Raw genomic sequence first — 96,584 nt, forward strand, 5'->3', positions numbered from 1 at the left:
CAGCGGCAAGCTGACTGTCAATGGTGCAACGATCGACGGCGGCGGGATCGGCATCCTCCCGACGGTGATGATCTATCCCGAGAGCGAGACGAGCGGAGATTCGGTCTTCACTCTGGTTGGCCTGCCACAACCTGGCACGGTCACCAACAACGGCGAGCTCGACCTCACCGGCAACGGGGTGCTCAGCGGCGGCAACCTGACGAACAACGGCACCCTCAACGTTACCGGCACCGGCAATGCGCTGGACAATGAGACGGTCACCAACAGCGCGACCGGCACCATCGAGGTGCTGGCGAACGGTGCGCTGACGATCGACCAGGGCTCGGTCGTCACCAACACCGGCAACGTCACGGTCGATGCAAACGGCAAGCTCACGGTCAACGGCGCGAGCATCAATGGTGCCGGCACCGTGACCGATAACGGCGAGATCGATCTGACCGGCAATGGCGTGCTGAGCGGCAGCACGCTGCACAACAATGCGACGCTCAAGGTCAGCGGCGCCGGCAATGCGCTGCACAATGAGGCCGTGACCAACGCCGGCACGATCGAGGTGCTGGCGAATGGTGCGCTGACGATCGACCAGGGCTCGGTCGTCACCAACACCGGCAACATCACGGTCGACGCGACCGGCAAGCTGACGGTCAACGGCGCAGGCATCGACGGTGCCGGCATCCTTACCGACAACGGCGAGATCGACCTCACCGGCAATGCCGTGCTCAGCGGCGGCATCCTGAACAACAATGCAACGCTCAAGGTCAGCGGCACCGGCAACGCCCTCGAGAACGAGACCGTTACCAATGCCGGTACCATCGAGGTGACGGCAGGCGGTGCGCTCGCGATCACTCAGGGTGCGACGGTCGACAATTCGATTGGTAACGTCGTCGTCGACGCCAATGCCGCGCTGACGCTGAACGATGCCACCATCACCGGCGGCGCCATCGCGGGCGCCGGCACGATCGACGTCACGGGGAACGCGGTGATCGATGGCCATGCCGTGCTGAGCACGAGTGCCGTTACGGTCGAAGCTGGCACGACACTGACGCTCGATAACGTCACGGTCGACGGCACCACGATCTCGGACAATGGCAGCCTCACCCTGGACGGCACCGTGAAGCTCACGGGTGGCGCGGTGATCAAGGGTGCGTCGAGCGCCTTCGCCCTGCAGACGAGCGGCAGCCCCGTCACTGCACGATTCGATTGGGGGCAGCTCGGCACCTCCTACACCGTGCTTGGCAGCCCGCTGCAGGTCGTGGCGACCAACGGCACCGGCGGCACGGTCAGCTCCGCCGGCGGGATCTTCGAGCTGCGCGATCAAGGCAATGGCTGGTACGGAAATTTCGAGCCCGGAACCCACCTCCTGTGGGATCGAGGGGCGGGACCCGACATCACGGTCCAATTCGCGACCCCGGTCTATTCGGCGGGGGCACAGATCCAGGCCAACTACTTCGGCGGCTTCACCGCGGAGATCATCGCTTATGACCTGATCGGCAACGTGATCGGTTCGGTCAGCAAGAACGGCGTCAGCACCGGCAGTGCCGACAATTCGGCAATCTTCATCGAGCTGACCGGCAGCAGTGCCGAGATCGCCAAGGTCAAATTTCACCTGACCGGCGTGACATATTCGCCGAACGATTTCGCCATTGGCCCCGTGATATTCACCGAGACCACCGGCGGTGGAAGCGGCCCGATCGTCAACAACGGCACCCTGGAGATATCCGGTCCTGCGACCCTGCTCAATGACGTCGTGACCAATCACGGCACGGTGATGGTTGACGGCGGTCAGACGCTGACGCTCTCGGGTACCGAGATCAGCGGCGGCACAATCGGCGGCACCGGAATGATCGCTGTCACCGGCAACAGCGCGATCGACGGTGGTGCAACGCTGAACACCAGTTTCGTCACGATCGAAAGCGGCGCAACGCTGGCGCTCGACAATGTGATCGTGTCCGGCACGTCGATCGTAGATAGCGGTATTTTGAAGGTCAACCTTGGCAAGAAGCTGACGCTGAACGGCGCGAGCGTCACCGGCGGCCAGCTTAACGTGCTCGGTACACTGGCCTCGTCCGGTGCCAACACAGTCACCAATGCGTCAATTACCAACAGCGGCCTGATCGAGGCGATCGGCGGCGTGTTGACGCTCGCCGCAACGACCTCGGCCGCCATTGCCAATGCCGGCACCCTCCGCGCCAACGGCGCCGAGCTCGACATCGACCACCAGTTCGTCACCAACACCGGCACGCTGGCCGCGATCAACGGCGGCGCGCTGAAGCTGACCGCACTGACGGTGACCAACACCGGCGGCACCGTATCGGTCGCATCGGGCTCCACGCTCGATCTCGCCGGTGCGACCATCAACGGCGGTACGCTGACGATCGCGGGCACGCTGGAATCCACCGGCGTGAGCGCGGTCGACGGCGCCGATCTCAACAACACCGGCACGATCACCGTCACCAGCGGCACGCTGACGATTGATCCCGGCCTGCTTCATGCCATCACCAATCTAGGCCTGATCGAGGCAGCGGGCGGGGGCATCCTCAAGCTCGCGACCGCGACCGTCAGCAATGCCGGCGGCACGATCGCGGTCGACGGCGCCTCGAAGCTCTATCTCACCGACGTGTCGATCAACGGCGGCACCCTGAGCAATGCCGGTCACCTCTATGGCGTCTCTGGCAGCAGCACCATCACGGGCGCGGTTACCAACACCGGCACGATCGAGGTGCAGGCCGGCACGCTGAATCTTGCTGGCGGCATCACCGGTGTCGGGACGCTGGTTGTCGAGGACGGCGCGACGCTCGAGCTGGGCGGCGCGGATGCGCAGACCGTCACCTTCGCCGGCGGCGTCGATACGCTCAAGCTCGACGCCACGAGCCATGATTTCACCGGCACTATCACGGGGCAGGCCTCGACCGGCGGCACCTTCACCGTCACCGGTGATGGTGACATCAATTCGTCGCTGGGCGACGCGTTCGACTTCACCGCATCTGGCGGAACCAGTGGCAATCGCGCCAACATCGTTCTAACGCCCACCGGCGCTCTGACGGGCGCGGCCAACGGGCTCGTCGTCACCCAGAACGGCGCCGGCGATATCTCGCTGACGGCGACCAAGGACATCACGGGAGGCGCCGGCAACGGCATCACGCTGCGCAACAGTGCGACAGGATCCGGCGACATCACCGTCAACAATCTCACCGGCAAGGCGACGGGCTCCGGCGCGAATTCGGTCGGCGTTCTCGTCGAGAATTTGAACGCCGGCAATGGCGGCGACATCTCGATCACCCAGCTCGGCGGTGCCGTTGGCGGCGCGTTTGGTATCGATGCAGGAACGCTGGGCAACGGCGACATCGACATCGACGCCGGCGGCTCGATCACCGGCGGCTCCATCTACGGCATCCGGACGCGGAGCTATGGCAGTGGCAGCCAGACCGTCACGACCGGGGCCGGCAGCGTGGTTACTTCGGGCAGCTCGGGTGTCGTCGCCGTCAATCGCGCGACGTCGATCGACGGCGCGGCCGAGAACAGCATCACGATCACCGCCTACGGAACGATCTATTCCGGCAGCGGCCCGAACCTGGCCGGCAATGCCCCGGCCGGCATCGAAGCCGGCTACACCGGCGCCACCACCGGCACCCACGCCAACATCGGCGTCAACGGCACGGTGATCGTCAACAACCATGCCAACATCACCGCTGCGGCCGGTTACGGCATCAACGCCTTTAGTTACGGGAACGGCGATGTCACGGTGAACAGCTTCGCCGGGACGACGATCTCCGTGTCCGGGGCGCAGAGTATGGGAATCAACGCCGCAGCGTTGAGCGGCGGCACCGGTGACGTCACGGTCACGCTCGGCGAGAATGTCACGATCTCGGGAGCGGCGAGCTACGGCATCAGAGCCCACAGTCTCGATCAGGGCGACATCAGCGTCACCTTGGCGAATGGCGACAGCATCACCTCCGGCAGCTCCGGCATCGTGGCCGTCAATTTCGCGACGGCCATTGCCGCCGGCAGTGCGAGCACGATCTCCGTCGAGGCGCACGGTACGATTCATTCCGGCACCACGCTCAACAACGACGGCACCACGCCGGGCGCGATCATCGCCGGCTACAAGCCGGGCGGCGTCGGCGCTTTCTCCGAAGCGGTCAACGGCGACGTTACCGTCACGAGCGATGCAACGATCACGGCGGACGCCGGCTATGGCATCGAGGCGTTCACCTGGGGTGTCGGCGACATCACGGTCACGACCGGCCAGAATTCACAGATCTCCGCCGCCGGCACCGCGATCGCGGCGTTCGATCATGGTGGCGGCGACGTCAGCATCACCAATAGCGGTTCGGTCACCGGGGCGGTCGGCGTGGCTGCCCTCGCCACCGGCGCCGGCGACGTCACCATCGTCAATCATGGCGACATCGGCAGCACGAGCCTCGCTGGCATCAGCGTCACGCAAAACGCGGCCGGCGCGACCGGCTCAACCCACATCACCAATTCCGGCTCGATCTCGGCTCCCACCGGTCACGCGGCGATCTACATCCAGGGGAATGCGACCGGCACGGTGACGATCGACAATTCCGGCACGATCGGTCCTGCGCTTGCATCCAGCGTGACCTCGACGACCTACGCAATCGTCGAGACCGGCGGCGCCATCACGATCAACAACTCCGGCGACATCAACGGCAACATCTCCGTCGCCACGGCCACCTTCAACAATGAGGCGGGCGGCATCTGGACCGTCTCAGGCACCAGCGTGTTCGGCAACCTGTCGTCGATCGTCAACGAGGGTGATATCGACCTGCTCAATGGGGCCTCGATTTCCGGGAGCGGCCTGAGCATTGCGAACTACCACGAGATCGACAGTTGGGGCACGGCGACGATCTCCGGCGCCATCACCAATGCCGGTACGATCGAGGTCAACGACGGGAGCCTGACGCTGTTCGGCTCGCTGTCCGGCGCGGGGTCGGTGACCGTCGATGCCGGCGCGCTCCTGAAGCTCGAGGGCACGGTCACGCAAACGGTCACGCTCGCCGGTGATGGCGCCGCGCTTCAGATCGACACGTCGTCCTTTGGCGGATCGATCGCGGGGCTGTCCGCGACCGACACGATCGACCTGTCCACGATCACGTACGGTCTCGGCACCAGTGCGGTCTATGTTGCCAATGCCGATCCTGCGACCGGAGGCGTGCTGACGGTCACCGACGCCGATGGCAACCACATCGATCTGAAGCTGACCGGTGCCGACTACAGCAACGCCCATTTCGCCGGCAGCAGCGACGGCCATGGCGGCACCCTGATCACGTTCAACGCGGATGACGATGCACCGGTCTTCACCGCGGCCGAGGCCTCGCCGAGCGTGAACTTCTCCGAGCTCGAGAGCACCACCGGCTCCTCCGCGCTCGACCCGGTGTCGGGCGGGACCGGCACGATCCATTTCAAGGACATCGACCTCACCGATCGTCCGACGGTGACGAACGTCGCGTATGCTCTGACCTGGCTCGACACCGACCACACCACGCAGCTGACGCTGTCGCCGGACGAAATCACCGCGTTGGAGCAGGCGCTGACGCTTTCTGCGACCGGCAACAAGAACAACGGCGCGATCGGCTGGAGCTATTCGATCGCCGACAGCGCCCTGGATTTCCTCGGCGAGGGCCAGACCGTGACGGTGGTCTCCACCATCACGCTGGCGGATCATCAGGGCAAGACCGATACGGCCGCGGTGACAGTCACCATCACCGGCAAGAACGACGCGCCGGTGATCACGGTCGCAAGCGGCGACAGCTCCGGCGCGGACCTGGACGAGACCAATGGGGGGCTGGACAAGACCGGCACGCTGACATTGTCCGATGCGGACGCCACCGATCACGTGAGCGTCGCGCGCGATCACGTCTCGGTTTATCTTGACGGTGTGTTGCAGACCGATGACGTCGGTGGGCTGTCGAACACCGATCTGGTGAACTATTTGAGCGTTCAGTCCGGCGACATCCTCAACGGCACCGCCACCCACGCGCAGTTCACCTGGACCTTCAACTCGCAGGGGCAGGCCTTCGACTTCCTCGCCGCCGGCCAGACGCTGTCGCTGCAATACACGATCGTTCCGTCGGATGCCGGTAGCGCCGGCGCCAGCAGCACCGTCACGATCGACATCGCGGGCAGCAACGACGCGCCGACGCTCGATGATGCGACGTTGGCTTCCATCTCCGGCAACGACGGTGATCCGAGCGGAGCTGCGATCAGCAGCCTGTTCACGGACAAGTTCCACGACGCCGACACCGGTGCGACATTCAAAGCCGTCGCGGTGACCTCCGATGCCGCCACCGCAGCGCAGGGCGTCTGGCAGTACGAACTCGCCGGCACGGATCAATGGGTCGATATCGGGTCGGTCAGCGACACGACCGCTCTGGTGCTCGGCCCCGACACGCTGATCCGGTTCGTGCCGGCCAACGGCTTTTCCGGGACGCCGGGCGCGCTGGGAGTCCACGCGCTCGACGACACCTATACCGGCGCCATCACGACTGATTTGTCGATCGCGACGATCGATCTTTCGCTGACCGGCACCGGCGGTGAGACACCGGTCTCACAGGATCTCACCACCATCGGCACGGAAGTGACTGCTCCCGCCGACGGTCCCGTGATCAACACTGAGAGCTTCCAGGTCGAGCATATCATCGAGAACAACTCCGACATCATCACCGATCTCATGGTTACCGGCTCAGCGGACCACGAATTCACCGTGACCATGTCGACTGCGCATCCAGGTCTTAGTCAGGTGGACTTCTATCCGGCCTCGGGCTCACTCGAGGAGATCAACCTGGGTTTCGAGACCGGTGCGACCTACAATCCGACAGGGGCCACCTCCGATCCCGCAGCGCAGCCGCCGGACATCGAGCAGATCACGCTGACGGTGACGGACCAGATCACGGGCCTGTCCGACACCGTGAACTTCATCTTCAACGAGGCGGGCGACACCGGCCTGGGCGTCACCCTGGAAGGCACCGACGGCAAGGACGTCATCTTCGCGACCGATACGAACAGCACGCTGACCGGTGGCCAGGCCAAGGATCAGTTCGTGTTCGCGCCGGGCTTGTTGTATGACGGCAACGGGCAACCCGTCACCGATTTCTCCCACACCATCACCGATTTCACGGTGGGTCTCGACAAGATCGACCTGCGGCAGTTCTCGGACGTGGGCTGCAAGAGCGACCTCGCCATCGTCCAGCAGCAAAATGGCGACACCCTGATCACCTGGAATCAGGAGGTCTCGCAGCAATCCGGACCGGTACTGGAGCACGAGTCGCTTCTGCTCAAGAACGTGGTTGCCGCAAATCTTCAGGCCAGCGATTTCATCTTCGGCACGCATGTTACGTGAGGACGTGTGGGCTCTATCGGCCAATAGGCCCGTAGCTTGACGCGACAAAAAAATTCATCGTCTACCACCGTCAGGGAATAGCCAATCGCGGGCCGAGGCTCCATGATCGGTGCGCCCGGCGTGGTGCTGGGCGGGAAGTTCGGCTCGCATGAAACGTCTGAAGATCCTGCAGCGGTGGTTTGCGCGGAAGCTCGGCTTTGCGCGGCTGATGTGCCTTGCTCTGCTGGTTCTGTTCGCCGTCGCGCGCCTCTGGGATCCGCCGCCGATCCAGGAATTGCGGCTGCGTACCTTCGACATGTTCCAGCTGATCGATCCCAGGCACAAGACGGCGCGGCCGGTCACCATCGTCGACATCGACGACAAGAGTCTCGCCAAGCTCGGGCAATGGCCGTGGCCGCGGACGCGGATTGCCGATCTGATCCAAAACCTCAGCAACAACGGCGCGGTGGCGATCGGCTTCGACGTGGTGTTTTCGGAGCCCGACCGGCTCAATCCGGATCTGGTGGCGGGCCAGATGCGTTATCTCGACGATGCCACGCGCGCCAAGCTGCGCGAGCTGCCGACCAACGACCAGATCCTCGCCGAGGCGATCAAGCGCTCGCGCGTGGTGCTGGGCGAGACGGGTCTGCCCGACGTCCTGGCCGAACCCGACAAGTCACTTCCGCTGACGGGCGTGGCGACGGTCGGGGAGGAGGGCGCCGAACGCTTCCTGTTCGAATTTCCAGGCCTGCTGCGCAACGTGCCCGTGATCGAATTGGCGGCGGCCGGCCGCGGCCTGTTCTCAATCAGGAAAGAGCGCGATGGGTTCATCCGCCGCGTGCCGATGGTCATGCGTGCCCAAGGCAACATCATGCCATCGCTCAGCCTCGAGATCCTGCGCGTCGTCACGGGCACGCCGACGCTGCTGATCAGGACCGACAAGACTGGCGTGCGGGCCGTGCGCCTCAAGGGCGTCGAGATCCCCACTGACAAGAACGGCCAGTTCTGGGTGCACTACGCCCGCCGGGATCCCTCGATCTACGTCTCCGCGGCCGACGTGCTCGACAACAGCGTGTCGCCGAGCAAGTTCGCAGGCAAGCTGGTGCTGGTCGGGACCTCCGCGGCCGGGCTCAACGACATCAAGACGACGCCGGTGTCCGCGACCATGCCGGGTGTCGAGATCCATGCCCAGGTGCTGGAGAGCGTGCTCAGCGGCGCGGCGATCTCGCAGCCGAACTACGCACTCGGCATCGAGCTGATCGCGGCGCTGGTGATCGGTCTGCTCGTCATCATCTTCACGCCGAATCTCGGCCCCGTCCGCCTGGTGCTCGCGGGTGGGGCTTTCGCCGCCATCCTGGTCGGCGTCTCCTGGTTCTTCTACGCGCAGCACCGCCAACTCATCGACTTCACCTATCCGCTGTTGTCGACCACCGCGGTCTATCTGACGCTGATCTTCGCCAGCTTCGTGCGCGAGCAGCGCCAGCGCGTGCAGATCCGCGGGCAATTCGCGCAATACATATCGCCGGTGCTGGTCGAGCAGCTGGCGCAGTCGCCGGAAAAGCTCGTGCTCGGCGGCGAGGAGCGCGAGATGACGATCATGTTCTCCGACGTGCGCGGCTTCACCACGATCTCGGAGAGCTACAAGCACGATCCGCAAGGGCTGATTGCGCTGATGAACCGCTTCCTGACGCCGCTGACCGACGTCATCATCGAGCGCAAGGGTTATATCGACAAGTACATGGGCGACGCCATCATGGCGTTCTGGAACGCGCCGCTCGACGATGCCGAGCACGAGATCAACGCCTGCGAAGCCGCGATCCAGATGCTCGAGCAGATCGACGAGGTCAACAAGGAGCGCGAGCAGGAGGCCGCCGACGGCGGCCACGTCTACATCCCGCTGAACGTGGGCATCGGTCTCAACACCGGCATCGGCGTGGTCGGCAACATGGGGTCCGACCTGAAGAAGAACTATTCGGTGCTCGGCGACAGCGTGAACCTGGCCTCCCGCCTGGAGGGCCAGTCGAAGGCATACGGCTTTCCGATCATCGTGGGCTCGCGCACCGCGCTCGCCGTCAAGGAGAGGTTCGCGATCCTCGAGCTCGACTTCATCATGGTCAAGGGCAAAACCGAGCCGGAAGTGATCTACGCCATCGCCGGCCGCGAGGACGTGATGCATTCGGCCGCGTTCCAGCGCCTGCGCAACATCACCATCGAGATGCTCGGCTGCTACCGCAGCCGCGACTGGCAGGGCGCGCTGGACGCGATCGAGCGCGGCCGTCGAAGCGAGGACGCCGACACGCTGGAGAAGCTGTTCAGGCTTTACGAGGCGCGGATCAAGGATTTCCAGATCAATCCGCCGCCGGAGGGCTGGACCGGCGCCTATGCCCTGCTGACCAAGTAGTCGGCACGGTCCCCGCTCGCGTTGGGTGGGCAAAACACAGCATGCCTACCATATGCAGGTGCATCGAGGTAAGTATGGCGGTGGGACGGCGCTTGGCGCCTCTGCCCAACCAAAGAAAAAAGGCGAGCTGAGTGATGGACGCACAAGTGGAACAAAACGACCGCATCGGCGTGCTCGAAGAGCTCCTCAACGAGCGCTACTCCGTTCGCGCATTTCTCCCCCAGCAGGTCGATCGCGCCACCATCGAGCACGTGCTGGCAACTGCGCAGCGCACGGCGTCCTGGTGCAACAGCCAGCCCTGGCAGGTCATCATCGCCAGCGGCGAGGCCAAGGAGCGCTTTCGCAAGGCGATCTACGCCGAGGCCTCGAAGGGCCTCGGCGATGACTTCGATTTCACGCCGCCGCGCGAATATGTCGGCGTCTATCTCGATCGCCGCCGCGAGAGCGGCTTTCAGCTCTACAACACGCTCGGCATCGCCCGCGGCGACAAGGCGGCCTACGCCAAGCAGGCGCTGGAGAACTACAATTTCTTCGGCGCGCCGCACGTCGCCATCATCCACACCAACGAGCCGCTCGGCATCTACGGTGCGATCGATTGCGGCGCCTATGTCTCCAATTTCATGCTGGCGGCGCAGGCGCTCGGGCTCGGCACCATTCCGCAGGCCGCGCTGGCGCGACATTCCGGCCTGATCCGCCGCCACTTCGATCTGCCCGACGACCGCCGCGTCGTCTGCGGCATCTCGTTCGGCTATGCGGACCACGCGCACAAGGTCAACAGCTACCGCACCTCGCGGGCGAGCGTGGCTGAGACCGTGACCTTCGTGGAGTGAGCCCGACGCCATGGCCGTCAGACGCGCACGCGAAGACGACCGTGGAAACGGCCGTCTTCCTCTCGTCCAGGTCCGATTGACTGCCGGCGGTCAGCCGCCGCTGCCGCCGATCACGGCGCGCACGGTCTCGTCGGGTCCGAAATCCTCGGCGCCGTCGACATACAGCAGTGCGGCGAGCTTCGAGCGGGCGCGGTTCACGCGGCTCTTGATGGTGCCGACCGCGCAGCCGCAGATCGAGGCCGCGTCCTCATAGGAGAAGCCGGATGCGCCGACCAGGATCAAGGCTTCGCGCTGGTCCTGCGGAAGCTTGTCGAGCGCGGTGCGAAACTCCTCGAATTCGAGATGCGCGTTCTGCGAGGGCTGGGTCTTCAGCGTCTTGGCGTAGTTGCCCTCGGCATCCTCGACCTCGCGCCGCCGCTTGCGATAGTCGGACCGGAACAGGTTGCGCAGGATCGTGAACAGCCAAGCCGGCAGGTTGGAGCCGGGCTGGAACGAGTCGATGTTGGCGAGCGCGCGCAGCAGCGTCTCCTGGACCAAATCGTCGGCGCGGTCTGCATTGCCGCTGAGCGAGATGGCGAAGGCGCGCAGACTGGGCACGGCCGCCAAGATGTCGTTACGCAGGGAGTCCGTGAGAGGCATTAATCCCTCCCATTGTTGTTGTCGTTGGATCCGCCCTCATTTTCCACGTGGGGTGACGCTCCCGGCGCATCAAGCTTCTTGATCAGTTCTGCGAACCGATCCGGAACCCCTTGTCGTACGACATCGTCGTACATGGCGCGCAACTGGTGCCCGATCCGGGATTGAATCTCCGGAGTCAGGCCTCCCTTGCCGGGGGTCGTGCTTCTGCTGGCTTGAGACTTGAGATCTTTCATGACCTGTTCCACGTTTCCCCGAGTTAAGTGACTGTAAAATAGAGAAGTTTTCTCAACCGGGCGCCGTTCCCTGGATAGGCACAATTCCAGCTGCGCCAAAAAGTTCCCAGCTCGGCGGAACTTTTGTTGGGGTGAGGCGTAGACACCCCAGCAGGGGAACCTGGGCCCCCCGCGTGATGCCTGACCTCAGGATTCGACCTCAAGGTTGGCCCGAAGACGAATGGAGTGGGGATGTCCCGTTCACAGGTAGTTGCTGAACACTTGCCGCTATTGCGCCGGTACGCGCGGGCTCTGACAGGCAGCCAGGCCTCCGGTGACGCCTATGTCGCCGCCATGCTGGAAGCCATGCTGGGCGATCCGTCGGTGCTCGACGAGAGCCACGGGCCCCGGGCCGGCCTGTTCCGGCTATTCACCCAGATCTGGAATTCGGTTGCCATCAACGACGATGCCGAGGTGACGACGCTGCCGATGCCGCCGGAACGGCGGCTGTCGAACATCACCCCGCTGCCGCGCCAGGCCTTCCTGCTGCTCTCGCTCGAGGGCTTTTCGGAAGAGGAAGTCGCCTTCATTCTCGGCACCGATGTCGCCGAGACGCGCCGTCTTGCGGACGCAGCCGGACGCGAGATGGCCGCCGAGATTGCCACCGACGTGCTGATCATCGAGGACGAGACCTTCATCGCCATGGACCTCGAGAGCCTCGTGAAGAATCTCGGCCACAACGTCGTCGGCGTCGCGCGCACCCATGCCGATGCTGTGGCGCTGGCCAAGAACAGGCGGCCCGGCCTGATCCTTGCCGATATCCAGCTTGCCGACGGCTCGTCGGGCCTGGACGCCGTCAACGAGCTGCTGCGCACCTTCGAGGTGCCGGTGGTGTTCATCACCGCCTATCCGGAGCGCTTCCTCACCGGCGAACGCCCCGAGCCGGCGTTCCTGATCTCGAAGCCGTTCCAGCCCGCGATGGTATCGGCGGTGGCGAGCCAGGCCCTGTTCTTCCAGCGCAATTCGCGCAATCGCACGCCGAAGGCGCCGGCGGCGTAATAAGGCGTCTGCTGCCTACCCAATAGCGAAGTCCGGCGTGCCGCAAGGCACGCCGGATTTTTTCATGCCACAGGCCCGCTTGACGGGTGAGGAATTGGACGACCATACCTCGTGCAGCAGCTGCTCGTGCGGCAGCGCCAATCGGAGATCTGCCATGGACCAGCAACTCCTCGACCGCCTCGCCATCCGCGACCTCGTCGAGAACTGGGCGGTGTGGCGCGACGCCGGCGACTGGGAGCGCTTTGCCACGGTCTGGCACGAAGAGGGCTGGATGTCCGCGACCTGGTTTCAGGGGCCGGCGCGGGATTTCATGCGCGTCAGCCAGGAGGGTTTTGCCAAGGGCGTGCGCATCCTGCATTTCCTCGGCGGCACCAGCATCGATCTCGCGGGTGCGCGGGCCATCGCGCAGACCAAGATGACGATTTCCCAGCGCGGCCTCGTGCACGACGTGCTCTGCGACGTCGTTTGCACCGGACGCTTCTGCGATTTCCTGGAGAAGCGGCACGACCGATCAGGTCTCGGCAAATGGGGCATCGTCCGCCGCCAGCCGATCTATGAGAAGGATCGGATCGATCCGGTCGATCCCGCCGCGACACTCCGCCTCGACCAGACAGCGCTCGATGCGCTCCCCGAAGGCTACCGCCACCTCGCCTACATGCAGGAGCTGATCGGCTACAAGGTCAAGCGCGACATGCCGGGGCTCACCGGCGCTGAGGTCGAGAAGCTCTATGGCGAGGGCCGGGAGTGGCTGGCAGGAACGGCGAAGTAGACAGCAAACAAAAGTAAGGCGCGACTGGCATCACCACAGTCGCGCCCTACGTCGCCGGCTTATGGGGCAGGGGGGAATAGCCGGCTGCTGAGACGACTCCTGTGCGCGAAAGTCGTTCCACGCGTTGCGAAATATTTTGCCGGTCTGCAGCCTTTTTCGCACACGGTTAAGTGATCGTAGCGGCCAAGAACCCCCGATCCTGCGGCGGCGTTGTTCCCGTGACCGCCATGGGGCGAGGGATCGACGGCCATGTCACAGATTCAAAAGGTTTTTTTGAGCGCGATCGCGGTCGTTGCAACGCTCGGCGCCGTGCAATTGGCCTCCGGCCACGACCTCGCGGACCGCTGGCAGGCGGTCGCCGACATTCCCAGCCACAGCTCCAACGCCGTCCCGGTCCACAACGTCAACCGAACTGCCAAGGCAGACCGCCTCGCCGAGATCAAGCCGGCAGCCGTTCCCACCCGCACGGTGTCGATGCGGCTGAACGACCTTGCCGATACCTCGGTTCTGCTGCGGGTTCCGGCGGTCATCGAGGCCGGCAATGCCAAGACCCCGGTCTTGCTCCAGAACCAGAAGAAGCCTCGCAACAAGCCGACGATCGCCTGTGAGCCCATGGTCAGCTCGCTCACCGAGGTCGCAAGGCTGCTCCAGCCCGGCCGCTGCGTGACCTGACCCGCGCCAGGGTGGCTTGGCGGACCCAGACTTCACATCCTCTTGATCCGCCGTTGCCTCGCGCTATATCCGGGTTCCCTCACTTTTTGTTTGACCGGGTAAGCGCATGACGACGTCAGATACGGCTGTGCATACGCAGCCTTTCCAGGCCGAAGTTTCCGAACTGCTGCACCTGATGGTGCACTCCGTTTATTCGGAAACCGACATCTTCCTCCGCGAGCTCATCTCCAACGCCTCCGATGCCTGCGACAAGCTGCGCTACGAGGCCATCGCCAGTCCCGCCCTGCTGGCCGAGGGCGACGCACTCAAGATCCGCATCATCCCGAACAAGACGGCCAAGACGCTCACGATCGTCGACAACGGCATCGGCATGGAGCGGCAGGAGCTGATCGACCATCTCGGCACCATCGCCCGCTCCGGCACCAAGGCGTTCGTGTCCAAGCTGAAAGAGGCCAAGGACGGGCTCGGCCTGATCGGCCAGTTCGGCGTCGGTTTCTATTCCGCCTTCATGGTCGCCGAAAAAATCGTCGTGATCAGCCGCCGCGCCGGCGAGAGCGATGTCTGGACCTGGACGTCCTCCGGCGGCTCCGGCTTCGAGATCGCCCGTGCCAGCGACGAGGAGGCGGCGCGTGTGACGCGCGGCACCGAGATCATCCTGCACCTGAAGGACGACGCCAAGAAATATCTCGAAACCTACGAGATCGAGCGCATCGTCACCGCCTATTCCGACAACATCCTGTTCCCGATCGAGCTCGTGCCCGAACAAGGCGAGCCGCGCCAGATCAATTCGGCGAGCGCGTTGTGGCAGCGCTCCAAGTCGGAGCTGACGGCTGACGATTACAAGAAGGCGTATCAGCAGATCGCCTCCGCCTTCGACGATCCCGCGATGACGCTGCACTACCGCGCGGAAGGACGCTACTCCTACGCCGTGCTGCTGTTTTCGCCCTCGACCAAGCCGTTCGACTTGTTCGAGCCGAACCGCAAGGGCCGCGTGAAGCTCTACGTGCGGCGCGTCTTCATCACCGACGATGCCGACCTCTTGCCGGGGTACCTGCGCTTCATCCGCGGCGTGGTCGACAGCGAGGACCTTCCGCTCAACATTTCGCGCGAGATGCTCCAGAACAATCCGCAGCTGGCGCAGATCCGCAAAGCCGTGGCGACCCGGGTCGTGTCCGAGCTCGAAAGCCTCGCCGAGAAGGATCCGGAGAACTTTGCCAAGATCTGGGACGCCTTCGGCGCGGTGCTGAAGGAAGGCATCTACGAGGATTTCGAACGGCGCGAAAAGCTGCTGGCGCTGTCGCGCTTCACCACCACGTCGGGCGAGAAGCGGTCGCTGAAGCAGGTCGTCGCCGATTTCAAGCCGAACCAGACCGAGATCTATTATCTCGTCGGCGACAGCATCGAGCGGCTGAAGTCCAATCCGCGGCTGGAAGCTGCGACCGCGCGCGGCATCGAGGTGCTGCTGCTGTCGGATCCCGTCGACGCGTTCTGGACCTCGATGCCCTCGGAGTTCGAGGGCAAGCCGCTGAAGTCGCTGAGCCAGGGCGATCTCAATCTCGATTTGATCCCGCGTATCGATGACAAGGACGAGCCGAAGAAGGACGAGCCGGCTGCGGACGAGGCAGCCACCATCGCCGTGATCAAGGCCGCGCTCGGCGAACGCGTCAGCGACGTCAAGGCTTCGACCCGCCTCACCAGCTCGGCCTCCTGCCTCGTCGCCGACAGCCATGGCCCGAGCCGTGAGCTCGAGCGCATCTTGTCGCAGCAGAACCGCGGCATGAAGACCAAGCCGATCCTCGAGATCAATTTGCGTCATCCGTTGGTCACCGCGGTCTCCAAGGCACAGGCTGGCTCGATGGTCGTCGACGATCTCAGCCTGCTCCTGCTCGAACAGGCGCAGATCCTGGACGGCGAATTGCCGGAAGACCCGGCAGCGTTCGCGGCACGGCTGAACCGGCTCGTGTTGCAGGGGCTCGGCGGCTAGCGCTGCCTCGCAGCATCATTCCGACCGCGCTTCACCCGCGTTGTCAGATCGCTCGGCGCGCATCGCTTCTGGCGCTGCGCGTCCCGCTCACCTTGACGTCATCAGATCTCAGGAACAGTCGCGGATGACGAGATGTTGTGTCATATGAAGTGACGTCACCCATTCGAGGATTTCCCCATGCGCTTGTCATTCCTCACGCTTACCGCGATCTTCACGCTGCTGGGCGCAGCGGATGCCAGCGCGCAGCGATATGACCCGGCCTATCCCGTCTGCATGCACCGCTACGTCGGCGGCCCGAGTGGCGGGGGCGGTGACTATTTCGACTGCTCGTTTACCTCGTTGGAGCAGTGCCGCGCCACGGCGTCGGGCCTTGCCGCGACCTGCGACCTCAATCCGTATTACGCCTTCAACGAATCGCCGCCGCCGCGCCGGCGTTACAAGAAGGTGCACTAGGTAACCGAGCCAGGGCCAAAACCCAGGGGCATTCTGCATTCTTCGCTGTTTCGGCCTGGTCACACACGTCGGCGGCGCTGCCGGCGGGTGCGATCCTGGCTGCGCGCTGCCGACCGCGGTTAATCGCGTCCTAACCGGGTTTTACCTTGTCTCTTAACGCCTGGGTCAGGGCGCACGGGCTAAACTGCCGGAAACCGCAGACCGCCCGAAAGAGTGAACAATATGACCACCGGCGTCATCGAGCAGCCGAAAGCCGCGCGCGCACCGTCGGCTTCCAAGATCTGGTTGAGGGCGATCGAGCTCACCGCACGGATCGAAACGCTGCCGGGGCGCCTGTTCGCCGACGTCGTCGACGATTGGGCGCAGCGCCAGCCGAACCGCGTCGCTCTTGTGACGGACGAGGCAAGCCTCGATTACGAAAGCCTGTCGAAGAGGATCAACCGCTACGCGCGCTGGGCGAGCTCGGTCGGCCTTGCCAAGGGTGACACCGTCGCGCTGATCATGCCGAACGGCATCGACTATGTCGCGGCCTGGCTCGGCATCAGCCGTGTCGGCGGCGTGGTCGCGCTGATCAACACCAAGCTCGTCGGTCCATCGCTTGCGCACTGCCTCGATGTCGCAATGCCCTCGCAGGTCATCGTTGCGCATGAGCTGACGGGCATGTTGGACAGCGCGGCGCCTTATCTGAAGACGGAGGCAAGAGTCTGGACGCATGGCGATAGCCGCAGCGAACGTGCGATCGACGTCGCGCTTGCCGCTCTCGACGACGGCCCGCTTGCGCCCGACGAGCACAGTGACGTCACGATCGATGATCGTGCGTTGCTGATCTACACCTCCGGCACCACCGGCCTGCCGAAAGCGGCCAGCATCAGCCACCGCCGCATCCTCAATTGGGGCTTCTGGTTCGCCGGCCTCACCGGCGCGACGCCGCAGGATCGGCTCTACGATTGTCTGCCGCTGTTCCATTCGGTCGGCGGCATCGTTGCGCCGTGCAGCATGCTGGCCGCCGGCGGCTCGGTGGTGATCGCGGAAAAATTCTCGGCTTCGCATTTCTGGTCCGACATCGTCCGGCACGACTGCACGTTGTTTCAATATATCGGCGAGCTCTGTCGCTATCTGCTGAAGGCCGCGCCCTCCGAATACGAGAATCGGCACCGCCTGCGGCTGGCCTGTGGCAACGGCCTGCGCGGCGACATCTGGGAGGATTTCCAGGCGCGTTTCGCCATTCCGCGCATCCTTGAATTCTACGCCGCGACCGAAGGCAATTTCTCGCTGTTCAACGTCGAGGGCCAGCCGGGCGCGATCGGCCGCATCCCGCCGCTGCTCGCGCACCGCTTTCCTGCCAGTCTCGTCAAGCTCGACCCCGATAGCGGCGCGCCGCTGCGTAATGACGAGGGCTTCTGCATCGCCTGCAGCCGCGGCGAGGCCGGCGAAGCCATCGGCCGCATCGGCACCGCGGACGAGGGCGGTGGGCGCTTCGAGGGCTACACCGATGCCGGCGAGACCGAGAAGAAGATCCTGCGCGACGTCTTCGCCAAAGGCGATGCGTGGTTCCGCACCGGCGATCTGATGCGGATGGACGACAAGGGATTCTTCCATTTCGTCGATCGTATCGGCGACACGTTCCGCTGGAAGGGCGAGAATGTCGCGACCTCGGAGGTGAACGACGCCGTGCGCGATTTCACCGGCGTCGTCGATGCCACCACCTATGGCGTCAGCATTCCCGGCGCCGACGGCCGGGCCGGCATGAGCGCGATCGTCGCGAACGAGGGGTTTGACATCAGAGCGCTGCCCGCCCATCTCGCGCAGCGCCTGCCGACTTACGCCCGCCCGCTCTTCATCCGCATCTCGCGCGAGCTCGATGCCACCGAGACCTTCAAGCAAAAGAAGGGCGAGCTCGCCCGCGAGGGATTTGACCCGGCCGCGATCTCCGATCCGCTGTTCATGCTGGACCCGATATCCGGCGCCTATGTCGCGCTGGACGAGATGGCGTATGCGGCCATCTCGGACGGTACGATCAGGCTGTAGAGCCACCAAAATCGAGAGACAGGTCCAATTTTATCTGAATTGTCCAAGAAGCCATTTACTTCTGTCGGGTAAACAGACCGCCATGGGGAGGCGGGTCATCAAGAGCCGCCGCAACAACGAGATCGATAACAAAAGCGAGCCAGCCATGTCGGTAAGGTCAAAGGTCATTGAAGCGATCCAGCAGATCGCCAAGGAGCAGCACGTCACGCTTCCCGCCCTCTCGGACGATCTGTCCCTGCACGAGACGGGTTTTGACTCGCTCGCCTTCGCGATTCTGGTCGCGCGCCTCGAGGACGAAACCGGCATCGATCCCTTCACCATTTCCGAGGACGCCGCGTTCCCCGCCACGGTGGGCGATTTCGTGCGGGCCTACGAAAATGTCCCCGCGTGAGATCTTTGCGCTTCGCGACCATCTCGGCGCCGAGCTGAAAGGCCGCACCATCTCCGATGCGCACGATGTCGTGTCGCTGACCGACATCCTGTCGCATACGGTTCTGGGCGGCCGGCTGCACGAGCTGTCCGGCCGCGCCGTGCTGCTCAAGCTGTCGGACCAGCTCCGGTCCGGCCTTGCCATGATCGAGCTCGACGGCATCGCCCGCCGCATGCTGCTGTGTCCGCCGGACCTCAATCCGGCGCATCTCGATGCCTTGATCGCGGATGCCGGCATCGATGCCGTCGTCACCGACGAGCCCGATCGCTGGGCGGCGTCCGGCGTGCCGTTGGTCGTCACCGCGCAATTGCCGCTTCAGGCCGCCGCGTCGGCCAAGACCGAGCGCGCCACCGAATGGCTGATGCTCACCTCGGGCACCTCGGGCGTGCCAAAGATCGCCGGCCATACGCTGGAAGCGCTGACCGGGGCCATCGTCGCCGAAGGCCCCGCACGCGGACCTGCGCCGGTCTGGGCAACGTTCTACGACATCCGCCGCTATGGCGGACTGCAAATCTTTCTCCGCGCCATCCTCTCCGGCGGCTCGTTGGTGCTGTCCGATCCCCATGAGGCGCTCGCCGATCATGTCGTGCGGCTGAAGGCGCGCGGTGTCTCGCATATCTCCGGCACGCCCTCGCACTGGCGCAAGCTCCTGATGAGCGGCTCGGCCGCGCAATTCGCCCCGGCTTACGTCCGCCTCTCCGGCGAGATCGCCGACCAAGCCGTGCTCGACGGCCTGAAAGCGGCATTCCCCAATGCCTCCGTCGGCCATGCCTATGCCTCGACCGAGGCCGGCGTCGGCTTCGCCGTCAATGACGGGCTGGAAGGCTTTCCGGCCGACTATCTCGGCAACCGCAACGGCGTCGAGATGAAGGTCGTCGACGGCTCGCTGCGCATCCGCTCGGCGCGTACGGCCCATGCCTATATCGGCCGCAATGCGGCGTCGCTCACCGACGACGACGGGTTTGTCGACAGCGGCGACATCGTCGAGCTGCGCGGCGACCGCTATTATTTCGTCGGCCGCCGCGGCGGCATCATCAATATCGGCGGGCTGAAGGTCCACCCCGAGGAGATCGAGGCGGTGATCAACCGCCATCCGGATGTGCGGATGTCGCGCGCGAAGTCGCGCAAGAGCCCGATCACCGGCGGCATCGTCGTTGCGGACGTGATCCTCGCTGACGGCACTGATCCGGCTCGCGCGAAAGAGATCCGCGACCAGATCCTGGAGCTGTGCCGCACCCAGCTCGCATCTCACAAGGTGCCGGCGGTGCTCCGCTTCGTCGAGGTGCTCGACGTCACCCCGGCTGGAAAACTGGCGCGCACCGATGCATAAGAACGTTCTCGTCACCGGCGGTAGCCGTGGCATCGGTCTTGCGATCGGCAGACGCCTGGTCGGTGCCGGCTATAACGTGATCGCGGCGGCGCGGCGCGAGAGCGATGAGCTCAAGGCGGCGATTACCGAAGCGGACGGGCGCCTGCATTTCCGCGCCTGCGATCTTGCCGTGATCGATGCAATCCCGGCCTTCGCAAAGCTCGTGCGCGACGAGTTCGGTCCGATCTACGGCCTCGTCAACAATGCCGGTCTCGGCACCGAGGGCCTGCTCGCCACCATGCACAATTCAGAGATCGAGGCGCTGGTGCAGCTCAACGTGCTGTCGCCGATCATCCTCACCAAATTTGTGGCCCGGCAGATGATGGCCGACGGCACTGGGCGCATCATCAACATCTCCTCGATCATCGCGACGACAGGCTATAACGGTCTGTCCGTGTACGGCGCGACCAAGGCCGCCGCGACCGGCTTCACCCGCTCGCTCGCGCGCGAGGTCGGCAAGCTCGGCATCACCGTGAACGCGATCGCGCCGGGCTTCATCGACACCGAGCTCACCCACAATCTCTCCGAGGAAGGCCGGAAGCGCATTGCCGGCCGCAGCGCGCTGCGCCGTCTGCCGGAGACGGACGACGTCGCGCGCATGGTGGAATACCTTCTGGGCGAAGGCGGTCGCAACGTCACGGGCACCGTGTTCACGATCGACGCCGGGAATACGGCGTAAGCGGAACCCGGCTGCCACAATTGCGTTGATCGGGGGCAATGACAGCCAGCCGGAATTGGTCGTAGGATGCCTCGCAATCGATTGGGTTACGTCAATCGATCTGCCCTAATCGAAAGGGAGCAGTCGATGGCCACTTCAAACATGACCGCTTCGCGTGCGCCGCTGACGGAGCCAGTGCGCGTGAAGTCGGATGAGGTTCGCTGTCCGCCGATGTCGCATCAGAATTCCGGCGATCACGGCCACGAGATGTATCCGCAGCAATTCGTGCGTCTCATCGGCTGCCACGACGTCCCTGCATCCCAGCTGCGGAATCGCCAGGACGGAAAACTGCACTAGTCGCTCACGGCCGCTGCTTCGGCAGGTCGATTCGTTCGTGCGAAAATTCCGGCGGCCCTTCTGTGAGGCGGCGGATGCGGCGCTCGCGCTCGTCGGCCGGCAACGCAGGATCGAGCAGCGACTCGATCTCGTGCACTGCGATCTCTTCGATCCCGATGGCGTCCGATGCGATCGGGTGCGCCGGCGCAGAGTCCGGGAGCACCATTTTCAGGCCCAGCTCGATCAGCTTGCAGATCGCATCCGAGCGGGTCAGGCGGTGAGCTTCAGCCCAGGCATCGACGGCCTCGGTCAACCGTTCCGGCACCTTCACCGCGCTGATCGGGTCGACACCTGTGCGCCGGCGGACCGGAGAGGTGGAGTCCTTGCTGCTGAAGTCGGACACCTCGATTTTCCCATGCAACCCCTGGAGCCGACCGACGATAGCCGCTCTTCCCGGGTGGTCGTTTGATGCCGATCAATGATCCGGTCGCAACATTGCAACGCGGTCGCATCTTGTTGTCCGGGCCGGTTTCGGCCAAAGATCAAGAGGGAGCGCCGGCCAGCGAACCCGGATCGATCCTGCCACGTATCTTGTTTCGCAATCCAACCATCCGGCATCCCGATGAGCTCAGGCGAGTCCTTCTATGGCGGCATTCCCGTCTTCCGAGGCTTCACCAGCCTGATGGACCCTGCGCTCTATGCGCCGCTGCCGGACGACTGGAGCATCGGAGTTGCCGATATCGTCGATTCGACCAAGGCGATCGCCGCGCAGCGCTACAAGGCCGTGAACATGGCGGGCGCCGCCGTGATCGCGGCGGTGACCAATGCGCTGAAGGGACGGGAATTCCCCTTCGTGTTCGGCGGCGACGGCGCCAGCTTCGCGGTGGCGCCTGACGATGTCGAGCTTGCCCGCAAGGCGCTGGCTGCGACCGCGACCTGGGTGCGGGAAGACCTCGATCTGACCATGCGCGTCGCGTTGGTGCCGGTCCGCGTCATTCGCGCACAGGGCCTCGACGTGCGCGTCGCCCGGTTCGGACCGTCGGCCAACCTGTCCTATGCGATGTTTTCGGGCGGCGGGCTCGCCTGGGCCGACGCCGCGATGAAGCGCGGTGAGTTCGCTGTCGAGGAGGCGCCTGCCGGCACGCAGCCGGACCTCTCGGGCCTGTCGTGTCGTTTCGAGGTGATGCCGGCGGCGCGCGGCCTGATCCTGTCGGTGCTGGTGATGCCGGCGCGCGGCGTCGATCCGCAGGCCTTCCGCAAGGTGATCGAGGACATTATCCATCTCGTCGAGCGCAGCCCGGACGCCGGCCGCCCGGTGCCGCCGCAGGGGCCGCCGCTGAAATGGCCGCCGCAGGGCGTGGAATTCGAGGCCCGCACCAGGCGCGGGGGTCCGCTGCTCGCGCGCAGAGCCAGCGTGCTGGCCTATACGCTGTTCGTCTATCTCATCATGCGCTTCGACATCAAGATCGGTGGCTTCGTCCCCAGCCTCTACAAGCGCCAGGTCGTCGAGAACTCGGACTTCCGCAAATACGACGACGGCCTGCGTATGATTCTGGACTGCACGCCGCAGCTCGAACGCGCGTTGAATGATCGTCTCGCGGTCGCCGCGCGCGAGGGCGTCGTGCGCTACGGCCTCTACCAGCAGGACGCTGCGATGATGACCTGCTTTGCGCCGTCGGCGCTGCGCAGCGATCACGTCCATTTCATCGACGGCGCGCGCGGCGGCTATGCCTCGGCCGCGACGGCGTTGAAGGCGATGACGTGAAAGACTCTCGTGCCCCGGACGCAGCGCAGCACGTAGTGATGCGCTGCTGAGCCGGGGCCCATATCTCGGTGTCGTACCGTGTTGCTGTCTGGGTCCCGGCTCTGCGAAGCAGCGCTTTCGGCGCTGCATCGCGTCCGGGACACGAGAGAAGCTCACCGTCCCGCGCGCGTCCAGGTCTCACCGCCGCAGAGCGCGCCGACGCAGCCTTCGACTCGCAGCGCGTCCGCACCAGTCAGGTTGATGTTGCTCGCATAGGTGCTGCCGTCGTCGGCGTTGTAGATCTGGCCCGACCATTTGTTCGGTCCCGCCGGCTCCATGCCGCTGAACAACGGCAGGCCGATCATCGGACGCCTGGCGAGGGCGGGATTGGGATTCTTGCTGTCGGTGGCGGGCTGGCCGGTCGCGGTGTCCATGGGCTCGCGCAGCCAGACGATGTGGCCGCAGATGCCGCCGCCGCATTTGCTGATCTTGACGCGCGCATCGCCCGCCTGGGTGAGCCAGGTCCCTTCGGCGCTTTGCGCGTAGGCGGAAGGCGCGCCGATCAGCGCAGCCAGAATGACGGTGAGAGCGACGAATCTGAATATCATGGAGAGGAGCCCAGGATGGAGGCGCCTCCATAGCAGCAAATCGAGCGCGTGCAACGCCCGATGGAATCACATTTCTGAGCTTAGCTGCCTGCGCTTACTTGCCTGCGATCATTTGCCCCAGCGCGCAAAAGCGACCGAGGCCGCGGTCGACAGCCCAAACACGACCATGGCGCCGCCGACCAGCGCGAACAGGGTCCAGGCCGGAGCCTGCGCCGTCATCAGTCCGATGCCGCCGATCGCGACGATCAGAAGCCGTGCCGTGGAAGCGAGCACGGGGCCGCCGACGCGTGCGGCGCCTTGCGAAGAGAAGTAAAGCGACACGCCCATGCCGAAGAACACGAAGGCGGGACCGGCCCAGTGGAAATAGCTGTGCGCGGCGGCGGTGACGCCGGAATCCCGCGTGAACAGCCCGACCCACAGGGACGGCGCGAGCGCAACAATGAGGCCGATCAGGCCGACCGTCAGTCCAGAGGCCGCAGCCGCGGTCCAGGCCACACGCCGCGCGCGCTTCACATGTTCGGCGCCGATCGCCATGCCGACCATCGGCACCGAGGCGATGCCGAATGCGAAGGTGATCGGGATCAGCAGAAATTCCAGCCGCGAGCCGATGCCGTAGCCGGCCAGCATCTCGGTGCCGAAGGTCGCGAGGATCTTCGTGAAGATCAGGATGGTGAGGACGGTCTGGAGCGGCGACAGGCAGGCCACCGCGCCCACTTTGAGAATGTCCAGGAACATCGCGCGCTCGAAATGGAAGGCGCGGAGATTGAGCGGCAGCCGGCTGCGGCCGGACATGAGATACCAGAGCAAGAACAGCGCGGCGCAGCTGAACGCGATCAGCTGACCGCTTGCCACGCCCGGCATGCCGAATTGCGGCACGCCGAGCAGGCCGAGCCCCAGCGTGCCCCCGAGCACGATCTGGAGCACGCTCGCTCCGATCAGAATCATCGAAGGCAGGCGCATGTCGCCGGTGCCGCGGATCACCGAGGCCAGCGTGTTGACGAGCCAGATCGCGACCGCGCCGGAGAACAGCACCTGCGAATAGCCGCTGGCCTCCTCGAGCACGCGCTCCCGTCCGCCGAGCAGCGCGAAGAAGGAGCGGCCGAAGGCGAGCATCATCACCGTGAAGAACAGCCCGCCGCAAAGGCCGATGATGGCGGCATGCAGCGCCAGCGTCGCAGCGCGGTCGCGATCCCCTGCGCCGAGCGCGCGGCTGATCGCGGAGGAGACGCCGCCGCCCATCGCGCCGGCGCTCATCATCTGCGTCAGCATCGCGAACGGAAACACCAGCGCGATCGCGGCGAGCGGGATGGTGCCGAGCCGGCCGATATAGGAGGTCTCGGCCACCGCAACCAGCGTGCTGCCGACCATCGCGATCATGTTGGGGATCGCGAGCCGCAGCAGTGTCGGCAGGATCGGTGCGGTCAGCAGGCTGGCGATGGGGGAGGCGACCGGCGCAACCGGCGGGACGGCATCTAAAGGGGCGTCGATCGTCATGTGCCACGGTGCGGAATATTGAATGATGATCGACATATTATAGGGGCATGGGGCGGCCGGCGCAGCCCTGGCTCACGCAGGGCTCACCATGGCAGGCCGCATAGGTCGATGGTGCCCAGCGTCGGCGCGCGGACGATGTGGAAGACGTAAGGTTCCATGTAGGTGAACCGGATCCGCCCTTCCGGCTGCTCGCAATAGACCTCGCCGTTGAAGGGCAGCCAGCTCCGGGCCGCGTAGAAGGCGGCGTTGTGCGGCTCACAGAACAGCAGGGCGAAACGGACCGCCTCGTTGGCGCGGATCGTATGCACCGCCGCCTCGATTGCCATGGTTGCATAGCCGCGGCCGCGCCGGTCCTCGCGCGTGCAGACGCCGCCGATGCCGCCGACGTGAACCTTCTGTCCGTTCCAGGTGATGGTGCGGAAGTAGATGCCGACATGGCAGACGAGACCGTCCTCGGGCGTCTCGATCAGCACGCGGAGATCGGCATTGGCCCATTTGACGTGAGCCCAGGGCTTGCCCGCGATCATTTGCGGGCCCCAGACCGCCTGATGCAGCGGCTCGGCGATCGGCCACGAGGCGTCGCCGTTCAATATGTCGATCTCGATGCTCATGGCGTGGTCCTTCACAACTCCGCTTCGCGGCGCGTTTGTTCTATCTTAAGCGCCTCAAAGGCAATGATATTTTACGGCGAGCCGCAGCTCTGATCGACGGCGGCCGGTTGCGCTCAATTTGTGCATTCAGGCAAGGCGCGCGCCCGGTCACGCCTTTTCGCAAATTCTGAGGTATTTAATGGCGGCGGAACCTTCTATAAGGGGTGACCGTTAGAACTCGTTCCCCACCAGTTGCGGACAAGAAGCCATGACCTTTACGCTGCCCCCACTTCCTTACGCCTATGACGCCCTCGGCCAGTACATGTCGAAGGAGACGCTGGAATATCACCACGACAAGCATCATCAGGCCTACGTCACCAACGGCAACAACGCGCTCAAGGGGACCGAATGGGAAGGCAAGTCCCTTGAAGAGATCGTCAAGGGCTCATTCGGCAAGAACCCCGCGGTGTTCAACAATGCCGGCCAGCACTACAACCACATCCATTTCTGGAGCTGGATGAAACCCAATGGCGGCGGCACCAAGCTGCCGGGCAAGCTCGAGAAGAAGATCAACGAGGACCTTGGCGGCTTCGAGAAGTTCAAGGCGGACTTCCAGGCGGCCGGCGTCGGCCAGTTCGGATCCGGCTGGTGCTGGCTCCAGGTCAAGAACGGCAAGCTCGAGATCTCCAAGACCCCGAACGGCGAGAATCCGCTGGTGCACGGCGCCACCCCGATTCTCGGCTGCGACGTCTGGGAGCACTCCTACTACATCGACTATCGCAACCGCCGTCCCGATTATCTCAAGGCGTTCGTCGAGAACCTCGTGAACTGGGAATACGTGGAGTCCCTGTTCGAGAAGGCGTGAGGCTTCGGCCCGTCATCCCGGGGCGATGCGCAGCATCGAACCCGGGATCTCGAGATTCCGGGTTCGGCTCTTCGAGCCGCCCCGGAATGACGGAAGCAAAAGGCGGTCGCAGGCGCGGCCGCCTTTTTGCTGTGCGGAATTGCCCTGCGCGGCGCGCGCATGGGTCTGTCATCACACCGTTTGCATCGGGGGAACACCGCCCTTAATCAGGACGGGCATCACCCGCGAGCGACCCAGCCCGTTGTCAGAACCTTCCCTGAACCATCCGGCGCCTTCCGGCGACGCGGAATCCGAGCCGCGGCCGGGCCGGGTCCGCAAGCCGATCGGCTGGTCGACCATCATCATCGCAGCTCTGGTGGCGGTGAGCGCGGCACTGGTCTGGCGGCGGGACGGCACCGACGGCGTTCTGGACATTCTCACCCACGATCTCTCGCTGTTCTCGGGCATCCTGCCGCGCGTGCTCGCCGGCTGCCTGTTAGGGGCCTTCATCTCGGAAATCCTGCCGCACGAGAAAGTCTCGCGTTCGCTCGGGCCGAAATCCGGCCTGATGGGCCTGCTGATCGGCACGGCGTTCGGCGCAATTCTGCCCGGCGGGCCCTTCACCGCCTATCCGGTGGCGAGCGCATTGCTCGCGGTCGGCGCCGATTTCGGCGCAACCATTGCCATGGTCGTGAGCTGGACGCTGATCGGCTATGGCCGGGCGGTCGCCTGGGAAATCCCGATCATGGGCACCGATTTCACGCTGTGGCGAATCGTGATCTCGCTGCCGCTGCCGGTGCTCGCCGGCGCCCTCGGCCGCTTCGTCTACATCAGGCTCTATCCGAAGCCGCTCGCGAAGGATGACGAGAGTTGAGCGCAGCACTCCTGATCGACATCCTGCTGTGGGGCTCGGTGCTCGGCGTCGGGCTGATCGCCTATCGTCGTGGGCGCCCCGTGTTCGTGGCATCCTTGCGCGAAGGCACGATGGACTTCGTCAACATTGTGCCGCGGATTGCGCTTGGCGTGATCGGCTCCGGCTATATCGCTGCCATCATCCCGCAGGAGGTGATCACCGGCTGGCTCGGTCCGGATAGCGGCTGGCTGGGGGTCGCCACTGCCGTCGTCGCTGGCGCGGCCACGCCCGGAGGGCCCGTGATCGGCTTCTCCATCGGCACCGTGGCGCTGAAGTCGGGCGGCGGGGTGCCGCAGGTGGTGGCCTATGTCGTCGCCTGGGCGCTGTTCGCCTTCCAGCGGGTGATCTTGTGGGAAATCCCGTTCATGCCCGCCCGTTTCGTCTGGTTCCGCTGCGCCGTCTCGGTGCCGTTCCCATTCGTGGCAGCCGCCATCGCCATGGTGATTGGCAAGCCGTGAACCGCCGTGGACAGGCGTAATGTTATAATATAACGTCCGCAAATGGCTCCCGCCGCGTCCCACGCCCACCAGCACGACCATGCCCGTGGCCATTCCCACGGCCACGGGCATTCGCACGGCCACGACCATACCCACGCCCATGCCCACGATGCGGCCTCGCCGCATCCGGCCCAGGCTGCGCCCTGGTCGATCCTGCGCATGACCATGGCGGGCCGTCTCGCGGCCGCGCTCGCGGTCTGTGCCGTGCTGTGGGGCATCGTCTTGCTGGCGATGAGGTGACGATGGCAGCGCTGCACTTCCACAATCTCACGCTCGGCTACGACCGCCACCCCGCCGTGCATCATCTCAGCGGCGAGGTCGCGCCGGGCGCGCTAGTCGCGGTGATCGGCCCGAACGGCGCAGGCAAATCGACGCTGTTGCGCGGCATCGTCGGCATCCTCAAGCCGCTCGACGGGACGATCCATCTCGGCGGGCTCGATGCCCGCGACATCGCTTATCTGCCGCAAAGCGCGGAGATCGACCGCAGCTTCCCGATCTCGGTGTTCGATTTCGTCGGCACCGGGCTGTGGCGTGGCACAGGCCTGTTCGGCGGCATCGGCAAGGCCGCGCGCGACAAGATTCTCCAGGCGATTGGAGCCGTTGGCCTCAGCGGCTTCGAGAACCGCCCAATCGGCACGCTCTCCGGCGGCCAGATGCAGCGCGTGCTGTTCGCGCGTGTGCTGCTCCAGCATGCCCGCCTGATCGTGCTCGACGAGCCGTTCAACGCCATCGACGGCAAGACCACCGCTGATCTGCTCGCGCTGGTGAAGCGCTGGCATGGCGAGGGCCGCACCGTGCTCGCCGCCCTGCACGACATGGAGATGGTGCGCAACCACTTCACTGAGACGCTAGTGCTGGCGCGCGGCCCGGTCGCGTGGGGACCGACGGCGGAGGTGCTGACGCCGGAAAACCTGCTGGTCGCGATGCGGATGTGCGAGGCCTTCGACGACCGCGCCGCGGCCTGCGCGGCCGTTGAGATCGGCTCGCGGGCGGCCTGATATCCGATGCTCTATGACGCGCTGATCGGGCCGTTCACCGACTTCGAGTTCATGCGGCGGGCGCTGGCCGCGGTGATCGCGCTGGCGCTGGCGGGCGCGCCGATCGGCGTGTTCCTGATGCTGCGGCGGATGAGCCTCGTCGGCGACGCCATGGCGCATGCGATCCTGCCCGGCGCGGCCGTCGGTTTCCTGCTCTCCGGCCTCAATCTGTTCGCGATGACCGCCGGCGGCCTGATCGCCGGCTTTGCCGTCGCGATCCTCGCTGGTGTCGTCGCGCGCTCGACCGGGCTGAAGGAGGACGCCTCGCTCGCGACCTTCTATCTCGCTTCGCTGGCGCTCGGCGTCACCATCGTCTCGATCAAGGGCACCAATATCGACCTCCTGCACGTGCTGTTCGGCAACATCCTCGCGATGGACGATCAGACCCTGCTGGTGGTGGCCTTCAACGCCACGGTGACGCTGTTGGTGCTCGCAGTGATCTACCGCCCGCTGGTGATCGAGAGCGTCGATCCCCTGTTCCTGCGCACCGTGAGCCGGGCTGGCGGCCCGGCGCATCTCGCCTTCCTAGCCCTGGTCGTCATCAATCTCGTCAACGGCTTTCAGGCGCTCGGCACGCTGCTGGCGGTGGGCCTGATGATCCTGCCCGCCGGCATCGCAAGGTTCTGGTCGCGCGATCTCACCGCGATGATCTGCATCGCCGTCATTGCTGCCGCGGTGTCGGGCTATGCCGGCCTCGTGCTCTCGTTCCAGACCCGCGTGCCCTCGGGCCCGGCGATCATTCTGGTGGCGACGCTGCTCTACATCGTCTCTATCTTGTTCGGCCGCGTCGGCGGCATCGTCCGGCAGCTGTTTCCCGGCCGGCATCTGGAAGCATGACGATGCGGCTCATCCTGCTTTGTGCGCTGTTGCTGATCGTCTCGCCGCTTGAGGCCGCGGAGCGGCTCAACGTCGTCGCGAGCTTCTCGATCCTCGGCGATTTTGTCCGCAATGTCGGTGGTGACCGCATCAACCTGACGACGCTGGTCGGGCCTGACAGCGACGTCCACGTCTATACGCCGGCGCCAGCGGATGCGAAGCGGATCGCGGCGGCGAAGCTCGTCATCGTCAACGGGCTCGGGCTGGAGGGCTGGCTGCCGCGCCTCGTGCAATCCTCAGGGAGCAAGGCGCAGGTGGTCACCGCAAGCACCGGCATCGCGCCGTTGAAATTAGGTTCGGCCGCTGATCCCCACGCCTGGCAGTCCATCCCGAACGCCAAGATCTACGTCACCGACATTGCCAGCGCACTGGCCGCAGCCGCTCCTGACGACGCGGAGTTCTTCCGCGGCCAGGCCAAGGCCTATCTGGAAAAGCTCGAAACACTGGACCGCGAGGTCCGCGACGCCGTCGCAAAAATCCCGCCGGAGCGGCGCAAGGTGATCTCCACCCACGACGCCTTCGGCTATTTTTCCGCCGAATACGGTATACAGTTCATCGCGCCCCTGGGCGTCTCCACGGAAACCGAGCCAAGCGCGCGCGATATCGCAGCCATCATCGGCCAGATCAAGGCCCAGAAAATCCCGGCCGTGTTCCTGGAGAATATCAGCGATGATCGCCTGATCCGGCGGATCGCGGCCGAGACCGGCGTCAGGGTCGGTGGGACCCTGATTTCGGACGGTTTGACCGGCGAAAAGGGGCCTGCACCCACTTACATTGACATGGTCAGGCACAATATAAAGGCCCTGACCAGCGCGCTTGACCATTAGGGCAGGGGCCACCCCGCCTCGCGTCGCGCGAAAAAGCCTTGTAGTCCGGAGTTGTTATGTCTGACGCGACCTCCCAGAAGATTCCCGTGACCGTGCTGACCGGCTATCTCGGTGCCGGCAAGACCACGCTGCTCAACCGCATCCTGTCGGAGAACCACGGCAAGAAATACGCCGTCATCGTCAACGAATTCGGCGAGATCGGCATCGACAACGACCTCATCATCGGCGCCGACGAGGAAGTATTCGAGATGAACAACGGCTGCATCTGCTGCACCGTGCGCGGCGACCTCGTCCGCATCATGGACGGCCTGATGAAGCGGAAAGGCAAGTTCGACGCCATCATCGTCGAGACCACGGGTCTTGCCGATCCGGCGCCGGTCGCGCAGACCTTCTTCGTCGATGAGGACGTGCAGAAGAACGCGCGGCTCGATGCGGTCGTGACGGTCGCCGACGCCAAATGGCTGTCCGATCGGCTCAAGGACGCACCCGAGGCCAAGAACCAGATCGCCTTTGCCGACGTCATCGTTCTGAACAAGACCGACCTCGTCAATAAGGGCGAGCTCGCCGAGGTCGAGGCCCGTATCCGCGGTATCAATCCTTACGCGAAGCTCCATCGCACGGAGCGCTGCGCGGTGGCGCTGGCCGACGTGCTCGATCGCGGCGCCTTCGACCTCGACCGCATCCTCGACATCGAGCCGGATTTCCTGGAGGCCGACGATCATGACCACGACCATGATCATCACCATCATCACGGCCACGATCACCATCACCACCATGATCACGGCCACGGCTTGAAGCACTATCACGACGAAGAGATGCAGTCGCTCTCGCTCAAGACCGATAAACCGCTCGATCCCAACGTGTTCATGCCCTGGCTGCAGAACCTGGTGCAGGTCGAGGGCGGCAAGATCCTGCGCTCCAAAGGCATCCTCGCCTTCCACGACGACGACGACCGCTACGTCTTCCAGGGCGTCCACATGATGCTGGAGGGCAACCACCAGCGGAAGTGGAACGAGGGCGAGCCGCGCGAGAGCCGCCTCGTCTTCATCGGCCGCGAATTGCCCGAAGAGGCGATCCGCAAGGGTTTTGAGAGCTGCATCGTCTCGTGATGAAAGAGTTTACGCCGGCCCCCGATTCCGCTTCGATCGTCTCCGTCACCGACCGCGTCAAGCCCGTTGCGCTCGGCATGGCCGTTACGTCCGTGCATTTCCTGGCCGATCGCGCCGCCTTCGTCGGCGGCGAGGAGAACGTCAAGCTCGTCGACGCGAAGGGTGAAATCACGACGGTCGCCGTGCACAGCGGCGGCATTCTCTCCACCGCTTCGGACGGCAAGCGCCTCGTGATGGGTGGCGACGACGGCAAGGTTGTCTCGCTCGACGCCAAGGTCGAGGTGACGCTGCTCGCCACCGACCCGAAGCGGCGCTGGATCGATGCGGTGGCGTTGCATGCCGATGGCGCCTTCGCCTGGTCCGCCGGCAAGACCGCGACCGTCAAGGGCGGCAAGGCCGAGGAGAAGTCGATCGACGTGCCCTCGACCGTCGGCGGGCTTGCGTTTGCGCCGAAGGGTCTGCGGCTCGCAATCGCGCATTACAACGGCGTGACGCTGTGGTTTCCGAACATGGCGGGGTCGGCCGAATTCCTGCCCTGGGCCGGCTCGCATCACGCGGTCACCTTCAGCCCCGACAACAAGTTTCTCGTGACAGCGATGCACGAGCCGGCGCTGCACGGCTGGCGGCTCGCCGACAACAGGCACATGCGCATGACCGGCTACCCGGGCCGCGTCCGCTCGATGTCGTGGAGCGCGGGTGGCAAGGGGCTGGCGACCTCCGGCGCCGACACGGTGATCATCTGGCCGTTCGGCAGCAAGGATGGTCCGATGGGCAAGGAGCCCGCGATGCTCGCCCCGCTGCAGGCGCGCGTCTCCGTGGTTGCCTGTCACCCCAAGAACGACATCCTCGCCGCCGGCTACAGCGACGGCACCGTGCTGATGGTGCGGATGGAGGACGGCGCGGAGATCCTGGTCCGCCGCAACGGCACGCCTCCCGTGGCCGCGCTCGCCTGGAACGGCAAAGGCACGCTGCTGGCTTTTGCCGACGAAAACGGGGACGGCGGCCTGCTCGAGCTTTGATCTGTCATGGTTCCCGCCGTATAGGGGGGCCATGCGGTTTCTGACCACCTTCCAGCTCGCTGACTTTGCCGACACGCTGATCAGCCTGACCACGGCCTTCGTGCTGGGCACCTTGATCGGCGCCGAGCGGCAATACCGCCAGCGCACCGCGGGCCTGCGCACCAACGTGCTGGTCGCGGTGGGCGCGGCCGCCTTCGTCGATCTCGCCATGCACCTGACCGGGGCCGACGGCGCGGTGCGGGTGATCTCCTACGTCGTCTCCGGCATCGGCTTCCTCGGCGCTGGCGTCATCATGAAGCAGGGCATGGACGTGCGCGGCCTCAACACCGCGGCGACGCTGTGGGCCTCGGCCGCGGTCGGCTCCTGCGCCGGCGCCGACATGGTCGCGCAGGCGGCCGCGCTGACCGTGTTCGTCATCGCCGGCAACACCATGCTGCGCCCGCTGGTCAACGCCATCAACCGCATCCCGCTGAATGAGAAGGCGCTGGAGGCGACCTACTATTTCAAGCTCGCGGTCGCGGCCGACGCCTTGCCCGACATGCGCGACCGCCTCGTCGACAAGCTCGAGGCGGCGAAATATGCGGTGGCTGATATCGACGTGGTCGAGATCGGCGAGGACATTCTGGAGATCGCCGCCAGGCTGGTTGCGACCGCGGTCGACTCGAACGAGCTGAACGCGGTCGCGACCGATCTGCAGCATCTGCCAGGCGTGCGGCATGCAACCTGGGAAGTCAGCACGACGGAGTAGCGCATCGTTTTGCGCGTGCCGGGGTGGTTCCCCGCATCTTCGGTTCCGGAACTGGCGCGCCCCAGTTTCGTTGATCCCGTGGACGAAAGGCGGTGATCGACATGCCCGGCCGAGATGACAAGCGTAGACTGAAGCTCAACCTGACAATCGCTGGCGCGCTGTTCGCAGCAGGCGTTGCGGTTTCGGTGGTGTCGCTGGCGCAAATCCGCGCCGAAAGCCGGACGCAGCTGGCACAGGCGACGCCCCCGCTCCAGGGCACCCCGTCCGACGAGCAGAGTAAGGTCCCCGCGGAGGCGAAGCCCGGCGGTGATCGCCCGACTACGCCGGCCCCAGAGCCGGCGCGGCCGGAACCGCAGACGCAGGGCACAGCAGGCGCGGCCAAGCCCGCGCTGCCGCCGGCCCCGGCCGAGAAGATCGCGCCGCCGATCGAGAAGAAGTAGGCGGTTTCAACCGGTCGTAGGTCTCTCCGTCATTCCGGGTCGCGCGCAGCGCGAGCCCGGAATCCATTCATCCGCATGTATTGCCGCCCGATTCATTCCGGGCTCGACGCTGCGCGTCGCCCCGGAATGACGGGTGGAGAGAGCCTGCCCTCACCGCACCAGAATGTTCTTGAACTGCCACGGATCAGACGTGTCGATATCTTCCGGAAATAGCCCCGGACGATCGGTCAGCGGGGTCCAGTCGGTATAGAAACCCTTCACCGGGCCGAGATAGGGCAGCTGAATTTCGAGCAGGCGCTCGAAATCCATCTCGTCGGCTTCGACGATGCCCTCGTTCGGGTTCTCCAGCGCCCACACCATGCCGCCGAGCACGGCGGAGGTCACCTGCAGGCCGGTGGCGTTTTGGTATGGCGCGAGCTCGCGGGTCTCTTCGATCGAGAGCTGCGAGCCGTACCAATAGGCGTTCTTGTCATGGCCAAACAGCAGCACGCCGAGCTCGTCGATGCCGTCGACGATCTCGTTCTCGTCGAGGATGTGGTGCTTCTCCTGCATCTTCCCGGCGCGGCCGAACATTTCATGCAGCGACAGCACGGCGTCGTCCGCCGGATGATAGGCATAGTGGCAGGTCGGCCGGTAGATCGCCTTGCCCGAGGCGTCGCGCACAGTGAAGTAATCGGCGATCGAGATCGACTCGTTGTGGGTGACCAGAAAGCCGTATTGTGCGCCGCGGGTCGGGCACCAGGTGCGCACGCGCGTGTTGGCGCCGGGCTGCATCAGATAGATGGCGGCGCCGCAGCCGGCTTCATGGGTATGCGCATTCTCGGGCATCCATTTCTCATGGGTGCCCCAGCCGAGCTCGGACGGCTGCATGCCTTCCGACAGGAAGCCTTCCACCGACCAGGTGTTGACGAAGACGTCCGGCTCCTTCGGCTTCTTCGAGCGCTGGGTGTCGCGTTCGGCGATGTGGATGCCCTTGATGCCGGCCTGCCGCATCAAATCCGCCCACTCGGCCTTTGTCTTCGGCTTCGGGGCATTGAGCTTCAGATCGGCGGCAACATTGAGCAGCGCCTGCTTGACGAAGAAGGAGACCATGCCGGGATTGGCGCCGCAGCAGGAGACCGCCGTCATTGAGCCCTTAGGCCGCGCCTTCTTGGCGGCCAGCGTCACTTCGCGGAGCGCGTAGTTGGAGCGCGCTTCCGGGCCCTTCGAGGAATCGAAATAGAAGCCGAGCCAGGGCTCGTTGACGGTGTCGATGTAGAGCGCGCCGAGCTCGTTGCAGAGCTCCATGATGTCGGTCGAGCCGGTGTCGACCGAGAGATTGACGCAAAAGCCCTGGCCGCCGCCCTCGGTGAGCAGCGGGGTCAGCACCTCGCGATAATTGTCCTTGGTCAGGCCCTTCTGGATGAAGCGGACATTGTGCTTCTCGCAAAGCGCCTTGCGGCCCTCGTCCTTGGGATCGAGCACGGTGATGCGCGACTTGTCATAGTCGAGATGCCGCTCGATCAAGGGCAGCGTGCCTTTGCCGATGGAGCCGAAGCCGACCATGACGATGGGACCGGTGATCTTCGCGTAGATCTGCGAGGGAGGGCTCATGGGATGGTTCTCCGGAAAGTGCTGGCAGTGAGGGGTGGATCAGGCGCTGCGGCGCTTGTCAGATGCTGCGGCGCTTGGCGGTGACTTCGATCTCAACCTTCATCTCGGGCCTGGCGAGGGCGCTGACGACCAGCAGCGTCGCCGCCGGCCTGATGTCGCCGAGGACCTCGCCGCAGACGGCGAAGTGGGCATCGATGTAGCTGGCGTCGGTCACGTAATAGGTCGCACGGACGATATCGGCCATCTCGAATCCGCCCTCCTGCAGGGCGGCTGCGATGGTCTTGAAGCAGTTGCGTGACTGGCTCGTGACATCGGCCGGCATCGTCATCGTGGTGTAGTCATAGCCGGTGGTTCCCGCGACGAAGGCGAACTCGCCGTCGATCACGGCACGGCTGTAGCCGACGGTCTTCTCGAGCGGGGAGCCGGTGGAGATCAGGCGACGGGACATCGGTCATGGGCCTCGAGTGAAGGGGTGTTTCGCGGGGTTAAAGGGCGTTTCCGGCGCCTGCGCAACCCCAAAGGAACGGGCCTCGCGCAGGCGCGGCAGGGCGTTGCCGCTCGATGCGGCTGCGGTCTTCGCTACGCCAGCGATCCGTCAGGCCGCGTGCGCCTCAGGCGCGCGAACCGACCTCCGTTTGGGCAGGGGCGGGCCGGTCGGGACGATCATCCCGATGGCGCCATCGAGCGCACCATCGGTGAACTCGATGGCCAGCAGGCGGTCGCGCTCGAACGGGCCGGGCAGCGACAGCTCGGCGGTCTTCTCAGTCGAGAAGCCGAAACGGGCGTAATAGGGGGCATCGCCGAGCAGGATCACGGCGTCATGCCCGCGCGCCCGGGCGGCAGCCAGCGCTTGTCGCATCAGCGCGGCGCCGATCCCGAGCTCGCGGCAGGCAGGGTCGACCGCCAGCGGTCCGAGGACCAGAGCAGGCCTGCCTCCGGCGCTGACATGCCACAGCCGCACGGTTCCCACGAGCTTGCCCTCGCGCATCGCCGACAGGGCAAGGCCTGCAGCGGGCGCGCGTCCGTCGCGCAGGCGCTGGCAGGTGCGGCCATGGCGGGTCTCGCCAAAGCAGGCATCGAGCAGCGCTTCGCGCATCGCGACGTCTCCAGCACGTTCCGCACGGATCACGAACGGAGCGGCTTTCGAGGTGAGGGCAACTTGCGGCTTCCGAGGAGCAGTCATGGCACGTCAGTCCCCGCTTGAACCGGCGTGCGCGCAGCACGCCCGTCCAAGACGTCGTCAGAAATCGAGATGTTGGATGAGGAGCCGGCGGACCGGCTCCCGGGTTCGTCAGGCCTCTGGAAAAGAGAGGCGGGTCAGATGTGATAGGTCTTCAGCGGCGGGATGCCGTTGAAGGCCACCGACGAGTAGGTCGACGTATAGGCCCCGGTGCCTTCGATCAGCACCTTGTCGCCGATCTCGAGCGTGACGGGAAGCGGATACGGGCTCTTCTCGTACAGCACGTCGGCACTGTCGCAGGTGGGACCTGCGAGCACGCACGGAGTCATGTCCGCGCCGTCGTGACGGGTGCGGATGGCGTAACGGATCGACTCGTCCATGGTCTCGGCGAGACCGCCGAACTTGCCGATGTCCAGGTACACCCAGCGCACCTCGTCCTCGTCGCTCTTCTTCGAGATGAGCACGACCTCGGATTCGATGATGCCGGCGTTGCCCACCATGCCGCGGCCCGGCTCGATGATGGTCTCCGGAATCTGGTTGCCGAAGTGCTTGCGCAGCGCGCGGAAGATCGAGCGGCCGTAGGTGACGACCGGCGGCACGTCCTTCAGGTACTTGGTCGGGAAGCCGCCGCCCATGTTGACCATGGTGAGATTGATGCCGCGCTCGGCGCAGTCGCGGAACACCTGCGAGGCCATCGCCAGCGCACGGTCCCACGCCTTCACCTTGCGCTGCTGCGAGCCGACATGGAAGGAGATGCCGCACGGCTCCAGACCCAGGCGCTTGGCGAGGTCGAGCACCTCGACCGCCATTTCCGGGTCGCAGCCGAACTTGCGCGACAGCGGCCACTCGGCGCCGGCGCAGTCATAGAGGATGCGGCAGAACACCTTCGCACCGGGGGCGGCGCGGGCGACCTTCTCGACCTCGGCGGCGCAGTCGACCGCGAACAGGCGAATGCCGAGCGCGAAGGCGCGCGCGATGTCGCGCTCCTTCTTGATCGTGTTGCCGAAGGAGATGCGGTCGGGCGTCGCACCCGCAGCCAGCGCCATCTCGATCTCGGCGACCGTGGCGGTGTCGAAGCAGGAGCCCATGGACGCCAGCAAGGACAGCACTTCCGGCGCCGGGTTCGCCTTGACGGCATAGAACACGCGGCTGTCGGGCAGCGCCTTGGCGAAGCTCTGGTAGTTGTCGCGCACGACCTCGAGGTCGACGACGAGGCACGGCTCGGTGTCGAGGCCATCCTTGCGGCGGTTGCGCAGGAATTCCTGGATACGTTCGGTCATGGCACTCTCCGGCGGTCCCAGCGACGGGATCCGTATCAACGTGACGTCTGATGAGAGTGCTTCAGCCGCATCGCGCGATGGAGGCGCGCTGAGGCCAAAAAACTCAAACCAGACTGTGCTGCCGTGGATTGGTTGGGAGAGTTTCCCGCCCGCTCACCTGGCAATGAAGGACAAGCCTTTTCAGTAGCCCGCGCCGGCGTTGGACTGCCGGTAGAGACCAAAAAAGCCCGATCCGTCGTTGCTTTAAGTCGCGTCCCCCGTTGAGAGCGGGGTGCGCCGGTTCGCCTCCGGCTGCCAGTCACGGTTGCAAAGAGCGAAGTCACCTTCGACATGGCATCTCTTTGAGAGAGATGCTGGGCGCTCCGGGTTTGCTTCGTCGTCCGACCTTCTGGTCTTGCGACCTCGGTCTTCCGACTTCCGCACTTCCGAAGAGCCCCTCGGCTTCTTCACCCCTTGGCGGCTGTCCGGCCTCTTGTCCGGATACCTACCGACTGACACACGACCACAGGCACGTGCGAAATTGGGCAAGTCCGCACATAAGCGTTTTGACTTGGCTTCGCAAGAATTTTTTTAGGCTGCGGACAGAATTGCCTAACATCTGCTTGCGCGCTGTTGCGCGAGCGACGCGGAAGATGAACGCGCGTTAAGTTTTCGCGGCGCTGCGCGTGTTGCCCGCCCGCGAGACGCGTCAGCGGCGCTTGATGAAGGGCTCGACGCGCTGAGCGCCGCGGATGAAAGCGGTCATCACGAGCACGCCGAGTGCGAACAGCACCGCCTGCAGGATATGGGCGCCCTGGTCGCCGAGCCCGAACAGGATCGCGAGCGCCCAGCCGCCGGCAAAGGCCGCGCCGAACACCTCCGCGCCGATCAGGATGGCGGCGCTGATGACGGTGATGACGCTGGGCCAGACGATCTGGCGGGACGAGGAAGAAGGGGCGTTCATGAACTCTAGGTCCGTAGCTTCAAGGGCCGCAATCTCCCCGAAAAGGCGGCTGGGAGCAAGGGCAAATGGCCCAAAAAAGCCCCATCGCGTGCTATAGCTGGCCGCAACAATCGAGCCACGAAATTCGGGACTTGTGATGTCAGAACCCCGCCAAATGACGGACGCCGAGACCAATCCGCTGCTGAAGGCCTGGGTGACGCCGTTCGCGACCCCGCCTTTCGACGAGATCAAGCCGGAGCACTTCCTCCCCGCGTTCGAGCAGGCCTTCGCCGACCACGCCGCCGAGATCGCGGCGATCACCAACGATCCGGCAGCGCCCGACTTCGCCAACACCATCACTGCGCTGGAGCGCTCGGGCAAGCTCCTGAGCAAGGTCGCGGCGGTCTTCTACGACCTCGTCTCGGCGCATTCCAATCCGGCCATCCTGGAGATCGACAAGGAGGTCTCCCTGCGGATGGCGCGGCACTGGAATCCGATCATGATGAACGCCGTGCTGTTCGGCCGCATCGCCCATCTGCACGAGAACCGCGCGGGTCTCGGTCTCACGCCCGAGCAGCTCCGCCTGCTGGAGCGCACCTATACCCGCTTCCACCGCGCCGGCGCCGGCCTCTCTGAAGAGGCCAAGACGCGGATGGCCGAGATCAACGAGAGGCTGGCCCAGCTCGGCACCAGCTTCAGCCACCATCTGCTCGGCGACGAGCAGGACTGGTTCCTGGAGCTTGGAGAGTCCGACCGCCAGGGCCTGCCGGAGAGCTTCGTCGCCAGCGCCAAGGCTGCAGCAGAAGAGCGCGGCATGGTAGCCAAGGCCATCGTCACGCTGTCGCGCTCCTCGGTCGAGACGTTCCTGAAGAGCTCCGCCCGGCGTGACCTCCGCGAGAAGATCTACAAGGCCTTCATCGCGCGCGGCGACAATGGCAACGCCAACGACAACAACGCGACCATTGTCGAGATCCTGAAGCTGCGCGAGGAGAGCGCCAAGCTCCTGGGCTATCCGACCTACGCCGCCTACCGGCTCGAAGATTCCATGGCCAAGACGCCGGAGGCGGTGCGCAGCCTGCTCGAGCGGGTCTGGAAGCCCGCTCGCGCCCGCGCGCTTGCCGACCGCGACGAGATGCAGGCGCTGATCGCGGAAGAGGGCGGCAATTTCAAGCTCGCCCCCTGGGACTGGCGCTTCTACGCCGAGAAGCTGCGTCTGCAGCGCGCCAATTTCGACGATTCCGCGATCAAGCCATATCTCGGCCTCGACAACATGATCGCCGCCGCCTTCGACTGCGCCACGCGCCTGTTCGGCGTCACCTTCGAGGAGCGCAAGGACGTTCCGGTCTGGCACCCGGACGTCCGGGTCTGGGAGGTGAAGGACAGGGGTGGCAAGCACAAGGCGCTGTTCTATGGCGACTACTTCGCCCGGCCGTCGAAGCGCTCCGGCGCCTGGATGACCTCGTTGCGCGATCAGCAGAAGCTCGACGGCGACGTCGCGCCGCTGGTTCTCAACATCTGCAACTTCGCCAAGGGCGCCGGTGGCGAGCCGTCGCTGCTGTCGCCCGACGATGCCCGCACCCTGTTCCACGAGTTCGGCCACGGCTTGCACGGCATGCTTTCCAACGTGACCTATCCCTCGCTGTCGGGCACCTCGGTGTTCACCGATTTCGTCGAGCTGCCGTCGCAGCTCTACGAGCACTGGCAGGAGCGGCCCGAGGTGCTGCAGAAGTTCGCCCGCCACTACCAGACCGGCGAGCCGCTGCCGGACGACCTGCTGCAACGCTTCCTCGCCGCGCGTAAATTCAACCAGGGCTTTGCCACGGTCGAGTTCGTCTCCTCGGCGCTGATTGACCTGGAATTCCACACCCAGCCGGCCGCCGCCGCGCAGGATGTTCGCGCCTTCGAGCGACGCGAGCTGGAGAAGATCGGCATGCCCGAGGAGATCGCGCTGCGTCATCGTCCGACGCAGTTCGGCCACATCTTCACCGGCGACCACTATGCCGCCGGCTATTACAGCTACATGTGGTCGGAGGTGATGGACGCCGACGCCTTCGGCGCGTTCGAGGAGGCCGGCGACATCTTCGATCCCGCGGTCGCCAAGCGCCTGCACGACGACATCTATTCGTCGGGCGGATCGGTGGATCCGGAAGCCGCCTATGAGGCCTTCCGCGGCCGTCCGCCGGAGCCGGATGCGCTGCTCCGCCGCCGCGGCCTGCTCGAAGACGCGGAGGCGGCCTGATGAGCATGCGCACCCTGCTCGGATGCCTGCTCGCCGCCGCGATGACGCTCGCGGCCGGGGCAGCGAATGCGCATCCGCATGTCTGGATCACCGCGACCAGCGAATTGCTCTACGCGGCCGACGGCAGCATCACTGGCGTGCGCCATGCCTGGACCTTCGATGACATGTTCTCGGCCTATGCGGTGCAGGGGCTCGAGAGCAAGACCAAGGGCGCCTACACGAGCGAGGAGCTCAAGCCGCTTGCGCAGACCAACGTCGAGTCGCTGAAGGAATATGCCTACTTCACCTTCGCCAAGGCCGACGGCAAGAAGGAGCGATTCCAGGAGCCGGTCGACTATTTCCTCGACTACAAGGACACGGTGCTGACCCTACACTTCACCTTGCCGCTGAAGAACCCGGTCAAGCCCAAGCAGCTGGTGCTCGAAGTGTTCGACCGCTCCTTCTTCATCGACTTCCAGATGGCCAAGGACAGTCCGGTCAAGATGGTCGGCGCGCCCGCGGGCTGCCAGATGAAGCTTGAGCGGCCGAACGACGGCACCGCGAGCGCCCAGAAGCTGAACGAGCAGACCTTCCTGAACGGCGAGAATTCGAATTTCGGCGTGATGTTCGCCAACAAGATCACAGTGGATTGCCCTTGAAGCCGCAACTCTCTCCGCTCGCGCGCGGGCTGCTCGCCTTTGCTGCCGTGCTGCTGGTCGTGGCTGTGACTGACGCCGCGCGTCACGACCTCCTCGCGCAAAACCCGTTCGGCGCGCCGCGACCGGCGCAGGCGGCCGAGCCTGAAGCAAGCGGCCTCATCGGCTGGCTGCTCGCCAAGCAGTCGGAATTCTATCGCCAGATGTCGTCGACGATCCGCGCCGCCAAATCCGATGGCTCGGCGGTGTGGACGCTGCTCTTCATCTCGTTCGCCTACGGCATCTTCCACGCCGCCGGTCCCGGCCACGGCAAGGCGGTGATCGCCTCCTATCTGGTCGCCAACCGCGAGACGGCGCGGCGCGGCATCGCGCTGTCCTTTGCCTCGGCCTTGATGCAGTCGCTGGTCGCGATCCTCATCGTCGGCATCTCGGCCTGGGTGCTGAATGCGACGGCCAAGACCATGTGCAAGGCGGAAGGCGTGATCGAGATCGCGAGCTACGCCCTGATCGCGCTGTTCGGCCTGCGCCTGGTCTGGGTCAAGGGCCGCACCTTCATCGGCGCACTTCAGGCCGCTCAGCCGGTGCCGGCGATGGCGGGCGTGCCGCACGACCATGATCACCACCATCATGATGCGCACGATCACGATCACGGCCATGATCACCACCATGGCCACGCTCACCATCACCACGGGCACGACCACGTCCACGACGAGCATTGCGGCCATTCCCACGGGCCCACGCCAAGCGAGCTGGCCGGCCCCGGCGGCTGGCGGCGCGGCTTCGCCGCGATCCTGACCGTCGGCATCCGTCCCTGCTCGGGTGCGATCCTGGTCCTGGTGTTTGCGCTCGCGCAGGGCCTGTTCTGGGCCGGCATCGCCGCGACCTTCCTGATGGGATTGGGCACCGCGATCACGGTTGCGGCGATCGCGATCATCGCCGTCTCCGCCAAGGACATCGCCGCCCGCCTCAGCGCCGGCCGCGACGGCGGTGGCGCGCTGTTCATGCGCGGGATCGAGTTCGCGGCGGCGGCCGTCGTGCTGCTGTTCGGCGTCGGCCTCCTGTTCGGCTACATCGCCGCCGAACGGACCACGTGTTTTTGAGGCACTCTTTCTTACCCTCCCCTGGAGGGCCCTCCAGGGGAGGGTGAGAGTCACACCGGCAGAAACCGCTTCAACGCCGGCATGAAGAAGATGCCGAGATTGATCGCAAAGCCGATGCTCCAGAGGATCGAGCGCAGCGTCGGGCGGTTACCAAGATAGGTCAGCACGTAGGCGATGCGCACGATCAGGAACAGCGCCGCCAGCTCGTCGATCAGGCGCTGCGGCGATTCCCTGTATTCGGCGAGCAGCACCGCGAAGGCGAAGAACGGAAACGTCTCGATGCCGTTCTGGTGCGCGCCGAGCGCGCGTTGCGACAGGGCGTCCTCATAGAAGGCGGGATCGCGCGGCCGGGAATTATCGAAGCGGCGAAACCTGATCCATTTGACCGCGGCGATCGTTGACAGATAGAGCAGCAGCGCCCCGAATACACACCATTCCGCAAGCGTCATCGGCCTCCCCCTTGGTGCGACCCTAGCGAACCCCGGCTCATCTTGACAAGTTCGGACCAACGCGCGACCCAACCAGCCATGACCAGCGTCGTCCCCCTCGAGACCGCGAAACCGGCCACCCGATCCGCCCTGCCGCGCGTCGGCGTGCTCCTGATCAATCTCGGAACGCCTGATACGGCCGATGCTCCAGGCGTGCGGGTCTACCTTAAGGAGTTCCTCAGCGACGCCCGCGTCATCGAGGACCAGGGCCTGATCTGGAAGCTGGTGCTCAACGGCATCATCCTGCGCAGCCGTCCCCGCACCAAGGCGCTCGATTACCAGAAGATCTGGAACAACGAGCGGAACGAGTCGCCGCTGAAAACCATCACGCGCTCGCAACGCGACAAGCTCGCAGCCGCCTTGTCGGACCGCGACAACGTCGTTGTCGATTGGGCGATGCGCTACGGCAATCCGTCGATCAAGTCGGGGATCGACGCGCTGATCGCGAAAGGCTGTGAGCGCATCCTGGCCGTCCCGCTCTATCCGCAATATTCCGCCTCGACCTCGGCCACCGTCTGCGACGAGGTCTTCCGCGTGCTCGCGCAGCTGCGCAACCAGCCGACGCTGCGGGTGACGCCGCCCTATTACGAGGACGAAGCCTATATCGAGGCGCTCGCCGTCTCGATCGAGGGGCATCTGGCGACGCTGTCCTTCGAGCCGGAGCTGATCGTGGCGTCCTTCCACGGCATGCCGAAGGCCTATGTCGACAAGGGCGATCCCTATCAGCAGCATTGCATCGCGACCACCGAGGCGCTGCGCCGCCGGCTCGGCATGGACGCAACGAAACTGCTGCTGACCTTCCAGTCGCGCTTCGGCAACGACGAGTGGCTGCAGCCCTATACCGACAAGACCATGGAGCGGCTTGCCAGGGAGGGCGTGCGCCGTATTGCGGTGGTGACGCCGGGCTTTTCCGCCGACTGCCTGGAGACGCTGGAGGAGATCGCGCAGGAGAACGCGGAGATCTTCAAGCACAATGGCGGCGAGCAGTTTTCCGCGATCCCCTGCCTCAACGACAGCGGACCGGGCATGGACGTGATCCGCACCCTGGTGCTGCGCGAGCTCCAGGGCTGGATTTGACGTTACGCCTGGCGGCAAATCTTAACCTTTGCCGCTAGGTCTGCTCCGGCATCCTTTCAAGAGCGTCCTTCCAAATACATAATCCCCGCCATTCCTTTCTGTGCGCCTTGTGCGGATTTGGCCCGATGCCGACGTTACGGCTGACCGCTGAACCGGTAGGCTATCGATCCAGACCAAATGACAGCGCCGGAAAGGGCCTTTTGCCCGCCTTGGAGGAGATATGAGCGGCTTCGACATTTTCGCGATTGTTCTGGTGTTGCTCGTCATCGTCACGCTGGTCGCCGGCGTGAAGACGGTGCCGCAGGGCTATGACTGGACCATCGAGCGGTTCGGCAAATACACCCAGACGCTGAGCCCCGGGCTCAACCTGATCGTGCCCTATTTCGATCGTGTCGGCCGCAAGATCAACATGATGGAGCAGGTGATCGACATTCCCGAACAGGAAGTGATCACCAAGGACAACGCCACCGTGACGGTGGACGGCGTCGCCTTCTTCCAGGTGTTCGATGCCGCCAAGGCGAGCTACGAGGTCGCCAACCTGAACCAGGCGATCACGGTGCTCACAATGACCAACATCCGCTCGGTGATGGGCTCGATGGACCTCGACCAGGTGCTGTCGCACCGCGACGAGATCAATGAGCGCCTGCTCCGCGTGGTCGACGCCGCAGTCTCGCCCTGGGGCGTCAAGGTCAACCGCATCGAGATCAAGGACATCGTGCCGCCCGCCGACCTCGTCGAAGCCATGGGCCGGCAGATGAAGGCCGAGCGCGTCAAGCGCGCCGACATCCTCGCGGCCGAAGGCCAGCGCCAGTCCGAGATCCTGCGCGCCGAGGGCGCCAAGCAGGGCCAGATCCTGCAGGCCGAAGGCCGCCGCGAGGCTGCCTTCCGCGACGCCGAGGCGCGCGAGCGTCTAGCCGAGGCCGAAGCCAGGGCGACCCAAGCGGTGTCGGAAGCCATCTCCAAGGGCGATGTCGCCGCGTTGAACTATTTCATCGCCGACAAATATATCAAGGCATTCGGTCAGTTTGCCGAGGCACCGAACCAGAAGATCATCATGCTGCCGGTCGAAGCCGTGAGCATGCTTGGCTCGCTCGCCGGCATCGGCGAGATCGCCAAGGCGACGTTCGGCGAGAGTGCCGCATCCGCAGCTGCTGCTGCGCGCCGCGGCGGATCGGTCCCGTCGTCGGGCCCGACGCCGCCCGCGATGCCGCAGTAACGGGGCTGTCTGACAGAGGTCGTGTCATGACCGACATGTTCGTATCGCTCGGCAACTGGAATTGGCTGATCTTCGGCTTCATCCTGGTGGCGCTGGAGGTGCTGGCGCCGGGCGTCTTCCTGTTCTGGCTCGGGCTGGCTGCGCTGCTGGTCGGCCTGATCTCGTTCGCGGCAGCCATCTCCTGGCAGATCCAGCTCGTGATGTTCGCGATCTTTGCCGCCGCTGCCGTGCCGGTCTGGCGCCGCCTCGCCAAGCCGAAGCCGGACGCCAGCGCCAGCCCGTTCCTCAACAAGCGCAGCGAAGCCTTGCTCGGCCGTGAGTTCACGCTGGAGAAGCCGATCATCGACGGCACCGGCACCGTGCGCATCGGCGACACGGTGTGGCGCGTGGCCGGGCCCGACACACCGGCCGGCACGCGGGTCAAGGTGGTGCAGGTGGACGGCGCCAACCTGACCGTGGCGGCGGCGTAGCTTCTTACCCTCCCCTGGAGGGCCCCTGGAGGGGGAGGGTCGATCGCGCGCAGCGCGAGCGGGGTGGGGTGATCTCTCAACAAGGGCAGTGCTGGATGTGGAAAGACCGTCACCCCACCCCGTCACGCAATCTCGCTGCGCTCGATCGCGTGCCGACCCTCCCCCTCCAGGGGAGGGTAAGAGTGCTACCTCTTCCACCGCTCCGCAAACCTGTGTAGCGGCATGAACGTCTCGCACAATTCCCGGCCCAGCGGCGTCAGGCCGTAACCTCCGCCGTCGCCCAGCTCCACGAACCCCGCTTCGCGCAGCTCCGTCAGACGTGCCTGCAGCACCGTGGGCGAGGCTTCGTCGCAGGCCGTACGGAGCGCACGCGAGGTGAGGGGCTCTCCGCGCAACTCCCACAAGATCCGCAAGGCCCAGCGCCGGCCGAGCAGGTCGAGCAAAGCCATGATCGGCCGCCCGGTGCGCGAGCCGCGGACGCGGCGTGTCGTCGAGCCGGCCTGTTTCGTCATCGTCGCCTCTTGCTTCGCGCTACAAATAATGTAGCGTATTGCTACGATAAATGTAGCGCAGGAGGGGGCCAATGTCTTCCGCCACGTTCGAAGCCACACCGCGCATCGCTCCGCTCACCCCGCCTTATCCCCCGGAGATCCAGGCGCAGTTCGACCGCATCATGCGCGGTGCGCCGCCGCTGGTGCTGTTCCGGGTGATGGCGGGCCATGGCCGCGCCTGGGACAAGTTTCGCGCCGGCGGGCTGCTTGATCCGGGGCCGCTGTCCTTGCGCCAGCGTGAGATCGTCATCGACCGCACCTGCGCGCTGAACGGATGCGAGTACGAATGGGGCGTGCATGTCGCGATCTTTGCCGCGCCGGCAAAGCTTACCGCGGAGGAGGTGCATGCGACGGTGCTGGGTGATGCGAATTCGGCCTGCTGGCCGCCGGCCGAGCAGGCGCTGATCGCAGCCGCGGACGCGCTGCATCATCGCGCGACTTTGAGTGACGGGGAGTTCGCCGCGCTCTCAGCGCACTACGACGAGGCGCAGATCCTGGAGATCATGCTGCTGTGCGGCTTCTATCGCACGGTGTCGTATCTGGCGAACGGGCTGCGCTTGCCGCTGGAGGAGAACGCGGCGCGGTTTCCGACGCCGCTCTAGCAATGACGAGAGGGAGGAAGGCACGGGCCACACTCTCACTGTCATTCCGGGGCGCGCCAATTGGCGCGAGCCCGGAATCCATAGCGAGACAAACTCTGCGGCACGATGGATCCCGGGCTCATCGCTTCGCGATGCCCCGGGATGACGCGCAGACCCTACGCCACGCCTGCGCGCAGCAGATCGTGCAGGTGCACGATCCCCACCACCTTGTTCGCTTCCGTCACCAGCAGCGTCGTGATCTTGCGCGTGTTCAGCACCTCGATCATCTCGGTCGCGAGCATCGAAGGCGGCACGGTCTTGGGCTGCTTCGTCATGATCTCGTCGACGGTCACCGTCAGTAGATCGGGCCGCATGTGACGGCGCAGATCGCCGTCGGTGATGATGCCGACGGCCTCGCCCGCATCGTTGACGATGCAGACGCAGCCGAGCCCCTTGGCCGACATCTCGACCACGGCCTCCGACATCTCGGTGCCGAGCGGCTTGAGCGGAATCTCCGCGCCGATGCGCATGTAGTCGCGAACGAATTTCAGCATCGCCCCCAGCTTGCCGCCGGGGTGGAAATGCGCGAACTCCAGCGCCGTGAAGCCGCGTCCCTCGAGCAGCGCGATCGCGAGCGCGTCGCCGATCGCGGCCTGCATCAGCGTCGAGGTGGTCGGCGCCAGATTGTGCGGGCAGGCCTCGCGCGCCTTCGGCAGCTCGATCACGAGGTCGGCGGCCTGGCCGAGCGAGGACGACGCGTTCGAAGTCACCGCGATCATGGGAATCGCGAACCGCGCCGAGTAGTTCACGAGGTTCTTCATCTCCGGCTGCTCGCCGGACCAGGACAGCGCCATGATGACGTCGTCGGGCGTGATCATGCCGAGGTCGCCATGACCGGCTTCGGCGGCGTGGACGAAGAAGGCGGGCGTGCCGGTCGAGGCCAGCGTCGCGGCGATCTTGCGGCCCATATGGCCTGATTTGCCGAGGCCGGTGACGATGACGCGGCCCTTGGCATTGCGGATCAGCTCGACCGCCTTGGCGAAGGGTTCGCCCAGGGGGCCGCGCAGCGCGGCGGCGAGCGCGTTGATGCCGTCGCTCTCCGTCTCCAGGGTGCGGAGCGCGGATTGAACGCTATCAGGAATGGAGCCGGATGATTGGGTCATCAGCGGTTTCGAGCTCGGCATGGTCTGGTCCAGGGAGGAGGGGCGCTCGCCCATTGGCGCCTGCTTAGCACGCCCCGATCAGCGAGGCGACGCGCGCCCGAACGCCTCAACGGGTCATTAACCATAATTGTTTTAACTCCATTAACGATGGTTCCCGCCAGCCGGCGGGGATGATCGAGAAAGTGTTTGATTCCGTTGGGGTAATTCAATCGTGGGGTCGTCTCCAGGCAGGGGCCGGAGCACTGTCGCGCATGTCCTGCGCGCCGCTTTGCCGTGCCTCGCGCTGACCACCCTCGCAAGTGGCCCGGCGGCGGCCCAAAGTCTCACGCCCGACCTGTTCAATCCCAACCGTGGCGCCTTTGCCTCGCCGGAGACGCTGCCGACCCGCCGCACCGCCGGCGTGCCGCAGGCGCCCTCCGACACATTGCCGAGACTGCCCGATCCCAACGCCGACCCGCGCCAGCGCCCGCAGACGCCGGCGAGCTCGCGCGTCGGACAGGTCCCGACCTATGGCCTGCCCGCCGCCACAGGCGCGAGCGGCTCCGGCTACGACTCGCTCAACCGCAAGCGGCAGCAGCCCAAGCTCTATCCGGGCCAGCCGAGGCCGAAGCGCGCCGGTCCCGGTTCGCCGCCGCCGCCCGCAACGCCGACCACGACGCTCGGCCCACGGCGGATTGCGCCGCCGCCGTCCGAGACCGCGCACAAGGTGCCGGTGCCGGCGGCGATGGCGGGCAACGCGCCCGGCCAGCCGCTGCGCCGCCGCCTCAAGGCCGACGACGATCCGTTCGGCGCGGTCGGCGATTACGCCGGCAGCTTCCTGATCAAGGGCGGGCTCGAGCTCTCCGCCGGCTACGACAGCAATCCGACCCGCCTCAACAAGCCGGTCGGTTCGCCCGCCTATGTCATCGCGCCCGATCTGCTCGTGGTGTCCGATTGGGAGCGCCACGCGCTGGTCGCCGATCTGCGCGGCTCGTTCTCGGGCTACACCAACGACATGCCGGCGACGATCAACGGCTTCGCCTCACCGTCGCCCGTCGAGGCCAATCGTCCCGATTTCAACGGCCACGTCGATGGCCGGCTCGACGTCACCCGCGATTTCAAGCTGACCTCGCAGCTGCGCCTGCGTCTCGCCACCGACAATCCCGGCAGCCCCAACGTGCAGGCCGGCCTGCAGAAATACCCGGTCTACGCCGCCTACGGCACGACGCTCGGCTTCGACCAGACCTTCAACCGCTTCCAGGTCGCGGCCGGCGCCACGATCGATCGCACCGCCTACACCGATTCGAAGCTCACCGACGGCTCGACCTTCAGCAATGATGACCGCAACTTCAACCAATATGGCGGCGTCGGCCGCTTCTCCTACGACCTCAAGCCCGGCCTAAAACCCTTCGTCGAGGTCCAGGGCGACAGGCGCGTCCACGACCAGGCCGCCGACCGCAACGGCTATCTGCGCGATTCCAACGGCGGCTATGCCAAGGTCGGCTCGTCCTTCGAGTTCTCGCGCATCCTCACCGGCGAGATCTCGGTCGGCTATTCCGCGCGCAGCTACACCGATCCGCGCCTCAGCCAGCTCGCAGGGTTTCTCACCACGGGCTCCCTGATCTGGAGCGCCAGCGGCCTCACCACGGTAAAATTCTTCACCGACACGCAGATCTCGGAGACCACGGTCCCCGGCTCCTCCGGCGTCCTGGTGCGCACCTACTCCGCCGAAGTCGACCACGACTTCCGCCGCTGGCTCACTGCGGTCGGCAAGTTCACCTACGGCACGCTCGACTACCAGGGCCAAAACCGCAACGACAAGACCTACTCGCTCGAAAGCAGCCTGATCTACAAGCTCAACCGCAACATCTGGGTGAAGGGCACGCTGCGCCATGACATCCTGGATTCGAACCAGCCGGGATCGAGCTCGCAGGGCACGGTGGTGCTGCTCGGGGTGAGGCTGCAGAATTAGACGGCGGCTTGCTTGCGCGTCTGTCGAGACGAAGCGGAAAGGTGCGGCACTCTCCAATCGTCATTCCGGGGCGCGCCACTTGGCGCGAACCCGGAATCCACCGGGCGTCTGGGATTGTGGATGAATGGATTCCGGGCTCGCGCTTCGCACGCCCCGGAATGACCAATCCTATCGCGGCAGATCCGTCTTCCCCATCAAAAACGTGTCGATCGACCGCGCGCACAGCCGGCCCTCGCGGATGGCCCAGACCACCAGCGACTGGCCGCGGCGCATGTCGCCGGCGGTGAACACGTTCGGGCGCGAGGTCTGGTAGTCCAGCGTGTTGGCCTTGACGTTGCCGCGGGGGTCGAGCTCGACCGCGAGCAGCTTCAAGAGGCCCTCGTGCACGGGATGGACGAAGCCCATCGCGAGCAGGACGAGCTCGGCGTCGAGCTCGAACTCGGTGCCGGCAATGGGCTTGAACTTGTCGTCGACCCGCACGCAGTGCAGCTTCTTGACCTTTCCGTTCTCGCCGGAAAACTTCTGGGTCAGCACGGCGTATTCGCGCACCGCGCCTTCCGCCTGGCTGGAGGACGTCCGCATCTTCAGCGGCCAATTCGGCCACGTCAGGCCCTTGTTCTCGCGCTCGGGCGGCGCGGGCATGATCTCGAGCTGGGTCACCGACAGCGCGCCCTGGCGCAGCGAGGTGCCGATGCAGTCGCTTCCGGTGTCGCCGCCGCCGATGACGACGACATGCTTGCCGCCGGCCAGGATCTCCTGGACGCCGCCGAGCGGCTCCTCGGAGACGCGGCGGTTCTGCTGCGGCAGGAAGTCCATGGCGTAGTGGATGCCGGCGAGCTCGCGGCCGGGAATCGGCAGGTCGCGCGGAGCCTCCGCGCCGCCGGTGAGCGCCACCGCGTCGTACTCGTTGAGCAGCTCGCGCGGATCGACATTGCCGGCCGCGCCGACATGGCTGTTGTAGTGGAAGGTGACGCCTTCGGCTTCCATCTGCGCGACGCGGCGGTCGATGACGCCCTTCTCCATCTTGAAGTCGGGGATGCCATAGCGCAGCAGGCCGCCGGCCCGGGAAATTGTTGGTCGAGTGCAGGTTGCGCGAGGCCTCTTCCCAATTGCCCTGGTAGACCAAGTCGTTCCAGTCCGGGATCTGGTTGTTGACAGGGCAGCCGGGCGTGCCGGGCGCGACCGAGCCGGTGCCGTGGCAATAGGGAATGCCGCAGTTCATGCAGCGCGCGGCCTGGTCGCGCACCTCCTTCTCGGAGAGCGGAACGACGAATTCCTTGTAATGCTTCACGCGCTCGGCGACCGGGGTGTACTTGCGGTCGTGCCGTTCGATTTCCAGAAAACCCGTGATCTTGCCCATTAAACCCGAAGTCCCTGCCGCTTGGTCGTTTGTTCTCTCACTCCTCATCCTGAGGAGCGGCGCGCTCTTCGCGCCGCGTCTCGAAGGATGAAGGCCCGGATGGTGACCTCATGGTTCGAGACGGCGCTGTCGCGCCTCCTCACCATGAGGGCTTTTACTTACGCCCCGATCGCGATTTTCGGCTCGGCGTCCGCATTGGCCGCCAATTCGCGCAGCGCGCGCCGGTACTCGACCGGCATCACCTTGCGGAATTTGGGCAGCCAGTCCTTCCAATTGGCAAGGATGTCGGTGGCGCGCTTGGAGCCGGTCGCTTTCGCATGACGCGAGATCAGCACGTGCAGCCGCTCGACGTCGGAGGCGAGCAGATTCTTGAACACGTCGACCCGTCCGTGCGCCTCGAGGTCACCGAACTGGTTGTAAGCGCTCTGGGCGATCATCTCTTCCGACAGCACCGGCTCGAGCTCGACCATGGAGAGGTTGCACAGCCGATCGAAATCGCCGGCCTCGTCGAGCACATAGGCGATGCCGCCGGACATGCCGGCCGCGAAGTTGCGCCCGGTCTTGCCGAGCACGACCACGATGCCGCCGGTCATGTATTCGCAGCAATGATCGCCCGCGCCCTCGACCACGGCGACCGCGCCCGAGTTACGCACGGCAAATCGCTCGCCGGCGATGCCGCGGAAGTAGCACTCGCCCTCGATGGCGCCGTACATCACGGTATTGCCGACGATGATGCTCTCTTCCGGCACGATGGCCGAGTTCCTCGGCGGCTTGACGATGATCTTGCCGCCCGAGAGGCCCTTGCCGACATAGTCATTGCCTTCACCTTCGAGCTCGAAGGTGACGCCGTGGGCGAGCCAGGCGCCGAAGGCCTGACCGGCGGTGCCCTTGAGGCTGACATGGATGGTGTCGTGCGGCAGGCCGGCATGGCCGTAGATCTTGGCGACCGCGCCGGACAGCATCGCGCCTGCGGACCGGTTGGTGCTGTTGATAGCGGCCTCGATCTTCACCGGCGCGCCGCGGTCGAGCGCTGCTTGCGCCTTCTCGATCAGCGTGCGGTCGAGCACCGCCTCCAGATGATGGTTCTGGCGCTCGGAATGATAGATCTTCTGGCCCTTCTCTTCCTTCTGCTTGACGAAGAGCTTGGAGAAGTCGAGGCCCTTGGCCTTCCAGTGCGCGACCAGCTTGGTCTGGTCGAGCAGCTGCACCTGGCCGACCATCTCGTTGAAGGTGCGGAAGCCGAGCGAAGCCATGATCTCGCGGACTTCCTCCGCGACGAAGAAGAAGTAGTTGATCACGTGCTCGGGCTGGCCGGTGAAGCGCTTGCGCAGGACGGGGTCCTGGGTCGCGACGCCGACCGGGCAGGTGTTGAGGTGGCACTTGCGCATCATGATGCAGCCGGCCGCGATCAACGGTGCGGTCGCGAAGCCGAACTCGTCGGCGCCGAGCAGCGCGCCGATTACGACGTCACGCCCGGTGCGGAAGCCGCCGTCGACCTGGACCACGATGCGGCTGCGCAGCCGCTCGCGCACCAGGGTCTGGTGGGTTTCGGCGAGCCCGATCTCCCACGGCGATCCCGCGTGCTTGATCGAGGTCAGGGGCGATGCACCCGTGCCGCCCTCGAAGCCCGCGATGGTGACATGGTCGGCGCGCGCCTTGGCAACGCCTGCCGCCACGGTGCCGACGCCGATCTCGGAGACCAGCTTGACCGAGACGTCGCCCGTGGGGTTGACGTTCTTGAGGTCGTAGATCAGCTGCGCCAGGTCCTCGATCGAGTAGATGTCATGGTGCGGCGGCGGCGAGATCAGGCCGACGCCCGGCGTCGAATGCCGGACTCGTGCGATGGTCGCGTCGACCTTGTGGCCGGGCAGCTGGCCGCCTTCACCGGGCTTGGCGCCCTGCGCCATCTTGATCTGCATCATATCGGAGTTGACGAGATACTCCGTGGTCACGCCGAAGCGGCCCGAGGCGACCTGCTTGATCGCCGAACGCATGGAATCGCCGTTCGGCATCGGCTTGAAGCGGTCGGCTTCCTCGCCGCCTTCGCCGGTGTTCGACTTGCCGCCGATCCGGTTCATGGCGATGGCCAGCGTGGTGTGCGCCTCGCGCGAGATCGAGCCGAAGCTCATCGCGCCCGTGGCGAAGCGCTTGACGATCTCCTTGGCCGGCTCGACCTGGTCGAGCGGGATGGGCTTGCGCTTCTCCTCCTCCGCGCTCTTGATCCGGAACAGGCCGCGCAGCGTCAACAGGCGCTCCGACTGCTCGTTGAGGGTCTTGGCGAAGGCGCGATAGCGCTCCTGCGAATTGCCGCGCGCGGCGTGCTGCAGCAGCGACACCGACTCGGCGGTCCAGGCATGGTCCTCGCCGCGGCTGCGATAGGCATATTCGCCGCCGACATCGAGCGCGGTCTTGTAGACCTGCGCCTCGCCGAACGCGTCGGCGTGGCGGCGCACGGCCTCTTCGGCGATTTCGGCGAGGCCGACGCCTTCGACGCGGGTATGCGTGCCCGCGAAGAACTTCGACACGAAGTCGGCCTTGAGGCCGACGGCGTCGAAGATCTGCGCGCCGCAATAGGACTGGTAGGTCGAGATGCCCATCTTGGACATCACCTTGAGCAGGCCCTTGCCGATCGACTTGATGTAGCGCTTGACGATCTCATAGTCGTCGAGCGAGCCGGGCAAGCGGTCCTTCATCGCGATGATGGTCTCGAACGCGAGGTACGGATTGATCGCCTCGGCACCGTAGCCTGCAAGGCAGGCGAAGTGGTGCACTTCGCGCGGCTCGCCGGATTCGACGACGAGACCGACGGAGGTGCGCAAGCCCGTGCGGATCAGGTGATGATGTACGGCGGCGCAGGCCAAGAGCGAGGGGATCGGCACGCGGTCGGTGCCGACCATGCGGTCGGAGAGGATGATGATGTTGACGCCCTCGCGCACCGCGCTTTCGGCGCGCGCGCAGAGCTCGTCGAGCACCTGGTCCATGCCCGCCGCGCCGAGACCGGAGTGGAAGGTGGTGTCCAGCGTGCGCGACTTGAAGTGGGTGTCGGCCACCTCGGAGATCGAGCGGATCTTTTCCAGGTCCGCGTCGGTCAGGATCGGCTGGCGCACTTCGAGGCGCTTGGTCGTGGCCATGCCCTGCAGGTCGAACAGGTTCGGCCGCGGCCCGATGATCGAGACGAGGCTCATCACCAGCTCCTCGCGGATCGGGTCGATCGGCGGATTGGTGACCTGCGCGAAGTTCTGCTTGAAGTAGGTGAACAGCGGCTTGGCCTTGTCCGACAGCGCCGAGATCGGCGTGTCGTTGCCCATCGAGCCCGCGGCTTCTTCGCCCGTGGCCGCCATCGGCGTCATCAGGATCGTGATGTCTTCCTGGCTGTAGCCGAACGCCTGCTGGCGATCGAGCAGCGACAGGTTGGAGCGCACGCCCGTGGTCGGCACCTTCGGCAGATCTTCGAGCACGATCTGGGTCCGCTCCAGCCACTCCTTGTAGGGATGGCTGGCGGCGAGCGAAGCCTTGATCTCGTCGTCCGGGATCAGGCGGCCCTGCTCGAGGTCGACCAGCAGCATCTTGCCCGGCTGCAGCCGCCACTTGGTGATGATCTGGTCCTCGGGGATCGTCAGCACGCCCATCTCGGACGCCATGACGATGCGATCGTCCTTGGTGACGAGATAGCGCGCGGGCCTGAGACCGTTGCGGTCGAGCGTGGCGCCGATCTGACGGCCGTCGGTGAAGGCGATCGCGGCGGGGCCGTCCCACGGCTCCATCAGCGCGGCATGATATTCATAGAAGGCGCGGCGCTTCTCGTCCATCAAGGGATTGCCGGCCCACGCCTCCGGAATCATCATCATCACGGCGTGCGGCAGCGAGTAGCCACCCTGCACCAGGAATTCGAGCGCGTTGTCGAAGCAGGCGGTGTCCGACTGGCCTTCATAGGAGATCGGCCACAGTCGGTTGATGTCCTTGCCGTAGAGCTCGGAGCTGACCGAGGCCTGGCGCGCCGCCATCCAGTTGGTGTTGCCGCGCAGCGTGTTGATCTCGCCATTATGCGCGATCATGCGGTAGGGATGCGCCAGCGACCAGGCCGGGAAGGTGTTGGTCGAGAAGCGCTGATGCACCAGCGCCAGCGCGCTCTCGAAATCCTTCTCGTGCAGGTCGGGATAGTACTTGCCGAGCTGGTCGGCGAGGAACATGCCCTTGTAGATCACGGTGCGGCAGGACATCGAGCACGGGTAATAGCCGGCGAGGCCGCGGTCGCGGCGCTGGTAGATCGCCTGCGAGATCGACTTGCGCAGGATGTAGAGCCGGCGCTCGAACTCGTCCTCGGTCTTGGCGATGCCGTTGCGGCCGATGAACACCTGCATGCAGGCGGGCTCGGTCGGCTTCACGGTGACGCCGAGCGAGGAATTGTCGGTCGGCACGTCGCGCCAGCCGAGCAGGGTCAGGCCCTCTTCCTTGATCTGGTCGGCGATGATGCTCTTGATGACGTTGCGCCAGGCCGTGTCGCGCGGCATGAACAGCGCGCCGATGGCGTATTCACCGGGCTGAGGCAGCGTAAAGCCGAGCTCCCCGGCCTTGCGGCTGAAGAAGGCGTGCGGGATCTGCACCAGAATGCCGGCGCCGTCACCGGCGCGCGGGTCGGCGCCGACGGCGCCGCGATGCTCGAGGTTGCAGAGGATGCTCAGCGCGTCCGAGACGATCTCGTGCGACTTCTTGCCCTTGATGTTGGCGATGAAGCCGACGCCGCAAGAATCCTTCTCAAGATTCGGATCGTACAGGCCTTCGGCTTTGGGCCGCGAATTGTGCTCTTGAATCGGTGAGGTGATCGGATCGGTCGTTTTCGAGGCGACCGTCGCCGACAGCTCTTCTGCCACGATGTTTGCGCGCTCGAATTGCGACCCGTTCATTGTTCCTGTCCTCTCCATGCGGCAAGCTGCCTCACCGCCATCTTCGGCGCACCTTGGGCGTCCCGCGGCACCCGCTCCTGGGTCACCGCTCGTCCGCTGCGAGCCGCATTTTCTTAAATTCAGGCCTAGGCGTTCTTCGTCCCCGAGAACGGCTTTGCCTGGTACCTTGCCGGCGCTCGAGAGCACCAGTTCTCGCTGCAATCCCTATGCCGGAACCGCAAGCAAAATTGAGACAGTCTTCCTGTCCTAACCATCACCTTGCCAAATTTTTGTCTAGCACACAAGCGCGCGGAAGTCCCGATTCCGCAGAAGTCAATCGATCGCTTTCCAAAAGTTGCGCAGCCCCGGTTTTGAGGCAAACGCGCCCTGATCCGGCCCCGCCGGCGCCGAAATCCCCAATGAAGCTTCGGATCAACCGTTCGGAAGGCGCGCCACGCCGCAAAAAGCGAAAGAGGGCGGGCCACCGGAGGGCCTGACAGGAGCGTCTGGATCATGAAGTTTTTCACAGGATGTGTGGCGGCCGCCGTGCTGGCGCTGGCAGCCAGTGCAGGCCATGCCCAGGTTCCCGCGAGCGGTATTGCGAGAAGGGCCGTCATCGAGGTGTCGGATTTCGACGGGCCCTACGCCCCGCCGGCGGCCGCCCCGCCGCGTTACGGTTACGGCCACTACGAGGAGCGCGGCCCTGCGCTGGCCCTGTTGCCGCCGACCGAGGTTTACGCCGTGCTGCGCGAAAACGGCTTCTCGCCGCTCGGCATTCCGCGCCTGCGCGGCAGCGTCTACACCATCGCGGTGATCGACAGAAGCGGCGACGATGGCCGGCTGGTGATCGACGCCCGCGACGGGCGGATCATCCGCTTCATGCCCGCCGCTGATGCCTATGGCATGGCGCCGGCCTATGACGAACCTGCCGCAGCGCCTGATGGGCCGCAAACCGCGCTGCCGCCGCCGACCGTGATCCGCAGCGGTCCGCCGCGCCCGCCGGCGTCGATCCCGCATGTGACAAGCCGCGCCGTGCCGCTGCCGAAGGCCGCTCCGCGGCGTGCCGAGACGCCGGTCGCTGCCGCCAAGCCGGCCGAGCCCGCCGCCCAGCAGGTGCAGGCCCAGCCCGCGCAGCAAGCCGCCGTGGTGCAAGCCAAGCCGGCCGAAGCCTCCCCGCAAGCAAGCGTGCCGACCGTCGGTCAGGCCAGGCCGGCCCCGACCATCCCGCCGACGCAGGAGATGCCGGCGGCGCAAGGGCTGGACTAGGCCTCAGCAAACGGAAAACGCCCGAGGACCTCTCGGGCGCTTTTGCGTGAAATGACTGCGTGTCAGCTCCGCTTGTATCCCGCCGCATCCAGGATCAGATTGGCCACGTCCTTCGGATGCGACACCAGCGAGAGGTGGCCGGCATCGAGCTCGATCGTGGTGGCGTTCATGCGCTTGGCGAGGAAGCGCTCGAAATCGGGATTGATGGTGTAGTCGTTCTTCGACACCGCGTACCAGCTCGGCTTGGAGCGCCACGCCGCCTCCGTGGTGCGGCCGGCGAAGATCGAGGCTGCCGTCGGCCATTGCACGGCGTAGAGCTCCTTGGCCTGCTCCGGCTTCACGCCGTTGGCGAAGTACTTCAGGAAGGCGTCTTCCGAGAGCTTGGTGGTGCCGTCGCGCTCGACGATGCCGGCACGCGCCGGCCCGGTCGGAAACTGCTTCGACAGCGCCACGAAATCCTCGTTCGCATCGGGTGCGCGTGCGGCGACGTAGACGAGGCCCGTGACCTTCGGATCGGTGCCGACCTGGCTGATCACGGTGCCGCCCCAGGAATGCGCGACCAGCACCGTCGGGCCGTCCTGCTCGGCCAGCGCCCGCTTGGTCGCCTCGACGGAGTCGCTGAGCGATGACAGCGGATTCTGCACGGCGGTCACATGCAGGCCTGCAGCCTGCAGGATCGGGATCACCTCCGACCAGCTCGAGCCGTCGGCCCAGGCGCCGTGCACCAGCACGACGTTCTTTGCCTTCACCGTCTGCGGTGTCTGGGCATGAGCGAGGTTGAGGGGGGCCGCCAACAGGCTCGCGGCGACGAAAAGGCTGCGCCAGAGTGACATGATCTTTCTCCATCTTAGTTGGGGTCGATGCCCAAACGACGGAGGCAGAGCCGACGGTGTTACGCCCACTCACCGCTCTGTGATGCAGTGCAAAATAAAAAACGCCCCGGGGCACCGGGGCGTTGTCGCAACCTGGAAGTCGCTTGGACTGGTCGCGTGGCTTAGGCGGCCTGCGCGGCGGAGTTCTCGATCACCTGCGCCTTCGCGCCGGCGTTGATCGCGATCTGGCGCGGCTTCTTGGCCTCGGGAATCTCGCGGACGAGGTCGACGTGAAGCAACCCGTTCTCGAGCGAGGCGTCCTTCACCTGCACGAAGTCGGCAAGCTGGAAGGCGCGCTCGAAGGCACGCGCGGCGATACCGCGGTAGAGCACTTCGGATTTCGAGTTCTCGTTCGCGACCTTCTCGCCCTTGATCGTCAGCGTGTTTTCCTTCGCGACGATGGAGAGCTCATCCTTGGCGAAGCCCGAGACCGCAACGGTGATGCGGTAGGCGTTCTCGCCGGTGCGCTCGATGTTGTAGGGGGGATAACCGGGGCTGCCGTCGGAGCTGGCCTGGTCGAGCAGGTTGAAGAGACGGTCGAAGCCGACGGTGGAACGATAGAACGGAGTGAGATCGTAGGTACGCATGGTCAAGTCCTCCATTGAGCGACTGTTGGCAACCCGCCCGCCAATCGGGCCGGGCTTTGTCTGTGTGCAGCCTGATGTTCCGGTTCCGAAACACTGGTAGCGGCCTGCACGAAGGTGATATGGGTGGAACGAGACGGCGTTCAAGAGGGCGGGACAGCCGCCTTTTCGGCGCTTTGGCCCCTTGATTTGCAGCACTTCCCGCCCAAGCACGCCCAATGACGCTGGTCTCGATTCCCGCCAATCCCGTCCCCGAAAACGTCGTCAGCGGCACCATCAAGACCCCTGATGGCGTCGAGCTGCGCTTTGCGCGCTGGGCGCCGCCGGCGAACCGCAAGGGGACGGTCTGCGTCTTCACCGGGCGCAGCGAGCAGATCGAGAAATATTTCGAGACCGTGCGCGACCTGCGCGATCGCGGCTTTGCGGTGGCGATGATCGACTGGCGCGGGCAGGGCCATTCGTCGCGCCGCCTGCGCGATCCGCGCAAAGGTTATGTCCGCGACTTCGCCGATTTCGAAATCGACGTCGAGACCTTCGTGCAGCAGGTGGTGCTGCCGGATTGCCCGCCGCCGTTCTTCGCGCTGGCCCATTCCATGGGCGGCACGGTGCTGCTGCGGGTCGCCCATGCCGGCAAGCGCTGGTTCGACCGCATGGTGCTGTCCGCGCCGATGATCGACCTGCCCGGGCGCACCACCTCGCTGCCGGTGCGTGCGCTGCTCAAGACGATGCGCCTGCTGGGGCAGGGCGGCCGCTACGTTCCCGGCGGCAGCGACCGCCTCACCGGGCTCGATCCCTTCATCAACAATCCCTTGACCAGCGATCCCGTTCGCTATGCGCGCAACGCTGCGATCCTGGAGGAAGACCCGACGCTCGGATTGGCTTCGCCGACAATCGCCTGGGCCGATACCGCCTTCCGCGCGATGCACACCTTCAAGCGTGTGAACTACCCCTCCCAGATCCGCCAGCCGATCCTGATGCTGGCGGCCTCCAGCGACACCGTGGTCTCGACCGCGGCGATCGAGGAGTTCGCCTATCATTTGCGCGCCGGCTCCCATCTCGTGATCGCCGGCGCCAAGCACGAGATCCTCCAGGAGCAGGACCGCTACCGCGCCCAGTTCTGGGCCGCCTTCGACGCCTTCGTGCCGGGCACGCCGTTGTTCAAGTGAGATACATCCGCGACGGCGGTGCGCTCCCTCGCCCCGTTCTTACGGGGAGAGGGTGAAAGGAGCCTACAGCGTCTTCAGGTACTCGATTAGGTCGTAGCGCTCGGCGTCGTCCTTGAACATGCGGCCGATGACGCCGGGGCGTTTCGGCTCCCCGTCCTTGCGCTCGAAGGAATGGCCGAGCACGCTGTTGCCCTGGATCGGCTTGCCGTCGGTATCAGTCGCAGAGAACTCCGTCTCACCGGTCTTGCAGCGCTCGTCGGCGGTGACTGCGAAACCCACGGTGTCGGGGTCATAGTCGCGGCGGCCGATGCAGAATTTTTGCGGGCGCTCGTTCTGCGGCTTCAGCAGCCAGTACAGCGAAGGCACCGAGCCGTTGTGCAGGTAAGGCGCAGTGGCCCAGATGCCGTTCAAGGGCCGCGCGCGATAGCGCGGATCGGGCGCCGGATTGAGACAGTTCTTGCGCGCGAGATTCCACATCTGCGCCCGCTCGGCCTCCGGAATCTCCTCGTCGTCCATCCATTTGCGGGCGACGAGATCGACCACCGTCATCAGGCCGAGCGCATAGACCATCTCGTTGGGCGAAGCGCTCGCAGTCGGGATCTCGCACTGCCACCATGTCTGCAGATCAGCCGTGTTGACCTTCAGGAAGCCGGGCACGTCGACGGTCCGCTTGCTGAGAACCAGGGACTGTTCGGGATCCGTCTTGATCTCGTCGAGGGGAATCGTCACCGCATTCAGCACCTTGCTGTCGCCGCTCGCCTCCCAGCGCTTCGACGACCAGAAGGCCGGGGTGTTGATATCAGGCAGATGGCATCCGGAGCACATCTCGGCGTAGATGGCGCGGCCGCGCTCGACCCGATCGGGCTTCAGCTTCCAGGCGTCGCCGAGGATGTGCGAGGGCCATTTCGGTGCGAGAAGGCCGCCGAACTTCGGACCCGTGGCGGCATCAGCCGCCTTGAATGGATCGGGGCCTCTCAGCATGTCCTCGATCCAGCCGAGCGTTCTGATGTTGACCGAGGAGCGCCACAGCCTGTCCGCCGGATAGGCGTCGGACAGGTTGAGCAGCGCGGTGACGCCGAGGGCTTCGCCCGCGTTGCGGATCAGCGGCTGCTCGATCGAGGCGTCGTACTGGGCGAACTTGAACCACGGCACCGTCCAGATCGCGGGGTAGCTGACGGGCGCGTCCTGGGCATGCAAATTCTTCTCGAAGCCCTTGACGCCGCTCAGCGCGAGGTCCTGCGAAAACACCTGGTTGCCGATGCGGTTGAGGGCATCGAGGCGGCCGAACCCTTCCTCGGTGTCCCGCTGCTGCTTGCCGTCCCAGGTCTTCTTGGCCTCGATCGTCTTGTCGTAATTCTTGGCCCAGTCGATCAGGAAGCTGCCGATCGCGCCGAGCCTTTGCTTGAGCGCGGCGCGGTCTGTCTTGCTGGCGTCGGGGCCGAGCACGCGATCGGCAAAGCGCTGGAAGCGGAACGGGACGTAGAGCGTGTAGGCGATCGACAGGCCGGTTGCGAGCTCGAGCTTCTTCAGGTCGGTCATCGCCGGGCCGCCGTCGAAGCGCACATCGATGCCCTGATAATGGATCTGGCCGGTATGGCAGGCAGCGCAGGTCAGCCCGATTCTGTCCTCTTCGCGCCGACCCGTCGCGGGATCGACGACGCCTGTCATGCGCGCGAAGCCGACCGGCAGGCCGTCGACGTTCTCCGCCGGCGTCCATCGCGTCGACCAATCCGACACTTGCGTCGTCTCGTAGACATTGGCGTAGCCGAAGCGGCGCAGCGTCGCCGTGTCGACCTGGACCGATTGCGGGCTCGGGATGAAGCCGAAACGCTCGAGATAGGCGCTGTCCTTGATCATGCCGGGCTTCGAGAACAGGTGAAGCTGCGGCTGCTCGAGCGCCACGAACCACTCATACGGCACCGGGAACGTCGCGGTGCCCTGGCTGGCGTGGTGGAACCAGTGCCGGTCCTTCAGCGACCAGTTTTGCTCGAGCCAATAGGCAGCCTTGGTTGCGGGCATCGCGGGGAGGGGCGGCGGCAGCAGATTCACCAGCACGCCCTTCTGCGGCAGCATGGCGCGAACCTGGTTGGGGAATTCGGCGACGGCGACCAAGGCGACGAGGCCAAGGCCGATGACGAACGCCGTGAGCGCGACCGCCCAGCGACAGCGCAGCTGCCAGGACGACAGCAGCGGCTGCGACACGATCCGCTGGTTGATGCGGTCGGGGAATTGGCGCTGTTCGAACAGCGTGCGCACGTCGGCCACGCTGAGATAGCGCTCTTCGCCCTGCTTGCCCTTTCCGATGATCTTCAAGAGGATGGGCCATTCGAACTTCATCAGCAGCGGGTAGTACCAGCGTGCGGCGCTGCCGGCGCGCTCGAGGTTGTCGCGCATGAAGGTCTTGATTTCCGCGGCGTTGAGGCCGGGCTCGCTGCTGCCGGTGTTCGGGTCGGTGTAGGTCCGGCCGAAGCTCGCGAAGCGGGCGATCTCGTCCTCGTTGACCTTGCCGTCGACGCCGAGGATGCGCGAGCCGGCGCCGCGCTTGTCCAGCGGCCCGCCGCGCAGCGCATCGAGCTGCGCGCCCGAAAAGATGCTCTTCAGGATGTGCCTGATGCCGTTGGCGATCAGCGCAACGCCGCGGACCTGGATGCGGGCCGAGACCTTCTTCAGCCCCGTCTCGCCGCTCGCATTGGCGATGGTCTGCGACAGCGTATTGAGCGGGACGGTGCCGCCCTCGACGAAGCCTTCACCGACGAGGCCGCGCAGGAACGGGCAGGGATTGTTCGGCGAGACTTGAATCGAAGGGTCGAAGGGCGGTTTCGAAGCGGGGTCGTGCATGGCCCAAATCCTGAAAACAGCGAATCGTGGAAAGCAGGCGCCGTTAGAGCGCGGAAAGTCCTAACAAACCGACAGCACGATATACTACTTCAGCGTGTGATGAGTGTGGCGGATTTCACTGTCGTGTCAACACGAGCAGGGGGCGCACCGGAAACACGTCGGGCCTGCGGCCCCTTCGCTCAGGATTCGGCGGCCCGTTTCACGTCGTTCTGGACCAGCGTCAGCTTGCCGAGCGGCACGCCGGCCTTCAGCAGCCCCTCGCGATAATGGGCGATGTCCTCCGGCCGCTTCCAGTGGAAGTTGCGCAAGTGCCGGTCGACGTTCAGCGTCGGATAATTTGCCATCAGCACGCGGGCGGCTTCGCTCGCCTCGTCGCTGCGTCCCAGCTGCGCCAAGGCCGCGGCGCGGATCGCCAGCGCCTGCATGTGATTCGGGTTGATGTAGAGCTGCTCGCGCGCCCATGACAGCGTCGCGTCATATCGGCGCAGAAGATAATGACTGAACGCGTTCAGCGCCGCCCATTGGTAGCGCGGGTCGCTGTTGTCGCGTTGCACGGCCATCGAGAACAGCTCGATCGCCTCGCGGTGCTCGCCGATCATGAAATGGCAGATGCCGAGCACGCCGCGCGCGCCATTGTCGTAAGGATTGAGCGCGACGGCGCGCTTGGCGGCGTCCATCGCCGCCTCGTGATGCCCCTCCAGCGAATGGGCCCAGGACAGGATCGAGAACGCGAAGGAGGAGCGCGGGTCGAGTCGCACGCTGGTTTCGGCGAGGTTCATCGCCTCGGCCCACATCTCGCGCGTCCCCTTGACCCAGCCGAACTGAATGCTCTGGATCTGGATCGTGGCGAGATAGGCGTGCGCGATCGATAGTTTCGGATCGAGCCGGATGGCCTCGCGGAACAGCTCGACGGCGGCGGCCAGATCCTCCTTGGTCTGCCGGTAGTAATGTGACAGCCCCTTGAGGAAGCGGTCCCAGGCGGAGACGTCGGTCGAGAGCCGCGCCGGCGCCGAGGCCTCGGCACGGACGATCTCGGTGGCGATGGCGGCGGACAGGTTGGTCGTGATCTCGTCCTGCATCGCGAACAGATCGCCGATGTCGCGGTCGTAGCGGCCGGTCCAGAGCTGCTCGCCGGTCTCCGGCGCGATCAATTCGGCGGTGACGCGGATCTTGGCGCCGGCGCGCCGCACCGAGCCCTGAATCAGATAGGTGGCGTCGATCTCGCGCGCGATCAGCCGGGTGCCGACGTTCTTGCCCTTGAAGGCGAAGGTCGAGTTGCGGCTCAGCACCCGATAGAAGGATTGCAGCGACAGCGCATGGATCAGGTCCTCGGTGAGGCCGTCGGAGAAATATTCGTCCTGGGCGTCGCTGAGATTGGCGAAGGGCAGCACGCCGACGATCGCGGTGCGGTACTGCTGCGACAGCGCCGAGGCCTCCCGGAGCTCGGGAGCAAGCGCCGGCGCGCCTTCGGGCGTCCAGGTAAAGACCTCGATCGCATCCTTGATGTTCTTGAAGCGATGGTTGCCGGCATCGGTCAGCGGCACCGAGAGATGCTTGCTCGCCTCCCGATAGGCCTTGGCCGAGATCGCGAAGCCGCCGGGGCTCGCCACCGATTCCAGGCGGACCGCGATGTTGACGTCGTCGCCGAAGACCTCGTCCTCGTCGGCGATGACGTCGCCCATGTGGATGCCGATCCGGAACTGCATGGCACGGTCGGCCGGCAGGTGGCGGTTGCGTTCGGCCATCAGCGTCTGCATCGCGATCGCGGCCTCGGTGGCGCCGACGATCGAGGGGAATTCCAGCAGGAAGCCATCGCCGGTGTTCTTCACGACGCGGCCGCCGTGATTGAGGATGATGGGATGGATCGCAGCGCGATGGGCCTTGAAGGCGGCATGAGTGCCGGCCTCGTCGCTGCCCATCATGCGCGAATAGCCGGCGACATCGGCGCAGACGATGGCGGCCAGACGTCTTTCCATATCCGCAGCGCTCCACGAGGACTTGGGTCAGGACACCGAGACCGCCACAGCGTGGCGTTTGCCGCGAATCCCGCACTTCAAGAACCCTGCCTTTATAAAGCAGATGCGCCGCAGCGGAAGCATGATCCGCATTGCAGATTCGAGGTAAATCCTACGCAATCCCGGCGGTGGACTGGGACGGGCGAACCGACTAAGCGGAACTGGGATCGCCAGGACGGCAGCGGGGCACCTTCATGCTGGGCATTCACGAAATCGGGCTTTTCATCCTGTCGGGCGTGCTGCTCAACATCACGCCGGGGCTGGATTCGGTCTATGTGATCGGCCGCAGCATGCAGATGGGCTGGCGGGGCGGCGCCGCTGCCGCTTTGGGCATCAGTTGCGGCTGCTTCGTCCATGTCGCGGGCACGGCGATCGGGCTTTCGGCTCTGCTGATGGCCTCATCCACGGCCTTCTCGATCCTGAAGCTGGTCGGCGCGGCCTATCTCGTCGTAACCGGGCTGCAGATGCTGTGGTCGCGCCCGGTGCTGGTTGCAAGCATCGACGCGCCGGTGCGGAGCTCGCTGTCGCGGGTCTTCCTCCAGGGCGTCTTCACCAACGCGCTCAATCCCAAGGTCGCGCTGTTCTTCCTTGCCTTCCTGCCGCAATTCGTCGCAGCCGATGCGCCGCACAAGCCGCTCGCCTTCCTGACGCTCGGCTTGATCTTCATCTTTACGGGGACGCTGTGGTGCCTGGTGCTCGCCGCATTCGCCGCCAAGGCCGCGCACCGGCTGCGCCGGTCAGAGGGGGCGATCGCCTGGGTCAACCGCGCGCTCGGCGGCCTTTTCATCTATCTCGGCATCCGCGTCGCCATGCTGGAGACGCGGTAACTCCCTCAGGCAAACTCCTTCACCAGCGCGCTGCCGGCGAGATAGAGGCCGAGCAGGATCATCGCGATCAGGAACCAGCGGCGAAACGCTTCCGCCGGCATCCGCGCCCGCACCGATTGGCCGATAAACATGCCGGCAAAGGCCATGGCGAGGCCGATCGCACCCGGCACGGCATTGGCCGGCGTCAGCAATCCGACCGCACTCAGGTTGAAGGCGAGCGCCAGCGTTGCGGTGGTGAAGAACACCCCGAGTGCCTGCACCAGCTCGTCCTTCTCCATGCCGATCGCCTGCATGAACGGCATCGACGGGATCACCTGCACGCCGGTCGAGGCCGAGATCACGCCGGTGACGACGCCGATCACGCCGCCGACCCATTTCTCGTTCTCGGGCGCGACGCTGAAGTGGAACTTGTTCAGGCCGATCACGGCGTAGATGACGAGCAGGGCGCCGAGCACGATCGTGCCGTAGCGCGCATGCGGCCCGGTCAGCGCGCCGGCGTTCAGCCAGCAGCCGACCACGGTGCCGATCATCAGCGGCCACAGCCGCCGCAGGATGTCGCGCAAATACGGGCCGACGAAGGTCTGCCAGATGTTGGTGACGATGGCCGGCACGATCACGATGGCGATGGCGCGGCTCGGCGCCATGCTCACGGCGAGCAGGCCCATCGACACCGTCGGCAGGCCGAGCCCGACCACGCCCTTGACGAATCCGGCGAGCAGGAACACGGCGGCGATGAGGATGAGCAGCGGGTCGATCATCTCTGCACATTGACCGAAGCCGCGCGGGCGCACAATCTGGAGGTTACGGAGAGAGCCTTCGTCCTCACCGAAGGCTGAAGCATGATCCGGACCCGCCGGGCCGCGTAAGCGCAAAGTGCGACGCGGTTTTCCGACAAGATCATACTCCAACAATAGAGAAGAGACTCGCATGCGCTTCGACCTCGTCGATCTCCAGCTCTTCATCGCGGTCGCCGACCAGCGCAGCATCACCCGCGGTGCGGAGCGCTCGCACCTGGCGCTGGCCTCGGCCAGCGCGCGCATCAAGGGGCTCGAGGATGCGCTCGGCGTCGCGCTGCTCAAGCGCGGCCGCCGCGGCGTCGAGTTGACCGCGGCCGGCGAGAGTCTGCTCGATCATGCCAGGCTCGTGATTCATCAGATCGACGCCATGCGCGGCGATCTCGCCGGTTTTGCCAGCGGCGTGCGCGCCAGCGTGCATTTTCTCGCCAACACGTCGGGCCTGTCGGAGCATCTGCCGAAGGCGCTCGCCGGCTTCCTGCGCGAGCATCGCGACATCGCCGTCGACATCGAGGAGCGCGAGAGCACCGATATCGCGGCGGCCATCACCGCAGGCGCCGCCGATCTCGGCTTCGCCGCCGAGCACGCGCTGCCCGAGCATATCGAGCGCTTTCCCTTCAGCGAGGATCGCCTGACGCTGGTGACGTCGAAACGCGGCCCGTTCGCCGGTCGCCGCCAGATCGACTTTCAGGAGGCGGGGTCTTGCGACTTCGTCGGGCTGACCAGCGCCACCGCGCTCCAGATGCATATTTCCAGGCATGCGGCGCGGCTCGGCATCCGCCAGCATGTCCGCGCGCGCCTGCGCGATTTCGACGCGATCTGCCAGATGGTCGCCGCCGATGTCGGCGTCGCCCTCGTGCCCGAAGCCGCCGCCCGCCGCTGCGCCAAGACCATGCCGCTCGCCATGGTCCGCCTGCGCGACGCCTGGGCCAACCGCCGCCTCGTGATCTGCGCGCGCAGCTTCAAGGCGCTGCCAAGGCCGGCCAAGATGCTGGTGGAGCATCTCAGGGCCGAGGCGGTCTGAGTGGAAAGTCTTACCCTCCCCTGGAGGGGGAGGGTCGATCGCGCGAAGCGCGAGCGGGGTGGGGTGACAGTCTCTCCATTGAGGCGGTGCCCGAGTGGAAAGATCACCCCGCCCCGCTTCACCTCTCGCTTCGCTCAAGGCGAAGCGACCCTCCCCCTCCAGGGGAGGGTAAGAACCACCTACCTCGCCGTCTCCGCTCCCGCGTCGGTCATGCAAGCCCTCCGCCCGCTCGCTATCGGTTCAAAAGCTTCAACGCTTCCTCGTGCACCCGCGCGTCGCCGGCCGCGATGATGCGGCCGCCGCCCTGGGCCGGCTTGCCTTCCCAAGTGGTGACGACGCCGCCGGCGCCGGTCACGATCGGGATCAGCGCGGCGATGTCGTAGGGTTTCAGCTCGGTTTCGACCACGAGGTCGACGTGCCCAGCCGCAAGCATGCAATAGGAATAGCAGTCACCGCCATAGCGCGACAGCCGCGCGCCCCGCTCGATGCGGCCGAAGATGGCGCGGTCGCTCTCGTTCATCAGCAGGGGGCTGGTGGTGTAGGTGGTGGCCTCCGCCAGCGAAGCGCAGCGGCGGACCTGGAGCCGGCGCTCGCCCGACGGCCCCTTATAATTGGCCGAACCGTTGTCGCCGGAAAAGCGCTCGCCGATGAAGGGCTGGTGCATCATCCCGAACACCGGCGCACCCTTGTGCAAGAGCGCGATCAGCGTGCCCCAGATCGGAAAGCCGCCGATGAAGGATTTGGTGCCGTCGATGGGGTCGAGCACCCAGACATAGTCGGCGTCCTCGCGCTCGTTGCCGAATTCCTCGCCGACGATGCCGTGCTGGGGGAAATTGGCCTTGATCAGCCGCCGCATCACCGCCTCGGCGGCGCGGTCGGCCTCGGTCACGGGATCGAAATCCTTGGTCTTGCTCTTGTCGTCGATCGACAGCGAGGTGCGGAAGAACGGCAGGATGGTTTCGCCGGAGGCGGTGGCGAGCCGACCGATGAAGGCGGAGAAGTCGATCACCGTCACAGGCGAAATCCTCGAAGCGAAGGTTGGATGGAGCTTGCCTTCTGCCTAGCTCAATTCGCCTGCCGCGTGCAGCGCTGTCTTGATGTTGCTCCCTGGTATTTTGGATGCCGAGGCGTGCTGCCCCATTCCAGTCATCTGCTGGCCAAATATCGATCATTGAGTTGAAATCTTAGTTCCGACCTTGCCTTGTTCGTATGCAAATGACTATCAACCCATTGAATTTCCTTATCAAAGAAACTGAATCTGGGTTTCCATAGAAGCAATTGAGCCATGTGCGATTTGCATGGGAAACGGCGCAAAAGCCCTTGCACTTTGTGCGGCGCGGTCGCATATTGTTGCGGTGCGGTAGCGCTTCGCGTTACCGCTGCCCTCCTTGGGCGTTTCCTCCCTAGACTTGGGCCGCTTGCGTCATTCGCGAGCGGCCCTTTTTTCTTGTCGCCGCCGTTTTCATTTTGGGGCGCGTAACCTTGCGAAACGAAAACGCACGCGCGCGCAAGGCTTCGTCGTCGTTCGCGAGAGAAGCTGCGTCCTATTCCGCCGCGGCCTGGAACGGTCCGAGGTCAGCGAACGGAATCGTGCTCGCCAGCACGTCGGCGAGAACGCCGAAGTCGGAGGCCACTTGCGCAAAGCGAGCACTGCGCTCGCGCCGCCGCTCGTCCATGTAGATTGCGCGATTGAGCTCGAGCTGCACGGCGTGCAGGCCGCTCGCGGGATTACCGTAATGCTCGGTGATGAAGCCGCCGGCATAGGGCTTGTTGCGGCCGATCGAATAGCCGAGCCCGCTCATGGTCTCCTCGACGCGATCGGGCAAGAGCGGCGTACAGCTGGTGCCGTAGCGGTCGCCGATCACGACGTCGGGCCGGCGCGGCTCGTCCCTGCTGACACCGACCGAGGGCATCGAGTGGCAGTCGACCAGCACCACCGTGCCGAACATCTGGTGCACCTTGTTGATCAGCCGGCGCAGCGCGCGGTGGTAGGGCTTGTACAGCGTCTCGATCCGCCCCAGCGCATCGTCGACCAGGAGGCGGTCGCGATAGATCTCCTGGCCGTCGCCGACCACGCGCGGAATGGTGCCGAGGCCGCCGGCGACGCGCATCGAGCGGGTGTTGGCGAAGCTCGGCAGCCGGCCGGTGAACATGCGCGGGTCGAGCTCATAGGGCTCGCGGTTGACGTCGACATAGGAGCGGGGAAAGTTGACCCGCACCGTCGGAAAGCCGCGCGCGCTCAGATGGCCGATCAGCTCGTCCATGAACGAGTCTTCCGATCGCCGCAGCGTCGGCAGGTCGATCCGCGACGCCGCCAGGAATTCCTCAGGATAGGTCGAGCCGGAATGCGGCGAGTTGAAGATGACGGGCGCGCGCCATTCGGCAGGCTCGAAGATCTCGAAGGCTGGCGACGTGTCGCCGTCAAAGCGGGTCATCTTCTCAGGCTTCGTCCCTTCGTGCCGCACGATCCGGACAAGCTCCGGGTCCAAATGATTCGGGCGATCAAGCGGCTCTTATGTGTCGTCATTGTCCGGAATCGCAACCATTCTGCCAAGCGAAAAGATGTCACCGCCCCTTGGAACACGTCTTAACCGTGCGGGCATCGGGATGGGGACGCGCGGGTCCGGTTCGATTGATTCGGACCTCGTTCCGGTCCACAAAGAGCCGGCAGCGGGGCCGGCGCAGGGTTAAGATTTTCACCCCAAATTTACCCTCTGTCGGGCTTAGTGACCTCTGCTGATATCCTCTGGGGATTCGACGTTTCCTGCCATGCCAAAGATCCTGCTCGCCGAAGACGACAACGACATGCGCCGTTTCCTGGTCAAGGCGCTCGAAAACGCCGGTTTTCAGGTCTCGTCCCATGACAACGGCATGGCCGCCTATCAACGGCTGCGGGAAGAGCCGTTCGAGATGCTGCTGACCGACATCGTCATGCCGGAAATGGACGGCATCGAGCTCGCCCGCCGGGCCTCGGAACTCGACCCTGACATCAAGATCATGTTCATCACCGGCTTCGCCGCGGTCGCCCTGAACTCGGATTCGGACGCCCCCAAGAACGCCAAGGTGCTGTCCAAGCCGGTGCACTTACGCGAATTGGTCAGCGAAGTGAACAAGATGCTGGCGGCCTAAATCGGCCGCGTTCCGTCCTTGCGCACGCTCCCCTGAGCCGTTATAGGGACCCCACCGACGAAATGACCTCTAGGGCACGTAGCTCAGCGGGAGAGCACTACCTTGACATGGTAGGGGTCACAGGTTCGATCCCTGTCGTGCCCACCATCCTTCGCTCGCGAAGCGAGTGAAGGATGCCGCGCCGAAGCCCAACGGGCGCAGGCGGGCTGTCGCCGCGAGCTTCGGCTGGGCAAGCCACCGTTCATAGCAACACGAAGCGTGTCCGGCGTAGCTCGAAGAGCGAAGACGGACTGGTGCGGCCTATTCGGTATCCTTGGAACATCCGTAGCCTGGATGGAGCGCAACGCAATCCAGGGCTGGATCCCCTCGGGCGCCGTCCCCGATTACGCCTGCACTCCATCCTGGCTACGATGCAGCCTTCTACGCGAGGCCGCCCATGACCGTGTCCGTCATCGAACAGGCAAAGATCCAGGCGCAGGTGCTGGTGCCGTTGGTCAAGGCATTGCAGGCCGAGCTCGGCGAGGCGCGCGCCAACGCGCTGGTGCGCAGGGCGCTCGGCGATCTCTATCGCCGCTTCGGCGAAGAATTCTGGAAGGCCAAGAACGAGAGCGATCTCGGCAAGGCCGTGTCGTCGGCCTTTCGCACCTACGCTCGCGACGATGCGCTCGCTTATGACGTCATCGAGCAGACGCATGACGCGTTCGCTTTCGACGTGAAGCGCTGCGCCTATGCCGAGTTCTACAAGGCGCTGGGCGAGCCGGAGCTCGGTTTCCTTCTGGTCTGCACCGCGGACTTTGCCACCGCGGAAGGTTTTGGTCCCGACATCAAGCTCACGCGCACGCAGACGATCATGCAAGGCGCCTCCCATTGCGATTTCCGCTACAGGCGCGATGGAGGCGGATCACGGTGAGGGGAATGATGCGGACGGCCTGTCTTGCAGTGGCGATGTTGGCGCTGATGGCATCGCGGGCGCACGCTGCGATGCGTCGTCGGCGTCTCGACCAGGATCACGCATCACTCTTCCGTGGAAGGACGCGCAGGCTGCAGCAGCAAGTCCTTCAGCCCGGTCGGATAGAGCTCCGGTCCGCCGTCCACGTCGAGATCGGCAAGGTCGAACCAGCGCGCGACAACTTGCTCTCCATTATCCTCGCGGAAGTCGATGCGCTCCTGGCCTTCGAATGCGCCATCCGGAAACGCGACCTCCGCGATGAACAGCACCTCGTGTCCGGTTGATCCCTGGTGCACAAAGACGTTCTCCATCATCAGTGGCTCGCCCATGATGGTAACGTCGATGCGGAGCTCTTCGCCGAATTCGCGCACCAGCGCCGCCCGCCAGCTCTCGCCGAACTCGATCTCGCCGCCGAGCGGGCGCACGCCTTTCACCCGCCCCGCATCGTCGCGCACCTCGGCCGCCAGCAGCCGCCCGCCGCGCCAGTGCAGGCCGATCGCTACGACGCGGATGTGGGGGTGGGGGCGCCAAGTGGTCATGGCGGATCGTTAGTCCGTGTCGCACGCTTTCGCAACGAGGGAGAGGATCGTGTGCTTGCAATGGCGATATGAGAGACCCGGCACCTCGCGATCACTCCACCAGATACTTCCTCACCGCCGCCTCGTCCCACGCGATCCCGTTGCCGGGCCCCTCGCTCGGTAGGGCAAAGCCGTCCTTGATCTGCAGCCGCGTTGCCAGCACCGCATCGGCCCAGTCGACATATTCCAGCCAATGTGCGGTCGGCGTCACGCAGAGCAGATGCGCGCTGATTTCCGAGAACAGGTGCGACGACATCTCGATGCCGGCGGCATGGGCAAGCGATGCGGCCCGCAGCCAGCCGGTGACGCCGCCGATGCGCTGGACATCAGGCATCACGTAGTCGCAGGCCTCCGCGGCGAGGGCGCTCTGCATGGAAAACGCGCTGTCAAAGTTCTCGCCGATCTGGACCGGCGTCTGCAGCGCGTCGGCAATGCGGGCGCAGCCGGCATGGTCGTCGTGGCGGATCGGCTCCTCGATCCAGGTGAGGCCCTCGTCGTCGAGCATCTCACCGCGGCGGATCGCTTCGGTGACCGTCAGCGCCTGATTGTAGTCGCACATCAGCGTGACCTCGTCGCCCACGGCCTTGCGCACCGCGCGCACCACAGTGAGGTCCTCCCGTGCATCGCTCCGGCCGACGCGGATTTTCGCGGCGTGGAATCCCTCGGCCAGCAGCTTGTGGGCTTCCTCCACCGCGGCGCCCGCCGGCATGATGCCGAGGCCCTTCGAATTGTAGGCGCGCACCGGCTTCGGCGCGCCGCCGAGCAGGCGGGCGAGCGGCAGGCCGCGCGTGCGCGCCAGCGCGTCCCATGCCGCCATGTCGATGCCGGATTGCGCCAGCCGCTGCAGGCCGGCGAGGCCCAGCAGCGTGAAGCGTTGGGCCAGCTTGCGCTCGATCTCGAACGGCAGCAGCTCGTCGCCGGCGACGAGGTCCGACATTTCCGTGACCATCGCCGTCAGCGGCTTCAGGGCCGACGGCGTGATCGAGAACAGATAGGCATGGCCGGTTGCGCCGTGGTCGGTCTCGCAGTCGATCAGCACCAGCGGCGCCTTGGCAACTGCCCCGGTCGAGGTCTGGAGCGGCAGGTTCATCGGCACGATCACGGGGCGTGCGACAAAGCGCTGGATGCGGACGGTCTCGGTCATGGCTCTCTCCGGCGGAGCGGATGCAGGTCGGCGCCGATCTTAAGCATCCGTGATCAAACGAAAAGGCTCCTCTGCCGACCCACCATAAAATGGGGTTGCGTGAGCCTGCGATTCCGGGCTCTGTGCCGCCGCATTCCTTGCCGCAAATTCCGAGGGTTTGCGGCAAAATCGCACACAACGGAGCCGCGACGTGAAACAAGAGATCTCCGAAGAACAGCGCAAGAGCGGCGTGCTCACGGGTGCCGCGATCGCCTTCCTCCTGCTCGCCCTGCCGCTCGCGGTGTGGCTGGACCTGACCGAGCTCAGCAAGACGGCGCTGCGGCGCCAGGCGATCGATCTCAATTCAGTGATCACGAGCGTGCGCAGCTACTACGCGTCCAACGTGGTCGGCCGCGTGCTGGCCAATCCGAACGGCACGACCAGGGTCGTTCACAATTACGAATCCGTGCCCGGCGCGATCCCGATCCCCGCGACGCTGTCGCTGGAGCTCGGCCGGGTGATCGGCGCCCAGCAGGAGAACATCACCTACCGCTTCGTTTCGGACTTCCCGTTCCAGAACCGCGCCCCCCACCAGCTCGACAAGTTCGAGAAGGACGCGCTCGATGCGCTGCGCCGGGATCCCGAGCAGAAGATCGTGGAGACCGAGACCTCGCTGTTCAATGACAAGGTCCGCCTCGTTGCGCCCGTCACGATGGGGCCGGCCTGCGTCAGCTGCCACAACAGCCACCCCGAGAGCCCGAAGAAGGACTGGAAGGTCGGCGACGTCAGAGGCATCCAGGAGGTGATCATCGCCCAGCCGATCGCCGCCAACATCTTCTCGTTCAAGTTCCTGCTGGCCTATTTCCTGATCGCAGCCGGCAGCGGATTGTCGTTCCTGTCGCTGCAGCGCCGCCAGGCGCGCCACATCAAGAACATGAACAAGGAGCTCGAATCCGCCAACGATTTCCTCGCTTCGCTCTCGATGAAGATCTCGCGCTACATCCCGCCGCAGGTCTACAAGAGCATCTTCTCGGGCCAGAAGGACGTCACCATTCACACCGAGCGCAAGAAGCTCACCATCTTCTTCTCCGATATCCAGAATTTCACCGCCACGGCCGAGCGGCTGCAGCCGGAGCAGCTGACCCAGCTCCTTAACGAATATTTCACGGAGATGTCGGCGATTGCTCTCGACTATGGCGGCACCGTCGACAAGTTCATCGGCGATGCCATGCTGATCTTCTTCGGCGACCCTGAGACCAAGGGCGACCGGGCCGATGCGCAGGCCTGCCTGCAGATGGCCTGGCGCATGCAGCAGCGCCTTGCCGAGCTGAACGCGAAATGGCGCGCCTCCGGCATCGAGCAGCCGTTCCGCTCGCGCATGGGCATCAACTCGGGCTATTGCAATGTCGGCAATTTCGGCAGCACCGACCGCATGGACTACACCATCATCGGTGCGGAGGCGAACCTCGCCGCGCGCCTGCAATCGATCGCCGAGCCCGGCGGCATCGTGCTGAGCTACGAGACCTTCGCCCTCGTCAGCGACATCGTTCGCGCCCACGCGCTGCCGGCGATCACGATGAAGGGCATCAGCCGCGAGGTCATTCCCTATTCGGTGGATGCGTTGAGCGATACTGCTGCCGAGAAGAGCGGCATCATCACCGAGCGCGCGCCGGGGCTCGAGCTCTATCTCGACCCCGCCGTGGTGAAATCAGGCGATGCCGCGCGCGTGCGCTCGCTGCTGGAGAACGCGCTGGCCTCGCTGAAGCCGGCGTGAGGCTTTCTCCGCCGCCTCCTGGACCCTCCAGGGGAGGGTAAGTGACTCCTCACCGCACGGCACAGTGAGGAGGCTCAGCTTGCCGCGGATTGATCTCGATCAACGACAGAGTGGAACGTCTGGAGCTCCATTCTGCGTCTGAAAATTCCGCGCCGCTTTTTTCGAACCTGTGGAGAATGACGACGCGGCGTTGGATCAAAACGGAGGAGTACCGGTCATGAACAAAATGCTCGTTGCAGTTTTTGACACCGAGGCGGCGGCATTCGAAGGACTGAGTGCGCTGAAAGACCTGCATCGTGGTGGCGACATCACGCTCTATTCCTCGGCCGTCATCGCGAAAGACAAGAATGGAACGGTCAACCTCAGGCAGGAAGCCGATCCCGGACCGGTCGGCACCGCGCTCGGGCTGCTCACCGGCAGCATGATCGGAATTCTGGGAGGGCCAGCGGGCTTGGCCATCGGCGCTTCGATCGGTGGACTCGCCGGGCTTGTCTTCGACGTGAACAAGTGCGGGGTCGACGTCACCTTCCTGGACGACGTATCGAAAGCCCTGACCGGCGGCAAGTTCGCGGTTTTGGCGGAGATTGAAGAGAGCTGGACGACGCCGATCGACACCCGCTTGCACAAGCTTGATGGGATCGTTTTCCGGCGTCTGCGGGGAGAGGTCGTCGCTGATCAACTCATGCGAGAAAGTGCAGCCTTTGAAGCCGATCTGAAAGCCCTCAATGACGAGCTCAAGCAAGCCGCCGCCGAGAACCGCGCCGCGATCCAAAAGGACGTCGAGGCCGTGAAGAAGCAGATCAAGGTGGTGCAGGATGAGGCCAAGGCAAGGCTCGATCAAGCCAAGGCGGAGACCGACGCGAAAGTGAAGGCGTTGCAGGATCAGGCAAAGGCCGCAACCGGGATGGTCAAGGCACGAATTGAAAAGCGCATCGCCATCGCCAAGGCGGACTTCGAGACGCGAGCCCAGAAGCTGAGCCAGGCCTGGACGCTGACCAAGGAGGCGCTTGCCGCTTAGGCGGATCGACTACGGTGCTCGACTGCAGGAGGTTCTCCTGCCTTCGAGCACCGATATTCGGCGTCGCTCTCGACCAAAATCGAGCAGGTGGGCGACGGGCCTCTTGCTGCAGGCTCGTCCGAGCCTTGCGGAGATCGACCCCTTCATCACGTTGGCTCGACGAGCTGCGGGGCGTCAGCTCTTCGATCCTAAACCCTTCAATGCAGCCGTAGTCAGCTTGGCTCGCGTTGACCTGGGTCAACGCCTCTTCGTTCGCTGTCGCCTTCATCAGGCGGCGAGATAGGGAAACTGCCTTGGCCCTTCACCCCGGGGCGTCGCCGGAGTGCGCGATAATCCGGAGGCCATCGCCGCATAGAAGTCCTTCGGAGCCACCGGCTCGACGTCGCAGGGGAGCACATCCGCACTGAAGGTCGCCTCGTGTAAGCGCAAGGCCGCAGCCAGTTCGCTATCTTTCGCAAGGCTGAGCTGGGAACATCGCTTGGCTGTGGTGAATCGGCTGGTTTCCTTGCGTGAATGCATCATGAAAGTTCCGTGATTGAAAGCGGCTACGCGGCCGTCCATCCGCCGTCCATCGAGAGGTTGGCGCCCGTGATCTGAGCGGCCTCGTCGCTGCAGAGGAATAGTGCCAGCGAGGCGACCTGCTCCACGGTGACGAACTCCTTGGTGGGCTGTGCGGCGAGCAGGACATCGTTGATGACCTCATCCCTGCGCATGCGGCGCGCCGCCATCGTGTTCGGGATCTGCTTCTCCACGAGTGGCGTCCAAACGTATCCTGGACTAATGCAGTTGCAGGTGATCTTCGACCGGGCGAGTTCCAGCGCGACCGTCTTGGTAAGGCCTGCGACGCCGTGCTTGGCTGCGACATAGGCCGACTTGAAGGGCGAGGCGACGATCGAGTGCGCCGAGGCGGTGTTGATGATGCGACCCCAGCCACGCTTCTTCATACCTGGTACCGCCGCGCGTATCGCATAGAACGCGGCAGACAGGTTGATGGCGATCACCGCATCCCATTTTTCGGCAGGGAAATCCTCGATCGGCGAAACGTGCTGGATGCCGGCGTTGTTGACCAGGATGTCGACGCTGCCGAAGCTCCGTTCAGCCAGTGCGACAAGCTCCGCGACCTCGCCTGCTTTCGACATGTCGGCGGGTGAGTAGATCGCCCCAACGGCGAAATCGCGCTCGATCCGAATTCTTTCGTTCTCGATGTCTGCGTGCGGGCCCATTCCGTTGAGCACGATGTTGGCGCCGGCGCCTGCGAAAGCCCGCGCGCAGGCGAGGCCAATGCCGCTGGTTGAGCCGGTGACGACCGCAGTTTTTCCGTTCAGGTTTCTCATTTCGTTCACTTTCTCGATAGCAAGCCAATTACGTTCGGGGGCCGCGCGAGGCGACCTTCAAGCTAGAAGACCAGGGCTCTCTCGCCGGCTCGAATGGAGCCGCGGGCCGGTTGCTGCAGATAATCGTGCACCACAGTCCCGAGGCCGAGGGTCAGGTCGGCGAGGATGTGGACGGCGGAAACGATCTCGAGCACCGGCAGCTCGGCGACAGGCGCCAATGCATGCGGTGTCAAGGCCAGCGCCGCCGGTCCGGTCCATGCGCCCTTCAGCACGATGTCCTCGAGCCGATATTGAACGAGCTCGCAGATCCTCGGGCTGCCGTCGACGTGCGGGATGATCTTGAGCAGCAAGTTCGGCTCCTCGAGAGCCGCCTTGATCTTCGCCAGATCGGCCTGGCCGTGCTTGTAACCCATCGTTCCCGTGGCAACGCGCAGCGGACCGTAGTCCAGCGTGCCGATCAACGTGTCGATCTCCGTTCGCAACGTCGGCTGACCGAGCTTCTTCGGAAAGCCCCATAGTTCGCGTCCGCCCGCGATCGGGCCTTCGTCGTTGAGGAACATGCAATGCGTGTAGCCGCCGCGGCGGCCCCGGAAGGAGACCGGGATGACCTGGCCGCTTTCCGTGTAGTCACCAAAGCCGTTGGAGTCGGGCATGCGGATGAACTCGTACTTGACGAGAGCGTCTCGCTCGTCGACCTCCAGCGGCTCCGGAACGACTGCCCGAAGCCTGGCCGGATCGGTGCGATAGGTGATGATCAGGTATTCGCGATCGACGAACCGGTAGGGACCGGGCGGATAGGCCGGGCTCGTCAGCGGCATGGCGAAGGCACGTCGTTTCACGTCAGTCTCGCGCATAGCGTTTTCCTGAATTGTTGTCGAGGTCTATTCGCGGCCGTCATGTTCGAGGTCGAACGTGAAGACGCCGTCGGGGCTCGAAGGCCGGGCGAGCACCTCGGGATGGCGCAGGCTGCGCACCGCGTCATGGTAGCCGGCGCGCCAATGCTCCTGCATGGAGAGTCGCGAGAACTCGTAGTCCTTGCAGTGACCTTCGTGATTGCGCGCGCGATAGATCAGATGGACGATGTTGTAGACGTTTCGGGACACCGCCGTGCTGAGCAGCTTCACGGAGTCATGCTCACTGAGATCGTCGGGTAGCCGGCCAAGCAGATCCGTGAGCGCGCGGCGCAGGCGCTGCACCCGCTTGAACTGGTCGGTGCTGGCGCGAGTACGGCTGGAATACTGGATTTCCTTGTGCCGCGTCACGACTTCCGCCATGTTGCGGGGAAGTTGGCCGCGCGCGCTCCAGAGGTCGACCTGGAACGCGAGGATGTCTTGCGGGGCGTCCGATTCGATCACCCATTGCAGCGGCGTGTTGGAGACGAGACCGCCGTCCCAGTAGTGCTCGCCCTCGATTTCCACGGCCGGAAAACCAGGCGGCAATGCGCCGCTCGCCATGATGTGCTCTGGCCGGATCCTGTGGGTCGTGTTGTCGAAATAGACGAAATTCCCCGTCCGGACGTTGACCGCCCCGGCGCTGAAGCGCGTCAGTCCGGCATCGAGACGATCGAAATCGACCAGGCGCTCCAGCGTGGCCTTGAGCGCGCGCGTGTCATAAATGCTGGTCGCATCGCTGGTTCCGTTGGATTGCAGCCAGGGCAGGACGGGACGGGCGGAGAAGAAGCCGGTTGCACCGCACGTGGCTGCCAGGCCGGCGCTCATCTGGTTGATCAGGTTGCGCGTGTTGTCGCCCGCGGTCCAAGGAAGGAAGGGATTTCCGGACCAGTCCCACGGCGCCGTCGAGGTGACCTGGGTCCAGAACTCGCGCAGGCGATCGACCCGGCTCTCCGGCGGGTTGCCGGCAATGATGGCGGCATTGATGGCGCCGATGGAAATACCGGCCACCCAGTCGGGATAAATGCTGGCTTCAGCCAGCGCCTCATAGACGCCCGCCTGATAGGCGCCGAGCGCTCCGCCGCCCTGCAACAGCAGAGCGATGCAATCGAACGGCAGTTGCCGTTGTGAGAATGAAAGCTGTGGCCGAGGTTGAAAGTTCATCGATGGGCTCTTTGTTGCCTGGGAATGCTCGCATTAACGGTGGCTGGAGACCTGCTTCCCGAGCTTGGGGGGCTCGAGCATCACTTCCTTCAGGTGGTCGCCCGCGGCGACGACGACCACGAAGCTGAGCCTGCCGTCCTGTCGCATCAGTCCGCCGGCCAGCGCGCTGCCAGCCGCCGCCTTCTCGGCGACCTGCACGGCATCCGACAATTCACGCCTGATCCATTTCAGGGCGATGATGTTGGCAAGGTCGTCCCGATCGAGCTCCTTCAAGGAAGACGCCACCTCCTTGCCCGTGATGCTTCCGGTATTCGCGTCGATGGCATTCTCCCACACATGTCCGTTTCTGACGGTGCGGACGCGGTAGACGGGCGGGACGGCCAGCTCGAAGCTGATGTCGGCGGTCTTCGATCCCTGATGCAGCTGCTCCGCGATCGTCATCACCCGGCTGAGCGGGACCTGGGTGGTGCGGAACACCGAGAGCACGCGGCGGATCGCCGCTTCCTCGGTTTCGCTTTGTGCGGTTACGCTTCGACCATTCGCATCCGCGGAGTTTTGGACGTCCGCGGAGGCATCGGTGGCGGTGAGCGTGGCGGACCACATCAAGAGGGCAAGCAAATGCTTCTTCGACATCGGATAGATCTCAGTTGGGCGGGTCGATTGCCTTACCAAAGGCGGTTCAGCGCGAGAGCTTCGCCGCAAAGGTTGCCGTTTGCAGCCTTGCAAGACTTCGGGGTGTCACGTGGGGGCGAGCGTCGCGCGAACCGTCGCCGCATTCCACTGCGCACATGTGCGGACCTCTGGCTTGCCTGCGACTTCACTGCGCGAGCTGCCGATGTTGGGGCGGGGATGGATTGCGCAAGGCTGTCGCGAATTGTGGGTGTCAGCGGCCCATCGAACGTATCGGCGGCTTTGCTGTCCGAAGGGGGCGAGCCCTCGCTTTGTGCCTTCTCAGGCGCATCAAGGCGATTTGGCCCGAGGCCGGCCGCGATGATCTCCTGGTCGCCGGGCAGGGGTAAAGGCGCATTGGTGTCCATCACGACGCGCTCCGGTGCCTTGATGTCGGAAAGGATGCGGATCGAAGGCCGCAACGTATCCGGAGCGGCCAAAGGCGTCGGCAGCTGTGCCGGCAGCATCCAGTTTGCCGCGAACAGCAGGAAGACCAAGGCGCCGCCAACGCCGAGAAAATATCCGCGCAAGGGACGCGCCGTGTCGCTTGGTCGGACGTATCGGAGCATGGCGGATCGACTCACGGCATGCAGCTCCCGAAAACGAAATCGGTCCGTCTCATGATCAGATGCTCCAGGGGCGTGGATGCTGGCGCGCAAGCTCGGAGTCGAGATAACCGCGGTCGTCGAGCCATTCGATCGGGCAATAGGCTGCGGCCTTCGGGTTGATCGCAAATCCGTCGCGCTGGAGCGCCGTGCGCGTTCCGGTGACGCCGGTCCACACGGTTTCTCCGGTAGCCGGATCCACTTCCATCACGTCAAAGACTTCAACGAAGTTCAGCATGTCTGCAGGCCGATGCTGTTTCATGCCGCACCTGCAAGGCGGCCGGCGTCACCAACAGCGACGCCGCTCCGCGCGAGCTCGGACTGGATGATGCCGAAGGCGCATTCGACCGGCGCGACCCGAACGTTGACCCGGCAGATGATGCGGTCGCGGGCGATTGGCAAAGCGGTGGTCATGGCATCGTCATTCCTTGGAGCCGAACATCGTTGGTTTGGCGCGCGGCGAGCGCATGGGCCGAGGCGATCATCGCGATCGTGATGCCGAGCAGCAGGCTCAAGCCTATGAGGCCGACGGCGACGAGTACGTTCAGCGAGGCGACGGCGAGCCCCGCCAGCGGGTTTTCGCGCCACACGGCGAACAGGAGGGTTGACATTCTCGGTCTCCTTAATAAAATAAACCGTATAGTTCATATAAACGCTGCGCGCCGACGGAGTCAAGACGATGGCCTCACAAGCGCGTGTGCACGACGGAGGCGGCGAGGCTCCGCCGCGGCCAACCAGAAGCCTCGCGCACAGAAAGGATCCGAGATGATGAGATTGACGCAGCTGTTGTTTGTGACGGTGCTGGTCGCGCTTGGCAGCGCAGCAGCAACTGCTCAGGAAAATCAGGGCACGGCGGAGCAGAGAGCCGCCTGCACGCCGGACGCCTTTCGCCTGTGCAGTGCCTACATTCCCGATCCGTCGGGAGTCGAAGCCTGTCTTCGGCACAGGAAATCGGAATTGAGCGAAGCGTGCAGGGCGGTGTTCGACCATGCAACATCGGGATCGGCCAAGGGCAGATAAGCAGCGATGTCGCGGCCGATGTGACACGCCTCAGTCCAAAATTGCATCTGCCCGACGACAGACACAGGAGCGATCTCATGAGCACGGTGTACATACCCGCCCTGGCTGCCTTCGGCGGCTCTGCATTCGGCGCGGTTTCGACCATCGTGAGCGGATGGTTCAGCCGACGCCGGCGGCTTCGCGAACGTCATCATGCCCGCTCGTTCTCGAAGCGCGAGCGATTGTACCGCAGCTTCATCGAGGAGGCCTCTCGGCTCTATGCCGACGCGCTCGTCAGCGACAGGGCCGAAATTCCGCAACTCGTCGGCCTCTACACGCTCGTCGGCCGCATGCGGATCTTGTCGAGCGATGACGTCGTTCATGCGGCCGAGCGGACCGGCCGCCTGATCATCGAGACGTATCTCTCTCCGAACCGGACCTTCGTCGACCTGCCGGATTTCATCGAGGAGATGGATCCCTTGCGGGAATTCGGCGAAGCCTGCCGGTGTGAGCTCTTGAACCTTCCGGCGCCGTAAGCAGAATCATGCGCGAGCCAATCGACCGGCGGACGGGCAGCGCCGACACCCGCCGCAGAATCGTGCGGGCCGCGACCGATCTTTGCCGCGAGATCGGTCACGACAAGGCAACGGTGGCCGACATTGCCGGACGCTTGTCGATGTCGCCGGCCAACGTCTATCGCTTCTTCCCCTCCAAGCTGGCGATCAAGGACGCCGTGGTCGGCGAAGTGCTGAACGGGACAGCCGGCGCGGCAGCCGAGGCGGCGCGCAGCGACGCTCCCGTGCTGGGGCGGCTCGCCGCGATCTTGCAGGTGATCGCCGAGCGCAATGCAGATCTCTCGGCAAGACAACGCAGACTGCAGGATCTCGTCGCCGTGGCCGTCGTCGAGGGTTGGCCCGTCGTCCTCGCCTATGACGACAGGATCCGAGACCTGGTCCGGTCCATTATCGGCGCTGGGCAGGCAAGTGGTGAGGTGCGGACCGGCAGCCCCATGGCGCTGACCTGCTGCCTGCTGGAAGCCATGGACATTCATCTCAACCCGTCGCGGCCGCCCGTTGCGACGCTTCGGCCGAGCTTCGAGGAGATGTTCAGATTTTGTACGGGCGCTCTGCAGCATGCGCCATCGTTGTCGCGCGGGGCAGGGCTATCGCATTCGAGAGCTCTGCCCTGCGGCCAGCCTTAGCAGCGCCCGCCTCCGCCAAGCGTGCCGAAAGGCCGCGCGCAACGCGAGTGGTCACCAATCCGTCTCGCAGGCCGCCAGGAAGAAGCTGACGCGTTCGCGCACGAAGCCGGGAAGTTCCTTCTCCAGGTCCTTCGAAGTCTCGCCGACCAGCGAGCGAAACAGCATCGGCAGCAGAATGAGATCGAGAAAGATTTGCGCGGTGGCGCGGCTCCGCTTGGCGCTGAACGGGCCTCTCGGAGTGCGAGCGAGCTTCTGTGTGGCGTCGTCCAGGAGCTGGGACACTGCGGCCAGCGACCGGTCGCGGGCAGCTTCGTGAACATTGCGGCTCAGCTCCGGAAACCGCTGCGATTCGGCGATCGTGGCGCGCACCATCCCGAGCGATTCCTCCAGGACCCTTTCCACGATCGCGGTCCCGAGGCTCATCAGCTTGTCCTCGATGCTGCGCCCTTCCGGCACGAAGCCGTCGAAATCCGTCAGGCTGTCGATGGTGCGGGCCACCACCGCCGCGAACAATGCCTCCTTGCCGGGGAAGTGGGCGTAGATCGTCGGTTTGCTGGCGGGAGCGAGCTCGGAAATGTCGTCGATGCTCGCGCTGCGGAATCCCTTCTCCAGAAACAGCTGCTGGGCTGCATCGAGAATGCGTGCCTGCGCATCGCCGGCAAGGTCCTTGGGCGGTCTGCCTCGCTTCGTCTTCTTCATTTCAGGAACTCCCAATCACGAGTCTGTGCGCGTCTGCTTCCCGCTTGACATGGCGCGCGAAGAAAGGCAAGAAAAAGAAAATATACGGTTTAGTTCATTTATGCGCCGCCGTTTGCCCCCGCAAGTGCCCGGCGGTCGAGGCCGCAAAGGGTGACGCGTTCGGCCTCGACCGCCCCGAATTGAGGAGAATGCCGTGACTGTTCTGAACCCAAACCCGCCAGGCTTGCCGGAAGGCGTGCTGCTGCGCGAGCTGCATCACAGGGTCACTAGCGGGATCGCTTTCGCGATCGACCTGGTCTCCGCCGCCGCGATCCGCGTCGAAGGGGCCGAGGCCAAGCGCGCGCTCGTCGACGTCGTCGAGCTGCTGCACGGCCATGCCGACGTGCATCGTTCCCTGGCGATGCCGGCGGGCGACACGTTGATCCATGCTGCGACCTACATCCGCAAGCTGGGCTGCGGCATGCGTCGTGCCGTCCTGGACCGGATGAACATCCACCTGGCGTTCGCGACCCAGTCCCTGGCGCTTTTGCCGGAGCGCTGCTGGCATTTGGGGCTGATCGTCCACGAGCTCGTGATGCACGCGACGCGGCACGCCTGTTTCGATGCGAGGGCCGGGCAGATCAAGATCAAGCTGACGCGCCATGGCGCGCTCGTGAACTGCGTGATTCTGGACAACGGCACGCGTCCCGCGCGGGAGGTCTCCGATCGCGAGCTGCGCGTGCCAAAGGATCTTGCGAGGGCTCTCGGCGGACGGATCGAGCAGGGCTTCGGTGCCGAATTCACCTCGATCGTCCTCTCCTTCCCGCTGACCGAACGCGAGCGCGGCGCAAACTGGACCATTGCGGCACGGCAGATGAAAGCGCCGCGCCGCACCAGAGCCACGGATGCGAAAAACGAAGGGCCCGCCGTGAACACGGCGCGCGTTCAGCCAGGCCACAAGGTCGAAACGGATCCCGTCGCAAGACCTCCACGGCAGCAGGAGGACGCAGCGGTCGTTCTCCGCCAATCCGCCGATCCGCTCGGCGGGCTGTTGTCAACTTCCCACCGCACGGTGTCGCTATGACGAGCCAATTCTCCAATCCGATCCGCGCCATCCCAACGCCAGGCGCGAAACTCCTTGGCGCCCTGGCCGCGCTCGTCGGCCTTGCATTGAGCGGCTGCGACGACCATCAGCCGCCGGCGGCGACAAGAGCCGCGCTCGTCCGCACCGCGATCGTGCAGCCGCGAGACCGGCAAGCTGCCATCACGCTGACTGGAGAGGTTCAGGCGCGCTACCGCGCCGATCTCTCCTTCCGCGTCAGCGGACGTGTGATTGCACGAGCCGCGGACGTCGGCGCTCACGTCAGCAAAGGGGATATCCTGGCCCGGCTCGATCCGGCCGAGCAACAGGCCGATGTCGATGCTGCGACCGCGGCCTTGGCTTCTGCCGAAGCTCAGCTGCGCGTCGCAAAGGCCACGTTCGAGCGGCAGAAGGCGCTGATCGCAAGCGGCTTCACGACGCGCAGCGTCTACGATCAGGCGCAGGAAGGCCTGCGGACCGCCGAGGGCCTGCTGGAAGCGGCCAAGGCGCAGCTTGGCACCGCGCGCGATGCGCTCGGCTATACCGTCCTGCGCGCGGAAGCCGACGGCGTCGTGACCGCGCGCAATCTCGAGGTCGGCCAAATCGTGCCGGCCGCCCAACCGGTGTTCTCGATCGCGCAGGACGGGGCGCGGGATGCCGTCTTCGAGGTCTACGAATCCGTCTTCCTTGGCCAGACCGACAGCCGCCGCGTGATGCTGGCGCTGGTGTCCGATCCAAGCGCGACGGCGACGGGCGAGGTGAGGGAAATTTCACCAGCGATCGACGCAAAGAGCTCCACGATCCGCGTCAAGGTGTCGATCGACAATCCACCCGCGGCGATGACGCTGGGCAGCGCCGTGGTCGGAACGGTTATGGCGAAGCCTCAGAACGAGATCGCTTTGCCCTGGAGCGCATTGATGGCTGCGGGCAGGAAGCCTGCGGTCTGGACCGTCGATCCGAAAACGCAGACGGCAGCGCTGAAGCCGGTCACGGTCGGCACATACGAGGCCGGACAGGTGCTGATCAAGGCAGGGCTCGAGCCCGGCGAGCGCGTCGTGATCGAGGGGGGCAAGCTGCTGAGTTTGGGCCAGTCCGTCACTGAAGTGAGAGGCGGGTCATGAAGCAGGAAAACATGATGATCGCCGGAGCACTCGCAGCAGCGTTGCTGCTATCCGGCTGCCAGCAGGAGACCAGCGCGCCGGAGCCGGTTCGTCCGGTGCTCTCGATGCTGGCCAGGCCGAACAGCGGAGACAGCGCGGTCGCGGTCGGCGTCGTCGAGCCGCGCTACAAGACCAACCTCGGCTTTCGCGTGCTCGGACGGCTGACCTCGCGTCCGGTCTATGTCGGCGACATGGTTCAGGAAGGACAGATCATCGCGACGGTCGATCCGACCGCTCTCGATCTGGCCGTGCGCGCCGCCAGGGCGCAACTGGCAAAGGCCGAGGCGCAGCTTGCGACGGCCAAGGCCACGGAGCAGCGGCAACGCACGCTGATCACCAGCGATGCAACCACGAGGCAGACGCTGGACAACGCCGAGCAGGCCCGCGCCGGCGCCGAAGCGAGCGTCGCTCAGGAGCAGGCGAACCTGACCAAGGCGATCGAGCAACTCGGCTATGCCAAGGTCAAGGCCGATTTCGGCGGCGTCGTCACCGCTGTCGGTGCGGAAGTCGGTCAGGTGGTCTCGCCAGGTCAAACAGTGGTGACGGTCGCCCGGCCCGACATTCGCGAGGCAGTCGTCGACATCGGGGATGATTTTCCGGTCCCGCTGGAAGTCGGCCTTCCGTTCACCGTCGGCCTGCAGCTCCTCCCCGCCATCCAGGTCGAGGGCAGGATCCGCGAGATCGCGCCGCAAGCCGACGCGGTGACGCGCCTGCGCCGGGTTCGGATCGCGCTCGACAATCCGCCCGAGAGCTTCCGTCTCGGCGCGACCGTCACGGCAAAGCTCGGCAACGACCAGAGCAACGCTCTGCGCCTGCCGGCATCGGCCGTGCTCACCAAGGACGGCGCGGATTTCGTCTGGGTGGTCGATCAGTCCACCAGCACGGTCTCCTTGCAGAAAATCGAGGGTGTCGCCGAACCGGCAGGCCTTCGCGTCACCGGCGGGCTTGCCGCGGGCACCCGCGTCGTCACCGCCGGCATTCACAGCCTCAAGCCGGGACAGCCCGTCCGCATCGAACAGGATCAAGAGCAATGAAGTCGTTCAACCTCTCCGACTGGGCGCTGGGCCATCGCTCGCTCGTCTGGTACTTCATGATCGCCTTCATGGCGGCCGGCCTGTTTGCCTATCTCCAGCTCGGACGGCAGGAGGATCCCGACTTCACCATCAAGACCATGGTGATCCAGGCGCAGTGGCCGGGCGCCTCGCCCGAGGAGATGACGCGCCAGGTTACCGACCGCATCGAGAAGAAGCTCGAGGAGCTGGAATCGCTCGACTATACCAAGAGCGTGACGGTCGCAGGTCAGACCACCGTCTTCGTGTACTTGCGCGATTCGACCAAGGCCGCGGACGTCAAGCCGACCTGGGTGCGCGTCCGCAACATGATCGCCGACATCAAGGGCGATTTCCCGCAAGGCGTGATCGGACCCGGCTTCAACGACCGCTTCGGCGACGTCTTCGGCAACATCTATGCCTTCACCAGCGACGGCCTCAGCCAGCGGCAGCTCCGCGATCAGGTGGAGGATATTCGCGCCAAGGTGCTGACGGTGCCCGACGTCGGCAAGGTCGACATCCTGGGGGCGCAGGACGAGGTGATCTATCTCGAATTCTCCACGCGCAAGATCGCGGCCCTCGGCCTCGACGTGCACGCCATCATGAGCTCGCTGCAGGGACAGAACGCGGTGGCTCCCTCGGGCGTGTTCCAGGAGGGTCCCGAGCAGATCAGCGTCCGCGTCAACGGCCAGTTCACCTCGGAGGCGAGCCTGAAGGCCGTCAATCTCCGCATCAACGATCGGTTCTTTCCGCTCACCGACGTTGCGACGGTCAAGCGCGGTTACGTCGATCCCCCTTCGACGCTGTTCAGATACAATGGTCAGCCCGCCATTGCGCTCGCGATCGGGATGAAATCGGGCGCCAATCTGCTGAAGTTCGGCGAGGCGCTGCAGAGGGAGATGACCAGGATCATCGCCGACCTGCCGATCGGCGTCGGCGTGCATCTGGTCGCCGACCAGCCGGTCGTGGTCGAGCATGCCGTCTCGGGCTTCACCGAAGCGCTGTTCGAGGCCGTGATCATCGTGCTCGGCATCAGCTTCCTGAGCCTCGGCCTGCGTGCCGGGCTCGTGGTGGCGATCGCGATTCCGCTCGTGCTCGCGATCACCTTCGTGGTGATGGCCTATTCGGGGATTTCACTGCAGCGCATTTCGCTGGGCGCCCTGATCATCGCCCTCGGTCTTCTGGTCGACGATGCCATGATCGCCGTCGAGATGATGGTGGCCCGGCTCGAGATTGGCGATCCCCTCGAAAAGGCGGCGACCCACGTCTATACGTCGACCGCGTTCCCGATGCTGACCGGAACGCTGGTCACGGTGGCGGGCTTCATCCCGATCGGGCTCAACAGCAGCAACGCCGGCGAGTTCACCTTCACCCTGTTCGTGGTGATCGCGGTGTCGTTGATCGTGTCGTGGATCGTGGCCGTGTTGTTCACGCCGCTTCTCGGCGTCACGATCCTTCCGGCCAAAATGAAGGGCCATCACGAGCAGAAAGGACGCATGGCGCGGGTGTTCGGGCGTCTGCTCCTGTTCTGCATGCATCGTCGCTGGAGCACGATTGCGGTGACGGTCGGCGCCTTCCTGCTTGCGCTGTTCGGCTTGCAGTTCGTGCAGCAGCAGTTCTTCCCCTCCTCCGACCGTGCCGAGCTCGTGATCGACTGGAATCTGCCGCAGAACGCCTCGATCGCCGAGACCAACACGCAGATGGCGCGTTTCGAACGCGAGCAATTGCAGGGCAACGGCTCGGTCGAGCACTGGTCGACTTATGTCGGAACCGGCGCGCCGCGCTTCGTGCTGTCGTTCGACGTGCAGACGGCCAACACCTGGTTCGGCCAGCAGGTGATCGTGACCAAGGGCGGCATTGCCGCGCGCGACCGGCTCAAGTCGCAGTTCGAGGACTATTTGAGGAAGACGTTCCCGGGCACCGACACCTACGTCAAGCTGCTCGAGGTCGGGCCTCCGGTCGGGCGTCCTGTGCAATATCGTCTGAGCGGGCCGGATATCGCCGAGGTCCGCGAGCTCGCGCAGAAGCTTGCGGGAATCGTGCGGAGCAGTCCCGACCTCGGCAACGTGGTCTTCGACTGGATGGAGCCGGCGCGCGTCGTCAAGGTCGACGTGCTCCAGGACAAGGCGCGCCAGCTCGGCGTGACCTCGGAAGACATCGCCACCACCCTGAACTCCGTGCTTCGGGGCTCGCCCATCACCCAGGTGCGTGACAGCATCTATCTGGTCAACGTCACGGGGCGCGCCACCTCGGCGGAGCGTGCCTCGATCGACACGCTGCGCGACCTGCAATTGACCGGTCTCGGCGGCCAATCCGTGCCGCTCGGGGCTGTCGCCAATCTGCGCTATGAGCTCGAGCAGCCGACGATCTGGCGGCGCGCGAGGATTCCGACGGTCACTCTGAAGGCCGGAATCGTCAGCAGCGTTCAGCCGAAGACGATCGTCGACCAGCTTGCACCGAGAGTGGCGGAATTCACCAAGCAGCTGCCAGCCGGCTACTCCGTGACGATCGGGGGTTCCGTCGAGGAGAGCGCGAAGAGCCAGGCGCCCATCGTTGCAGTCGTGCCGCTGATGCTGTTCGTGATGGCTACGGTGCTGATGCTTCAGCTGCAGAGCTTCTCGCGCTTGTTCCTGGTGTTCGCAGTCGCGCCGCTCGCGCTGATCGGCGTGGTCATGGCCATGCTGCCGAGCGGCGCCCCATTGGGCTTCGTCGCCATCCTCGGCGTGCTCGCACTGATCGGAATCCTGGTGCGAAACTCCGTGATCCTGATCGTGCAGATCGAGGATCTGAAGAAGGAGGGCAGGCCCGCCTGGGACGCCGTGGTCGAAGCAACGGAGCATCGCATGCGGCCGATCCTGCTGACGGCCGCCGCCGCAAGTCTCGCGCTCATTCCCATCGCGCGCGAGATCTTCTGGGGCCCGATGGCCTACGCGATGATGGGCGGCATCATCGTCGGCACGCTGCTGACCTTGCTGTTCCTGCCGGCACTCTATGTGGCGTGGTTCAGGATTCATCCTGACGCTGCCGGTGCATTGCCTTCCCACCGCCCCGACGCTGTTGCGCAGCAGGCGTCGGCCGAACAGACCGCCACTCACCACGCACCCGAGCCTGTGCTCGAGGCCCAGATCTAGGAGACGACAATGCTTTCGAAAAGAACATCAAGCTTCGTGTTGGCGGTGACGGTCGCCGCGAGTGCGCTCGTGCCCATGGCTGCGTTCGCGCAACTTCCGCCACCGCCGCCGATGGCGCCGGCCGGGCCACCTCCGATGGCTGCGGCAGCTCCGCCGTCCTTCGCAGGTCCCCCTCGGCCCGGTCCGGTCGCTGGCCCCGGTCCGGCAGCTGGGCCGCGCCCCGATCTTGCAGCGCGAGGTGTCGGCGGAGGGCCGGCTGTCGTGAACGCCGCGCGCACGACGGCAATCAACATCGGCAGTGCCGGCGGTTATCGCTATGGCGGCGTGCACGGATATGGCCATGGCGCGCGTGCGGCATCTTATGCCGCCTCATACGCGGCCGGCGCCTATGCCGGGTACGCCTATGGCGGCGCGCGCTCCAGCTATGACGCGAGTAGCGACTGCTACTACGTCTATAGACGTCATCGCAGGTATCTCGTCTGCGATTAGCCCGTGAGAGAGCTGCATATAACGGAGCACTCTCGTTGAGGGCGCTGTAGACCTCGGCACCGATCGGAACGAGCATGGAAAGGATCTTCGGCTTCGCCGCTATTGTCGCGGTGTCAGCGGCCGCCGCGATTCTGATCCCTGTCGAGCAGGACGCGGCAAAGGAATCCGCGATCTGCCGACTGGATTATGACTCGGGCGTGCGCAGTTGCACCTTCGAGACCATCGATCAGTGCGTGTCGGCCATTGCTGGACGTGGCGGGAGCTGCTTTCGCGGCTCCGAAAGCGAGGGGGACGCATCGTTTGGCCATGCTCCGAACATGCACGTTCGTCATCGCCACTGATCTGTGGGCCAGCGGTGGTTTTCCGCCACATGGATATCGATCGACGCCGTCGCCATCAAGGGCCGGCGTACGGTTGGACAACCTTCCCAACTTTGCTAACTGTGCGTCACCTAAATCAGTAAGAGCAAGAAATGTTTGACCTCTTCAAGGGAGGCACCGCAGCAAACTTCGGGGTTATCGAGCGTGAGTTGCGCTGCGGCCTTTGGAGCTGGAATCTGCGCACCAGCGAAATGCAGTGGTCGCGTGGGTATTATGATCTTCTGGGCCTCGAGCCGGGAAAGGTAACACCATCCTTTGCCGCCATCCTCCAGGTGACGCATCCGGATGATCGTCGAGCGCAAGCCGAGGTCGACCGAGTCATCCAGAAAGCCTCGACCATCAGGCGAAAATTTCGCGTCATTCGCCGCGGCGGCAACATCGCCTGGATCTATTGTCAGATCATCATCTTCGTCGATCCGGAGGGGGTCGCGGAGAAGGCCATTGGCGTCTGCACCGATATCACGGCGCGGGAGGATCAGCTCAATCAGCTGCGGATTGCGGATGAGCGCTATCGCGCCCTGATAAAGGCCGCTGGCGCGGTGGTCTGGATCGCCAAGTGGGATGGGCGAATCCACGAGATCATCAATTGCGATAAAGCGGGCCAGATCATTACGTCCGAATCTGGTTGGCTCCAGTTCATCCATCCAGACGACCAGGAGAAGACGCTCAGGGTATGTGCGGCCGCAAGCCGCGAGAAGCGCGGCTATGATGTCGTGCACCGTTTCCTCCAGTCCGACGGCACTTTCAAATGGAAGCGGTCGACCGGACAGCCGGTGCTCGACGATGGAGGGAATATCAAGGAATGGCTCGGGATCAGCGTCGATCTCGACCGTCATTCGGCGCGTCCCGGCGCTCACCGGATCACCGGAGCGCAAATCAGGGCCGCGCGCGGGCTGCTGCGATGGTCGGTGATGGACCTGGCGCATGCTGCCGGTATCTCGCGCGCGACCATCCGCCGCCTGGAGGAGCTGGACGGTGCGCCGCCCCACAACGACGCGGCGCTTCCGTCGATCGAAGCAGCCCTCGTGAGAGCCGGTGTCGAATTCATGTTTCCGGAGGCAGGCAAGCCGGGCGTGCGACCGCGCTAAATTAGCTCCTCACCCGCGCCGACCTAGCAAGAATGGTCGCATCGTTGGTAGGCAACGCCGCGTCCGCTCAAATCTGGCGTTCGATCGCCGCGGCGTTGTGCATCGACGATCCCGCTGGTTGCTTCGGCTCACTCGCAAGCACCAATTTTGCCTAACAGAAGGTTAGCACGGTCGGCATTATTGTTCTGCACGTAGAGCTCCGGCAATGCGTGCGATCATGGCGATGCAAATCATTCGATGCTTCGGAATCGACTCACGCTGCAAGCGCCGTGTCTCCGGTGCCGGATGCCCATTCATTTTTTGCGCAATCGGATTTGAAAGAACATAACGATGACCGACGTACCCGCATGCGCCAATTCCGATCAGCAACGCCAGGCCCGACTGCGCTTCATGGGAATTACACCCCGCACCGGGGAACTGCTGCGGGAGTTCTGGGCGATCGCCGAGCCTGCAGTGCCGCGTATTCTGGACGGCTTCTACCGGCATGTCACGAGCGAACCTCAGCTTGCCGCCATGATCGGAAACGACGTTCCCAGATTGAAAGCCGCGCAGGGCACGCACTGGGCGCGGCTGTTCAACGGCCGGTTCGACGAGGATTATTTGAAGGGGGTCCGTGCCATTGGCATGGTCCACAACAAGATCGGCCTGGAGCCGCGCTGGTACATCGGTGGATACAACTTTGTCCTGAACCAGCTCGTGTCGCTTGCCGTTCGGCGCTATCGCTGGAGACCGGGACATCTCTGCGAGGTCTTGAGCGCGGTGAATTGTGCCGTGATGCTCGACATGGAGATCGCAATCTCCGTCTACCAGGAGGCAATGCTGGCCGACCGGGAAAGGCGTCAAGCGAAGATTCTTGCTGCAATTCGAAGCTTCGATGCCCGGATGAAGACGGTCGTGGATACGATCGGTGGTTCGGCCGCCAACCTTCAGAGCGCAGCCAATGACCTGGCCGCCAGCTCTTCGCAGTCGACCCAGCAGTCCAGTGCGGTGGCGGCCGCTTCGGAAGAAGCGTCGATGAATGTGCAGGCTGTTGCAACATCGACCGAGCAACTGACCTCCTCGATCCAGGAGATTGGCCGCCAGGTCTCCGAATCGACGAAAATCGTCAGGATCGCGGTCGAGCAGTCGGCCCGATCCGGTGCGACCGTCCAGACTCTTGCGCACGCCGCCCAGCGGATTGGCGACGTGGTTGAACTGATCAGCACGATTGCCGGACAAACCAATCTGCTTGCACTCAATGCCACGATCGAAGCCGCGCGCGCCGGCGAAGCCGGACGCGGCTTCGCGGTCGTTGCTTCCGAAGTCAAGGCGCTTGCCGAGCAGACGGCAAAGGCCACCGGCGAGATTGGCGAGCAAATTCTCTCGATTCAGGCCGCGACGAGAGAATCGGTTGGGGCGATGCAGGACATCGGCCGCACCGTCGGGTCCGTCAACGAGATCGCGACGGTCATAGCGGCGGCGGTGGAAGAGCAGGGAGTGGCTACCGCCGAGATCGCGCGCAACGTCCAGCAGGCAGCCGAGGGCACGCATGGGGTGTCCAGCAACATCACCGGCGTCAGTCAAGTCGCCGCTGAAACCCGGCAGACCGCGGGAAAGCTGCTGAGCGCCTCCGAGGCGCTTTCCGGCCAGGCATCGGCTCTTCGGTCCGAGGTCGACGCATTCCTTGACGAAATCAAAGCCGCCTGACGCTGCGCCGCAATCATCATGAAAACGCGCAATACAATTCATACTGCGATGAGCGAAGTTCTGCCTGCGGCCGAGAGCGAGCCGGCGCCACGATCTGCTATCCGCCGTCACGGCCGGCCAGCCATGGACTGGGAACGACTGGTCCATGCGGCGATCGAAAGCAGCTCGCATGGTCTGTGCGTCTTCGACGAACGGTCGCGATTGGTGATCGGCAACGAGCTGCACCGTCATATGTACGGCCTCACGCCCGCGCAGGTCGCCGCCGGGACGCCTGTGCAGGAGCTTCTGGCTAGCCGGTATGCTCGCGTCGTCGGAACGTCAGCGAACGCTCAAATGGCCGAGTATCTGGCGGCGATTCAGCACACGGCAGGGTTCAGTACCAGCTACGGACTCGAGGACGGAACATTCATAGAGCTCGACATGCATCCCATGGAGGGAGGCGGTTTTGTCGAAAGGCATCGGGATATCACCCAGCTGCGGCTCGCGGAGCTTCGTGCCGAAGCGGCGAGGCAGGAGCTGATCGAGAAGCAATATGCCATCGACCAGGCGGTCATCGTCGCAGTTACCGATGTGCGTGGCACGATCACTTATGCCAATGACCGGTTCTGCGAGATCAGCGGCTACGACCGGGACGAGCTCATCGGAAACAACCACCGCATCCTGAAGTCCGGAGTTCATTCGCGTGAATTCTTCCGCCAGATGTATCGTCAGCTTGCCCGCGGCGGGGTCTGGCGCGGAGAGCTCTGCAACAAGGCGAAAGGCGGAAACCTATATTGGGTCGATACGGTGATTACCCCTCAGCTCGGTCCGGAGGGAAAGCCGGTGGCCTACATGGCGATCCGGGTCGACATCACAGCTCGGAAGAACGCCGAAGCGCTGGTGTATTATGCGGCTCGCCACGACGCCTTGACCGGGCTGTCGAACAGAGCCGCTCTGCTCGAAGATCTATCGAGCCGGCTCGCACAAGCTAGTGCATGCGAGCGACAGCTGATCGTGTACTTGCTGGATCTCGACGGGTTCAAGTGGGTGAATGATACGCTGGGGCATGCCGCCGGTGACGCCTTGCTCAAGCAGCTGAGCAGGCGCCTCGAGTCGGTTGCCGCCGATGGCGATCTGATCGCCCGTCTGGGAGGCGACGAGTTCGCAATCGTGCAGTTCAGCTCTGGGGAAGGACGCGAACAGGCGGAAAGACTCGCGATCACGCTTCTCGAGATCGTGGCGATGCCGTTCTCGATCGCAGGCCAGGACGTGTCGGTCGGAGTGAGTATCGGATTGGCGCTCGCACCGCTGCACGGCTCCACGGCTTTCGAGCTGCTCTACAAGGCAGATCTCGCCCTCTATCGGGTCAAGGCGGAGGGACGAAACGGATACCGGTTCTTCGAAGAAGAGATGCACAAGAGCGCGCAATCCCGCAACCGGCTCATCAACGAGCTTCGCGAGTCGGTGGCCCGGGGCGATTTCGAACTGCACTATCAGCCGATCTTCGATGCGAAGACGCTGCAGCCGCGTGTGATGGAGGCCTTGGTGCGATGGCGTCATCCCTCCGAGGGCCTGCTTCAGCCCGGTCGCTTCATAGGTATCGCTGAAGAGACCGGCCTCATGGAGCCTTTGGGGCGTTGGATTCTTCGTCAGGCGTGTGCAGACGCAGCGTCGTGGCCCAAGGGAATCAAGGTTGCGGTCAACATTTCTCCTGCGCAGTTCCGCGGTCCGGAATTGTTCGACGCGGTGCTGAGAACTCTGCTGGAAACGGGCCTGTCGCCCGATCAGCTCGAGTTCGAAGTCACGGAATCCATTCTGCTGCAGGAGAAGGAGGAAAACCTCCTGCTCTTTCGCCAGCTCAAGAATATCGGGATATCCATCGCGCTGGACGACTTCGGTGTGGGATACGCATCGCTCGGTTCGGTGGTCTCATTTCCCTTCGACAAGGTGAAGATCGATCGATCTTTCACCAAAGACCTGGTGACCAACCCGGCGAACAGGACCGTGGTGGCCTCGATCATGACTCTGGCCGCCGGCCTCGGGGTGCAAGTTATCGCAGAGGGCGTCGAGACCGAGGAGCAGCTGGATTACTTGAGGAGCCAAGGGTTGGATCTGGTCCAAGGTTATTTGCTGGGCAGACCCGCACCGGCCGGCCTGAATGAGTGGGTCGGTGCCGGGCCTGCTGGGGCTCCTCAGGGCGGTCATCATCTGGCTTGCGATGGACGGGCGCAGGCAAGTTGAACACGCCGATTCTCCGCTGCGCGGGGCCTCGACCTGTATCGCGACCCCGCCGTGGTGAAGTCAGGCGATGCCGCGCGCGTCCGCTCGCTGCTGGAGAACGCGCTGGCCTCGCTGAAGCCGGCCTGAGGGTGCTCTTACCCTCCGCTGGAGGGTCCGCTGGAGGGGGAGGGTCGATCGCGCGCAGCGCGAGCG

88 protein-coding genes, 1 tRNA gene and 1 pseudogene (1 of these 90 cut by a window edge) are annotated in these 96,584 nt (G+C 64.9%); 54 read left to right on the forward strand and 36 right to left on the reverse strand.

All coding sequences use genetic code 11. From position 1 onward, the window contains the following. The 3 genes from HZZ13_RS22755 to HZZ13_RS22765 all read left to right on the forward strand — a co-directional run. Positions 1–7,357: the 3' portion of a VCBS domain-containing protein gene (locus HZZ13_RS22755; protein WP_197961760.1), read on the forward strand. Its footprint begins 2,810 nt before the window's first position; only the last 7,357 of its 10,167 coding nucleotides appear in the window; its start codon lies beyond the left edge, outside the window; its stop codon occupies positions 7,355–7,357. A gap of 148 nt (positions 7,358–7,505) precedes the next feature. Next, positions 7,506–9,737 carry a CHASE2 domain-containing protein gene (locus tag HZZ13_RS22760; protein WP_197961761.1) on the forward strand — a complete coding sequence of 744 codons (2,232 nt, stop codon included), beginning with the start codon at positions 7,506–7,508 and terminating at the stop codon, positions 9,735–9,737. Between the two features lie 134 nt (positions 9,738–9,871). Continuing rightward, complete coding sequence (locus tag HZZ13_RS22765; protein ID WP_197961762.1) at positions 9,872–10,567, forward strand: nitroreductase; 696 nt, start codon at positions 9,872–9,874, stop codon at positions 10,565–10,567. Between the two features lie 90 nt (positions 10,568–10,657). Here HZZ13_RS22765 and HZZ13_RS22770 read toward each other — a convergent pair whose 3' ends face one another. Continuing rightward, a complete protein-coding gene (locus HZZ13_RS22770; RefSeq protein WP_018316216.1) occupies positions 10,658–11,206 on the reverse strand; it encodes a sigma-70 family RNA polymerase sigma factor in 549 nt (182 codons plus the stop codon). Continuing rightward, positions 11,206–11,439 carry a NepR family anti-sigma factor gene (locus HZZ13_RS22775; protein ID WP_025032292.1) on the reverse strand — a complete coding sequence of 78 codons (234 nt, stop codon included), beginning with the start codon at positions 11,437–11,439 and terminating at the stop codon, positions 11,206–11,208. The genes HZZ13_RS22770 and HZZ13_RS22775 overlap by 1 nt, the downstream gene beginning before the upstream one ends. 231 nt (positions 11,440–11,670) lie before the next feature. Between HZZ13_RS22775 and HZZ13_RS22780 the strand changes: the two genes are divergently transcribed. Beyond that, on the forward strand, positions 11,671–12,477 hold the full coding sequence (locus tag HZZ13_RS22780; RefSeq protein ID WP_197961763.1) for a response regulator: 807 nt from the start codon (positions 11,671–11,673) through the stop codon (positions 12,475–12,477). Between the two features lie 15 nt (positions 12,478–12,492). On the opposite strand, the gene HZZ13_RS22785 is transcribed toward HZZ13_RS22780, so the two are convergent. Then, positions 12,493–12,633: a hypothetical protein gene (locus HZZ13_RS22785; RefSeq protein ID WP_197961764.1), complete on the reverse strand. Its 141-nt coding sequence runs from the start codon at positions 12,631–12,633 to the stop codon at positions 12,493–12,495. On the opposite strand from HZZ13_RS22785, the gene HZZ13_RS22790 reads away from it, so the two are divergent. The 9 genes from HZZ13_RS22790 (at position 12,632) to HZZ13_RS22830 (ending at position 21,197) form a co-directional block, all read left to right on the forward strand. Continuing rightward, positions 12,632–13,246, forward strand: a complete 615-nt coding sequence (locus tag HZZ13_RS22790; protein WP_197961765.1) for a nuclear transport factor 2 family protein — start codon at positions 12,632–12,634, stop codon at positions 13,244–13,246. The two genes, HZZ13_RS22785 and HZZ13_RS22790, sit on opposite strands and share 2 nt — an antisense overlap. Positions 13,247–13,495: 249 nt before the next feature. Further along, positions 13,496–13,918, forward strand: coding sequence for a hypothetical protein (locus tag HZZ13_RS22795; RefSeq protein ID WP_197961766.1), 423 nt, complete (start codon positions 13,496–13,498; stop codon positions 13,916–13,918). Between the two features lie 106 nt (positions 13,919–14,024). Continuing rightward, positions 14,025–15,902, forward strand: coding sequence for a molecular chaperone HtpG (gene htpG, locus HZZ13_RS22800; protein WP_197961767.1), 1,878 nt, complete (start codon positions 14,025–14,027; stop codon positions 15,900–15,902). Between the two features lie 177 nt (positions 15,903–16,079). Then, the gene (locus HZZ13_RS22805) at positions 16,080–16,355 is read left to right on the forward strand and encodes a DUF3551 domain-containing protein (protein ID WP_197961768.1); all 276 of its coding nucleotides are present in this window, start codon (positions 16,080–16,082) and stop codon (positions 16,353–16,355) included. A 213-nt stretch (positions 16,356–16,568) separates the two neighbouring features. Then, complete coding sequence (locus HZZ13_RS22810) at positions 16,569–18,383, forward strand: long-chain-acyl-CoA synthetase (RefSeq protein WP_197961769.1); 1,815 nt, start codon at positions 16,569–16,571, stop codon at positions 18,381–18,383. Between the two features lie 145 nt (positions 18,384–18,528). Then, on the forward strand, positions 18,529–18,774 hold the full coding sequence (locus HZZ13_RS22815) for an acyl carrier protein (RefSeq protein WP_129275800.1): 246 nt from the start codon (positions 18,529–18,531) through the stop codon (positions 18,772–18,774). Then, a complete protein-coding gene (locus HZZ13_RS22820; RefSeq protein ID WP_197961770.1) occupies positions 18,761–20,143 on the forward strand; it encodes a class I adenylate-forming enzyme family protein in 1,383 nt (460 codons plus the stop codon). Before HZZ13_RS22815 ends, HZZ13_RS22820 begins: the two co-directional genes overlap by 14 nt. Then, positions 20,136–20,861 carry an SDR family NAD(P)-dependent oxidoreductase gene (locus HZZ13_RS22825; protein ID WP_197961771.1) on the forward strand — a complete coding sequence of 242 codons (726 nt, stop codon included), beginning with the start codon at positions 20,136–20,138 and terminating at the stop codon, positions 20,859–20,861. The genes HZZ13_RS22820 and HZZ13_RS22825 overlap by 8 nt, the downstream gene beginning before the upstream one ends. Positions 20,862–20,987: 126 nt before the next feature. After that, a complete protein-coding gene (locus HZZ13_RS22830) occupies positions 20,988–21,197 on the forward strand; it encodes a hypothetical protein (RefSeq protein ID WP_197961772.1) in 210 nt (69 codons plus the stop codon). 4 nt (positions 21,198–21,201) lie between these two features. Here HZZ13_RS22830 and HZZ13_RS22835 read toward each other — a convergent pair whose 3' ends face one another. Continuing rightward, entirely contained in the window at positions 21,202–21,579 is a 378-nt protein-coding gene (locus HZZ13_RS22835) for a hypothetical protein (protein ID WP_197961773.1), read from the reverse strand. Between the two features lie 219 nt (positions 21,580–21,798). On the opposite strand from HZZ13_RS22835, the gene HZZ13_RS22840 reads away from it, so the two are divergent. Further along, positions 21,799–22,941 carry a DUF3095 domain-containing protein gene (locus HZZ13_RS22840; RefSeq protein ID WP_197961774.1) on the forward strand — a complete coding sequence of 381 codons (1,143 nt, stop codon included), beginning with the start codon at positions 21,799–21,801 and terminating at the stop codon, positions 22,939–22,941. Between the two features lie 152 nt (positions 22,942–23,093). Here the strand turns inward: HZZ13_RS22840 and HZZ13_RS22845 are convergent, their stop codons facing one another. The 3 genes from HZZ13_RS22845 to HZZ13_RS22855 all read right to left on the reverse strand — a co-directional run bounded on the left by HZZ13_RS22845 (position 23,094) and on the right by HZZ13_RS22855 (position 25,633). Then, positions 23,094–23,528, reverse strand: coding sequence for a DUF2147 domain-containing protein (locus HZZ13_RS22845; protein WP_197961775.1), 435 nt, complete (start codon positions 23,526–23,528; stop codon positions 23,094–23,096). Positions 23,529–23,636: 108 nt separating this feature from the next. Continuing rightward, entirely contained in the window at positions 23,637–25,022 is a 1,386-nt protein-coding gene (locus tag HZZ13_RS22850) for an MATE family efflux transporter (RefSeq protein WP_197961844.1), read from the reverse strand. Between the two features lie 83 nt (positions 25,023–25,105). Next, a complete protein-coding gene (locus HZZ13_RS22855) occupies positions 25,106–25,633 on the reverse strand; it encodes a GNAT family N-acetyltransferase (protein ID WP_197961776.1) in 528 nt (175 codons plus the stop codon). A 247-nt stretch (positions 25,634–25,880) separates the two neighbouring features. Here HZZ13_RS22855 and HZZ13_RS22860 point away from each other — a divergent pair, with 247 nt between their 5' ends. The 11 genes from HZZ13_RS22860 to HZZ13_RS22910 all read left to right on the forward strand — a co-directional run bounded on the left by HZZ13_RS22860 (position 25,881) and on the right by HZZ13_RS22910 (position 33,922). Then, positions 25,881–26,477: a superoxide dismutase gene (locus HZZ13_RS22860; RefSeq protein ID WP_061024641.1), complete on the forward strand. Its 597-nt coding sequence runs from the start codon at positions 25,881–25,883 to the stop codon at positions 26,475–26,477. 241 nt (positions 26,478–26,718) lie between these two features. Further along, complete coding sequence (locus tag HZZ13_RS22865) at positions 26,719–27,330, forward strand: permease (protein WP_197961777.1); 612 nt, start codon at positions 26,719–26,721, stop codon at positions 27,328–27,330. Further along, a complete protein-coding gene (locus HZZ13_RS22870) occupies positions 27,327–27,827 on the forward strand; it encodes a hypothetical protein (protein ID WP_197961778.1) in 501 nt (166 codons plus the stop codon). Before HZZ13_RS22865 ends, HZZ13_RS22870 begins: the two co-directional genes overlap by 4 nt. A 42-nt stretch (positions 27,828–27,869) precedes the next feature. Continuing rightward, complete coding sequence (locus HZZ13_RS22875; RefSeq protein ID WP_197961779.1) at positions 27,870–28,106, forward strand: hypothetical protein; 237 nt, start codon at positions 27,870–27,872, stop codon at positions 28,104–28,106. A 2-nt stretch (positions 28,107–28,108) separates the two neighbouring features. Continuing rightward, positions 28,109–28,864 carry a metal ABC transporter ATP-binding protein gene (locus HZZ13_RS22880; protein ID WP_197961780.1) on the forward strand — a complete coding sequence of 252 codons (756 nt, stop codon included), beginning with the start codon at positions 28,109–28,111 and terminating at the stop codon, positions 28,862–28,864. A 6-nt stretch (positions 28,865–28,870) separates the two neighbouring features. Continuing rightward, entirely contained in the window at positions 28,871–29,740 is an 870-nt protein-coding gene (locus tag HZZ13_RS22885) for a metal ABC transporter permease (RefSeq protein ID WP_197961781.1), read from the forward strand. 2 nt (positions 29,741–29,742) lie between these two features. After that, the gene (locus HZZ13_RS22890) at positions 29,743–30,606 is read left to right on the forward strand and encodes a metal ABC transporter solute-binding protein, Zn/Mn family (RefSeq protein WP_197961782.1); all 864 of its coding nucleotides are present in this window, start codon (positions 29,743–29,745) and stop codon (positions 30,604–30,606) included. 56 nt (positions 30,607–30,662) lie between these two features. Then, positions 30,663–31,715: a CobW family GTP-binding protein gene (locus HZZ13_RS22895; RefSeq protein WP_197961783.1), complete on the forward strand. Its 1,053-nt coding sequence runs from the start codon at positions 30,663–30,665 to the stop codon at positions 31,713–31,715. After that, the gene (locus tag HZZ13_RS22900) at positions 31,715–32,734 is read left to right on the forward strand and encodes a WD40 repeat domain-containing protein (RefSeq protein WP_197961784.1); all 1,020 of its coding nucleotides are present in this window, start codon (positions 31,715–31,717) and stop codon (positions 32,732–32,734) included. The genes HZZ13_RS22895 and HZZ13_RS22900 overlap by 1 nt, the downstream gene beginning before the upstream one ends. A gap of 31 nt (positions 32,735–32,765) precedes the next feature. After that, positions 32,766–33,482 (forward strand): MgtC/SapB family protein, encoded by a 717-nt coding sequence (locus tag HZZ13_RS22905; RefSeq protein WP_197961785.1) that lies wholly within the window; start codon positions 32,766–32,768, stop codon positions 33,480–33,482. Positions 33,483–33,583: 101 nt separating this feature from the next. Further along, positions 33,584–33,922: a hypothetical protein gene (locus HZZ13_RS22910; protein ID WP_197961786.1), complete on the forward strand. Its 339-nt coding sequence runs from the start codon at positions 33,584–33,586 to the stop codon at positions 33,920–33,922. 150 nt (positions 33,923–34,072) lie between these two features. Here the strand turns inward: HZZ13_RS22910 and HZZ13_RS22915 are convergent, their stop codons facing one another. The 5 genes from HZZ13_RS22915 to HZZ13_RS22935 all read right to left on the reverse strand — a co-directional run bounded on the left by HZZ13_RS22915 (position 34,073) and on the right by HZZ13_RS22935 (position 38,918). Further along, entirely contained in the window at positions 34,073–35,515 is a 1,443-nt protein-coding gene (locus HZZ13_RS22915) for a homospermidine synthase (protein WP_197961787.1), read from the reverse strand. Positions 35,516–35,573: 58 nt separating this feature from the next. Beyond that, on the reverse strand, positions 35,574–35,963 hold the full coding sequence (locus HZZ13_RS22920) for a RidA family protein (protein WP_197953875.1): 390 nt from the start codon (positions 35,961–35,963) through the stop codon (positions 35,574–35,576). 147 nt (positions 35,964–36,110) lie between these two features. After that, positions 36,111–36,698: a GNAT family N-acetyltransferase gene (locus HZZ13_RS22925; RefSeq protein WP_197961788.1), complete on the reverse strand. Its 588-nt coding sequence runs from the start codon at positions 36,696–36,698 to the stop codon at positions 36,111–36,113. A 134-nt stretch (positions 36,699–36,832) separates the two neighbouring features. Next, positions 36,833–37,975 (reverse strand): type III PLP-dependent enzyme, encoded by a 1,143-nt coding sequence (locus HZZ13_RS22930; protein ID WP_197961789.1) that lies wholly within the window; start codon positions 37,973–37,975, stop codon positions 36,833–36,835. Between the two features lie 688 nt (positions 37,976–38,663). Continuing rightward, positions 38,664–38,918 carry a hypothetical protein gene (locus tag HZZ13_RS22935; protein WP_197961790.1) on the reverse strand — a complete coding sequence of 85 codons (255 nt, stop codon included), beginning with the start codon at positions 38,916–38,918 and terminating at the stop codon, positions 38,664–38,666. A gap of 136 nt (positions 38,919–39,054) precedes the next feature. Between HZZ13_RS22935 and HZZ13_RS22940 the strand changes: the two genes are divergently transcribed. From HZZ13_RS22940 to HZZ13_RS22950, 3 genes are read left to right on the forward strand one after another with little or no spacing between them, the layout of a single operon-like run. Next, positions 39,055–41,136 carry a M3 family metallopeptidase gene (locus HZZ13_RS22940; RefSeq protein ID WP_197961791.1) on the forward strand — a complete coding sequence of 694 codons (2,082 nt, stop codon included), beginning with the start codon at positions 39,055–39,057 and terminating at the stop codon, positions 41,134–41,136. Then, entirely contained in the window at positions 41,136–41,774 is a 639-nt protein-coding gene (locus HZZ13_RS22945; protein ID WP_197961792.1) for a DUF1007 family protein, read from the forward strand. Before HZZ13_RS22940 ends, HZZ13_RS22945 begins: the two co-directional genes overlap by 1 nt. Next, positions 41,771–42,871 carry a nickel/cobalt transporter gene (locus HZZ13_RS22950; protein WP_197961793.1) on the forward strand — a complete coding sequence of 367 codons (1,101 nt, stop codon included), beginning with the start codon at positions 41,771–41,773 and terminating at the stop codon, positions 42,869–42,871. The genes HZZ13_RS22945 and HZZ13_RS22950 overlap by 4 nt, the downstream gene beginning before the upstream one ends. 50 nt (positions 42,872–42,921) lie before the next feature. Here the strand turns inward: HZZ13_RS22950 and HZZ13_RS22955 are convergent, their stop codons facing one another. Beyond that, positions 42,922–43,320, reverse strand: a complete 399-nt coding sequence (locus HZZ13_RS22955) for an MAPEG family protein (protein WP_197961794.1) — start codon at positions 43,318–43,320, stop codon at positions 42,922–42,924. 78 nt (positions 43,321–43,398) lie between these two features. On the opposite strand from HZZ13_RS22955, the gene hemH reads away from it, so the two are divergent. The 3 genes from hemH (at position 43,399) to HZZ13_RS22970 (ending at position 46,122) form a co-directional block, all read left to right on the forward strand. After that, positions 43,399–44,436 carry a ferrochelatase gene (gene hemH / locus HZZ13_RS22960; RefSeq protein WP_197961795.1) on the forward strand — a complete coding sequence of 346 codons (1,038 nt, stop codon included), beginning with the start codon at positions 43,399–43,401 and terminating at the stop codon, positions 44,434–44,436. Between the two features lie 220 nt (positions 44,437–44,656). Further along, positions 44,657–45,652, forward strand: coding sequence for an SPFH domain-containing protein (locus tag HZZ13_RS22965; protein ID WP_197961796.1), 996 nt, complete (start codon positions 44,657–44,659; stop codon positions 45,650–45,652). A 26-nt stretch (positions 45,653–45,678) separates the two neighbouring features. Continuing rightward, positions 45,679–46,122 (forward strand): NfeD family protein, encoded by a 444-nt coding sequence (locus HZZ13_RS22970; protein ID WP_197961797.1) that lies wholly within the window; start codon positions 45,679–45,681, stop codon positions 46,120–46,122. A gap of 185 nt (positions 46,123–46,307) precedes the next feature. On the opposite strand, the gene HZZ13_RS22975 is transcribed toward HZZ13_RS22970, so the two are convergent. Further along, positions 46,308–46,634 (reverse strand): winged helix-turn-helix transcriptional regulator, encoded by a 327-nt coding sequence (locus HZZ13_RS22975; RefSeq protein WP_197961798.1) that lies wholly within the window; start codon positions 46,632–46,634, stop codon positions 46,308–46,310. 71 nt (positions 46,635–46,705) lie between these two features. Here HZZ13_RS22975 and HZZ13_RS22980 point away from each other — a divergent pair, with 71 nt between their 5' ends. After that, on the forward strand, positions 46,706–47,275 hold the full coding sequence (locus HZZ13_RS22980; RefSeq protein ID WP_197961799.1) for a carboxymuconolactone decarboxylase family protein: 570 nt from the start codon (positions 46,706–46,708) through the stop codon (positions 47,273–47,275). 155 nt (positions 47,276–47,430) lie between these two features. Here HZZ13_RS22980 and HZZ13_RS22985 read toward each other — a convergent pair whose 3' ends face one another. Continuing rightward, complete coding sequence (locus tag HZZ13_RS22985; protein ID WP_197961800.1) at positions 47,431–48,438, reverse strand: KpsF/GutQ family sugar-phosphate isomerase; 1,008 nt, start codon at positions 48,436–48,438, stop codon at positions 47,431–47,433. Between the two features lie 190 nt (positions 48,439–48,628). On the opposite strand from HZZ13_RS22985, the gene HZZ13_RS22990 reads away from it, so the two are divergent. Beyond that, a complete protein-coding gene (locus HZZ13_RS22990; protein ID WP_197961801.1) occupies positions 48,629–50,368 on the forward strand; it encodes an outer membrane beta-barrel protein in 1,740 nt (579 codons plus the stop codon). A gap of 168 nt (positions 50,369–50,536) precedes the next feature. Here HZZ13_RS22990 and HZZ13_RS22995 read toward each other — a convergent pair. Together HZZ13_RS22995 and gltB are read right to left on the reverse strand one after the other, a co-directional pair. Continuing rightward, positions 50,537–51,728: pseudogene (locus HZZ13_RS22995) on the reverse strand (glutamate synthase subunit beta). Positions 51,729–51,886: 158 nt separating this feature from the next. Next, a complete protein-coding gene (gltB, locus tag HZZ13_RS23000) occupies positions 51,887–56,632 on the reverse strand; it encodes a glutamate synthase large subunit (RefSeq protein ID WP_197961802.1) in 4,746 nt (1,581 codons plus the stop codon). A 492-nt stretch (positions 56,633–57,124) separates the two neighbouring features. Between gltB and HZZ13_RS23005 the strand changes: the two genes are divergently transcribed. Then, on the forward strand, positions 57,125–57,877 hold the full coding sequence (locus HZZ13_RS23005; protein WP_197961803.1) for a hypothetical protein: 753 nt from the start codon (positions 57,125–57,127) through the stop codon (positions 57,875–57,877). A 62-nt stretch (positions 57,878–57,939) separates the two neighbouring features. On the opposite strand, the gene HZZ13_RS23010 is transcribed toward HZZ13_RS23005, so the two are convergent. Next, the gene (locus tag HZZ13_RS23010; protein WP_197961804.1) at positions 57,940–58,710 is read right to left on the reverse strand and encodes an alpha/beta fold hydrolase; all 771 of its coding nucleotides are present in this window, start codon (positions 58,708–58,710) and stop codon (positions 57,940–57,942) included. Between the two features lie 161 nt (positions 58,711–58,871). Next, positions 58,872–59,336, reverse strand: a complete 465-nt coding sequence (locus HZZ13_RS23015) for an Hsp20 family protein (protein ID WP_025032242.1) — start codon at positions 59,334–59,336, stop codon at positions 58,872–58,874. Between the two features lie 215 nt (positions 59,337–59,551). Between HZZ13_RS23015 and HZZ13_RS23020 the strand changes: the two genes are divergently transcribed. Then, positions 59,552–60,499 (forward strand): alpha/beta fold hydrolase, encoded by a 948-nt coding sequence (locus tag HZZ13_RS23020; protein ID WP_197961805.1) that lies wholly within the window; start codon positions 59,552–59,554, stop codon positions 60,497–60,499. 63 nt (positions 60,500–60,562) lie between these two features. Here the strand turns inward: HZZ13_RS23020 and HZZ13_RS23025 are convergent, their stop codons facing one another. Both HZZ13_RS23025 and HZZ13_RS23030 read right to left on the reverse strand, forming a co-directional pair. After that, entirely contained in the window at positions 60,563–63,337 is a 2,775-nt protein-coding gene (locus HZZ13_RS23025; protein WP_197961806.1) for a di-heme-cytochrome C peroxidase, read from the reverse strand. A 179-nt stretch (positions 63,338–63,516) separates the two neighbouring features. Beyond that, entirely contained in the window at positions 63,517–65,313 is a 1,797-nt protein-coding gene (locus HZZ13_RS23030) for an adenylate/guanylate cyclase domain-containing protein (protein ID WP_197961807.1), read from the reverse strand. Positions 65,314–65,546: 233 nt separating this feature from the next. Here HZZ13_RS23030 and HZZ13_RS23035 point away from each other — a divergent pair, with 233 nt between their 5' ends. Then, on the forward strand, positions 65,547–66,179 hold the full coding sequence (locus HZZ13_RS23035; protein WP_197961808.1) for a LysE family translocator: 633 nt from the start codon (positions 65,547–65,549) through the stop codon (positions 66,177–66,179). 5 nt (positions 66,180–66,184) lie between these two features. On the opposite strand, the gene HZZ13_RS23040 is transcribed toward HZZ13_RS23035, so the two are convergent. Beyond that, positions 66,185–66,937, reverse strand: a complete 753-nt coding sequence (locus HZZ13_RS23040; protein ID WP_197961809.1) for a sulfite exporter TauE/SafE family protein — start codon at positions 66,935–66,937, stop codon at positions 66,185–66,187. Positions 66,938–67,106: 169 nt separating this feature from the next. Here HZZ13_RS23040 and HZZ13_RS23045 point away from each other — a divergent pair, with 169 nt between their 5' ends. Then, the gene (locus HZZ13_RS23045) at positions 67,107–67,997 is read left to right on the forward strand and encodes a LysR family transcriptional regulator (RefSeq protein ID WP_197961810.1); all 891 of its coding nucleotides are present in this window, start codon (positions 67,107–67,109) and stop codon (positions 67,995–67,997) included. A gap of 232 nt (positions 67,998–68,229) precedes the next feature. Here the strand turns inward: HZZ13_RS23045 and hisN are convergent, their stop codons facing one another. Together hisN and HZZ13_RS23055 are read right to left on the reverse strand one after the other, a co-directional pair. Then, the gene (hisN, locus tag HZZ13_RS23050) at positions 68,230–69,012 is read right to left on the reverse strand and encodes a histidinol-phosphatase (RefSeq protein WP_197961811.1); all 783 of its coding nucleotides are present in this window, start codon (positions 69,010–69,012) and stop codon (positions 68,230–68,232) included. A gap of 529 nt (positions 69,013–69,541) precedes the next feature. Next, positions 69,542–70,432 (reverse strand): N-formylglutamate amidohydrolase, encoded by an 891-nt coding sequence (locus HZZ13_RS23055; RefSeq protein ID WP_197961812.1) that lies wholly within the window; start codon positions 70,430–70,432, stop codon positions 69,542–69,544. A gap of 334 nt (positions 70,433–70,766) precedes the next feature. On the opposite strand from HZZ13_RS23055, the gene cpdR reads away from it, so the two are divergent. From cpdR to HZZ13_RS23070, 3 genes are all read left to right on the forward strand, one after another. Next, positions 70,767–71,126: a cell cycle two-component system response regulator CpdR gene (gene cpdR / locus HZZ13_RS23060; protein WP_007597092.1), complete on the forward strand. Its 360-nt coding sequence runs from the start codon at positions 70,767–70,769 to the stop codon at positions 71,124–71,126. Between the two features lie 72 nt (positions 71,127–71,198). Next, positions 71,199–71,273: transfer RNA gene (locus HZZ13_RS23065), tRNA-Val, on the forward strand. A 289-nt stretch (positions 71,274–71,562) separates the two neighbouring features. Next, positions 71,563–72,036, forward strand: a complete 474-nt coding sequence (locus HZZ13_RS23070; RefSeq protein WP_197961813.1) for an L-2-amino-thiazoline-4-carboxylic acid hydrolase — start codon at positions 71,563–71,565, stop codon at positions 72,034–72,036. Positions 72,037–72,140: 104 nt separating this feature from the next. Here the strand turns inward: HZZ13_RS23070 and HZZ13_RS23075 are convergent, their stop codons facing one another. Together HZZ13_RS23075 and HZZ13_RS23080 are read right to left on the reverse strand one after the other, a co-directional pair. Then, positions 72,141–72,614, reverse strand: a complete 474-nt coding sequence (locus HZZ13_RS23075; RefSeq protein WP_197961814.1) for an NUDIX hydrolase — start codon at positions 72,612–72,614, stop codon at positions 72,141–72,143. A gap of 91 nt (positions 72,615–72,705) precedes the next feature. Next, the gene (locus tag HZZ13_RS23080; protein ID WP_197961815.1) at positions 72,706–73,797 is read right to left on the reverse strand and encodes an enolase C-terminal domain-like protein; all 1,092 of its coding nucleotides are present in this window, start codon (positions 73,795–73,797) and stop codon (positions 72,706–72,708) included. Positions 73,798–73,987: 190 nt separating this feature from the next. Between HZZ13_RS23080 and HZZ13_RS23085 the strand changes: the two genes are divergently transcribed. Together HZZ13_RS23085 and HZZ13_RS23090 are read left to right on the forward strand one after the other, a co-directional pair. After that, positions 73,988–75,550 (forward strand): adenylate/guanylate cyclase domain-containing protein, encoded by a 1,563-nt coding sequence (locus tag HZZ13_RS23085; RefSeq protein WP_197961816.1) that lies wholly within the window; start codon positions 73,988–73,990, stop codon positions 75,548–75,550. Positions 75,551–75,767: 217 nt separating this feature from the next. Then, entirely contained in the window at positions 75,768–76,568 is an 801-nt protein-coding gene (locus HZZ13_RS23090) for a DUF1269 domain-containing protein (protein WP_197961817.1), read from the forward strand. Between the two features lie 267 nt (positions 76,569–76,835). Here HZZ13_RS23090 and HZZ13_RS23095 read toward each other — a convergent pair whose 3' ends face one another. The 9 genes from HZZ13_RS23095 to HZZ13_RS23135 all read right to left on the reverse strand — a co-directional run bounded on the left by HZZ13_RS23095 (position 76,836) and on the right by HZZ13_RS23135 (position 81,841). Next, a complete protein-coding gene (locus HZZ13_RS23095; RefSeq protein ID WP_197961818.1) occupies positions 76,836–77,129 on the reverse strand; it encodes a hypothetical protein in 294 nt (97 codons plus the stop codon). Continuing rightward, positions 77,114–77,902: a 3-hydroxybutyrate dehydrogenase gene (locus HZZ13_RS23100; protein WP_197961819.1), complete on the reverse strand. Its 789-nt coding sequence runs from the start codon at positions 77,900–77,902 to the stop codon at positions 77,114–77,116. The genes HZZ13_RS23095 and HZZ13_RS23100 overlap by 16 nt, the downstream gene beginning before the upstream one ends. Before the next feature lie 62 nt (positions 77,903–77,964). Then, complete coding sequence (locus HZZ13_RS23105) at positions 77,965–78,756, reverse strand: acetoacetate decarboxylase (RefSeq protein WP_197961820.1); 792 nt, start codon at positions 78,754–78,756, stop codon at positions 77,965–77,967. 27 nt (positions 78,757–78,783) lie between these two features. Then, complete coding sequence (locus tag HZZ13_RS23110; protein ID WP_197961821.1) at positions 78,784–79,956, reverse strand: DUF3734 domain-containing protein; 1,173 nt, start codon at positions 79,954–79,956, stop codon at positions 78,784–78,786. Between the two features lie 33 nt (positions 79,957–79,989). Then, positions 79,990–80,589 (reverse strand): PepSY domain-containing protein, encoded by a 600-nt coding sequence (locus tag HZZ13_RS23115; RefSeq protein ID WP_197961822.1) that lies wholly within the window; start codon positions 80,587–80,589, stop codon positions 79,990–79,992. 32 nt (positions 80,590–80,621) lie between these two features. Beyond that, entirely contained in the window at positions 80,622–81,122 is a 501-nt protein-coding gene (locus tag HZZ13_RS23120; protein ID WP_197961823.1) for a hypothetical protein, read from the reverse strand. Positions 81,123–81,249: 127 nt separating this feature from the next. Continuing rightward, complete coding sequence (locus HZZ13_RS23125; RefSeq protein WP_246504523.1) at positions 81,250–81,492, reverse strand: hypothetical protein; 243 nt, start codon at positions 81,490–81,492, stop codon at positions 81,250–81,252. Beyond that, complete coding sequence (locus HZZ13_RS23130; protein ID WP_197961824.1) at positions 81,489–81,644, reverse strand: hypothetical protein; 156 nt, start codon at positions 81,642–81,644, stop codon at positions 81,489–81,491. Before HZZ13_RS23130 ends, HZZ13_RS23125 begins: the two co-directional genes overlap by 4 nt. After that, positions 81,641–81,841 carry a hypothetical protein gene (locus HZZ13_RS23135; RefSeq protein WP_197961825.1) on the reverse strand — a complete coding sequence of 67 codons (201 nt, stop codon included), beginning with the start codon at positions 81,839–81,841 and terminating at the stop codon, positions 81,641–81,643. Before HZZ13_RS23135 ends, HZZ13_RS23130 begins: the two co-directional genes overlap by 4 nt. A gap of 154 nt (positions 81,842–81,995) precedes the next feature. Between HZZ13_RS23135 and HZZ13_RS23140 the strand changes: the two genes are divergently transcribed. The 3 genes from HZZ13_RS23140 (at position 81,996) to HZZ13_RS23150 (ending at position 83,430) form a co-directional block, all read left to right on the forward strand. Beyond that, entirely contained in the window at positions 81,996–82,250 is a 255-nt protein-coding gene (locus tag HZZ13_RS23140; protein WP_197961826.1) for a hypothetical protein, read from the forward strand. Positions 82,251–82,327: 77 nt separating this feature from the next. Continuing rightward, positions 82,328–82,765 (forward strand): hypothetical protein, encoded by a 438-nt coding sequence (locus HZZ13_RS23145; protein WP_197961827.1) that lies wholly within the window; start codon positions 82,328–82,330, stop codon positions 82,763–82,765. 8 nt (positions 82,766–82,773) lie between these two features. Further along, entirely contained in the window at positions 82,774–83,430 is a 657-nt protein-coding gene (locus HZZ13_RS23150; protein WP_197961828.1) for a TetR/AcrR family transcriptional regulator, read from the forward strand. A 51-nt stretch (positions 83,431–83,481) separates the two neighbouring features. Here the strand turns inward: HZZ13_RS23150 and HZZ13_RS23155 are convergent, their stop codons facing one another. Beyond that, positions 83,482–84,129 carry a TetR/AcrR family transcriptional regulator gene (locus HZZ13_RS23155; protein WP_197961829.1) on the reverse strand — a complete coding sequence of 216 codons (648 nt, stop codon included), beginning with the start codon at positions 84,127–84,129 and terminating at the stop codon, positions 83,482–83,484. Between the two features lie 235 nt (positions 84,130–84,364). Here HZZ13_RS23155 and HZZ13_RS23160 point away from each other — a divergent pair, with 235 nt between their 5' ends. The 9 genes from HZZ13_RS23160 (at position 84,365) to HZZ13_RS23200 (ending at position 96,392) form a co-directional block, all read left to right on the forward strand. Continuing rightward, positions 84,365–85,192 carry a sensor histidine kinase family protein gene (locus tag HZZ13_RS23160; RefSeq protein WP_311972746.1) on the forward strand — a complete coding sequence of 276 codons (828 nt, stop codon included), beginning with the start codon at positions 84,365–84,367 and terminating at the stop codon, positions 85,190–85,192. Continuing rightward, complete coding sequence (locus HZZ13_RS23165) at positions 85,189–86,310, forward strand: efflux RND transporter periplasmic adaptor subunit (protein ID WP_197961830.1); 1,122 nt, start codon at positions 85,189–85,191, stop codon at positions 86,308–86,310. Before HZZ13_RS23160 ends, HZZ13_RS23165 begins: the two co-directional genes overlap by 4 nt. Beyond that, positions 86,307–87,383, forward strand: a complete 1,077-nt coding sequence (locus tag HZZ13_RS23170) for an efflux RND transporter periplasmic adaptor subunit (RefSeq protein ID WP_197961831.1) — start codon at positions 86,307–86,309, stop codon at positions 87,381–87,383. Before HZZ13_RS23165 ends, HZZ13_RS23170 begins: the two co-directional genes overlap by 4 nt. Next, the gene (locus HZZ13_RS23175; RefSeq protein ID WP_197961832.1) at positions 87,380–90,529 is read left to right on the forward strand and encodes an efflux RND transporter permease subunit; all 3,150 of its coding nucleotides are present in this window, start codon (positions 87,380–87,382) and stop codon (positions 90,527–90,529) included. Before HZZ13_RS23170 ends, HZZ13_RS23175 begins: the two co-directional genes overlap by 4 nt. A 9-nt stretch (positions 90,530–90,538) precedes the next feature. After that, positions 90,539–91,018, forward strand: a complete 480-nt coding sequence (locus HZZ13_RS23180) for a hypothetical protein (RefSeq protein ID WP_197961833.1) — start codon at positions 90,539–90,541, stop codon at positions 91,016–91,018. A 74-nt stretch (positions 91,019–91,092) separates the two neighbouring features. Further along, entirely contained in the window at positions 91,093–91,359 is a 267-nt protein-coding gene (locus HZZ13_RS23185) for a hypothetical protein (protein WP_197961834.1), read from the forward strand. A gap of 131 nt (positions 91,360–91,490) precedes the next feature. Next, the gene (locus tag HZZ13_RS23190; protein ID WP_197961835.1) at positions 91,491–92,486 is read left to right on the forward strand and encodes a PAS domain-containing protein; all 996 of its coding nucleotides are present in this window, start codon (positions 91,491–91,493) and stop codon (positions 92,484–92,486) included. A 330-nt stretch (positions 92,487–92,816) separates the two neighbouring features. Next, positions 92,817–94,172 carry a globin-coupled sensor protein gene (locus HZZ13_RS23195; RefSeq protein WP_197961836.1) on the forward strand — a complete coding sequence of 452 codons (1,356 nt, stop codon included), beginning with the start codon at positions 92,817–92,819 and terminating at the stop codon, positions 94,170–94,172. An 18-nt stretch (positions 94,173–94,190) separates the two neighbouring features. After that, positions 94,191–96,392 carry a putative bifunctional diguanylate cyclase/phosphodiesterase gene (locus HZZ13_RS23200; RefSeq protein WP_197961837.1) on the forward strand — a complete coding sequence of 734 codons (2,202 nt, stop codon included), beginning with the start codon at positions 94,191–94,193 and terminating at the stop codon, positions 96,390–96,392. Positions 96,393–96,584 lie beyond the last annotated feature (192 nt).

Source organism: Bradyrhizobium agreste (assembly GCF_016031625.1).
Lineage (GTDB): Bacteria > Pseudomonadota > Alphaproteobacteria > Rhizobiales > Xanthobacteraceae > Bradyrhizobium > Bradyrhizobium agreste.

Coding starts and splice junctions, on each gene's coding strand:
- HZZ13_RS23035 (WP_197961808.1), top strand. CDS start 65,547: ATGCTGGGCATTCACGAAATCGGGCTTTTCATCCTGTCGGGCGTGCTG.
- HZZ13_RS23150 (WP_197961828.1), top strand. CDS start 82,774: ATGCGCGAGCCAATCGACCGGCGGACGGGCAGCGCCGACACCCGCCGC.
- HZZ13_RS23185 (WP_197961834.1), top strand. CDS start 91,093: ATGGAAAGGATCTTCGGCTTCGCCGCTATTGTCGCGGTGTCAGCGGCC.
- HZZ13_RS22805 (WP_197961768.1), top strand. CDS start 16,080: ATGCGCTTGTCATTCCTCACGCTTACCGCGATCTTCACGCTGCTGGGC.
- HZZ13_RS23180 (WP_197961833.1), top strand. CDS start 90,539: ATGCTTTCGAAAAGAACATCAAGCTTCGTGTTGGCGGTGACGGTCGCC.
- HZZ13_RS22965 (WP_197961796.1), top strand. CDS start 44,657: ATGAGCGGCTTCGACATTTTCGCGATTGTTCTGGTGTTGCTCGTCATC.
- HZZ13_RS22940 (WP_197961791.1), top strand. CDS start 39,055: ATGTCAGAACCCCGCCAAATGACGGACGCCGAGACCAATCCGCTGCTG.
- HZZ13_RS23165 (WP_197961830.1), top strand. CDS start 85,189: ATGACGAGCCAATTCTCCAATCCGATCCGCGCCATCCCAACGCCAGGC.
- HZZ13_RS22935 (WP_197961790.1), bottom strand. CDS start 38,918: ATGAACGCCCCTTCTTCCTCGTCCCGCCAGATCGTCTGGCCCAGCGTC.
- HZZ13_RS22900 (WP_197961784.1), top strand. CDS start 31,715: ATGAAAGAGTTTACGCCGGCCCCCGATTCCGCTTCGATCGTCTCCGTC.
- HZZ13_RS22815 (WP_129275800.1), top strand. CDS start 18,529: ATGTCGGTAAGGTCAAAGGTCATTGAAGCGATCCAGCAGATCGCCAAG.
- HZZ13_RS23010 (WP_197961804.1), bottom strand. CDS start 58,710: ATGTCACTCTGGCGCAGCCTTTTCGTCGCCGCGAGCCTGTTGGCGGCC.
- HZZ13_RS23070 (WP_197961813.1), top strand. CDS start 71,563: ATGACCGTGTCCGTCATCGAACAGGCAAAGATCCAGGCGCAGGTGCTG.
- HZZ13_RS22790 (WP_197961765.1), top strand. CDS start 12,632: ATGGACCAGCAACTCCTCGACCGCCTCGCCATCCGCGACCTCGTCGAG.
- HZZ13_RS22845 (WP_197961775.1), bottom strand. CDS start 23,528: ATGATATTCAGATTCGTCGCTCTCACCGTCATTCTGGCTGCGCTGATC.
- HZZ13_RS22905 (WP_197961785.1), top strand. CDS start 32,766: ATGCGGTTTCTGACCACCTTCCAGCTCGCTGACTTTGCCGACACGCTG.
- HZZ13_RS23020 (WP_197961805.1), top strand. CDS start 59,552: ATGACGCTGGTCTCGATTCCCGCCAATCCCGTCCCCGAAAACGTCGTC.
- HZZ13_RS23080 (WP_197961815.1), bottom strand. CDS start 73,797: ATGACCGAGACCGTCCGCATCCAGCGCTTTGTCGCACGCCCCGTGATC.
- HZZ13_RS23045 (WP_197961810.1), top strand. CDS start 67,107: ATGCGCTTCGACCTCGTCGATCTCCAGCTCTTCATCGCGGTCGCCGAC.
- HZZ13_RS22985 (WP_197961800.1), bottom strand. CDS start 48,438: ATGCCGAGCTCGAAACCGCTGATGACCCAATCATCCGGCTCCATTCCT.
- HZZ13_RS22760 (WP_197961761.1), top strand. CDS start 7,506: ATGAAACGTCTGAAGATCCTGCAGCGGTGGTTTGCGCGGAAGCTCGGC.
- HZZ13_RS23130 (WP_197961824.1), bottom strand. CDS start 81,644: ATGACCACCGCTTTGCCAATCGCCCGCGACCGCATCATCTGCCGGGTC.
- HZZ13_RS23100 (WP_197961819.1), bottom strand. CDS start 77,902: ATGAGAAACCTGAACGGAAAAACTGCGGTCGTCACCGGCTCAACCAGC.
- HZZ13_RS23110 (WP_197961821.1), bottom strand. CDS start 79,956: ATGAACTTTCAACCTCGGCCACAGCTTTCATTCTCACAACGGCAACTG.
- HZZ13_RS23015 (WP_025032242.1), bottom strand. CDS start 59,336: ATGCGTACCTACGATCTCACTCCGTTCTATCGTTCCACCGTCGGCTTC.
- HZZ13_RS22875 (WP_197961779.1), top strand. CDS start 27,870: ATGGCTCCCGCCGCGTCCCACGCCCACCAGCACGACCATGCCCGTGGC.
- HZZ13_RS23170 (WP_197961831.1), top strand. CDS start 86,307: ATGAAGCAGGAAAACATGATGATCGCCGGAGCACTCGCAGCAGCGTTG.
- htpG (WP_197961767.1), top strand. CDS start 14,025: ATGACGACGTCAGATACGGCTGTGCATACGCAGCCTTTCCAGGCCGAA.
- HZZ13_RS23140 (WP_197961826.1), top strand. CDS start 81,996: ATGATGAGATTGACGCAGCTGTTGTTTGTGACGGTGCTGGTCGCGCTT.
- HZZ13_RS23190 (WP_197961835.1), top strand. CDS start 91,491: ATGTTTGACCTCTTCAAGGGAGGCACCGCAGCAAACTTCGGGGTTATC.
- HZZ13_RS23075 (WP_197961814.1), bottom strand. CDS start 72,614: ATGACCACTTGGCGCCCCCACCCCCACATCCGCGTCGTAGCGATCGGC.
- HZZ13_RS23125 (WP_246504523.1), bottom strand. CDS start 81,492: ATGAAACAGCATCGGCCTGCAGACATGCTGAACTTCGTTGAAGTCTTT.
- HZZ13_RS23175 (WP_197961832.1), top strand. CDS start 87,380: ATGAAGTCGTTCAACCTCTCCGACTGGGCGCTGGGCCATCGCTCGCTC.
- HZZ13_RS23200 (WP_197961837.1), top strand. CDS start 94,191: ATGAAAACGCGCAATACAATTCATACTGCGATGAGCGAAGTTCTGCCT.
- HZZ13_RS22855 (WP_197961776.1), bottom strand. CDS start 25,633: ATGAGCATCGAGATCGACATATTGAACGGCGACGCCTCGTGGCCGATC.
- HZZ13_RS22880 (WP_197961780.1), top strand. CDS start 28,109: ATGGCAGCGCTGCACTTCCACAATCTCACGCTCGGCTACGACCGCCAC.
- HZZ13_RS22925 (WP_197961788.1), bottom strand. CDS start 36,698: ATGACTGCTCCTCGGAAGCCGCAAGTTGCCCTCACCTCGAAAGCCGCT.
- HZZ13_RS22850 (WP_197961844.1), bottom strand. CDS start 25,022: ATGACGATCGACGCCCCTTTAGATGCCGTCCCGCCGGTTGCGCCGGTC.
- HZZ13_RS22830 (WP_197961772.1), top strand. CDS start 20,988: ATGGCCACTTCAAACATGACCGCTTCGCGTGCGCCGCTGACGGAGCCA.
- HZZ13_RS22860 (WP_061024641.1), top strand. CDS start 25,881: ATGACCTTTACGCTGCCCCCACTTCCTTACGCCTATGACGCCCTCGGC.
- HZZ13_RS22945 (WP_197961792.1), top strand. CDS start 41,136: ATGAGCATGCGCACCCTGCTCGGATGCCTGCTCGCCGCCGCGATGACG.
- HZZ13_RS23105 (WP_197961820.1), bottom strand. CDS start 78,756: ATGCGCGAGACTGACGTGAAACGACGTGCCTTCGCCATGCCGCTGACG.
- HZZ13_RS22885 (WP_197961781.1), top strand. CDS start 28,871: ATGCTCTATGACGCGCTGATCGGGCCGTTCACCGACTTCGAGTTCATG.
- HZZ13_RS22910 (WP_197961786.1), top strand. CDS start 33,584: ATGCCCGGCCGAGATGACAAGCGTAGACTGAAGCTCAACCTGACAATC.
- HZZ13_RS22780 (WP_197961763.1), top strand. CDS start 11,671: ATGTCCCGTTCACAGGTAGTTGCTGAACACTTGCCGCTATTGCGCCGG.
- HZZ13_RS23195 (WP_197961836.1), top strand. CDS start 92,817: ATGACCGACGTACCCGCATGCGCCAATTCCGATCAGCAACGCCAGGCC.
- HZZ13_RS22775 (WP_025032292.1), bottom strand. CDS start 11,439: ATGAAAGATCTCAAGTCTCAAGCCAGCAGAAGCACGACCCCCGGCAAG.
- HZZ13_RS23030 (WP_197961807.1), bottom strand. CDS start 65,313: ATGGAAAGACGTCTGGCCGCCATCGTCTGCGCCGATGTCGCCGGCTAT.
- HZZ13_RS22930 (WP_197961789.1), bottom strand. CDS start 37,975: ATGACCGAACGTATCCAGGAATTCCTGCGCAACCGCCGCAAGGATGGC.
- HZZ13_RS22895 (WP_197961783.1), top strand. CDS start 30,663: ATGTCTGACGCGACCTCCCAGAAGATTCCCGTGACCGTGCTGACCGGC.
- HZZ13_RS23005 (WP_197961803.1), top strand. CDS start 57,125: ATGAAGTTTTTCACAGGATGTGTGGCGGCCGCCGTGCTGGCGCTGGCA.
- HZZ13_RS22840 (WP_197961774.1), top strand. CDS start 21,799: ATGAGCTCAGGCGAGTCCTTCTATGGCGGCATTCCCGTCTTCCGAGGC.
- HZZ13_RS23055 (WP_197961812.1), bottom strand. CDS start 70,432: ATGACCCGCTTTGACGGCGACACGTCGCCAGCCTTCGAGATCTTCGAG.
- HZZ13_RS22785 (WP_197961764.1), bottom strand. CDS start 12,633: ATGGCAGATCTCCGATTGGCGCTGCCGCACGAGCAGCTGCTGCACGAG.
- cpdR (WP_007597092.1), top strand. CDS start 70,767: ATGCCAAAGATCCTGCTCGCCGAAGACGACAACGACATGCGCCGTTTC.
- HZZ13_RS22890 (WP_197961782.1), top strand. CDS start 29,743: ATGCGGCTCATCCTGCTTTGTGCGCTGTTGCTGATCGTCTCGCCGCTT.
- HZZ13_RS23095 (WP_197961818.1), bottom strand. CDS start 77,129: ATGGACGGCCGCGTAGCCGCTTTCAATCACGGAACTTTCATGATGCAT.
- HZZ13_RS22975 (WP_197961798.1), bottom strand. CDS start 46,634: ATGACGAAACAGGCCGGCTCGACGACACGCCGCGTCCGCGGCTCGCGC.
- HZZ13_RS23040 (WP_197961809.1), bottom strand. CDS start 66,937: ATGATCGACCCGCTGCTCATCCTCATCGCCGCCGTGTTCCTGCTCGCC.
- HZZ13_RS22980 (WP_197961799.1), top strand. CDS start 46,706: ATGTCTTCCGCCACGTTCGAAGCCACACCGCGCATCGCTCCGCTCACC.
- HZZ13_RS23025 (WP_197961806.1), bottom strand. CDS start 63,337: ATGCACGACCCCGCTTCGAAACCGCCCTTCGACCCTTCGATTCAAGTC.
- HZZ13_RS22970 (WP_197961797.1), top strand. CDS start 45,679: ATGACCGACATGTTCGTATCGCTCGGCAACTGGAATTGGCTGATCTTC.
- HZZ13_RS23090 (WP_197961817.1), top strand. CDS start 75,768: ATGAACAAAATGCTCGTTGCAGTTTTTGACACCGAGGCGGCGGCATTC.
- HZZ13_RS23145 (WP_197961827.1), top strand. CDS start 82,328: ATGAGCACGGTGTACATACCCGCCCTGGCTGCCTTCGGCGGCTCTGCA.
- HZZ13_RS22915 (WP_197961787.1), bottom strand. CDS start 35,515: ATGAGCCCTCCCTCGCAGATCTACGCGAAGATCACCGGTCCCATCGTC.
- gltB (WP_197961802.1), bottom strand. CDS start 56,632: ATGAACGGGTCGCAATTCGAGCGCGCAAACATCGTGGCAGAAGAGCTG.
- HZZ13_RS22825 (WP_197961771.1), top strand. CDS start 20,136: ATGCATAAGAACGTTCTCGTCACCGGCGGTAGCCGTGGCATCGGTCTT.
- HZZ13_RS22770 (WP_018316216.1), bottom strand. CDS start 11,206: ATGCCTCTCACGGACTCCCTGCGTAACGACATCTTGGCGGCCGTGCCC.
- hemH (WP_197961795.1), top strand. CDS start 43,399: ATGACCAGCGTCGTCCCCCTCGAGACCGCGAAACCGGCCACCCGATCC.
- HZZ13_RS23155 (WP_197961829.1), bottom strand. CDS start 84,129: ATGAAGAAGACGAAGCGAGGCAGACCGCCCAAGGACCTTGCCGGCGAT.
- HZZ13_RS22920 (WP_197953875.1), bottom strand. CDS start 35,963: ATGTCCCGTCGCCTGATCTCCACCGGCTCCCCGCTCGAGAAGACCGTC.
- HZZ13_RS22795 (WP_197961766.1), top strand. CDS start 13,496: ATGTCACAGATTCAAAAGGTTTTTTTGAGCGCGATCGCGGTCGTTGCA.
- HZZ13_RS22820 (WP_197961770.1), top strand. CDS start 18,761: ATGTCCCCGCGTGAGATCTTTGCGCTTCGCGACCATCTCGGCGCCGAG.
- HZZ13_RS22955 (WP_197961794.1), bottom strand. CDS start 43,320: ATGACGCTTGCGGAATGGTGTGTATTCGGGGCGCTGCTGCTCTATCTG.
- HZZ13_RS23135 (WP_197961825.1), bottom strand. CDS start 81,841: ATGTCAACCCTCCTGTTCGCCGTGTGGCGCGAAAACCCGCTGGCGGGG.
- HZZ13_RS22765 (WP_197961762.1), top strand. CDS start 9,872: ATGGACGCACAAGTGGAACAAAACGACCGCATCGGCGTGCTCGAAGAG.
- HZZ13_RS23115 (WP_197961822.1), bottom strand. CDS start 80,589: ATGTCGAAGAAGCATTTGCTTGCCCTCTTGATGTGGTCCGCCACGCTC.